The sequence below is a fragment of the Hydrocarboniphaga sp. FW305-C-57 genome, assembly GCF_058783045.1.
On record NZ_JBYSYG010000005.1, the window covers coordinates 284,398 to 399,740 of the forward strand.

Consider the following 115,343-nt stretch of genomic DNA (forward strand, 5'->3'; position numbering starts at 1 on the left):
GGTGCTGATCGGCTTCGGCGGCAACGAGTTCGCCGCTCGCGGCCGCTTCACGGCCTACAACATCAAGGATGGCAAGAAGCTCTGGGAATGCAGCTCCACCGGCACCGACAAGGAGATCTGCATCACCAAGAACACCAACAAGGCCAACCCGCATTACGGCACCACGGACGCCTCGATCAAGAGCTATCCGGGTGACGAGTGGCAGCGCGGCGGCGGAACCAGCTGGGGCTTCTACAGCTACGACCCCGAACTCAAGCTCGTCTATCACTCGACCGGCAATCCCGGCCTCTGGAGCCCGTTCTATCGCTGCTCGTTCAAGACGCACGAGGAGTGCAACACCGGCAAGCAGGACAACAAGTGGTCGATGACGATCTTCGCGCGCAAGATCGACACGGGCGAAGCGGTATGGGCCTACCAGATGACGCCGTTCGACCAGTGGGACTACGACGGCATCAACGAAAACATGCTGGCCGACTGGACCATCGACGGCAAGAAGCGCAAGGTGCTCGTGCACTTCGATCGCAACGGCTTCGCCTACGTGCTCGATCGCACCGACGGCACCTTGCTGCGCGCGAACAAGTTCGTCACCGCGAACTGGGCCGAGAAGATCGACATGAAGTCGGGCCGCCCGATCAAGGTCAAGGAGCATTCTCCGTTCGGCCTCGAAAACAACGTGCAGGCCTGCCCGTCCGCGATGGGCGGCAAGGATCAGCAGCCCTGCGCGCTCGATCCGAACGAGCCCGGCGTCGCCTACTGCCCGACCAACAACTGGTGCATGGAACTCGAACCGCAGGAGCGCTCGCACACGCAGCAGGGCACCGTGTACGTGTTCGCGAACGTGTTCATGTATCCCGAGAAGCCCGGCACCACCGGCAAGTTCAAGAAGTTCAACGTGCTGACCGGCGAGACCGTCTGGGAGATTCCGGACCCGTATCCGAACTGGAGCGGCGCGCTCGTGACCGATGGCGGCCTGGCCTTCTACGGCAGCCTCGGCGGCGACTTCCGTGCCGTCGATCGCAAGACCGGCAAGGTGCTGTGGTCGCGCAAGCTCGAGTCCGGAATCATCGGCAACCCGATCACCTACAAGGTCAATGGCAAGCAGTACGTGTCGGTGTGGTCGGGCATCGGCGGCTGGATCGGCCTGCCGGTGACCGCGGGCCTCGATCTCGAAGACAAGTTCGGCGCCATCGGTGCGACCGCGATGACCAAGGCCGCCAACCTCGACAAGATTCCGCAGGGCGGCACGCTCTATACGTTCCGCGTGAACTGAGAGCCGTACAGACAAGGCGAAGCAATCGCCGATAAGTGCCGGCTGCTCGCGTTCCACGCGAGCGCGAGCAGCCCGGCCAGGAGTCACACAGCGCAAGGAGATCATCGTGAATCGACACGAGAAGATCGCATCGACCATTGCATCGAAAGTTTCGACGGGCCTCGCTCCGGCTGCATTCGCAGCGGTGGCGACGCTGTTCACCCTGCCCGCGCAAGCGGGAGAAGTCCGCAGCCTGCGCGTCTGCGCCGACCCCGGCAACATGCCGCTGTCGAACCAGCGTGGCGAGGGCTACCAGAACAAGATCGCCGAAGTGCTCGGCGAAGCACTCGGCACCGGCGTTTCGTATGACTGGCGCAGCTCGATCGAACGCGGATTGCTGCGCGGCACGCTCGACGCCAACGCCTGCGACGTGATGTTCGACGTGCCCACCGACATGGAGCGCGTGCTCGTCACCCAGCCGCTCTACAGGAGCGCCTTCGTGCTCGCGTATCGCAGCGATCGCCACTATCAGGTCAAGAGCCTCGAAGACCCGCTGCTCAAGAAGCTCAAGATCGGCGTCTACCAGACCTCGGCGATTCGCGAGTCCCTGGGCCAGCGCGACGTCAAGAACAACACGGTCACGCATTTTCTGAGCTACGACGGCGATCGCGTGCCCGAGAACCAGCCTTCGTACCAGGTGCAGCAGGTCGTCGACGGCAAGCTCGACATGGCCGCGATCTGGGGCCCGTTCGCGGGCTACTACAAGACCATCAAGAAGGCCGACATCACGCTGCAGCCGGTCAACCTGATGGACGACGATCGCCAGCTCGAGTTCGACATGGCACTCGCGGTCCGTCGTGGCGACAAGGGCCTGCAGCAACGGCTCAACCAGGCGCTCGCCGACAACAAGGACAAGATCGAGCAGATCCTGAACGACTACGGCGTTCCGCTCGTGCAGTGCGAGGCCTGCGTGATCAGCGGCAAGCTGCCCTCGCACGGCCCCTACCAGTTCGAGCACCGCTACCAGGCCGCGGCCAAGCCCGCGGGCTACGGGCCGGACGCCACGCTGGCTCAGCTCAAGCAGTGGCTCAAGGACGGCGCCGACCCGACGCGCGAACTCGCCAATGCGACGCTCGCGGGCGATCTGGTCCGCGTGCGCTATCTGGTAGAGCAGACCCAGGCCGACATCGACCGGCTCGACGGCGAAGGCTACGCGCCGCTGCACAACGCGGTGCGCATGCGCTTCGACGACATCACCGCGTACCTGCTCGAACACGAGGCGAACATCGACGTGCGCGACAGCGATCAGTGGACGCCGCTGATGCACGCATCCTGGCGCGACAATGCCAGTGCGGTGAAGCTGCTCGCGAGCAAGGGAGCCGATCGCGAGGCGCGCAACAGCCGTGGCATGACGGCGCTGTCGATCGCCTCGCAATACGGCAAGTCCGAATCGGCGAGCGCGCTCATCAAGGCCGGCGCGGACCTGAACCACGCGGTCGGTGGCGGCCACTACACACCGCTCATGCTGGCCGCCGCCGGCGGCTGGAACCCGATCGCGCAAGCGCTGATCGCAGCCGGAGCGAACGTCGAGGCACGCAACGGAGCGGGCATCACCGCGCTGATGATCGCGGCGGCCAGCAATCGGCCCGATACCGCCAGGGCGCTGATCGCAGCGGGGGCCAAGCTCGATGCGCGCGACGACGGCGGCGCCACCGCGCTGAGCATCGCCCAGGAGCGCGGCAACGACGCGGTCATCGAAGTCTTGCAGCAGAAGGCGTCGCGAGCCGGCGCTTCGGTTGCCGATACGCACAACAAAGTCTGAGCAGGATCAGCCCAGGCCTTTCATTTCATAAAAAGGAACCCGCAAATGCGCTTCACTGCTTTCAACAATCGCGGCACCCATCGCGCACTCCAGCTGCTCTTCACGTCGCTCGCCCTGGTCATGGGCACCGTCTCGTTGCATGTCTTCGCCGATGGCGAGGCAGCGCCCACGGCCAGCGCCGAAGCTTCGACGGCGCCCGCTTCCGGTGCCGCTGAAAAGCCGCTCGACATCGTCAAGGCCACGCCCAAGGGCCAGCTCAAGAACCCCTACCAGGACACCGACAAGGACATCGTCGAGCAAGGTCGCAAGCTCTACATGCGCACGAGCTGCAACGGCTGCCACGGCGGCACCGGCGGCGGCGGCATGTGTCCTCCGCTTTCGAACGAAACCTGGGTCTACGGCGGTGACGACGACACCCTGTTCCGGCTGATCTCGGAAGGCTCCGACGCGCTGCAGAAGGACGGCTATGCGCGCAAGGGCCGCGAGAACGTGGTCGGGCCGATGCCGCCGCATGGAGCCATCGTCAAGAGTGGCGACGACCTCTGGAAGATCATCACCTTCATCCGCGCGAACTATCGCGGCAGCGAGGCGAAGAAATACGGAGACGCGCCGGCGACGAAATGATTCGTAGCGGAATCGCAGCATCCGAACAGCCAAGAGGAGACGACATGAAATCAAGAGCTGCAGTCGCCTGGGAAGCCGGCAAGCCGCTGTCGATCGAGGAGATCGACGTCGCCCCGCCCAAGGCCGGTGAGGTGCTGATCAAGATCGTGGCGACCGGCGTCTGCCATACCGACGCGTTCACTTTGTCGGGCGCCGATCCCGAAGGCCTGTTCCCGGTGATCCTCGGTCACGAGGGCGGCGGCATCGTGCAGGAGATCGGGCCCGGCGTGAGCAGCGTCAAGCCCGGCGATCATGTGATTCCGCTGTACACGCCCGAATGTGGCGAATGCAAGTTCTGCCTGTCCGGCAAGACCAACCTGTGCCAGAAGATCCGCGCGACCCAGGGCAAGGGCTTGATGCCGGACGGCAGCTCGCGTTTCTCGTACAAGGGCAAGCCGATCCTGCATTACATGGGCACGAGCACCTTCTCCGAGTACACGGTGATGCCGGAGATTTCGGTCGCCAAGATCAATCAGAAGGCACCGCTCGAGAAGGTCTGCCTGCTCGGCTGCGGCATCACGACCGGCATCGGTGCGGTGCTCAACACCGCCAAGGTGCAACCCGGAGACAGCGTCGCGGTGTTCGGCCTCGGCGGCATCGGGTTGTCGGTCGTGCAGGGCGCGGTGATGGCCAAGGCCGGGCGCATCATCGCCGTCGACATGAACCCTTCGAAGTGGGAGATGGCGAAGGCGCTCGGCGCCACCGATTTCGTCAACCCGAAGGATCATCCGGATACGCCGATCCAGCAGGTCATCGTCGATCTGACCGACGGCGGTGTCGATTTCTCGTTCGAATGCATCGGCAACGTCAACGTCATGCGCTCCGCGCTCGAGTGCTGTCACAAGGGCTGGGGCGAGTCGATCATCATCGGTGTCGCCGGTGCGGGACAGGAGATCAGTACGCGACCGTTCCAGCTCGTCACCGGGCGTGTCTGGCGCGGCTCCGCCTTCGGCGGCGTCAAGGGTCGCTCGCAGTTGCCGGGCTACGTCGATCGCTATCTCAAGGGCGAGATCAGGATCGACGAGATGATCACAGAGGTGCTGCCACTCGACGAGATCAACAAGGCTTTCGATCTCATGCACGAGGGCAAGGTGATCCGATCGGTCATCCGCTACTGATCGTCACATTACCCATGAATGCGCGCACCACCCTCCACTTTCGCGTCACGGCTTCGGCCGTGATGGCGTCACTGCGCGCATCGACTGTTCCGTCTGTCAGGAAATGCCGCTTTTCCGCAGCGCGATTGTTGAGTAGTCTCAGCGCTCGGCAGCGGTGGTGCTGCCGCGCGTACCCGAAGCGGGCCGCAGACCCGCATCGCGCGGTTTTCTCCATCGGCAAGACCGATCCCATGCAGGATTGCATGAGGACCACATGATGGAGGAGAAAATCATGGTTCTGAGACAGGACGGAACAGGCCATGCGCGCCTGATCCAATCGGCCGTCAAGGGGCAGCCCACCGCGATCGACATCGACCAGAGCGTGCGACATTCGTGGAGCCGCTGCCTGAGCAGCTACTCGCTCGATCCGCTCAAGACCAAGCATCCGATCGTGGTCGAGCGCGTGGATCTGCAGACCCGGCGTGAACGCCTCGGCACCATGCTGCAGATCGCGCGCGTCGAAATGCTCGGTCTCGCGCGGCAGATGCAGCATTCCGAGTTCGGCATCATGTTGACCGACGCCGACGGCGTGATCCTCTGTTACACGGGCGATCCGGCGTTCGCCGACACCGCGCGGCGCAGCGGTTTTCGCGAAGGCGCGATCTGGAGCGAGCGCGAGCTCGGCACCAACGGCATGGGCACCTGCCTGATGATGCGCCGCTCGATCATCATCCATCGATCCGAACACTTCCTGCTGCAGAACACCGCGCTGACCTGCACCGCCGCGCCGATCTTCGACATGCAGGGCAGGCTGCTCGCGGCGCTCGACATTTCGGGCAGCTCGTCGGAACCGCAGATGCACACGCTCGCGCTCGTCGAGATCGCGGCCAAGAACATCGAGAACCGCGCGGTGCTCGAAGCGGCGCGTGGCTATCACGTGCTGCGCTTCCACCCGTTCCCCGAATTCGTCAGCACGCCCGGCGAAGGCGTGATCGCCTTCGACGAAGCCGGCCTGATCGTCGGCTGCAATCGGGCGGCACTCGACCTGCTCAGCTATCGCGAGCATCGCGAGCTCTGCGGCGAGAACATCGGCAGCGTGCTCGAAACCAGCCTCGGCACCCTGTTGCAGCTCGCCTCGCGCCCCGGCATGCGGCCCGAGCCGATCGCGGCGCACCTGGGCCATCTGCGCCTGTTCGGCGTGGTGCAGGCTCCGGCTTCCGACTTCAGCGCGAACAAGCCGGCCGGCAACGTGCTGACGCTCAAGAACATCGATGCGGCGCCGTCGCGCGATCCGGTGGTGGCTTCGAACCATCACATCGCCCGTCGCGTGATGAACCGCGATATCTCGATCCTGCTGCTCGGCGAGACCGGCACCGGCAAGGGCTACTTCGCCAAGAGCATTCACGCGGCGAGCGAGCGCGCGGACAAGCCTTTCGTCTCGGTCAACTGCGCGGCGATTCCGGAGCTGCTGATCGAGAGCGAGCTGTTCGGCTACAAGCCCGGCGCGTTCACGGGCGCGGCCCGGCAAGGCCATTCGGGCCGCATCCTGCAGGCCAACGGCGGCACGCTGTTCCTCGACGAGATCGGCGACATGCCGCTGTCGCTGCAGGCGCGCTTGCTCACGGTGATCGAAGATCGCGAAGTCATGCCGCTCGGCGGCAGCAAGCCGGTGCCGGTGGATATCCGCATCATCAGCGCCACGCATTGCGACCTGATCGAAATGACCTCGCGCGGCCAGTTCCGCGACGATCTCTACTACCGCCTCAACGGCATCACCTTGACGATGCCGCCGCTGCGCAAGCGCCAGGACTTGCCCGAGATGGTGCAGGCGCTGATCCGGATCGAAGCCGGTGATCGCAACATCCGCATCGGCGACGCGCTGGTGCAGCGGCTGCTGCGCTGCAGCTGGCCCGGCAACCTGCGCCAGCTGCGCAACGTGATCCGCAACCTGCTCGCGCTGAGCGAAACCGACGAGCTTTCACTGACCGATTTCGATGAGCGCTGGCTGCTCGGCGCGAACGCTCCGTCCGAGGCCCGCATCGAAACGCAGGCCGTCACGCGCCTGAATCACGAATCCGACGCGGACGACGAAGACGATGACGACGTGCTCGCCGACGCCGAACGCGCCGCGCTGCTGCGCACGCTCGAAGCCTGTCGCTGGAACGTCAGCGAAGCCGCCGTGCGCCTGCACGTGAGCCGCAAGACGCTCTACCGGAAAATGCATCGCCATGGCCTGATCCGCGACGGCCAGCGCCTCGATTCGCTTCACGGCGAAGGCGACTCCCATCACGCCGGAGCCGGGCTCACGCCCGGCTAGAGGCCTCCATGCTCGATCGGCCAATGCTATCGACATGGATGCGCGCCTCCACGCATCCGTGCCGGCCATCGAGCAAGACCCTGGCGACTGCAGGCGCCGGGAGACTGCATTGCAGTCCACCCACGCAGTGTCCACAGGATTGAATGGAGGAGTTGCCATGATTTCAGGAGCACCCCGCGCCGAGCGCGCTCACGCCGATCTTCCGGGACGGTGAGCCATGGGCGCCCTTTCGCTACACCCGTCCATCGACAACGGTATCAAGCCGACCTCGCCGAACTTCACCGGCGGCACGCTGAGCTGCAAGTGCACGCAGAACCCGGTCAGGGTGAAGCTGTCCTCGCAGACCGCGCATAACCACGCCTGCGGCTGCACCAAATGCTGGAAGCCGGCCGGCGCGCTGTTCTCGGTGGTCGCGGTGGTGCCGCGCGACAAGGTCGAAGTCATCGAGAACGCCGACAAGCTCGTGGTCGTCGACAGCAAGGCCACCATCCAGCGCCACGCCTGCAAGGATTGCGGCGTCCACCTGTACGGTCGCATCGAGAACACCAACCACCCGTTCTACGGCCTCGACTTCGTTCACACCGAGCTGTCGTCCGAGTCGGGCTGGTCGGCACCGACCTTCGCCGCATTCGTCTCCTCGATCATCGAATCGGGAGCCGACCCGGCGAACATGGGCGCGGTCCGCAGCCGGCTCACCGAGCTCGGGCTGACGCCTTACGACTGCCTGTCTCCCCCGCTCATGGACGCGATCTCCACGCACGTGGCGAAGGCATCGGGCGTGCTCAAGGCCTGAGCGGCCGGGAGACGCGGAACGGGAGACGGGAGACGTAGAAGCAGTCGATGCGAGCGCCACCGCGACCGCAGGATGGATCTTTTGCGTCTCCCGTTCTCCGTCTCCCGGAGCAACGAGCGCTTTGGTGGCTCTCGCGGTCGGACGGGAGCCACCCCTTTTTGTTACGTTCCCCACCCTCAAGCCGCAACAAACTTTCGCAAAACCCTTTCCTTACGAAAATGTTTTGGTATGATGCGCGCCCTCAGCGGTGGCCGTAGCTCAGTTGGTAGAGTCCCAGATTGTGATTCTGGTTGTCGCGGGTTCGAGCCCCGTCGGTCACCCCACAATCAGTGGGTAGAGGCAAGTTGCAACAAGTGGGTTGCTAGCTCAATGGTAGAGCAGCTGACTCTTAATCAGTAGGTTCGGGGTTCGAGTCCCTGGCAGCCCACCACTTGTCTGTACCATTAGAGCCGGCCAGTGCCGGCTTTTTTATGGGCGCCGCACTGGCATCATCTTCTCCCCGCCATCTGGCCACTGCAGGCAGCCGAACTCCGGATTCATGAGCGCGAAACTCATCGACGGCAAATTCATTGCCGACACCCTGCAGCAAGAGCTCCGGACCCGCGTCAGCGAGATCACCGCCTCGGGCCGCCGCGCCCCGGCGCTCGCGACGCTGCTGGTCGGCCATGATCCGGCCTCGCATGTCTACGTGCGCAACAAGCGCCTGGCCTGCGAGCGCATCGGCATCCGCTCGCTGCCGCTGGAATTCGGCTCCGACATCAGCCAAGCCGAGCTGCTCGCCGAGATCGAACGACTCAACAACGACCCCGAAGTCGACGGCATCCTCGTCCAGCTGCCGCTGCCCGCGCAGATCGATTCGACCGCCATCATCGAGGCGATCCGCCCCGACAAGGACGTCGACGGCTTCCACCCGTACAACCTCGGCCGCCTGGCCCAGCGCCAGCCGGTGCTGCGCCCGTGCACGCCGTTCGGGGTGATCGAGATGCTGCGGCGCTCGGGCGAATCGTTCTACGGGCGCCGGGCGATCGTCGTCGGGGCCTCGAACCACGTCGGCCGGCCGATGGGCCTCGAACTGCTGCTCGCCGGGGCCACCACCACGGTCTGCCATCGCTTCACGCGCGATCTGGCCGAGGAAGTCGCCCGCGCCGAACTCGTCATCGTCGCGGTCGGCAAACCGGGCTTCATCAAGGGCGACTGGATCGCCCCGGGGGCGACGGTGGTCGACATCGGCATCAACCGCCTGCCCGATGGCAGGCTCTGCGGCGACGTCGAGTTCGACGTCGCGCGCCAGCGCGCCGCCTACATCACCCCGGTCCCGGGCGGCGTCGGCCCGATGACCGTGACCATGCTCATGCACAACACCGTGCTGGCCGCCTCGCGCTGAGGCCAGGCTTCAGCGCGAGCTTTCGCGCGTCCTCGCGACGAGCATGATCCAGCGGATACCGTCCCAGACGCGTTCCCGCTGCCAGAGCAGCTCGAAGCCGCCGTCCGCCAGCAGCTGCGGGTAATGATGCGACCACGATCGCTCGGCCCCATAGGGCTTCGAGGCGGTCTCGGTGGCCAGGTCGTGATCCGCGGCCAGCGGCTCGACCATCGCGAACAAGGCCGGGGCACAGGCGCTGATCGCGCTCAGCAATCCGCGCAGCTTGGCCTCGGGCAGATATTCCAGCACGCCCGCATTGCTCAGGTAGACCCAGCCGGCCTGCGCGTGCGCCGGAATCCAGTCGGCCACATCGCCGCTTTCGAAGCGCAGATCGGCCTCGCCGCGATCACGCGCGCCGAAACGGGCCCGGTTCAGACGCGTCTGCTCGGCGCTCAGGTCGAGGCCGATGAAGTGATCGAGTTGCGGCAGGCGACGCGCGACATCGGCGAGCACGATGCCCGAGCCGCAGCCGATCTCGCAGAGCGTGCGGTAACGGGCATCCGCCTCGATCGGCTCGCGCAGGGCCTCGACGATGTCCGCATGGCAGGGCAGCCACCAGCTGTCGAAACGGGCCTGCGCCTGCTCGTGGAAGCGCACGGCCTGCTCGCCGGCCCATAGCCAGTCGTGCAATCCATTGAGCCGGTCGAGCGTTCCGGCGCGCTCGTGACGCTCGCCGAGCGCCGTCAGCAAAAAACGGTCCCGACGAGTGAGCGCCTGCCCGACCTCGCCACGCTCGAGCTGCGCCGCGCGTCGCGGCATCAGCCTCAGCAACAGCCGGCCGATCAAGTGCTTGAGCGCGGTCTTTGAACTGGAAGACTCCCGCAGCAGCGGGAACTGAACCTGCTGGATCTGCATGCGCCACTCCCTGGCTTTCGATGCGGCTGTTGCGTCCGCGCGAGCAACATAGCGTCCGGCACGAGGCCCAACAAGCTGCGGCCCGGCGCCGAACCCGCAAACCCGACGAGCGATTCATTCCTCATTAAATTTTGTCCGTCATTCTGCAGTCATTGGCGAGCGCTTCTCGCCATCGGGGCTGCAACAACGCAACACCGCTACGACTTTCCGCTGCCGCCTCGCAGGATGCGAGGCGGTTTTCGTATCGATCCAGGGAGTGGACGCGGCTTGGCACAGGGACGACTACCAGGGTCCGAATCCGCTTCGGGCCACAGCGACTACGTAAGCACGGCGGACGGCGGTTCGGAACCTCCGCAGCCCTGCTTCTCGATCTTCAAGCGCTTCGAAGCCCGCGCCGTCGAGATGCCAGACTCGATCGCGCTGAGCGACGAATCCGGCAGCCTCCGTTACAGCGAGCTGCTCGAGCGAGCCGAACACATCGCGGCCGCACTGGCGGAAGCCGGTTGCGGCGCGCATCAGCCGATCGCGGTGCTGTTGCCGCGTGGACGCGAACTCGTCGCCAGCCTGCTCGCGATCGCACGCTGCGGCGCGCCGTATCTCGCGCTCGACATCAATGCTCCGGCCCAGCGGCTCGCATCGATGCTGCAGCAGACGCAGTGCAAGACCATCGTCGGCGATCGAACAGCCTTTGCCGAGCTTCAGCCGCAAGCCTTGCAGCAGCCGGCGCTCGCCGATGCGCGCTGGATCGATCCGCAGAATCTGTCTTCCCTGCCGTCCGCCGCACTCGCACCGGCGCACGAGACCCAAGCCGACGAACTGTTCTGCGTGCTCTACACCTCGGGCTCGACGGGTGTTCCGAAAGGCGTCGAGCTCAGCGCGCGCAACGTGCTGAACTGTCTGCAGTGGATGCAGAAGCAGTATTCGCTCACCGAGCGCGACGTGATACTGCACAAGACGCCGATCGTCTTCGACGTCTCGATGTACGAGCTGTTCTGGCCGCTCATGTGCGGCGCACGCGTGGCGCTCGCCAAGCCCGAGGGCCACCGGGATCCGGCGTATCTCGCCGCGCTGATCCAGCGGCAGCAAGTCACCGCAGCGCATTTCGTTCCGTCGATGCTCGCCGCGTTCGCCGAAGACGAGGACGCCGCGGGCTGCTCCACGCTGCGTCATCTTTTCGCCGCCGGTGAGGCGCTGCCGGCCGCGCTCGCGCAGCGCTGCCTGCGCCTGTTGCCGCAAGTGCAGCTGCACAATCTCTATGGCCCGACCGAGGCCGGCGTCGTCAGCCACTGGAGCTGCGACCGCGACTGGGCGGAAGACCGCATTCCGATCGGCCATGCCGTCGACAACACGCAGTTGTACCTGCTCGACGAAACCTTGCAGCCCGTCGCCGACGGTGAAGAGGGCGAGCTGTATCTGGCCGGTGCGCAGCTCGCGCGCGGTTACGTCGGCCGTCCCGACCTGACCAGCGAGCGCTTCATCGAGCATCCGCAGTTCGGCCGTCTCTATCGCAGCGGCGATCGCGCGCGACGCCGCAGCAACGGCGCGCTCGACTATCTCGGCCGCCGCGATGCGCAGATCAAGCTGCGCGGCGTGCGCATCGAACTCGGCGAAATCGAAGCCGCCCTCGCCTCGCATGCGGGCGTCGTCGAAGCCGCCGCGGCAGTGCGTGAATTCGGAGTCGCGGACGAACGCCTGCTGGCCTGGTACACGTCGCGCGAACCGGCGCCAGCGGCCGATGAGCTGCGCCGCCACCTGGCCGCGCTGCTGCCCGAGGCGATGCTGCCCCAGCAGTTCATCGCGCTCACCGACATGCCACGTCTGACCACCGGCAAGATCGATCGCCGCTCGCTGCCCCTGCCTACGCCACAGCAGGGCGAAGCCGCGCTGCCCAACGACGCGCTGCAGGCTCGCCTGCTGAGGCTCTGGCGCGAGATCATCGGCCGCTCCGACATCGGCGTTCACGATCGCTTTCTCGAAGCCGGCGGCAATTCCCTGCTGGCCTTGCGCGTGATGTCGAAGCTGCGCGAAGCACTCGGCCAGCGCATTCCGCTGTCGAGCTTCTTCGCCGAACCGACGGTGGCCGGTTTCGCCGCACTGCTGCGGCGCGATCACGCCGAGGCCTGCGCGAGCTGGCTCGCCGACCTGCCGCGCAGCGATCGTCGCCGCTCCGCCACACGTAGCGTCTCCGAGGCATCGCCGGCGCAGCCGCGCAACAAGCCGGACGATCCGATCGCCATCGTCGGCATGGCCTGCCGCGTGCCGGGCGCGGCGGACGTCGAGGCCTTCTGGAAGCTGCTCGCCGAGCGCCGCGAAGGCATCCGCGATCTCGGCGACGAAGAACTCCTCGCGGCCGGCATCGCGCCCGAGCTGCTCGACGATCCGGCCTACGTGCGCCGAGCCGCCGCGATCGACGATCCGCTGGCCTTCGACGCCGCGTTCTTCGGCTACACACCGCGCGACGCCGAGCTCACCGATCCACAGCAGCGCGTGCTGCTCGAATGCGCCTGGCATGCGCTCGAACACGCCGGCATCGCGCCGGGTGGCGCGCGCATCGGCGTCTACGCAGGCGTCGCGCACAACCAGTATTTCGATCGCCACGTCGCCACGCATGACGACCTGCGGATCGGCGACGAAGGCTTTCATGCGCTGCTCGGTTCCGACAAGGATTACGCGGCCACGCGCATCGCCTACAAGCTCGACCTGCGCGGCCCTGCGCTGACCTTGCAGACGGCCTGCTCGAGTTCGGGCGTGGCCCTGCACCTGGCCTGCCAGGGCCTGCGTGCCGGCGATTGCGAAGCCGCCATCGTCGGCGGCGTGCGCATCAACCTGCCGCAGGCCGGCTACCGGCCTGTCGACGGCGGCCCGCAGTCGGCCGACGGCCGCGTGCGGCCTTTCGATGCGAACGCCAACGGCATGGTGCTCGGCTCGGGCGTCGCCTGCCTCGTGCTCAAGCCGCTGAGCCGCGCACTCGCCGACGGCGATCGCGTCTATGCGCTCGTGCGCGGCAGCGCGATCAACAACGATGGCGCGGCCAAGGCCGGCTACACCGCGCCGGCCGAAGACGGCCAGCTGCGCGTGATCGAAGACGCGCTCGCGGCCGCGGGCGTTTCGGCCGACAGCGTCGGCTATGTCGAGGCGCACGGCACCGGCACCGCGCTCGGCGATCCGATCGAATTCGCCGCGCTCTCGCGCGGCTACGCGCAGGCCGAACGCATCGCGCTCGGCAGCGTCAAGGGCAACATCGGCCATCTCGACGCCGGCGCCGGCGCGATCGGACTGATCAAGGCCGCGCTCGCGCTGCACCACCGCGAGCTGCCGGCCACGCTGCATTTTGCGGCGCCGAATCCCGAATGCGATTTCGAGTCGGCGCCATTCTTCGTCAACACCGAGCACGCACCGTGGCCCGCGCAGGGCGCTCGCCGAGCCGCAGTGTCTTCTTTCGGCTTCGGCGGCACCAACTTCCACGGCGTGCTCGAAGAAGCGCCCGCGCAGCAGGCTTCGGCGCCCAAACGCGCGGCGCAGCTGATCAAGCTTTCGGCCGCGAGCGCCGAGGCCTTGCGGCAGCAGGCGACGAGGCTCGCGGATTTCCTGCAGCAGCGCGACGAGGTCTGTCTGGCCGATGTCGCCTACACGCTCGACGCGGGCCGCGCGCGGCTGCCGTTCCGCGACGCCTTCGTCGCGAGCGACATCGCGCAGGCGATCGAGCAGTTGCGCCGCATCGAAGCCGGCGGCGAAGCGCGCAAGCCTTCGCGCCTGGTGTTCGTGTTTCCGGGCCAGGGCGCGCAGCACGTCGGCATGGGCCGCGCGCTCTACGAGCGCGAGCCGCTGTTCCGCGAGATCATCGATCACTGCGCCGAGCGCCTGCAGCCCCTGCTCGGACGCGATCTGCGCGAGTTGCTGTATCCGCAGCCCGAACAGGCCGGGGTCGCCGCCGAGGCGATGCGCGGCACCGAGTTCGCGCAGCCCGCGATCTTCGCGGTGAGCTATGCCACCGCCAGGCTCTGGCAATCCTGGGGCCTGGAGCCCGATGCGCTGGTCGGCCACAGCCTCGGCGAGTTCGTCGCCGCGACGCTCGCCGGCGTGTTCGAACTCGACGATGCGCTCGCGATCATCGCCGAGCGCGGACGGCTCATGCACGACATGCCCACGGGCGGCATGCTCGCCGTACGGCTGTCGGCCCAGGACGTCGAACCGTATCTGAGCGCGAGCGTGAGCCTCGGCGGCATCAACGCGCCCGAAGTGGTGGTGCTGTCGGGCGAGCGCGAGGCGCTCGCCGAACTCGAGCAGCGCTTCAACGCGCTCGACATCGGCTGCCAGGCGCTGCATACCTCGCATGCCTTTCATTCGCCGATGATGCAGCCACTCGTCGATCGCTTCGCCGCCGTCGTCGCGGGCTATTCGCGCAAACCACTGCAGAAGCCGCTGGTGTCGACCTTGAGCGGCGGCTGGGCGCAAAGCGAAGATCTCGTCGAGCCGCATCACTGGGCGCGCCAGCTGCGCGAGCCCGTGCTGTTCTGGCCGGCGATGCAGACGCTGCTGCAGCAAACCGATTGCGTCTATCTCGAAGTCGGCCCCGGGCAGACGCTCACGACCGCGATCCGCCAGGGCTCGCAAGGCGCGGTCGCGCTCGCCTCGCTGCCGCACAGCGCGCAGGCCCAGCGCGATGCGCTCGACCATCTGCTCGAAACCGCGGCGCGGCTGTTCGTCGCTGGCTGCGATCTCGATGCGCGCCGCTATTACGCGGGCGAACGGCGCCTGAAGCTCGGCCTGCCGGGTTATCCGTTCGCGCGCACGATCCACTGCCTGCAGCCGGCGGTGATGGGCCCCGCGGCGACGGTCGCGATGTCTGCGATCGCAGCGACGACGCCCGAACCGGACCGCGCGGCCGTCGAAGCCGAAGCTGCTTCCGCCGTTGTCGAAGAGGACGTCCTGCTGCAGCGTCTGCTCGCCTTGCTCACGCGCCTGACCGGTCTCGAGTTCTCGCCTCAGCAGTACGACAGGAGCTTCCTCGAACTGGGCCTCGATTCGCTTTCGCTCACGCAGGTGGCGAGCCGCATCAAGGCCGAGTTTCGCGTCGACCTGCGCTTCCGCCGTCTGCTCGAAGACTGCGGAAGCGTGAACCTGCTCAAGGCCTGGCTCGCGCAGCAGAACGTCGGCGCCGAACCGAGCAGCAAGGTGGTGCCGCTGCACAAGCCCGAGCCGAACGCGACGCCCGCGCACACGAACGCTGCAAGCACGGTGACCTTCGGCGCCGGCGCGCGCATCGAGCGCAAGGCCCAGCACGCGCTGTCGATCGAGCAGAAAGTCTCGCTGGTCCGGCTCACCGATCGCTACCTCACGCGCACCGAAGCTTCACGCCAGTACGCGCAGCAGCATCGCGCGCAGCTCGCCGACCCGCGCACGGTTTCGGGTTTCCGGCCGCTGATCAAGGAGCTCGTCTACCCGATCGTGGTCGAGCGCTCCGAAGGCGCCTACCTGTGGGATCTCGACGGCAACCGCTATGTCGACGCGACCTGCGGCTTCGGCTCGATGTTCTTCGGCCATCGTCCGGCCTTCGTCAGCGAGGCGATCGAAAAACAGCTGCAGATCGGCTGGGAAATCGGACCGCAGACGCCGCTGACCGGCGAATGCGCGCGCCTGTTCACCGAGTGCACGGGGCTCGAACGCGTGGCCTTCTGCAACACCGGTTCCGAAGCGGTGATCGCGGCTGTGCGACTCGCGCGCACGGTCACCGGACGCAATCTCATCGTCAGCTTCACGGGCGACTACCACGGCATCCAGGACGAAGTGATCGTGCGGGCCGGCGCCAACGGCCGCTCGATTCCGGCGGCGCCGGGCATTCCGCTCGAATCGGTCGCCAACACGCTGATTCTCGACTACGGCAGCGACGAGGCCCTGCGCATCATCCGCGAGCGCGCGGACGACATCGCCGGCGTGCTGATCGAGCCGGTGCAGTCGCGGCGGCCGGATTTCCAGCCGCGCGAATTCCTGCAGCAGCTGCGCGAACTCACGCGCGAGACCGGCATCGCCTTCATCATGGACGAGGTCATCACGGGCTTTCGTTCGGGCCTGCGCGGAGCGCAGGCGTACTACGGCGTCGAGGCCGACATCGGCGTCTACGGCAAGGTCTTCGGTGGCGGCATGCCGATCGGCGCAGTCGCGGGCTGCGCGCGCTTCATGGATGCGCTCGACGGCGGCCACTGGCAGTACGGCGACGATTCGGTGCCCGAAGCCGGCGTGACCTACTTCGCCGGCACGTTCGTGCGCCACCCGCTCACGCTCGCGGCCGTGCGCGCCTCCCTGCTCGCGTTGCGCGAGCACCCGCAATGGCCCGAGGAAGTCGCCGAGAAAACCCGGCGCATGGTCGACTGCATCAACGAGGATCTGCGCAGCGCGGGCGCTCCGCTGCACCTGGTGCGCTACTCCTCACTGTGGAAGCCCAAGTACGACAGCGAGCAGACGCATGGCGACCTGCTGTTCTTCTTCCTGCGCGAGCGCGGCATCCACATCTGGGAAGGCCGGCCCTGCTTCCTGAGCACCGCGCACAGCGAGACCGACGTCGAGCAGATCGTCGACGCGTTTCGCTACGCGGTCGCGCAGATGCAGCGCGGCGGCTGGTTCGAGCAGGTCGCCACAGCGGCCGCCGAACCCGCACCCACGCTGCTCACCGACGAGCCGCCGCTGCCGCATGCGCGCATCGGCCGCGGTGCCGACGGATCACCGGCCTGGTTCGTGCCCGATCCGTCGCGGCCCGGACGTTATCTACAGCTGGAGCTTGCCGCATGAACGACATGGCGCCCGAGAATCTGATGGCCCTCAACGCGAGTGCCGCGCCTGCGACCAGCCTGCGACTGGTGCCGGTCGATCACGATCCGTTCGCAGGTCCGGCGCTCAGCGCGTTCACGCCGGTCACCGCCTCACAGAGCGAAATCTGGCTGGCCTGCGCGCTCGATGCGCCGATGAGCCTGGCCTACAACGAAGGACTGTCGCTGCAACTGCGCGGAGCGCTCGACGTGCAGGCCCTCGAAGCCGCGCTGCAGCGCATCGTCGATCGCCACGAATCGCTACGCGCGAGTTTCTCTCCCGACGGCCGCTGGATGTGCGTGCACGAGTCGCTGCCGGTGTCGCTGCCTGTGACCGCGCTCGAGGACGAGCGCGATCCGCAGGCCACGTTCGACGAGGCGGCCCGGCGCGGCATGCGCGAGCACTTCGATCTTACGCACGGGCCGCTGATCCGCTTCGCGCTGTACCGGCTGTCCGCGCAGGAGCATCGTCTCGTGCTCGTCGCGCATCACCTGGTCTGCGACGGCTGGTCGATGGCGCAGCTGCTCGTCGAGATCGGGGCGATCTATTCGGCGCTCGTCGAACGGCGCGACGCCGAACTGCCCTACGCACCCGATCGCTACGTCGAATACAGCCGGCTCGAACACGCGTTCGCCGCATCCGAGGAAGGCCAGCGCCAGCTGCGCTACTGGGTCGAGCAATTGCGCGAGGCCCCGGCCGCGCTCGATCTGCCGAGCGCGCGTCCACGCCCCGCGCAACGCCGCTTCGAAGCCGCGCGCTACGACCATCGCCTGCCGGCCGAACTCGCCGCCGAGCTGCGCCGCTTCGGCGCGGCGCACGGCAGCAGCCTGGTGATGACCCTGCTCGCGGGCTTCACCGCGCATCTGCACCGTCTCACGGGCGCCGACGACATGGTCATCGGCCTCGCCGCCGCCGGACAGTCGCTGCACGAGCGTCCGCACTTGGTCGGCCATTGCGTGAACCTGCTGCCGCTGCGGCTCAAGCCGGCGCCGCAACTGAGCTTCGGCGAACTGCTCGATCAGACTCGCCGCGTGGTGCTCGATGCCTACGAGAACCAGGGCGCGACCTTCGGCGCGATCCTGCCGCAACTGCAACTGGCCGAGGACGCCTCGCGACCGAAGCTGATCGGCATCGGCTTCAACCTCGACGTGCGCGACGACGACATCACGCACAGCGGCCTGCAGGTGCGCTACGAAACCCTGCAGCGCGCCTGCGACAATTTCGAGCTCGCGCTCAACATCGTCGACAACGGCCACGACCTCGTCGTCGAGTGCAGCTACAACCGCGCGCTGTTCGACGAAGACGACGTACGCCGCCGCGTCTACGAATACGAGAACCTGCTGCGCCAGGCCGAGGCCTGCCTGCAGACTCCGCTGCGCGAGCTGCCGCTGATCTCTCAGGCCGAACGCAGGCGCCTGCTCGAAGATTTCAACGCCACCGCGCCGGTCGAGCTTCCGCAGTCGAGCCTTCATGCGCTGATCGCGGCGCAGGCGTCTCGCAGCCCCGATGCGATCGCGCTCGCCGATGCGCAGCGCCATTGGAGCTACGCGCAGATGATGCGGCGCGCCGATGCGATCGCCGCAGCCTTGCAGGCGCACGGCGTGGTCGCGGGCGACTTCGTCGGCGTGAGCCTGCGGCGCACAATCGAACTGCCCGCCGCGCTGCTCGGCGTGCTCAAGTGCGGCGCCGCCTACGTGCCGCTCGACGCCGAGCTGCCCGTCGCGCGCCTGGACTTCATGGCACGCGATGCGCAGCTGCGCCTGCTGCTCTGCGAACGCGCCACGAGCGAGGCGGTGGCAACGCTCGGCTGCGCCAGGCTCGCGCTCGAAAACGTCGCCGACTACGACGGCGAGTCCATCGAAACCGCCGTCGAACCCGATGCGCCGGCCTACGCGATCTACACCTCGGGCTCGACGGGCCAGCCCAAGGGCGTGGTCGTGCCGCATCGCGGCGTGGTCAATTGCATGGCCGGAACGCAGTCGCGCATCGGCATCGGCGAGCGCGACACGCTGCTGTCGGTGACCACCTTCGCGTTCGACGGCTCGGTGATCGAATTCTTCCTGCCGCTGCTCCACGGCGCGCGCCTGGCGATCGCCGACGAAGCCGCGATGACCGACGGCCAGCAGCTCGCCGACGCACTCGAACGCTTCGAAGTCACGCGCCTGCTCACGGTGCCGGCGATCTGGCGGCTGCTGCTCGCCGCGGGCTGGCAGGGCAAGGCCGATCTGATCGGCAGTTCCGCGGCCGAGCCGCTGACGCCCGATCTGGCGGCCGCGCTGCTGCCGCGGCTCGCCGAACTGTGGAATCTCTACGGGCCGACCGAGTCGACCGTGTGGATGCTCGGCACGCGCATCGTCGATGCGCAGGCGCCGATCACGATCGGCTCGCCGATCGCCAACACGCGCGCCTACGTGCTCGATGCGCATCGCCAACCGGTGCCGGTCGGCGTCAGCGGCGAGCTCTACATCGGCGGTGCCGGCGTCGCGCTCGGCTATCTGAATCGCCCCGAACTCGATGCCGAGCGCTTCCTGCCCGATCCGTTCGTCGCGGATGGCGGCGCGAGCGCGCGCATGTACCGCAGCGGCGACGTCGTGCGCTGGACCGAGCACGGCGAGATCGTGTTCCAGGGCCGCGCCGACCATCAGGTCAAGCTGCGGGGCTATCGCATCGAGCTCGGTGAGATCGAAGCCGCGCTCAAGCTCGACAAGGACATCGCCGATGCCGTCTGCGGCGTGCTCGAACGCTCGCCAGGCGATCCGCGGCTGGTCGCCTGGGTGCAGCCCGCGAACGCGCTGCAACCGCACGCAAGCGTGCTGCGCCGCAGACTGCGCGAAATGCTGCCGGCCTACATGATCCCGCAGCATTTCGTGATGCTCGAAGCGCTGCCGCGCCTGCCCAACGGCAAGCTCGACCGCAAGCGCCTGCCCTCGCCGTTCGAGACGCGCGCGAGCGTCGAAGTGCTGCCGATCGCCCCGCGCAGCGTCGCCGAGCGCGACGTCGCCGAGCTCTGGCAGGAGCTGCTCGGCCACGGCAACTTCCATGTCACCGATCGCTTCCTCGACGTCGGCGGCCATTCGCTGCTCGCGGTGCAGCTCGCGGCGAGACTGCGCGAGCGCTTCGCACTCGAGCTGCCGCTGCGCGAAGTGCTCGCCGCGCCGCTCGGCCAGATCGCCCTCGCGCTCGAAGCGCGCAGGCCGGAGGCGCAAGGCCAGACGGCAATCGATGAACCCGCAGCCGCGCCGGCGACCGCCGTCCGCACGGCTCCGCCCACCCGATCGAGACTCAAAACCCTGTGGGAACGCCTGACACGCTGACCAGTGCAGGCCTGGAGCCGATGCATTTCGGCCCGGGCGAGCGCCTCTACGGCATGCGCAGCGAGCCGCTGGGCTCCGCTGCGCGGCAGACGGCCGTGCTGATCTGTCACAGCTGGGGCGCCGAGTATCAGCGCAGTTACCGTGGCTGCTATCGGCTGTCGGAGCAGCTCGCGACGCTCGGCTTCGACACGCTGCGCTTCGACTATTCGTGCACCGGCGATTCGGCCGGCGAAGAAGCCGACGCCCGGCTGCCGCACTGGCTCGACGACATCGAGGCCGCAGCGCAGGAGCTGCGCGAGCTTTCGGGCTGCCCGCGGCTCTGCGTACTCGGCCTGCGCCTCGGCGGGCTGCTCGCGCTCGAAGCGGTGGCGCGCGGGCTGCGCGCCGACCAGCTCGTGCTGTGGGATCTGCCGGCCAGCGGGCGCAGCTGGATCGACGAATTGCTCGTGCTGCATGCGGCGAGCTACGAGCGCAAGAATCGCTATCGGCCGCAGAGCCTGGCGCTGCCGCTGCCCACCGACGAGCTGCTCGGCTCGCCGTGGCCCGCCGAACTCGCCGACGCGATCGCGGCGCTGCGTCCGCAGCCCTGGCTGTCGGCCGAGCGGCTGCTGCTGATCGACAGCGCGGACACCACGATCGAACGCGGCGGTGAATGCCAGGCCGTCCAGCGCCGCGTGCTCGACGAGGCCGCGCACTGGACTCAGCTCGACAAGCTCAACACGCCGCTCGGCTCGGCACCGAGCGCCCGCGCGATCGCCGGCGCACTCGCCGAGCTGCTGCCATGAGCCTGCGCGAACGGGCGCTGCAGTTCGGCCCCGGCGGCCGCCTGCTCGGCATGCTGAGCCTGCCGTCCGAGATCGACCCCGAGCTGCCCGCGATCCTGATTCCGAACACCGGCTTCGAACATCGCATCGGCCCGCATCGGCTGCATGTGCATCTGGCGCGCGCATTCGCGGCCGAAGGCTTCGTCTGTCTGCGGCTGGACCTGTCCGGACTCGGCGACAGCGCGACATCCACCCAAAGCGATGCGATCGCCGAGCTGCGCGCGGCGATGGACGCGCTGCAAGGCCTGAAACTGGCCCGGCGCTGCATTCCGGTGGGCCTCTGCTCGGGCGGGCACGATGCGCACCGCTACGCGGTCAGCGACGCGCGCGTGGCCGGCGCGGCGTTTCTCGATCACTACCTCTACCACACGCCGCGCTCGCGCCGGATCCATCTGACGCAGCGCCTCGCCGAACCGCGCCGCCTGCTCAACTGGATCGAGCGGCTGCGCAATGGCGCAGGCGCCGGCGAGGTGCAGGAGCCCGAATACTTCCGCCAGCCAAGCCCGCAGCGGTTCCGCGAGGACGTGGCCGGCTTCATGCAGCGCGGCATGCCGCTGTTCTTCCTGTTCACGGGCGAATACCAGAACACCTACAACTATCCCGACCAGCTGCTCGACGTCTGTCCGAAGCTCGGCGAATACGAGCGCTACGACCTGCACTACTTCGCCGAGGCTGACCACACCTTCAGCCAGCGGCGCATGCGCGAGCAGCTGCTCGAAACGCTGCGCATGTGGCTCGCGCAGCAGGTACGCCCGAAGTTCGGAGCGAAGCGGCAGCCGACGCCGCGCGGCGTCGATCAGCCGCCGGTCGCGGCGATGGCCAGCGCGCTGAGCACCACGCCATCGACGAAACTCACGCGCCCGACACCGAGCGTGCCGCCGAACCACGCGGCGGCGGCTTTCGCCGAATCGCTCAGCGGCGTCACCGAGACTGCACCATGAGCCTCGATGCGCACTTCGACCTCGTCGAACTCGAGCCAGATGCCGGTGGCCGGGTTCACGCACTTGTGCACGCATTCCTTGATGCCGAACAAAGCGCGGCTCCAGCGTGCATAGCCGCCTTCGAGCGCGTCGATGCAGCGGCGTTCGCTTGCGCCGACGACGAGCGCGGCGGCGTCTGCTGGCAAGGCCGCGCAGGGTTCGATGTCGACGCCGAGCGCCGCGAAGCGCGCGCGTTCGCCGACCAGTGCGATCGCGTGTTCGGCGTCGTGCGCGAGGCTGCCGGTGTAATCCGCCGGCCACAGCGGAGCGCCCGATTCACCGCGTCCGATTGCGACCTCACGCGGTCCGCCGATGGCCTGCAAGGCCCGGCGAGCGAGCACGCGCGCGGCGATCGCCGCCTCGCGGCGCGAGGCATGGGCGATCGCCATGAGCGCCTCTTCACCGGGCACGGCGATCGTCGGCAAGCTCGCGATCGGAGCGAACAAGGCCAGTGCGCCGTCGAACGGCGTCCAGCGCTGCGCGGCACAGTCAGGCGCGGCCTTCATCACGGAATCCTTTCGTCGCAGGCGGGTGGGGCATGCGCGCAGATTACTCAAAGCCCGGACCCTTGAGCGCGTCCGCGACGCGGGTGGCGCCGGCGAACACATCGCGCCCGCTGCGGCTCGCGTTCTTCGTGCACAGCTTTCCGCTGCTGTCCGAGGCCTTCATCATCAACCAGGCCGCCGCGCTGATCGAGCGCGGACACGAGGTCGATCTCTACGCGATCTGGGGCCGGCTGCCGCACGCGCCCGGACAATTCCCGATCGCCGAGCGCGCCGGGCTGTTCGAGCGCTGTCGCGATCCGCAATTCGCGCGCGCGCCGCTGCAACGCATTGCCGGCGCGCTGCGCAGGCTGCCCGATTTCGGCGGCCGGCTGCGCCTGCTCGCGCGTTCGCTCGACGTCATGCGCCAGGGCCGCTGGGCCGCGAACCTGCGGCTGCTGCACGAGGCCGCGATGCTCTGCGATCGCGGTCCCTACGACGTCGTCCATTGCCAGTTCGCCGACCTCGCGCCGGTGGTGCTCAGGCTGCGCCGCATCGGCGCCTTCGATGCGCCCGTGGTCGTGCACGTGCGCGGCATCGACATCACGCGCAGGCCGCGCGAATTCGGGCGCGCGGTCTACGAGCGCATCTTCGCCGAGGCCGATCGCGTCTGGCCCAACTGTGAGCACTTCGCGCGCAAGGCGATCGCGCTCGGATGCCCGGCGGAGAAGATCAGCGTGTTCCGCTCGGCGATCGACCTGCGCGAATTCGCCTGGCGCGGCCCGCGCCGGCAGGCCGATGCCACGCTGCAGCTGGCCTTCGTCGGTCGGCTCGTCGAAAAAAAAGGCGTGATCCATGCGATCGACGCACTCCCCGAGCTGATCCGCGGAGGCATCGAAGCGCGGCTCACGCTGCTCGGCGACGGCCCCTTGCGCGAAGCCCTGCAGCGGCGCGTCGTCGAGCTGCAGCTCGAAAGCCACGTGCACTTTCTGGGCGCAGGCGGCCATGCCGAAGTGCAGCGCCTGCTCGATGCGAGCGATCTGCTGCTCGCGCCGAGCGTCACCGCGGCCGATGGGGACGAGGACGCGCCGGTCAACACGCTCAAGGAGGCGATGGCGATCGGCCTGCCGGTCGTCGCCACGCGACACGGCGGCATTCCCGAACTCGTGCGCGACGGCCACAACGGCGCACTGGTACCCGAGCACGACGCGCAGGCACTCGCGCAGGCGATCGCCGAGCTGTCGCGTCATCGCGATCGCTGGGAGCGTCTCGGCCGCAATGCGCGCGCGAGCGTCGAAGCCGACTACTCGCTGCACACCCAGACCGAGCGCCTGATCGCGCTCGACCGCCAGTTGCTCGCTCGCCGCGCGGACGGCGGCCTGGCGCCGTCCGATACCGCGCTGCAGGAGGTATTGCCGTGAACGCCGCCGACGTGACCATCGTGGTGATTCCGCGCGAGCGTTTCAGCGTGGCGCAGGATTCGCTCGAATCGCTGTTCGCGCAGACGCCGGCCGGTTATCGGCTGATCTACATCGACGGCAACTCGACGCAGCCGGTGCGCGATTACCTGCAGCGCGCACAGGCTCGGCACGGCTTCGAGATCATTCGCACGCCGTACTACCTGAGCAACAACCGCGCTCGCAACCTGGGCCTGGCGCTCGTGCGCACCCCGTTCGCGCTCGTGGTCGACAACGATTTGATCTTCGCGCCGGGCTGGCTCGATGCGCTGCTGCGCTGCGCGGACGAAACCGGTGCCGACGTCGTCGGCCCGCTGATCTGCGAAGGCGAGCCCGTGCACACGACCCTGCACTACGCGGGCGGCGAGTACGTGCCAGAAACCGAACTCGAGCGCTTCCACGCCAACGTCGACGAGCAGCGCGAACTGCAAGAGCGCCAGTTCGGGCTCAAGCAGCCGCTCGCCGAATGGAAGCCCCGGCTGCATCGCAAGCCGACCGGTTTCTGCGAGCCGCATTGCATCCTGATCCGCACGAGCCTGCTGCAGAAGCTCGGCGAGCAGCCGTTCGACGAAGCCATGCTCGCAACCAAGGAACACCTCGATTTCTGCATGAGCGTGCGCTCGGCCGGCGGCAGCATCTGGTTCGAGCCCGAGGCGCTCGTGACCTTCATGCTGCCGACCGCGCAGCGCCCGCTGCAGCTCGCGGATTGGCCGTTCTACCTGCTGCGCTGGTCGGATGAGTGGCAGCATCGCAGCCTCGATCACTTCCGCGGCAAATGGCGGCTTGGGCGCACCGATTTCCGCAAGCGCTACCTGGGCTCGGGCTATCGGCGCGAAGACCTCATGCGCACGCTGCTGCGGCGCATTCCACTGCTCGGCCGCTCGACGCGCTTCGTCGAGCTCGCGGTACGCGTGCTGCGGCGCATCGAGAAATTCTTCAACCGCCGCTACAGCGCCTGGTATCGCTGGCGGCATCCGCTGGCCGGCTAATGGACCAGGGCCTGCACGATCGCATCGCGCGCGGAACCGCCTGGGCGTTCGCCTCGTCGTGGGCGCGGCTGGCGATTTCGCTCGCCGCGTTCATGCTCATCGCGAGGCTCATCGGGCCCGAACGCTATGGCCTGAACACTGCGGCCGGCGCGTTCGCGGTGCTCGGCCAGGCGCTCGTCGGGCCCGCGGCCGGCGAGGTGATCGTGCAACGCCAGACACTGCAGGCGGAAGCGCAAACGGCTTACTTCCGCTTGTTGCTCATCGTGGGCGTCCTGATCGCCGCCGTGATCGCGGCGCTCGGCCCGCTCGCGGCGAAGATCAGCGGCCATGCCGAACTCGCCGCGCTGATGGCCGTGTACGCGCTGACGGTTCCGCTGACGGCCTTGCAGACCGTTCCCGAAGCCTGTCTGTCACAGAGCCTGCAATTCCGTCCGCAGGCGCTCGCGAGTGGCGCCGGCGTGATCGCGGGCAGCATCGTCGGCGTCACGCTCGCGTATGCGGGCTCCGAACTGTGGGCGCTCGCGGGCCTGCAGCTCACGCAGGCCGGCGTGCAGGCCGCGCTGCTCTGGCGCGGCGCGCAGTGGAGACCGACCGCAACCGCCGATCGCAGCGCCTTGCCGGGCCTGCTGCGCTACTCGGGCAGCTCGATCGGAACCCGGCTCATCAACGAGCTCGACGGCCAGCTGCCGAAAGTGTTCATCGGCGCGGCGCTCGGCAGCAGCGCGCTCGGGCATTACGCGCTCGCGCGGCGCATCTTCGATCTGCTCAAGGACGTGCTGATCGTGCCGCTCAACACGGTCGCCCTGCCCTCGCTCGCCAAGGCGCGCGTTCGCGGCGAAGACGTCTCGCAGCTGTTCGGCGGCGCCCTGCGTATCTCCACCTTCGTCGCGAACCCGGCCTTTCTCGGCCTCGCCGCGATCGCCCCGCTGCTCGTGCCGGGCCTGTTCGGCCGCGGCTGGGAGCCCGCGATCGGCGCGCTGCAACTGCTCGCGCTGCTCGGGTTGCGCAGCGCAGTCAACAGCTTCAACGGCGCGGCGCTGCGCAGCTACGGCCGGCCGCTGGCGCAGCTCAGCATCGCCATCGCGGGACTCGCGCTGCTGTGCCTGCTGCTGCCGCTCGCGACGCGCTACGGCCTGCTCGCGGCCGTCGCCGCGATCGTGCTGCGCGCTTATGCGCTATGGCCGGTTTCGGCGCTCATGGTCGAGCGGCTCGGCGTGTTTCCGGCGCTGCGCCAGTTCACCGTGGGCTCGCGCAGCCTGGCCGCGAGCCTGCTGATGATGGCCTGTGTCTGGAGCCTGTCGTTCTGGCTGGCGCCCGCGCTGCCGGCCTGGATGCTGCTGCCGCTGTGCATCGCGTGCGGCGCGCTGCTCTACTTCGGCGCGAGCTTCGCGCTCGCACCGGTGGAATTCCGCGAAGGCCTGCAGACGGTCTCAGGCCTGTTGCGACGCAAGCCGGTCGCTCGCACCACCGCTGCGGTCTGAAAAAAACGATCAGCTCGGCGGAGCCGCGGCGGGTTTCTCGGCAAGGATCGGATCGATGCGATTCGGCATTCGCCTGGGCATCGGCAAGGCCCGCAGCCATTGGCGACGCAGCAGCTTGAGGCCGGTCGGCACCTCGCCGCCGCCGATCACGCGCAGCAGCTGGCGCAGCACGCGATAGCTTCCGGCCTCCAGGCTCAGGCCGCGGCAGAAATACAAGAGGCCCTGCAACCGCCTACCCGTGCTTGCGTAGCGCACCGACAAGTCCCACAGGAAATAGCCGCGCTGCGCCTGACGCGACCAGTCGTGACGCATGCGTTCGTACCAGCGGCGCGAGTCCTTGCACAAGGAAGGGTCGTAACTCATGCGATCGGTGCGCCGTCGCGTGTCGAGCACGTAAAGCGGCTGCACCTGGCAGTGGAAACGCGCGCCTTCGCGTTCGAGCCGCAGCAGATAGTCGGTGTCCTGATTCACGCGCAGGCCCGGATCGAAGCGCACGCGCCTGCCGAGCTGGCCATCGAGCAGCAGTCCGCTCGACAGCACCGTGGCCTGGCGCCCCGCATAGACGTAATCCGCGATCGGCTGGCCCGGCCTCAGGACCGGCTGCTCGAGCGGCACGATGCCCAGACCGTCGTCGCAAGCCGGAGGACACAGCATGACGAGGTTCTCCGGGCCTGCGGCCTCGGCGTCGGCGAGCTGCAAGCGCAGCTTGTCGGCAAGCCACCAGTCGTCGGAATCGAGAAACGCGATGAAATCGCCGCGCGCCGCCTCGGCTCCGCGATAGCGCGAATAGCCGGCGCCTCCGCGCCGCGGGTTCGGCATCCAGCGCACGCGGCTGTCCTTGATCGACGCGACCATTTCGACGGTGCCATCGGCCGAGCCGTCGTCGACGATCAGCAGCTCGAGATTCGCGTAGGTCTGCGTGAGCACCGAGCGGATCGCGCGCGACAGCAGTTCGCAGCGATCGCGCGTCGGCACGATCACCGACACCAATGCGTTTCCATCGAACGGCATGCGAACCCCGCGCAGCGCGGCAGCGGCATTGACCGCCTGCGCGTCTTCGCGCGACATGCCCGAAGACGCAGCGGCTTCCCTTGCGTATTGCATTGCCAACAATCCCCATCCATGGACCAACGGCCGGACCAATTCCCTGTCGGATCAAGCACGCGCGATTGTTGTCGCCGCGGCGTCGCTGGATCGTCCTCCATCTAGCGAAAACCGTACCGTCGTCATGAGGTGTTCAGCCCGCGGTCGGCAACATCAACTTCCACGAGCGCACGCTGGCGCGCTTCATCGGTGTACGTAAAATCGGCAAGCCACATCGGACGTGGCGACCGCTTTCGACGCGGTCGGAATCGATCTGGAAAAAAGCAAGAAAAGGGACTTTCGAGCATGATTCTCGACACCGCCAACGGCAGCGACGGCTGCGCAGACGGCCAGGTACTCGCAGCGGACGTTTGCATCGTCGGCGGGGGCGCCGCCGGTATCTCGATGGCACTCGCGCTCGCCGACAGCGGGCTCGACGTGCTGCTGCTCGAAAGCGGTGGCCTGCAGGCCGAGGAAGACAGCCAGGCCTTGTACGCGGGCTCGGTGACCGATCCGCTCATGCACAGTCCGCCCGATCGCTATCGTCAGCGCCGTTTCGGCGGCTCGACGACGATCTGGGGCGGCCGCTGCATGCCCTTCGATGCGATCGATTTCGAAGCGCGCGACTACATCGCCGACAGCGGCTGGCCGATCGGCATGGACGCGCTGCTGCCGTTCTATCCGCAGGCCAACCGTCTCTGCGAGGCCGGCGAGTTCTCGTACAAGGCCAGCGAAGCATTCACACGATCGCTCGCGCCGATGATCGCGGGTTTCGATTCGCCACATTTCACCGACGACACGCTCGAGCGCTTCAGCTGCCCGACCAATTTCGGCGAGCGTTACGCGCACAGGCTGCAGGCTTCGCAGCGCGTGCGCGTGCTGCTGCACGCCAACGTCACCGAGCTGCATCTGAACCCTTCGGGCCAGAGCGTCGAATCGGTCAGCGTGCGCAACCTGGCCGGACGCTCGCTGCGCGTCGAGGCGCGCTGGTTCACGCTGGCCTCGGGCGGGCTCGAAGTGGCGCGCCTGCTGCTCGCGAGTCGCGGCGTGCAGGCCAACGGCATCGGCAACGAATACGACGTCGTCGGCCGCTACTACATGTGCCATATCGCGGGCACCGTCGGCACACTGCACTTCGATCCGAGCCGCAGCTCGGTCTTCCACGGCTACGACATCGCCGACGACGGCACGTATTGCCGCCGTCGCCTCGCGCTGACCGCGCAGACCCAGCGGCGGCTCGGCATCGGCAACTTCGTCGCGCGCCTGCACCATCCGCGCATCACCGATCCGGCGCATCGCACCGGCATCCTGTCGCTGCTGTATCTGGCGCGCGCCTTCATTCCTTACGAGTACGGCAAGCGCCTGCACGGCGAGGAGGCAGCGAGCTTCTCGACCTGGATGCAGCATGCGCGCAACGTGCTGCTCGATCCCTGGGGAACCGCAGCGTTCCTGCTGCACTGGCTGCGCGATCGCACGCTCGCCGAGCGCAAGTTTCCGTCGATCATCGTGCATCCCCGGCGGCCGCGTTACAGCCTCGACTTCCATGCCGAGCAGGAACCCAACGCGCAAAGCCGCGTGACGCTCGCGCCCGACGTCGATGCGCTCGGCATGCCGAGGCTGCACATCGACTGGCGCTACACGCGCGGAGATCTCAGCACCGTGCAGCGCTCGCTGGCGCTGCTCGCCGACGACCTCCGCGCGAGCAGCGTCGGTCGCTTCGACTACGATCCCGATACCGTCGAATACGAAATGACGCGCTACGGCGCTTACGGCGGCCACCACATCGGCACCGCGCGCATGGGCAGCGATCCACGCAAGAGCGTGGTCGACGCCGATTGCCGCGTGCATGGCGTCGACAATCTCTACGTCGCGAGTTCGGCGGTGTTTCCGACCTCGAGCCAGGCCAATCCGACCTTGACCGTGGTTGCGCTCGCATTGCGCCTGGCCGCGCATCTGCACGCGCAATCGCGGCGCGTGGTGCCGCTGTTTCCGCTCGAGGCGCGCGCTGCGCCAGCGGAGGCTTCAGCGAACATCGGTTCCGATTCGATGAGGGCGGTCTCGTGAGCCGCCGCCGCATTCTCGTGCTCGGCGCCGATGGCTTCATCGGCCGCCGCGTGCTCGCCGCACTCGCGAACACCGACTGGGCCCAGCCGGTCGCCGCGAGTCGGCGTGCAGTGGCCGCGCCGAGTCAGGAGCGTATCCAGCTCGATGCGACCGACGAAGGCGAACTCGGCTCGGCCTTGCGCAGCGTCGAAGGCGTGGTCAATTGCGTCGCCGGCAATGCCGACACCATCGTTCGCAACGCACGCGCCTTGTTCTCCGCGGCCGAGCGCAACGGCAAGCCGCGCATCGTTCACCTGAGCACGATGTCGGTCTACGGTTCGGCCACCGGCGAAGTGCTCGAAACCACGCCGCTGCGTGGCGACCTGGGCGCTTATTCGGCCGCCAAGCTCGACGCAGAAGCAGCCGCCGCGGGCTACTCGCGATCGGTGATCCTGCGCCCGGGCTGCGTGTACGGTCCCGGAAGTCCGCAATGGAGCGGACGCATCGCGCGCTGGCTGCAATCACGCCGCATCGGCGATCTCGGTGCGGCCGGCGACGGACTGTGCAATCTCGTCCATGTCGATGACGTCGTGCAGGCCGTGCTGCGCAGCCTGACCGAAGCAGTCGAGGGCGAAGCCTTCAATCTCTCGCTGCAGGCGCCGCCGACCTGGAACGAATACTTCGTGCGATTCGGCCGCTCACTCGGCAGCGTGCCGGTAGCCCGCATCACGCGTCGCCGGCTGAAGCTCGAAACCAGGCTGCTCGCGCCACCGCTCAAGGTTGCCGAGATCGTCGGCCAGCGCGTCGGCCTCAGGGATCTGCCACCGCCGATTCCACCGTCGCTGCTCGGGCTCTGGAAGCAGGACATCCGGCTCAACGTCGACAAGGCCGATCGGCTGCTCGGCCTGCAATGGACGCCGCTGCAGCAGGGGCTGGACGAAACCGCGGCCTGGTACCGGTCGGCCGCCTAGGCCAGGTGAGCGGTTACCGCGAGGCTCGGCCGCCTGGACCGAGCCATCTGCCCTGCTCGCGCTTCAGCTGTTGGGCTCGTCGCCGAAGTGCGCGCGCAGTTCGAGTCCGACGAGCGTATTGCTGAAGCTGTCGTCCTGCGAGGTCGAGTCGCGATCGCGATAGACCACATAAGGCCGCAGACGCAGCCAGCGCAGCACGTCGTAGTTGAGTTCGAAGCTGCCGTTGTTGAGCCGGTCGTCGCGATTCTGGTCGAGACCGTTGTTGCCGAAATCACTGCGCGTATAGGCGTAGCGCGCGGATATCGACATCTTGGCGGTGGCCTGCCAGTTCACGCCCGCCGAAACGCCCGTGTCGATCAGCGCATCGGTGCCCGCGACGAAGTTGTCGATGCGCCGGAACACTTCGAAATTCGCCGACGTCTTCGGACTGAAGATGCGCGTGTAGCCCACTGCGCCCGTGAAGCCGTCGACGCGATCGTCGCGCTGGTCGGCGCCCGGCACATCCTCGTTGCGCGAGAGCCGTCGCTGGGTCGCGCCGAGTCGCAGATTGAAGGTATTGAAATCGGCCACCGCATAGTCGGCGGTCAGCTGCAGCGAGTTTTCGTTGTAGCTCGTCGCGTCGACACTGCCGGTGTAATCGCCCTTCACGTACTGGGCGAGCAGGCCCGCGGTCAGATGCGAGAGCCCGGTGTATTGCAGCGCCAGCTGGCCGGCGCTTTCGTCGAGCTGGAACTCGGGGTTCTCGGGCAGCGGCAGCTCGGAGCGATAGCGCCGGGCGCCGGCTTCCACGCGCCACTTGGGCGTGACCGCCAGGCCGATGCGTCCACTCAGGGTGCGATCGAACTGCTGGCGCAACTCGGAGGCCTGGATGTCGGCGAAATTGCCGACGCGGCGCTCCTGCCGGTACTGCAAGAGGCCGTCGACGATGCTGCCGAGCTTGAAGTCGAAGATGCCGCCGAGCAGATGCTCGTCGTGATCGATGTTGCTGAAGTAATCGTATTCGAGCCGGCGTCCTTCGGCGGTCAGGCTCAAGGCCTGCTGGCCGAACTGGTAGCGGCTGCTGAGTCCGGCCAGATACATCAGCACGTTGTCGTCCTGGCGCTCGCTGCCGGTCTGCTCGATGGCCTCCTGCCTGCCCGAGACCTCGAACAGGTTCGACTGATGCTCGTAGGTGACCGCGGTGTACGGCATCAGATCGAGCTGCGCCCGGCTCTCGAACGGCCAGGCCATCGCGGCGAGGCTCACCGGCAGCAGGACCAGTGCCGTGCCGCTCCGATCGGTTCTCTTCAGGCATCCACGAAACCTTGAACGCGGGGTCTTGTTACGCACGTAGCCTCGATCGGATCGGCTTTCGGAAAAGATTGCGGAAATTCGGTCAGTGAAATCCCGCGGCGGCTGCCGGTCTCAGGCGGCCTTGGCGGGTGCCAGTTCGAGAGCCGTGGAATCGGAGGCCTGGATGGCTGGGATGGTCGTCTCCGGATTGCGCAATTCGAAGCGCGCCGAACGTACCAGCGGAAAAATCCGCAGACCGCGCACGAGATAGCGATGCGCCATGCGTTGGGGATTCTGCGCGAGCCGGTGCAGCCACTCGAGACCGCAGTGCTGCATCCAGCGCGGTGCGCGGCGCTGCTCGCCGGTCAGGAAATCGATCGACGCGCCCACGCACAAGGCCAGCCCGCGCGCGACGCCGCGCTCGCTCAGGCGCTGGGCCACGATCTCCTGCTGCGGCGAGCCGATCGCGAGCAGGCAGAAGCGGAATGGGCTGTTGACCTCGATGAAGCGCAGCGTCCGCGCCACTTCCTCGGGACTGTTGATGAAACCCATCGGAGGATTAAAGTGCACCAGATGGCGCAGGCCGTAGCGCTCGCGCAGCAGATCGGCGCGCTCGCTGCTGCCGCCGACGAGCACGAGCTTGTCGTCGGGCCTCACCACCTCGGAGAACAACTTCGCGGTCAGGTCGCTGCCGGTGCAGACCGGCAGGCGCAGGCCTCGCAGCCATCGCAGCAGCAGGGCGATGAACCGGCTGTCGAGCACCACGAAGCTGGCCTTGCGGTAGGCCTCGCGCAGGCGGCCGTCTTCTTTCAGGCGAATCAGATGATCGGCGTTCGGCGTGACGACATAACCGTAGCGCCCGTCTCCGAAATCGGCGGCCGCGCCGGTCGCGCGGGGCAGATCGAAGTCGTCGATATAGACCGCGTTCTGAGCATCCTGGGTCATCTGCCTTCCTTTGCAGTTGCAAACGCCATCCTGGCGTCGGGTATGCGCCGAGCGTTGAATTTCGAAATCGAGAATTCTTGGCTAAATCGGAATCGACCAGCGGCCTCCCGCCGCCTGTCCGCACCCAGGCGGCGAGAACCGTGTAATTCAAATTTCGTCGCATTCTGCGCAACAAAATTTGCTGAAAACTGAACGTGAACGCAATGTCATATTCGGGGTTCCGGAGGAAGGCGCCCAGGACTTTTCTTGGCTTTTACAGCCTGACTGAACAGTCAGGCATCGTTAACCTGCGTTATTCATAAATGAGGCGGGAGTCATCGAAGGCGGCATCAATCGGATGAACGACGAACTGGCCGGCAAGGCCGGCGAGTTGTTCCGCATGCTGGCCGACTCGATGACACGTCGCACGAATCTGTCTAGTGGCGCACGCGAGCTCAGGGACACTCCGCGGGTTGCCAGTTCGGGTGAGGGTTCGGGTGAAGTTTCGGTGGTTCGGGCGGCCTCCGGCCGCCCGGTTCAGTGGCATCAACGACGCTTGGAAGGACAAAGGCATGGAAGCCAAAGGGGTGATCGCCGTGCGGGGTTGCAGGCGCATGGCTTGGGTGCTGTCGCTGTTCATCACCACGATCGCGTCCGCTCAGGACATTGGCTACGGGGATGACGCGCTTGCCTCGGTGGCGAGTGTCTCGCAGGCCGCGGCGGTCGGCGCTTCGAAGCCGGCCGATCGCTTCGGCACGTTTCAGTTCGACACCGGGCTCGATACGAGCCGCGTGAGCATGGCGCAGGGCGTCGCGTCCGCACCGAATGCCGCGGCGTCCGTCGTGTCCAGCGATGCGGCGGTCAGCGCTGAAAGCGCGGCGGCGACGCCGCCTACCGGCATCCAGGCCGCTCCGGCCGAATTCGAGGCACTCGGCGTTCCGTCGCCAGCCGCGGCTCCGCAAGCGGTGTTGCAGCTCGGTCCGGGCGATGCGGTGACGGTGCGGGTCTTCGGTCGTCCCGAGTTCGACACCACGAGCTACGTCGGCGAAGACCAGAATCTCAACGTGCCGCTCGCGGGGCCGGTTCGCGTCGGCGGGCTGTCACCCTCGGCCGCCGCGAACAAGATCGCCGCAGCGCTCAAGCAGGGCGAGTACCTGGTCGATCCGCAGGTGAGCGTCACGCTCGAGCAGTTCCGCAGCCAGCAGGTATCGGTGCTCGGCGAGGTGCGCACGCCGGGTCGCTTCGCGCTCGAATCGAAAACTTCCGTGCTCGACATGCTGGCGCTGGCCGGCGGCGTCAACGAGATCGGCGCCGACGTGATCTATCTGATGCGGCGCTCGGCCGACGGGCAGATGCAGAACCAGGCCATCGATCTCAAGAAGCTCGTCGGCGGCAACGCCTCGCAGTTCTCGGTTTCGCTGCAGGGCGGCGATTCGATCTACGTGCCGAGAGCCGAGCAGTTCTACGTCTACGGCGAAGTGCAGGCTCCGAACATGTACCGCCTCGAGCCGGGCACGACGGTGGTCCAGGCGATCGCGCGCAGCGGCGGACTGACGCCGCGCGGCAGCGACAGCCGCATCGAGATCCGCCGCAAGAACAGCAAGGGCCAGTACCGAGAGTTTTCGGCCAGCCTCGGCGACACCGTCGAGCCCAACGATGTGATTCGCGTCAAGGAGCGCATTTTCTGATGTCGGATCGAAACCTTCCCGTTCTCTCGTCACCGTCGAGCCCGGCTTATCCGTACGCGGCGATTCCGGAGCACTACGCGCATCCAGGCATTTCGCTGAACCAGCTGTTCGCCATCGTCTGGGCGTATCGCAAGTTCACGCTCTACACCGTCGTCGGCTTTCTGGTGCTCGCGGCGGCGATCAGCAAGCTGATGCCCAAGAGCTACGACGCCACCGCGACGCTGATGGTCGATTACGAAATCAACGATCCACTCGGCGGACGCGAGTTTCCGACCAGCATGATCGGCAGCTACATGGCCACGCAGACGCAGCTCATGCAGAGCCCGGCGGTGCTGCTGCCGGTGATCGAAAAGCTCGGCCTGCGCAACGACGAGGACTACACCGCCGGCTTCAAGGGCGATGCCTCGATGCTCGACGAATACATTCGCAGCCAGCTGACCAAGAAACTCACGGTCGAGAAAGGCGATTGGGGCAGCCAGCTCATCAACATTTCGTATTCGGCCGAATCGGCCAAGCAGGCCGCGCTGGTCGCCAATACCGTCGCCGACGTCTACGCCGAGCAGCAGTTCATGCGCCTGACCGGCCCGGCGAGCGAGCGCGCCGAGCGCTACAAACGGCAGCTCGACGAACTCAAGGGCAACGTCGACACGGCCCAGGCCAAGCTCACCGAGTTTCGCCAGCGCACCGGCATCGTCGACTCGGGCATGTCGGTCGACATCGATTTCGAGCGTCTGTCGAGCCTTGAGCAGCGCCTGCTCGAAGCGCGCGAACAGCGCCGCATCGTCGAATCGCGCAACGTGGGCGACCAGGCCGTGCGCGATGCGACGCTCGCATCGAGCTCGATCCAGTCGCTCAAATCCGAACTCGCCACCCAGCAGACGCGCCTTGCCGAACTCGGCACCACGCTGGGCCCCAAGCACCCGCAGGTGCTCGAGCTCAAGTCGCAGATGGCGGCGACACAGCGCGCGCTCGATGCCGAAATGCAGATCTACCAGGGCAACGCCTCGAGCCAGATCGGCGCGGCGCGCTCGCTCGAAGGACAGCTCAAGGCCGCGGTCGATTCCGAGCGCGCCAAGGTGCTCGAAAAGCGCCGCCTGCAGGACGAGGGCGCGCACTACGAGCGCGAACTGCAGACCGCGCAGACGCTCTACCAGCGCGCGGTCGACGGCTACGACCAGATCGTCATGACTTCGGGCGGACGCTACAACAACGTGCGCTTCATCAGCCGCGCTTCTCCGCCCGTGAAGGCGAGCAAGCCCAAGCCGCTCGTGAACATCGTGCTCGGGCTCATGGCCGGACTGTTCTTCGGTGTCGCCGGACCTCTCGTCTACGAACTGCTGAATCGCCGCGTGCGCACGCGCGACGACCTCGACCGCGACTTCGGCATTCCGGTGCTCGCCGAATTCGATCGCGTTCCCAAACTCGCCGGTGCCCTTTAAGCCAAGCCCATGAGCGCCTCCAACGCCGTCACCAACAACGAAGCCGAGCTCGACGCCGAGCGCCAGCTCGAGCGCGCCCTGATCCGGCTGCTCGATCTGACCGACGACAAGATCGCCGCGATCCTCGACCATCAGCGCGAACACGACGTTCCCTTCACGGCCGCCGCGATCACGCTGGGCCTGGCGACGCAGGAGGATGCCGACGCCGCCTGGGCCAGCAGCCGCAAGATCGTCGTGATCGAGCGGCGCGCGCTGAGGCCCGGCCCGCAACTGATCCTCGCGCACGATCCTTTTCATCCGCACAGCGAGAAGATCCGCGCACTGCGTACCGAGCTGCTGCTGCGCCACGAGAACGGCAACCGTGCGAACGCGATGGCGATCGTGAGCCCGAAGCCTCGCGAGGGACGCTCGGTGCTCGCCGCCGAGCTCGCGATCTCGTTCGCGCAGCTCGGCAAACCGACCCTGCTCGTCGACGCGGACCTGCGTCATCCGAGCCAGCATCTGCTGTTCGGCGCCGACAACCAGCACGGCCTGTCGCAGGCGATCACGAGCAGCGATGCGCCGCACATCCACCCCGTCGAGGGCGTGGCGAATCTCGGCGTGCTGACCGCGGGCGCCGCGCCCGACAATCCGCTCGAACTGCTGTCGGACGGCCGTCTCGAAACGCTCGTGCGCAGCTGGCGCCGGCGCTACGACCACGTGATCATCGACACCGCGCCGGTCTCCGAATACGCCGATGCGCTCGCGGTTTCGACCGTGGTGGGCCGCGTGGTGGTGCTCGGCCGCGCCCAGCACACGCCGTACAAGGCCACACGCGACCTGCTGCGCCGTCTCGCGGCGACGCAGTCGCAGATTCTGGGCGCCGTCATCAATCACTTCTGAGGCGCGTTCGACGCGAGCCCGATGCAGATCGCAGCGGACCAATACGACAGCGCACCGCAGCAGCCGACGGGCCATTCGAAGCGCTGGATCGACGATCGCCGCTGGGCCATGCCGGTGGCGATCGCGACCTGGACGCTGATCGTGATGATGGTGGTGCCCGACGGCTTCAACTATCACAACCTGTCGACCTCGGCCGCGCCGTCTTCGGGCAGCGCGATCAGCCGCCTGCTCTGGCTAGGGCTGCTCGGCTCGGGCGGACTCGTGCTGCTGTGGCGCTCTTCGCTGGGCTGGCTGCTGCTGCGCTGGGTCAACCCGTTCTTCCTCGCGTTCGCGGCGCTGGCCTTCTGCAGCGTGCTGTGGTCGATCGAGCCCGGTGTGAGCTTGCGGCGCATGATCCGGCTGTTCGCGGTGATCGGCGTTTCGGCGATGTTCGTGCTGCTGGCCTGGCATCGCCGCCGCTTCCAGAACGTGATGCGTCCCTTGCTCACGGTGCTGCTCGCGGGCTCGATCCTGTTCGGCCTGGCATTTCCGCACCTGGGCATCCACTCCGAATCGAACGCCGAACTCGCGGGCGCCTGGCGCGGCCTGACGGCACACAAGAATTCACTCGGCGCGCTGGCCTCGCTCGGTGCGATCCTGTGGTTCCACGGCTGGCTCACGCGCGAGGTGCGCCTGGCCGTCGCCCTGCCCTGCGGGCTCATCGCGCTGACCTGCCTGGTGCTCGCGCGCAGCTCCACCGCGGTGGTGACGACGCTGTTCGTGATGATGTTCCTGGTGATGCTGCTGCGCACGCCGCAGAACCTGCGCCGCTACATGCCCTGGGCGGTGAGCCTGTTCGTGATCGCGCTGCTGACCTTCGCGGTCGCGGTGCTGCGCCTGGTTCCGGGCATGGACGTGCTGCTGCAGCCCGTGGTCATGCTGACCGGCAAGGACCTGACCTTCACGGGCCGCAGCGAGATCTGGCAGATCATCAACGAACACATCCAGTTCGCGCCGATGCTCGGCTCGGGCTACGGCGCCTACTGGATCGGGCCGATGCCGCATTCGCCGTCGTACGTGTTCCTGTCGCGCATGTATTTCTACCCGGGCTCCGCGCACAACGGCTATCTCGAAGTGGTGAACGACCTCGGCTTCGTCGGGCTGGCCTGCCTGCTCGGCTACCTGTTCCACCTGATCGCACAAAGCCTGCGGCTGCTGAGCGTCGATCGATCGCAGGCCGCCTTGTATCTGGCGCTGTTCTTCCAGCAGGCCATCTCGAACCTGTCGGAATCGCATTGGCTGCATGCGATGAGCGTCGATTTCGCCATCGTCACGCTGGCGACGTTCTCGCTGGCGCGCGATCACCTGGAGCTGCGGCTGCGACATTATTTCGGTTTCGCGCCACCCGCGACGCCGATGCCGGCCAGCGCTGTGGTGTCGCCGCTGTCACGGAGCGCATCACGATGAGCCCGACGGCCCAGGCAGCGAGCCCGGCGGCGCAACAGAACGTCAGTGTCTGCATCGCCACCTACAAGCGCAGCGAGCGGCTCGCGCTGCTGCTCGACGATCTCGCCGCGCAAACGCAGCTGCCGACGGAAGTCACCGTGGTCGACAACGACGAGCAGGCCAGCGCGCGCCCGACGGTCGAATCGCGGCGCGCGCAGCTGCCGTTCGCGCTGCATTATGAAGTGCAGCCGCTCAAGAACATTTCGATCACGCGCAATCGCAGCGTCGCGCTCGCGAGCGGCGCCTGGCTCGCCTTCATCGACGACGATGAGCGCGCGCCTGCAGCGTGGCTCGCGCAACTGCTCGAGGCCGCGCAGCGGCACGGCGCCGATGCGGTGCTCGGCCCGGTCGAGCCGGTGCTGCCCGCCGATGCGCCGGCCTGGATCCGTCACGGACGCTTCTACGACTGGGCGCGCATGGCCACCGGCAGCCTCGTGCCGCGCAACCAGCTGCGCTTCGGCAACGTGCTGATCGAAGGCGCGTGGCTGCGTGAGCGTGCGTTCGCGTTCGATCCGGCGTACGGGCTCACGGGCGGCGAAGACGGCGACCTGCTGTCGCGGCTCGCCCAGCACGGTGCGCGCATCGTCTGGTGCGACGAAGCCGCGGTGCACGAGCCGATCGAACGCTCGCGACTGTCGCTGCGCTGGCTGCTGCGGCGGGCCTTGCGCGGAGGACAGGATTTCGCGCGGCATACCGTCGCCGGACGCTACGGCGATATCGGCCTGGGCGGTCGCCTGCGCTTCGTCGGCCGCGCGCTCGCGCAAGCGCTGGCAGCTGGAGGTCTCGCGCTGCTGCTGTGGCCACTCGGCCACCATCACGCGGCCTTCTGGCTGACCAAGCTGTCGGCCAATCTCGGCAAGCTCTCGGTGTTCTGGGGCGCCCACTACCGTGAGTACGCCTGATGCAAAGCGATCTGCCTGAAACCCTCTTGCATGCGCTGCTGCTGGTCGTGGCGCTGCCCGCGCTGCTGTCCTGCGCCTACCTGTTCATGCTGACCCTGCTGTCGCAGAAGCCCGCGACGCCGCCGCGGTCGTCGAGAACGCTGCGCTTCGACGTCGTCGTGCCGGCGCACAACGAGGCGCTGGTGATCGAACGCACGATCGCGAGCCTGGCGGCCCTCGACTGGCCGGCCGATCGCTATCGCATCCTCGTGGTCGCCGACAATTGCAGCGACGCCACCGCCCGGCTCGCGCGCAAGGCCGGCGCCGAAGTGCTCGAACGCAACGACGCGCTGCGCCGCGGCAAGGGCTATGCGCTGCGCCACGCCTTCGAAGCAAGCCGCCAATCGGGCCGGGCCGATGCGGTGATCGTCATCGACGCCGATGCCGAAGTCTCCGCGAACCTGCTCGAAGCCTGCGCCTCGCGCATCGAGGCCGGCGCCTCGGCCGTGCAGGTGCACTACGGCGTGCTCAACGCGCTGTCGTCCTGGCGCACGCGGCTCATCGCGATCGCCAAGGGCGCGTTCCACATCGTGCGCTCGCGCGCGCGTGAGCGGCTGGGCCTGTCCTGCGGACTGCGCGGCAACGGCTGGTGCGTGACGCATGCGCTGCTGCGCGAAGTGCCCTACGAGGCTTATTCGCTGACCGAGGACATCGAGTACGGCATCATCCTCGGCATGGCGGGCCACCGCGTCTGGTACGCCGACGAGGCGCATTCGAATGCCGAGATGGTGTCCGAGGAAGCCACCGCGCGTTCGCAGCGCCAGCGCTGGGAAGGCGGCCGCTTCCAGATGATTCGCGCCAAGACCCTGCCGCTGCTGCGCGCGAGCCTGCGCCGGCGCAGCAAGCTCTGCTTCGACCTGGCCTGCGATCTGCTCGTGCTGCCCTTGTCCTACGTGGTGATCAACGTCTGCCTGCTGCTGATGCTCGCGGGCCTCGCGAGCCTGTGGTCCGACGAATATCTGCCCTGGGTCCACGCGGCCGCGGCCTGCAGCGTGTCGCTGCTGATCTACGTGCTGCGCGGCTGGCAGCTCAGCGGCACCGGCGCACAAGGCCTGCGCGATCTCGCGCAGGCCCCGCTTTATCTGGTCTGGAAGCATCTGATGGTGACGCGCCGACGCTCTCCAACCGAGTGGATACGCACGGAGCGCAAGTAGTGAGTCAGGCCCAGTCCTTGTCGACCGATGCGATTTCAGTGGAAGCCGGCGTACCCGGGCCCGATGCGCCCACCGTTGCGGCGCCGAAATCCAAGTCTCTGTTCGTGCGCATGCTCAGTGGAGCGGTGCTCGATCAGGCCTTGCTCTCGGCCGCGAACTTTCTCGTCGGCCTGGTGTTGATCCGCCATACCAGCGACTTGCAGTACGGTTATTACATTCTCGTCACCAATGCCTTTCTGCTGCTGACTTCCCTGCAGAACGCCTACATCGCCCCTGCCGTGGTCACGCGCTTCACGCGCCTGCCCGAAGGCGAGCATGCGCAGGTGATCGGCTCGATGTTCCACGAGCAGCGCGGCGTGCTGCTGCGCGTGCTCGGGCTCGGTCTGCTCGCGAGCCTGGGCCTGTGGTCGGCCGGCGTGTTCGATTCGATGACCGGACCGGTGCTGGTCGCGGCGATGCTCACCGCGCTCGCGGTGATGAATCGCGAGTTCTTCCGCATCGTCATGCTCGCTTACCGACAGCCCGGGCAGGTGCTGCGCAGCGATGTTCCGTACGTGGTGCTGCTGCTCGCGGGCGCCTGGATCGCCACGCAGACGGCGCTGCCGGCGACCGTCGCGGTGGCGAGCATGGGCGTCGCCGCGCTCTGCGGCGGACTGTGGCTCTCGCATTCGCTGCAGCGCCATCGGCCATGGAAGCCGATTGCGGGCAGCGGCATGCTGCGCCAGATCGCCCCGCTCGGCCTGTGGTCGGTCGCCGGTGCCGCGATCCACTGGACCTTCAGCCAGGGCTACAGCTATCTCGTCGCCGGCGCGCTCGACGTCACCGCGGTCGCCGCGATCGCCGCCACGCGCCTGCTGATGATGCCGGTGAACCTGCTGTCGACCGGCATCACCTCGCTGATGATGCCGCTGACGACCGGTTGGGTGCACCAGCACGGCTTGTCGTTCGCGATGCGCCGGCTGCTGCTGTTCGCGCTCGCGCTCGCGAGCGCGGCGCTGTGCTATTTCGCGGTGATGTGGCTGCTGCGCGACTGGATCTTCAGCGAGGTGCTGCGCAAGCAATTCGCCGATCGCGACCCGCTGCTGCTGATGTGGTGCGCGATCTTTTTGCTCATGGTCATGCGCGACCAGATCATTTTGCTGCTCGTCGCGCGCGAGCGCTTCCGCGACATGAGCTCGCTGAGCTTCGTGAGTGCGCTGGTGTCGATCGCGGTGAGCTGGTGGGCGATGCACCACTACGGGCAGATCGGAGCGCTCGTCGGCATGCTGATCGCCGAGCTCGTGAACCTCGGCGGCATCGCGCTGCTGGTACTGCGCGAGCGCCGCCGGTCCTCGCACCTGGACCCGATGTCCGGCATCAGCGCCGGGGTCGCCAAGTGAATCCGCGCCCTCGCCTGCTGTTCGTCACCGACGTGTTTCCGTTTCCGTTCGACCGCGGCCAGCGCATCCGCGTCTACAACCTGCTGCTCGCCTGTGCGAAGCACTACGAAGTCAGCTTCGTCGGCCCGGCACCGCAGACCGAAGCCCAGGCGCAGAAACTCGCGGGCCTCTGCGCGCATCGACATTACGTGGATGCCGGAATCGATGCGGATTCCGGTATCGATCTCGGCGTCTGGCTGCAGGCCTTGCGTGCGGCGCCTGGCATACGCCGGCCCGCGACCGTGCGCGAATACCTGCGCTATGCGCGCGTGCTGCGCGGGCTGAAGCTCGACGACTACGACTGCATCTGGGCCGAACGCCTGCCGTTGTCGCGCCTGTTCGGCGGCTCGCTCGCGGCCAGGACCATCGTCGATCTCGACGATCTCGAGCACGTGAAGCTGCGCCGATCGCTCGCCCTGCAAGCCTCGCCGCTCGCGATGCTGCGCGGGCTCTACCGTTATCTGCTGTATCGCCACGGCGAAGTCCACGCCTCGCGCCGCTTTCGAGCCGCGCTGGTCTGTTCGGACGACGATCGCCGCTACCTCGCCGAGCGCGGCTACCGCAACGTCGCGGTGGTGCCGAACGGCACGCTGATTCCCGAGCAATTGCCCGCGCGCGTCGCCTCGCCCGGACCGTTGCGGCTGGTGTTTCTCGGCAACCTCGGCTATCCGCCCAATCTCGATGCCGTGCGCCATTTCGCCGACGACATCCTGCCCGTGCTGAACACGCGGCAGGCCGATCTGCGCTTCGACGTGATCGGCCCCGGCGCGGACGAAGCACCCGTCGACACCCTGCGCGATCGCGTGCACTTTCGCGGCTTCGTCGACGATCTGAGCCTGGCCTTCGCCGAATACGATCTGTTCGTGGCGCCGCTGCGCGTCGGCTCGGGCACCAAGCTCAAGATTCTCGATGCGATGTCGCGCCGCCTGCCGGTGGTGACGAGTTCGGTCGGCGCCGAAGGACTCGATCTCATCGACGGCCAGCATGCGCTGATCGCCAACACGCCCGAGGCTTTCGCCGACGCGATCCTGCGCCTGCAATCCGATGCGGCCCTACGCGAGCGCCTGGCCAACAACGCGGCGACGCTCGTGCGCAATCGCTATGGCTGGGATGCGATCAATAGGGACACCGCCCGGCTGCTCGAATCGCTGCAGCTCAAGGACGCGGCCACCGGCGCCTGGAGTTCCGGCTCGCGCTCGGGCTAGGCCAGAGCGCTCAGCCCGCCGCCGGCTTGTTCGCCCAGGCCGGCTGCAAGCGGCCGTTTTCGTCGAAGCGGAAGCGCTTCTCGATCCAGCCGAGCCCGAACAACACGAGCACCTCGTCGTAATAGTTCGCCTTGTTCGTGGCCCAGGCACGGCTGCGTTCGCGCTCCATGCGCGACTGCACCTGCTTGCGCAGATCGTCTTCGCCGAGCGCCTGCAGAAACGGCAGGCTCGCGGCCATGAAACCGTTCGGCGTCCAGTCCTGCGGCACCGCCTGCCCGGTTCGTGTATCGACCTTCTCGGGCGGCACGCCGTTCTTGCGGATCACCTCGGCGAACGGACGCAGCAGCTGCAGTTGCTCGGGGCCGTCGCGCTCCGACATGCCGGCCCACAGGTAGACGCGGATCGCGTCGTAGCTCGCGGTCGGCCGATCCGGATCGGCTTGTACGCCGCCGCTGGTGTCGAGCGTGATCAGGTCGGGCGCGACGCCGGCCTGGAAAATCTTCGGCGAGCGCGTCATGTAGCCGTCGAGGATCGAAAACCATGGGCCTTTCGGATCGACGGTGCCGAAGTAACGGAACTGGAACGGCGGCACGTAGCACGGATCGAACTTGAAGCGTTGCTCGTCGATGCGGAATCCATAGGGCGCAGGCAGCAGCACGGCGCCGCCCACAACGCCGGTCACCACTTCCTGCGCCGCGATCTGCGCGAGCAGCTTGCGGCCGATCGCCTCGTACTCGGGCGCATTCCAGAGCCGCGCCGCTTCGAACAGCGAATACGCGGTCCACAGATCGCCGTCGGCCGCCGAGTTGCCGTCCTTGACGCCCCAGCTGCCGTCGTCCTTCTTGCCCCAATGCCAGGCCGGCAGCTTGTCGCCGAGCGCATTGCCCGCGAGATTCTCCGAAGTCCAGCGCAGCACCTGGTCGAAGCGCGCGCGGTCGTTGGCGACGAGCGAGAAGAACAGCGCGTAGGACTGGCCTTCGGAGGTGCTCTTCTCCTCGAAGGTCCAGTCGATCAGTCGGCCGTCGGCCTGGATGTAATGCTCGGCGAAGCGGTTCCAGTCCTTCCAGCCTTCGGCCGACGCTGGCGCATCGGAACGCGAACCGCTGCAGGCGGCGGTGAGCAGCATCGCGAACAGCAACGCGCACTGGAGCTGGAGATGACGTAGGCGCGACTGGCGTTTCGATGAAGAATTCAAGCGGAGCCCGGTTCGTTGCGAAGGACGCGCGGGCCCGAATCGCGAGCGCTACTTGCGATACTCCGCCGCAAACAGCCGCTCTTCGATGAGCGCGCACAGGATGTGGCCGATCAGACCATGCCCTTCCTGAATGCGTGGCGTATGCGACGACGGCGAGGCGAGCACGTGATCGGCGAGCTCGTGTATGCGCCCGCCTTCGCCGCACATCGCCACGCAATGGATCTGCTTGCTGCGCGCCATCTCCATCGCCTTGAGCACGTTCTTCGAGTTGCCCGAAGTACTCAGGCCGATGAACACGTCGCCCGCACGGCCCAGCGATTCGACCTGGCGCGAGAACAGGCGCTCGTAGCCGTAATCGTTGCCGATCGCGGTGAGCGCGGACGTATCCGTCGTCAGCGCGATCGCCGCGAGGCCCGGGCGATCGAATTCGAAGCGCGCAACGAGTTCGGCCGCGATGTGCTGCGCATCGGCGGCACTGCCGCCGTTGCCCGCGATCAGGATCTTGCCGCCGGCCTTCAAGGACTCGATGCAGAGGTCGACCACGTCGAGCAGCGTGTTCTGCAGGCTGGCGTCCGCGAGCATGCGCTGCTTGAGCGCGAGCGAATCGGACAGCATGCCGAGCATCGCAGCGCGGCCTCGGTCGGTTGCTGGGGTGGTCATGGCGAGCCCTTTGGAGGTGATGGCTGGATTTTACCGCGCCCGGGGTTTTGCATCGGCCAGCATGCTTTTCCATCAGCTGCCCCTCTCTCCCCGCCTTCGGCGGGACTCTCTCCCGCGAGCGGGAGAGAGGACAGGCAGCGAGTGGTTCAACGGCGAATCCAGTTGCGAATCTAGTGTGCACCCTCACCCGGCGCTATCGCGCGCGCCACCCTTGTCCCGCACGCGGGAGAGGGGACTGCATTGGGTAGCTCTAAATTCAAGACCAGCAGCGAGGCGTAGCGAGCCAGACGCTGTTGACGTTCAACCCCTGGCAGCGCCGGCTGGAGTGGCGCGCGCAGGGGGCAGCCGGACAGGACGTCCGGCTGAGCTTCGTCGCGACTAGAACGTTGCATCGCGTCGAAGCGACCCTGAGCACGTCGCTCCAGACGGGTACCCGTTCGTCGTGCAACGACGAACGGGCGCGGACTCGGGGCATGCTTTCTCTTGCCTACTTCTCTTTGCACGAGCAAAGAGAAGTAGGGCCTGACCGGCGAGGTCAAGCGCTCTCAGCACTCAGCCCAACTGCAAGCGAAGCTCGAACCAACACCAGCCCCTCTCTCCCCTCGCTAATCACGAGGGACTCTCTCCCGCAAGCGGGAGAGAGGACCAACGAACTCACTCCGTCTCCGCATCCTCTCCAACACCCAAATCCGGCGGCGCCAGACGCCCACTCTCCGCACTGAGCAGCCGCTGCGCGAGCACCGCCGCCTGCGTCCGCCGATACAAGCCGAGCTTGCGCAGGATCGCCGTCACGTGCGCCTTGATGGTCGCCTCCGACACGTCGAGCTCCGCTCCGATCTGCTTGTTGAGCCGTCCATCCGCCAGCAGCGTCAGCACGCGGAACTGCTGCGGCGTCAGGCTCGCGATGCGCGCCGCAAGCTCGGCGTCCGCATCGGCGGCAGACTCCGCGGAATCGAGTCCTTGCGGAACCCAGGTGCCGCCATCGAGCACCACGCGCAGGCCCTGCGCGATCGCCTCCATGCTCGACGATTTCGGAATGAAGGCGCTCGCTCCGAAGTCGAGTGCGCGGCGGATCACGCCGGCGTCTTCTTCGGCCGACACGATCGCAACCGGCAGCGCCGGATACTGCGCGCGCAATTCGATCAGTGTTGAAAAGCCCTGCGCTCCGGGCATGCGCAGATCGAGCAGCAGCAGGTCGGCATCGAAATGCGCTTCGACCACGCCTTGCAGTTCGGGAACGCCGGCCGCTTCGATCACGCGCACACCAGGCAGCAGCTTGCCGAGCGCTTCACGCAGCGCTGCGCGAAACAACGGGTGATCGTCGGCAATGATGACGAGGGAAGGATTCATGCGCCGCAGGCTATTCCAAGTTCTGCGCGCTCGCCAGCTGCTTCGACTTTGGTCGCGATTCGACCAAGGGTGAATGGGCGTCGCACCGCATCGTGACCATGCTGAGTCCAACAAGGCCGACCGCTGCACATATAACGGCCGAACGACGAGGAGAAAACGATGCACGCTTTGCTGCGCCCGCGCGCCGTGCGCGCCCCCGCCTGCCTGCTCGGCACGGCCATTCTGATTTCGAGCCTCATGTTCGCGGCCGACGCCCGTGCGGGCGGCACCGATCTGGGCGACGTCAAGTTCACCTGGGGCGGCTACATCAAGCTCGACACGCTCTACAGCCGTTATTCGGATGGCCCGGCCGCGCAGAATCTCGGCCGCGACGCCTACATTCCGAACCAGATTCCGGTGACTGCGGACGGCAGCCCGCGCAGCTACGTCGACTTCCACGCCAAGGAGACACGGCTGTACCTGAAGGCCGAGACGCTCGTCGAAGGGCACAAGCTCGGCGGCCACGTGGAATTCGACTTCATCGTCAACCAGGGCGCGGCGAACGAGATCACGAGCAACGCCTACAACGCTGGCCTGCGCCGCGCCTTCATCACCTTCGACGACTGGCTGATCGGCCAGGAATGGACCACGTTCCAGAACATGACGGCGCTGCCCGACGTGCTCGACCTCGTGAACTTTCCAACCGAAGGCACGGTGTTCATCCGCCAGCCGATGCTGCGCTACACCCACGGCGGCTTCATGTTCGCGATCGAGAACCCGGAGAGCACGATCGCACCGAACGGCGGCGGGCCGGCATTCACGAACACCGACGAGAACAATTCGATCCCCGACCTGATCGCCCGCTACAACTTCAAAGTCGCGGGCGCGGACCTGTCGATCTCCGGCCTCGCGCGTCAGATCGTCGACAAGGGCGCGCTCGATGGCGGCGACGACCAGGCCTGGGGTTACGGCGCCTCGTTCGCGGGCAAGCTGCAGCTCGGCGAGCGCGATGACCTTCGCTTCATGCTCAACGGCGGCGACGGCGTGGGCCGCTACCTGGCGCTCAACACGGTCGGCGATGCGGTGATCGACGAGCAAGGCGATCTCGAAACCCTGCGCATCGTCAACGGCTACCTCGTCCATCACCACGTCTGGACGCCGAAAATCCGCAGCAACGAAGGCATCTCGCATTTCGACGCCGATGTCGGCGGCGGCAATCTCGGCGGGGCGACGACGAAGAAGGTCAGCAATGCCTTCGTCAACCTGATCTACGCGCCCGTGAAGCCGTTCTGGGTCGGCGCCGAGCTGCGCTACGCCGAGCGCGAAACGCTGGCCGGGCTCAAGGGCGATCTGTGGCGCCTGCAGTTCTCGGCCAAGTACAGCTTCTAAAAAGCGCGTCCCGACCGGCGCGCGCAGCGCGATGGCACACTAGGCGCCTCTCCTACGCGGCGCCTCGCTTTGCACTACCGACACCATTACCACGCCGGCAATTTCGCGGATGTCTTCAAGCATCTGCTGCTGATCGGCCTGATCCAGGCGCTCAACCGCAAGGACAAGCCCTGGTTCTTTCTCGACACCCATGCCGGCGCGGGCAGCTACGACCTGCGCCACGACATCGCCGCCAGGACCGCCGAATGGCATGACGGCATCGGCCGGCTTGCCGGCCTGTCCAGCGAGGATCCGGTGCTCGGCGCCTACCTGGCGCTCGCGGCCGATCCGGCTCGCTATCCGGGCTCTCCGCTGATCGCGGCCGCGCTCGCGCGTCCGGGCGATCGGCTGGCGCTCTGCGAGAAAGTCCCCGAGGTGGCCGAGACGCTCGAACGCTCGCTGCGCAGCGAGCGCCGCACGCCGGAGTGGGCCGTCCACCATCGCGACGGCTACGAAGCCGCCTCGCTGCTGCCGCCGAAGGAGAAGCGCGGCCTGGTGCTGATCGACCCGCCGTTCGAGCGCACCGACGAGTACGACGCCATCGCCGGGCTGATCGCGAACGCGCAATCGCGCTTCGCCCAGGGCCAGTACGTGGCCTGGTACCCGGTCAAGAACCGCTTCGAAGCCGACCGCTTCGTGCGCCGCGTGGCGCGCGATTCGGTGCGTCCGGTGCTCGACGTTCGCTTCGACAACGGCGAGCCGGCCGAAGGCCAGATGCACGTCTGCGGCATGCTCGTGGTGAATCCGCCGTTCCGCCTGCTCGAAAGCCTGCAGGCCGCTTTCGACGAGATGCGCCGCCATCTCGCGCTCGGTCCCGGCGCCGCCGTGACCTCCCAGTGGCTCAAGACCGAAGACCAATGCCTAAAAAGCTAGATCCCGATGTGCGCGTGCTGCACCAAGGCGAGTTCCTGCTGCTGCTGCGCCGCGAGCACTGGGAGTACGTGATCCGCCCGAACTCGAGCGGGGCCTGCTTCGTGATCGCGGTGACCGATGACGACGAACTCGTGCTCGTGGAGCAGTACCGCTGGCCGCTGCGCGCGAACACCCTCGAGCTGCCGGCCGGCATCATCGGCGACAGCGAGGCCTTCGCCGACGAGGACGCCGCCGCCAGCGCCCTGCGCGAGCTCGAGGAAGAAACCGGCTTTCGCGGCAGCCAGGCCAGGCTGATCCTCACGGCGCCGACCGCGGGCGGGCTCACGGCCGAGCAGAGCTACTTCGTGCGCGTGACCGGTCTGACGCGCGTGGGCGAAGGCGGCGGCGTCGACGACGAGGCCATCACCGTGCATTGCGTGAAGGTCTCCGAAGTCGACGACTTCATCGAGGCGCAGCGCGCCCGCGGCCTGCAGGTCGATGCGCGCATCCTCGCCGCCCTGCACCTGCTGAGCCGCGAACGCCGCTGAAAGCCGCTGGTTGGGCTCGATTTCTCCCTAGCCTCGGATGCATCCAGGACGGTAGTTTCTCCCGCAGTTCCGGACTGGCCGTTCAGGTCGCCGTTCGGACATAAGAATCGATAAGACGACGAGGAGAAGTTCGATGCAGACCAGACCGGCGCATGCGCTGCCGTCCGATCGCGGCTCGCTGTTCGTTTCCCGCAGCGTTCGCCGCAACCGCGCCTCGCGCCTGCTGCGAACCACCGCATTGAGCTGCGCCCTGCTGATGCCCGGCGTGGCCGAAGCCAAGGTCAGCCCGGAAGAAGCGCGCCGCCTCGGCGCCGATCTGACGCCGCTAGGCGGCGAGAAGAAGGGCAACGCCGGCGGCTCGATTCCGGCCTGGGACGGCGGCTATTCGATTCCGCAGCCCGCGGCCGGCAAGGAACGCGATCCGGCCAGCTACAAGCTGCTGTCCGACGACAAGCCGCTGTACACGATCAGCAGCGCCAACCTGGCGCAGTACAAGGACAAGCTCACGGCCGGCGCGCAGGCGCTGTTCGCGCGCTTCCCGTCCTCGTACAGGATGAACGTGTATCCGACGCGCCGTACCGCCAGGACGCCCGACTTCATCAACGCCGCCACCGCCAAGAACGCGCTCAACGCCGAACTCGGCAACCAGGGCGAGAGCCTGATCGGGGCCGTCACCGGCATTCCATTTCCGATTCCGAAGTCCGGCATCGAGGTGATCTGGAACCACAAGTTGCGCTATCGCGGCCTGTCGCTGCAGCGCTGGAACGCGCAGCTCGCGGTGCAATCCAACGGCGCCTTCCAGCCCTATGTGCTGCGCGAGGACGTGCTGTTCCAGTACAACAAGTCCGGCATCACGCCTGAGTCGCTCAACAACGTGGCGCTGTACTTCTTGCAGTTCACCACCGCGCCCGAGCGCCAGGTCGGCAACGTCGTGCTGGTGCACGAGACGCTCGATCAGGTGAAGGAGCCGCGTCGCGCCTGGCTCTACAACCCGGGCCAGCGCCGCATCCGCCGCGCGCCGAACGTGGCCTACGACAACCCAGGCACCGGCTCCGACGGCCTGCGCACCAACGATCAGCTCGACGCCTTCAACGGCGCCACCGACCGCTACACCTGGAAGCTGCTCGGCAAGAAGGAAATGATCGTGCCGTACAACTCGGTGAAGCTGCTCGACGACAAGCTCAAGTACGCGCAGATCGCCAAGGCCGGCCACATGAACGTGGAGCTGCCGCGCTACGAGCTGCATCGCGTCTGGGTCGTGGAAGCCGAGCTCAAGCCGGGCACTTCGCACGTCTACAAGCGCCGCAGCTTCTACGTCGACGAGGACACCTGGACCATTCTCGCGGTCGACAACTACGACCAGCGCGGCACGCTCTGGCGCGTGCAGGAGACGCATCAGGTGCAGCTGCCCTGGCTCGATCGCGTCGGCCCGGTCTGCGGCTCGGTCTACGACCTGCAGTCCAACCGCTACCTGCTGCAGGAAATGAGCAACGAGGCGCCGCTGTTCAAGGACGTCGAGTTCGATATCGATCATTTCTCGACGGGTTCCGTGCAGCGCATGGCGGAGCGGTAAGAACAGCAGAACGGTACGGCCCAGCGTACTTGGGGGAGAACATGAGCAAGCAACAGAAATCCGTCGCCACGGCGACGGGGCGCGCCGCCGCGGGCATCGCTTTCGGCGTACTGGCGATGCCGGCCGAGGCCTTCGAGTTCGAAGTCGGCGGCAAATCGATCCGCATCGACAGCCTCGTCACTATCGGCGCGCTGATGCGCACACAGGATCGTGACGATGCGCTGGTGGGCAAGAGCAGCCTGCAGCCGGGGCTCTGCATCTCGACCGCGGCGCGCAACGCGGCCGGCGAGCCCACGCTGTTCACCGGCGATGCCTGCGCCTCCAACAACGCCGAGGCCAACCAGCGCTTCGTCGACGCGCCGGGTTCGTACAACCCCAACGGCGACAACGGCAACCTGTCGTTCGACAAGGGCGACGTGGTGCACGCGGCCACCAAGCTGACCACCGACTTCAATACCAACATCGGCGGCTACAACCTGTTCGCGCGCACGCTGCTGTTCTACGACCCGCTCTACGACGATCACGAGATCCGCCACCCCGACACCACGATGCAGCCCGCGCGCGAGGACTTCTCCAAGGGCGGCAAGAAGGCGCTCGGCCAGGATTTCCGCTTCCTCGACTACTTCGTCTCCAAGCCCTTCGAAGCCTTCGATCGCGACTTCAGCATCAAGGTCGGCAATCACGTGCTGAACTGGGGCGAGAGCTCGTTCCTGGTGCTCAACTCGCTGAACTCGATCAACCCGCCGGACCAGTCGCGACTGCGCATTCCGGGCTTCGACATCAAGGAGCTGTCGCAGCCGCTCGGCATGGTCTCGCTCAATGGCCAGATCACCGAGAACACCGGCTTCGAGTTGTTCTATCAATACGACTGGAAGCCGATCCTGATCGACCCGGTCGGCAGCTTCTTCTCCACCTCGGACACGCTCGGCGAAGGCGGCACCTACGCGATGCTGTCGTTCGGCAAGGCACCCGAAGACCCTTACGAATACTACGCACCGAACCGCAATCCTCAGGACACCACCGGCCTGCTCGGCTCGGCTAGCGATCGCACGGTGCTGCGCGATTACGACGAAGAGCGCCGTCGCCGTCCCGACGACGGCGGCCAGTACGGCGTCTCGCTGAAGACCTTCCTCGAGAACTTCAACGGCGGCACAGAGCTGGCGTTCTACTACGCGAACTACCACTCGCGCATCCCGAGCGTGAGCTTCATCGCGGCCGACGAAACCTGCCTGTCCGGGCCGACCGGCGTCGCGCTCGCGAACTTTTTGACCTGCCGCGCCACCGGCGGCGAGCCGCTGCCGGTCGGCAGCGCAAAACTGTTCGCCGAATATCCCGAAGACATCCACATGTTCGGGACTTCGTTCAACACCAACGTGGGCGACTGGGCGCTGTCGGGCGAATACGCGTTCCGCAGCAACCTGCCGATCCAGATCCACACCACCGACCTGACCTTCGCCGCGCTGCAGCCAGCGTTTCCGACGGCCGACGTGAACCTGGGCATCGCGACGATTCCGGGCCGCCGTTCGGCGGTGCCCGATTTCGTCCAGACCACCTACCGCGGCGAGCCGGTGACGGCCAACCAGTACATTCGCGGCTACGAGCGCATGAAAGTCGGCCAGCTCGGGCTGACCGCGATCAACACCATCGGCGGCGGCAACTGGCTCGGGGCGACGCAGATCCTGCTGCTGTTCGAAACCGGCTGGACCCATGTGTTCAACATGCCGGGCCTCGACGAGCTGCAGTTCCAGGGCGCCGAGGTCAACACGCACATCAGCTCGGGCGCGGATGGCTCGGTTGGCATCAATCCGGTCGACGTGCGCAGCGATCCGGACGATCCGTCGACCAACGTCAGCGACAACGGCACGCGCCAGAACCCGACCAAACAGCGCCGCTACGGCTTCGGCACCGCCGATTCGGCCGGCTATCGCGCGGTGGCGCAGACGCGTTACGACAACCTGTTCCTGGGCATCAACGTCGAGTTCCTGACCGCGATCTTCCACGACGTCTACGGCGTGGCGCCGGGCCTGGGCCAGAACTTCGTCGAAGGCCGCATCACCGCGATCGGCGGCGTACGCTTCGATTACCTAAACACCTACAACCTCGACATTCGCTACACCTACTACGCCGATACCAGGCTCGACGCGCTGCGCGACCGCGACAACCTGCTGATGTTCTTCGGCTATCAGTTCTGAGCCTCAGGACACCGAAGGCGCGGGCGCTCAGTCGTCCGCGCCTTCGGAACGCACCTTGCCGGGGCCCACGCCTTCGAGGCGCTTGAAGAAGCGCCGGAACGCGGCCTCGCTCTTGTAGCCGAGCAATTCGGCGATCGACGCGACCGACAGGCGGCGGTTGCGCAGCAGCCGCTTGGCTTCGATCGCGCGCCAGTTCGCCAGATACTGGATCGGCGGCACGCCGAGGACTTCGGAAAACAGCTCGGCGAAGGCCGTGCGCGACATCCCCGCCTGCTGGGCCATCGACTGGATCGTCCAGTCTTCTCCGGGCCTGGCGTGCACGGCCGAGAGCGCCCGGCACAGGCGCGGATCGGCCAGTGCCGCGAGCAGCCCGCGCGGATCGGGGGCCGCGCGCACGTATTCGCAAACCGCCATCGTGAACAGCGAATCGGCGAGCTTGTTCTGCACCATCTGCCGGCCCCAGCGGCGATCGGTCGAGGTCTGCGCGAGCATCGAAGCCAGTGAACGAAAACCGTCGCTGCTGTCCTGGCTGCGCACGACGAAGTACGCCGGCAGCGCATTGAAGATCGGGTGGCGGCTGCCCATGACGAACTCGAGTTCGCCGCAGAGCATTGCCGTCTCGCATTCGGCCTGCGGCTGCGCGGCACCGGATTCCGCGACCGCGACGAGCGAATGCCGCATGCCGGCCGGGAACACGATCAGGTCACCGCTCTGCAGCCGCTGCGGCAGGCCGTCCGCATCGCCGTGCACCCAGCACTCGCCCTCGGTCAGCAGATGGAACTGGCCGTAGCGGGTCGCCGGCTCCTGCTCGAACCAGCTGCCGCAGTAGCGCACGTTGGCGGTGATTTCGACCCGCAGCTGGTACGAGCCGAGTACCGATTCGAGCACGGTGTCGATGGGATTGGAGTTCATGGCGGCAAGCCTAGTGACCCGCGAAGCAGGCTCCCATGCTCGTCCGTCCACCGTTTCGTGCGCAAGCGTCCGCCCCCATCGCCGGGCGGACGATCGGGCATGAAGGTGGAACGGCCGGGAATATCGGCGCAGGCGCAGGGAATCGAACATGGCCGCAGACGCAAGCGCGGCGCCGCCGGGCTCGTCCGAACCCAACAGAGGACTTCACATGTCGAACATCGCCAGCCGTACCGCCAAGACTTCGGGCTTCGCGCTCGCCGCAGCCGCCGCATCGCTATTCCTGACCGCGCCGATGGCGCAGGCCGAGAACGCCGGTAGCAGCGGCACCGCCACCGGCCACTGCATGGGCGCCAACGCCTGCAAGGGACAGGGCGCGTGCAAGACCGCCGCCAATGCCTGCAAGGGGCAGAACGGTTGCAAGGGCCAGGGTTTCACCGAAGCCAGCGAGAAGGACTGCTCGGCCAGCGGCGGCAAGTTCGAAAAGCCGTCCAAGAAGTAAGCGAACCGACTGCCGCCGACGGCGTGGGCTGCTCGCCTGCGCCGTCGGACGGCATACGCCAGCCAGCGTTTTCCAGGGAATCGCCATGACATCGCGCACACCACCACTGAAAGGCTACGGCCTGGGCCTGCGGCCGCCGCACTACGAGGCCATCCTGAGCGGGAATCCGTCGGTGGACTGGTTCGAAGTGCTCAGCGAGAACTATCTCGTGGGCGGAGGAGCGCCGCTGTACTTTCTCGACCGCATCGCCGAGCGCTATCCGGTCGCGATGCATGGAGTTTCGCTGTCGATCGGCGGCAGCGACGAACTCGATCGCGACTATCTGCGCGAGTTGCGCAAGCTCGCCGATCGCATCCAGCCGCGCCTGGTATCGGACCACCTGTGCTGGACCGGCATCGATGGCGCGCAGCTGCACGACCTGCTGCCACTGCCGCAGACCGAGGAGGCGGTGCGTCACGTCGCCGCGCGCGTCCGGCAGGTACAGGACGCGCTCGCTCGCCCGCTGCTGCTCGAAAACGTGTCGAGCTACCTGCAGTTCGCGCATTCCACGCTCAGCGAATGGGATTTTCTGGTCGCCGTCGCCGAGCAGGCCGATTGCGGCCTGCTACTCGACGTCAACAACGTCTACGTCAACAGCGTCAATCACGGCTTCGACGCGCATCGCTATCTCGACGCGCTGCCGCCGCGGCGCGTGAAGCAGATTCACCTCGCCGGGCACAGCCGCTCGGCCGACGGGACGCTGCTGATCGACACCCACGACCAGCCGGTTGCCGAAGCCGTGTGGTCACTCTACGAATACGCGGTGCGCCGCTTCGGCCCGGTGCCGGTGATGATCGAGCGCGACGACCGCATTCCGCCACTGGACGAGCTGCTCGACGAACTCGACCGCGCACGCCGCATCGTCGGCAGCCTGGCGCTGGCCGCATGAGCGGCTCCGTGCCCACGCTGGCGCAGACGCAGCGCCAGCTGCAGCGCTGGATTCTGTGCGAATCGCCGCATCAGACCGCAGCGCCACAGCGCGCGCTGCTCGAGCGCGTCGCGGGCGACCCGAAGCAGGCCGCGCAGCGTGCGGGCATCTATCACACGGCCTATCGGCTGCGCCTCGACGAGGTGCTGGCCAACGATTATCCGGTGCTGGCCGCCGTGGCCGGCGAAGCGTTCGCCGACATCGCCGAACGCTATCGGCGCGCGCATCCCTCGCGGCATCCGTCGGCGCGCTGGTACGGCCGCCACCTGCCCGCGATGCTCGGCGATTCGGCGCTCCGCGACCTCGCGAGCCTCGAATGGGCGCTCGGCGAAGCCTTCGATGCGGCGGACGCCGATCCCGTCGTGCTCGAGGACCTGGCCGGATTGCCGGCCGATGCCTGGGCCGGACTCGGCTTCGCCTTCCATCCGAGCCTGCAGCTGTTGAGCCTCAAGGCCGACCTCGCACCCCTGATGGCGGCGGAATCACCGCAGCATCACGACCCGATCGAACGCCGGCCCGAAGCCGCGGACTGGCTGGTCTGGCGACATCGGCGTCAGTCGCACTGGCGCGTGCTGCCCGAAGACGAAGCCGCCAGCCTGCGCAGCGCGAGGGCCGGCGCGAGCTTCGAAGCGCTCTGCGAGCAGCTCTGCGAATGGCATCCGCCCGAGCACGTCGCCCAGCGCGCCGCCGGCCTGCTCAAGCGCTGGATCGTCGATGGCCTCGTCGCAAGCCTTCGTCACCCGGCGATGCGCTGATCACTTCACTCTCCCGCTCACAAGGACACTCCATGCAAAACATCTCGTCGCCCAACCGGCTCGCGCTCTGGCTGGAGCGCTCACGCGAACTCACAGCCGCGCTCGACTGGCTCGCCCCGCTCGCGGTGCGACTGGTCTTCGGCTACTTCTGGCTCGAAACCGGATGGGCCAAGCTGCACAACCTCGACGGCTTCGCCGGGCGTTTCGCGCAATGGGGCATTCCGTTTCCGGAGCTCAGTGCGCTGGCCTGCGCGGTCGTCGAATTCGGCGGCGGCGCACTCATGATGCTGGGCCTGGCGACCCGCCTGACCATGCTGCCGATGATCGTCAACATGCTCGTCGCCCTGCTCGTGGTGGTGCTGCCCGGCATCTCCACGCTCGACGAATTCGTGGAGCTCGACGAGGTGCTCTACGTGCTGCTGTTCCTGTGGCTGCTGATCGCGGGTCCCGGCCGTGTGAGCCTGGATCACTGGCTGGCGAGCCGCCTGGATGCGCGTTCCGTGCACGCGAGCGGCTGACGGCATTGCCCGCACGCCCATCGATCGCGTAAGGTGGCCGCCTAGCCGGGGGTGCCCGTGCCGCTGAATCAACAGCGGTGCTGGCTGAGATCACACCCTAGGAACCTGGCCGGGAAACCGGCGTAGGGATGGCTCTCGCAATCGCCCGTCCGTGGCGTCGGCAGCGCATCCCCTCCTTGCATGAGGATGCACATGAACCTGCCGCTCGATCCCAAAGCTTCCGAGCTGTTCCGCCTCGCCGACGAGTTGTCGGCCGACGTGCGTCGCCCGTTTCCGAACAGCCGCAAGATCTACGTCGAAGGCTCGGCCGGCGTCCGCGTGCCGATGCGCGAGATCAGCCAGACCGACACGCGCACCGAAGCCGGCCCGGTCGCCAATCCGCCGATCACGGTCTACGACACCTCGGGTCCCTACTCCGACCCGAACGTCACGATCGACCTGCGCCAGGGCCTGCCGAGCGTGCGCGAGGCCTGGATCGAGGCGCGCGGCGACACCGAGCAGCTCAAGGGTCCGAGCTCGCTGTTCGGCCGCATCCGCGCCGCAGACGACAAGACCGCGAACCTGCGCTTCGAGCACATTCGCGCCCCGCGCAAAGCCAAGGCCGGCGCCAATGTTTCGCAGATGCACTACGCGCGCCGCGGCATCATCACGCCCGAGATGGAATACATCGCGATTCGCGAGAACGCGCGGCTCGAAGAGCTGCGCGAGACGTATGAGCAGGCCGGCTACCTGCGCCGCATGCACGCGGGCAATTCGTTCGGCGCGCAGCTGCAGAAGCAGATCACGCCCGAGTTCGTGCGCAGCGAAGTCGCGCGCGGCCGCGCGATCATTCCGGCCAACATCAACCACCCGGAACTCGAGCCGATGATCATCGGCCGCAACTTCCGCGTGAAGATCAACGCCAACATTGGCAACTCGGCGGTGACCTCGTCGATCGCCGAAGAAGTCGAGAAAATGGTGTGGTCGACGCGCTGGGGCGGCGATACCGTGATGGACCTGTCGACCGGCAAGAACATCCATGAAACGCGCGAGTGGATCCTGCGCAACTCGCCGGTGCCGATCGGCACCGTGCCGATCTACCAGGCGCTCGAAAAGGTCAACGGCAAGGCCGAGGAACTGACCTGGGAAATCTATCGCGACACCCTGATCGAGCAGGCCGAACAAGGCGTCGATTACTTCACGATCCACGCCGGCGTGCTGCTGCGCTACATCCCGTGGACCGCGAATCGCGTGACCGGCATCGTTTCGCGTGGTGGAAGCATTCTCGCCAAGTGGTGCCTCGCGCATCACAAGGAGAACTTCCTCTACACGCATTTCGAAGAAATCTGCGAAATCATGAAGGCCTACGACGTAAGCTTCTCGCTCGGCGACGGCCTGCGTCCGGGCTCGATCGCCGATGCCAACGACGAGGCGCAGTTCGGCGAGCTGCACACGCTCGGCGAACTCACGAACATCGCCTGGAAGCACGACGTGCAGGTGATGATCGAAGGCCCCGGTCACGTGCCGATGCACCTGATCAAGGAGAACATGGAGGAGCAGCTCAAGCATTGCTATGAAGCGCCCTTCTACACGCTCGGCCCGCTGACCACCGACATCGCGCCGGGCTACGACCACATCACGAGCGGCATCGGCGCCGCGAACATCGGCTGGTACGGTTGCGCGATGCTCTGCTACGTCACGCCGAAGGAGCACCTCGGCCTGCCCGACAAGGACGACGTGCGCGAAGGCATCATCACCTACAAGCTCGCGGCGCACGCGGCCGATCTGGCCAAGGGCTTTCCGGGCACGCAGGTGCGCGACAACGCGCTGAGCAAGGCGCGCTTCGAGTTCCGCTGGGAAGACCAGTTCAACCTCGGTCTCGATCCCGAAAAGGCGCAGGAATTCCACGACGAAACCCTGCCGCAGGAAGGCGCCAAGCTCGCGCACTTCTGCTCCATGTGCGGCCCGCACTTCTGCTCGATGAAGATCACGCAGGACGTGCGCGATTACGCGGCCAAGGTCGGCGCGAGCGAGGCCGAAGCGCTCGAAAAGGGCATGGCCGAGAAGTCGCAGGAATTCATCAAGCTCGGTGCGGAAGTCTATCGGCCCGAATGAGGCCCGCATGAGCCTGTCGACCGCCGACACCGAAGTCGCGGCGACGGTCGACAGGCTGCTGCTCGAACGCGGCGGACTCGATTTCTTCGAGCTGCTGCTGCGCTTGAACCTCATCGATACCGGCGGCACTTTGCTCGCCGCATCCGAGGCCGTCGCCGACACACTCGACGCGGCGCACGCCTATGCCTCGCAGCAAGGCCTGCGAACCGCGAGCGGCGCGATGTTCCTGCCGTTGCCGGCGCGCTGCCGCGTCGTCATGAGCAAGTCGCCGCGATCGCAATTCGATCTGCTGCGCGACAACCAGGGGCTCTACGCCGAAACGCAGCTGCGCGATGCCCTGCTCGACCGGCGCTTCGATACCGCGAGTGAATTGCTCGCACGTGTCGACGACCGACAAGCGTACGGCGAATTCGCGCAGCTCATCGAAGCCGCGACGACGCTGGCGGCCGACAACGACGCCGAGCGCATCGAAAAGCAGCTTTCAGCGCTCGCACATCACAGACTCGGCGACAACGCGGCGGCCTATCTGCGCGGACTCTGGAGCGCGCTGGCCGAACGCCAGGCCGGATTGCGCTTCGATCCGCAACGCCCGCAGCACCACGCGAGCCACGCCTGGCTGCAGGCCGGCGAAGCCGAACGCGCAGTCGACGCGATCGCGATGGAACCAGGCTGGCGCGACGACGCGCAACTGCTCACGCGCATGGCCCTCGCCTGCGCCGACTGCGGCCGCAGCGGTGAAGCACGCCTGGCCTGGATGCGTCTGTGCTGGCTACATCCGCAAGCGGCGGAGCAGGCTTTCGACGAATCGCAGGCCGATCCCTCGCTGCTCGCGCACTGGAACGATTTCCAATCCGATGAAGTCGCCTACGAGACCGTGGAATTCCCAGCCCGGCTGTTGATCGCCGACCCCGGCCAGCAATTCAGCGTTCCCGCAGAGCAGGCACCGCAGACACGGGCCGGCGCACTTTATGCAGCAATGGAAGCGCTTATCGTCAGCAACGGTGCGATAGACAACAGGCGGCGCGTGCACGCGCTATCCCCTGCCCTGGTCAGGCGTTATTTGGACAGGCCAATACCGTGACCCAGTTCACCTTTGGGAGCGAAATGAATCCGCCTGACGCCTTGCCCCGCGCATTGACAGCGGTAAACTGGTCTAAATTCAGACTAGCTCCGGGAATTCGTTATGGAAGTCGGCGCCTACGAGGCCAAAACCCACCTGCCCAAACTGCTGGAGCGCGTAGCCCGCGGAGAGCGCATCACCATCACCAAGCACGGCAAGCCGGTAGCCGAGCTGATCCCCGCCAACCAACCCGACCTGGAACAGCGCCGCAAGGCCTGGGATGAGCTGATGGCGCTGAAGGAAAGGCTGCGCCAAAGCGGCGTCAGCGTTACCAAGGAAGAAATCATCGCCTGGAAGAACGAGGGCAGGCGGTGACCGATGCGCTGGTGATCGACTGCAGCGCCTTCCTGGCCTCGGTACTGCCGGATGAAAACTGCCCCGGCCAGATTCTCTCGCAGATGCGCGATACCGTTTGGGTTGCTCCCGCACACTGGGCCAGCGAAGTCGGCAACAGCTTGCTGGTATGCGAGCGCCGCAATCGCATCAAGCCAGGGGTCGCCGACGACATTCTCGAGAGCCTGCGCGATCGTCCACTGGAACTAGAGCCCGCCACGCTGGAACCCGCCCTACGCGCCACCCTGGCCATCGCCCGCCAGCACAAGCTCACCGTCTACGACGCCGCTTACCTTGAACTCGCCCTGCGCCGCAAACTGCCGTTGGCGACGCTGGACGACGACCTGCGGCGCGGCGCGAAGAAGGCGGGAGTGACGCTGGCGTGAGTCTGGACTACGCCACCCTGGACCAGCTCCGTCAAGGACATCCAGCGTGGCGCTTGCTCGTGTCTCAGCACGCACCGCTCATCGCGAGCTTTCTGTACAAAACCTTCATCGCCCCCAACGTCCGCACCCTGCCCCAGGCGGATCTGGCCGAGGCGCTCGAAGACGAACTGTTCGGCCTGCGCGAGCGCCTGGGGCCGGACAGTTTCCCAAAATCCGCCCTGGACTATCTCAACGACTGGGCCGGCAATGACAAGGGTTGGCTACGCAAGTTTTATCGCAGTGATTCGGACGAGCCTCAGTTCGACCTGACACCGTCCACGGAAAAAGCGCTGTCCTGGCTGACAACGCTGACCGAGCGCTCCTTCGTCGGCACCGAATCGCGCTTGCTGACGTTGTTCGAGTTGCTCAAGCAGATCAGTGCCGGCAGTGAGGCCGACCCAGCCGCTCGCATCGCTGAGCTTCAGCGGCGGCGCGACGCCATCGACGCCGAAATAGCGCGCGTCACCGCCGGCGACATCGCCCTGCTCGACGACACCGCGATCAAGGACCGTTTCCAGCAATTCAGCAGTCTGGCGCGCGAACTGCTCAGCGATTTCCGCGAGGTTGAACACAACTTCCGGGGCCTCGACCGGCGCGTGCGCGAGCAGGTGGCATTGTGGAGTGGCAGCAAGGGCTCGTTGCTGCAGGAGATCATGGGAGAGCGCGATGCGATCGCCGACTCCGACCAGGGCCGCAGCTTCCGCGCGTTCTGGGATTTTCTGATGTCGACGCGACGGCAGGAAGAATTCACGCAGTTGCTGGAACGCGTACTCGGGCTACCACCGGTGGTTGCGCTCAATCCTGACAACCGAACCCGCCGCGTGCACTACGACTGGCTCGAAGCAGGCGAGCAGACACAGCGCACGGTAGCGCATCTGTCGCAGCAGCTGCGCCGCTTTCTCGACGACCAAGCCTGGTTGGAAAACCGGCGAATCATGGACATCCTGCGCGGTATCGAGGCCAAGGCGCTGGCGCTGCGCGATCAGCCACCCGCAGGCGATTGCATGTCTATCGCCGATACCGCAGCCGACATCGAACTGCCGATGGAGCGCCCGCTGTACGCGCCTGCCATCAAGGCGCGCATCGCCAGTATTCAACTGGAAGCCGGCGACGAGACGCTGGACACCGCTGCGCTGTTCTCGCAGGTGGTGATCGACAAGGCCAGGCTGGCGCAGAACATTCACCAGTCACTACAGGCGCAATCGCAAATCACCCTGCGCGAGCTCTGCGAGGCGCAGCCACTGCAGCAGGGCCTTGCCGAACTGGTTGCCTACCTGCATCTGGCGGGCGACAGATTCAAGACCACCGTGGACGAGAGCGTCGACGAAATTGTGGCCTGGCAAAGCCGCAAGCAAAGCGGCGAAACCGTTCAGAAGCGCGCACGGCTGCCGCGCGTGATCTTCGTGAGATGAGTATGAGCGACGTGCAGACCGCCAAGCCCGAACCCGCGCTTTCCGGCATCGTCGTGCCACTGCTCAAGGGCGTGCTCTACCAAGAAGCCGACACCACACGGTGGAGTGCCTTGCTCAGCTTGCAAACCCGTGTGCGCGACTATGTCGCAGTGCTGGGGCTGGAGCTGGTGCTGGATGAGGCCGAAGGCTACGCCTTCCTGCGTTCGCGCGTCCTTGGCGAGGAAGACGACGAGTCACGCCTGCCGCGCCTGATCGCGAGACGGCAACTGTCATTCCCCGTGAGCCTGCTACTGGCGCTGCTGCGCAAGAAGCTCGCGGAGTTCGATGCCGGTGCCGGTGATACGCGCCTGGTGCTATCCCATGATGACATCGCTGAGCTGATGCGGGTTTTCGTTGCGCAGAGCAGCAACGAAGCCAAGCTGGTTGACCAGATAGAGACTCACATCGACAAGATTATCGATCTTGGTTTTCTGAGACGGCTCAAGCCGCAGGCCGGACAGCCTCCGATGGTGGAAGTGCGGCGCATCCTGAAAGCCTTCGTCGATGCGCAATGGCTCTCCGAACTCGACCAGCGCCTGGCCGTCTACCAGGCGCAGCTCGCTGGCAAGAACGATGAGTGAAGACAGCGCGTTAACGCCCGATGCCGTATCCGAGGAAGCCCTCTCCGGCTTCCGCCTCGAACGCCTGGAGGTGTTCAACTGGGGCACCTTCGACGGCCGCGTCTGGAGCCTGGAGACCGCCGGCCGCAACGCACTGCTGACCGGCGACATCGGTTCCGGCAAATCCACGTTGGTTGACGCCGTCACCACCTTGCTGGTGCCAGCCCAACGCATCGCTTATAACAAAGCAGCAGGTGCCGACAGCAAGGAGCGCAGCCTGCGCTCCTACGTGCTCGGCCACTACAAGTCCGAACGCAGTGAAACCAGCGGCAACGCCAAGCCGGTGGCGTTGCGCGACACCGGCAGTTACTCGGTGATCCTCGGCGTGTTCCACAACGCCGGCTACGGCCAGACGGTGAGCTTGGCGCAGGTGTTCTGGATGAAGCCGATGCAGAGCCAGCCGGAGCGCTTCTACGTGGTGGCAGAAAAGCCGCTGGCGATCGCCGCGGACTTCGCCCAGTTCACGGACATCAACGCGTTGCGCAAGCGCTTGCGGAAAAGCGGTGCCGAACTGTTCGACTCCTTCCCGCCCTACGGCGCCTGGTTCCGCCGTCGCTTCGGCATCGACAACGAGCAGGCTCTGGAGTTGTTTCACCAGACCGTCTCGATGAAGTCCGTCGGCAATCTCACTGACTTCGTGCGCAGCCACATGCTGGAACCCTTCGACGTGGCGCTGCGCCTGCAAGCGCTCATCGACCACTTCGACGACCTCAACCGCGCCCACGAAGCCGTGCTCAAAGCCAAACGGCAGGTGGATGCGCTGCGCCCATTGGTAGCCGATGTCGGACGGCATGGTGAACTTGTGGCCGCGCTGGAGCGCCTGCGCGCCTGCCGCGATGCGCTCAAGCCCTATTTCGCCGGCCTGAAACTGGGGCTGTTGGACCGGCGCATCGAACTGCTCGCCAAGGAATGCCTTGGCTACGACGCGGAAGTCTCACGGCTTTGCGACGCACTGGCGGCCCATCGCGCCGAAGAGCAGCGCCTCAGAATCGCCATCCGCGATAATGGCGGCGATCGCATCGAGCAACTGGCGATCGAGATCGGGTCGAAAACTGCGGACAAGAAAAAACGCGAACTCAAGGCGGAACGCTACGCCGAATTGCTGGATGCGTTGATGCTGAAGCCGGCAGTCGACGAGACCGTATTTCATCGCCAGAAGCAGGAGCTGGAGGACATCGCCGCTGGGGTCATCGCGCGAGAAGCGCCGCTTCAGAACGAGCTGACCGAAGCGAACGTCGCCTTCCTGCAAGGACGCAATCAGCACCGCGAGCAGATGGATGAAATCAAAAGCCTGAAAGCCCGCCGCAGCAACATCCCGGCGGAGCAGATCGGCATGCGCTCAGCACTCTGTTCTGCTCTGGGCATCGACGACGAAGAAATGCCGTTCGCCGGTGAACTGATCCAGGTGCGCGAAGACGAGCGTGACTGGGAAGGCGCGGCCGAACGCCTGCTGCATGGCTTTGGCCTGGCACTGCTGGTTCCCGATGCACATTACAAGGACGTAGCCGAGTGGGTGGATCGCACTCACCTGAGAGCGCGTCTGGTCTACTACAGGGTTCGCGAAGGCCAGAAGCGCGGCACGACACCGGTGCTGCATAGGGACTCGCTGGTGCGCAAGCTCGCGATCAAGCCTGATTCGCCGTTCTACGCCTGGCTGGAAAATGAAATCACGCACCGCTTCAACGTGGCCTGTTGTGCGACACAGGAGCAGTTCCGCCGCGAAGCGCATGCCATCACCATGGCGGGCCAGATCAAGTCGGGTGGCGAACGGCACGAGAAGGATGACCGTCACCGGCTGGATGATCGCAGCCGCTATGTGTTGGGCTGGACCAACGCAGCTAAAATCGCGGCATTGCAAGCCAAGATCGCCATCCTGGAAAGGCAGATGGTGGATATCGGCAATCGCATTGCCCGATTGAAAAAGGAACAGGACGAGCTCAAGCCACGATCTGAAGCGCTGGTAGCGTTACGCGAGTACCGCGACTTCAGTGAACTGGACTGGCAATCCACGGCTGCCGCCATCGGGCGGCTGCTCGACGAGAAACGCCAGCTGGAAGCTGCTTCTGATGTGCTGAAAACGCTCACGGACCAGCTCAACGTGCTCGTGGATCACACCATCCAGGATGCCGAAGCCGCACTGCAAGGCAAGCGCCATCTCCGATCGACCACCGGCCAGAAGAAGGAAGACGCCGAAAGGCTGCATGCACAGGCATCACAGCTACTCGCGGAGTCCGGACAGTCGGCGCTCGCCAGCCACTTCGCCGAACTCGACAGGCTGCGGCCGGAGGCCCTGGGCGAACATACCTTGACCGTGGAAGCCTGCGACAACCGCGAGCGCGACTTCCGCGAATGGCTGCAGGCGCGGATCGACAGTGAAAACAAGGCCATCGAGCGGCTGCGCGAAAAGATCATCAAGGCGATGAAGGACTATTGCACGGCCTTCCCGCTCGATGCACAGGAAGTCGACGTCGCCATCGAAGCAGCACCGGAGTATCAGGCGATGCTGTCGCGCCTGGAAGCGGACGACCTGCCGAGTTTCGAGAAGCGCTTCAAGGAGCTGCTCAACGAAAACACCATTCGCGAAGTGGCCAACTTCCAGTCGCAACTGTACCGCGAGCGCGAAGACATCAAGGAGCGCATCGCGCGCATCAACGAATCGCTGACGCAGATCGACTACAACCCTGGCCGCTACATCGTGCTGGAGGCCCACCCCTCGCAGGATATGGAAATACGCGACTTCCAGACCGAGTTGCGCGCTTGCACGGAGGGCAGCCTCACGGGCTCCGATGATGCCCAATATTCCGAAGCCAAGTTTCTGCAAGTCAAACTCATCATCGAGCGCTTTCGCGGACGCGACGGGCAAACCGAGAGCGATCGCCGCTGGCGCGACAAGGTCACCGATGTGCGCCACTGGTTCGTCTTCGCCGCATCCGAGCGCTGGCGCGAGGATCATGCCGAACACGAGCACTATTCTGATTCCGGCGGAAAATCCGGCGGCCAGAAGGAAAAGCTGGCCTATACCATTCTCGCCGCCAGCCTGGCCTACCAGTTCGGCCTGGAGTGGGGCGCGGCGCGCTCGCGCTCCTTCCGCTTCGTGGTGATCGACGAGGCCTTCGGCCGCGGCTCTGATGAATCCGCACAATACGGCCTGCGCCTGTTCCAGCAGCTCAACCTGCAACTGCTGATCGTCACGCCGCTGCAGAAGATTCATATCATCGAGCCCTTCGTATCGAGTGTCGGCTTCGTGCATAACGAAGACGGTCGGGCGTCAAAGCTGCGCAACCTGTCAATCGAGGAATATCGCGCAGAGAAAGCGCTGCATACGGCATGAGCTGGACCACACCCGCCGACCTACGCGCGCAGGTGCAGAAGCTCTGGGATCGCGGCCTGCTGCTGGCCGATCCCTCCAGCCTGTTTCCGCTGCGTCTGCAGCTGAAAGACCCGACGTCGTCGGAGCTTTCCAACCGCTTCGCAGAGGTACAGTCCTGGATCGCACAACTGCGCACCATGCCACAGCTGCGCATCGAATGGCGCGAGTTGCGCCATCGCGTCATCGGCAGCAACCGACTGCCCGATACCGTATGGCTGGATTGCCTGGACGACGCGCTGTCGCTGATCGGCAAGCATGAAGCGGTCGACCGGTTTCGGAAGCTATCAGCGCTGACAGCCGGGCAGCAGCCCGCCGTCATGCCCTGGCTGGCGGCGCATCCGCTCTCCGTACTTCAACTCGCCGACGTATGGCCGCAGCTGTTGGACATCATCGGCTGGATGCAGGCACATCCGCGCCCCGGCATCTACCTGCGCCAGATAGACGTGCCCGGCGTCCATAGCAAGCTCGTCGAAGCACACCGCGCGACGCTGGCTCCGCTGCTGGATCTCGCGCTGCCCGCCGATGCCATCGACACACAAGCCAGCGGCATCGCGAACTTCAACCGTCGCTACGGATTCCGTGACGAACCGCCACGCCTGCGCTTCCGCATTCTAGACCCGGCACTGGCCCTGACGCCGGGCGGATGCGATCAGGACATCAGTCTGCGCAAGGACGCTTTTGCGCAACTGCAACTGCCCGTCACACGGGCCTTCATCACCGAGAACAAGACCAACTTCCTGGCCTTTCCGGCCGTGCCGGCAAGCCTGGTGATCTGGGGCGAGGGCTACGGCTTCGACATGCTCGGCGAAGCCGATTGGCTGAAGCACTGCGCATTGCACTACTGGGGCGACATCGACACGCACGGCTTCGCCATCCTCGACCAGCTGCGATCGCGACTGCCGCATACGCAATCGTTCCTGATGGATCGCGACACCCTGATGGCGCATCGCAGCCTATGGGGCAGCGAAGCCACGCCGCTGCAGCGCGATCTGCTACGGCTATCACCTGAAGAAAGCGCGCTCTACGACGACCTGCGCGACCAGCGGCTGAGCCCGAGCCTGCGGCTGGAACAGGAACACATCGGCTACGCTTGGCTAATCGAGAAGCTACGGACCCTGCTCTCAGAGCCTCCGCAGCTGCTCAATCCCTGAAATTCTCGAACTGCAGCGGCAGTTCGAGATCGGCCTTGCGCAGCAGTGCGATCGCGGTCTGCAGGTCGTCGCGCTTCTTGCCGATCACGCGCACTTTCTCACCGGCGATCTGGGTGTCGACCTTGAGCTTGGCCTCCTTGATCTTGGCGATGATCTTCTTCGCCTGCACCTGCTCGATGCCCTGCTTGATGGTGATCTTGCGGCGCGCGCCGGCGAGGTTGGTTTCGACATCGCCGAGCTCGATCGCGCGCAGGTCGATGTGCCGGCCGGCGAGCCGCTTGTGCAGGATTTCGAGCATCTGGTCGAGCTGGAATTCGCTCGGCGCGAACTGCGTCACGACGTTCTCTTCGTGCTCGAAGCGCGCATCGGTGCCGCGCAGGTCATAGCGATTGTCGAGATCGCGCTTGGCCTGGTCGATGGCGTTGGTGAGCTCGTGCTTGTCGACTTCGGAAACGATATCGAATGAGGGCATGGTGGAATCGCTGGAATGGGTGCCGAGGCGGCCATTGTCGCCCGACTGCAGCGCCGACGGGTACGCGTGTTGCTGTATTCACCGGGCGATCATCCGGCCGCCCCCAGGCTGTGCGCCTTCAATTCATCAAGACGCCAGCAAGGGGAGACATGGCCGTCACGCTTCCGCCGGTGATTCCGCCGCAGCAGGCCGAGGTCGCGCAGCTGCAGCGGCAAGGCGCCGAATCCGCTGCGTTCGACTTCCAGTCCTACCGCGTGCATCTACTCGGCGCCGCGGTGCTCGATCGCCACGCGCTCGCGAGCGCGGCGCAGGAGGCGGTGACACTGTCCGACGTGGTGCGCAATCTCGCCGCGCGCTATTACGAAGCCGGCTACCCGGCCGCGCAGCTGCGCTACGGCCTCGCGGGCTCCGATCTCTACGTCGTCGCCTCGCTCGGCAAGCTCGGGCACGTCGAAGGCCCGCAGCCGCTCAAGCCCTATTTCGACGATCTGGTCGGCCTGGCTCCGCTGACCGACTCGGCCTTCGAGCAGCGCCGCGTGCTCGCGACCGCGCATGCCGATCGCGCGGGTCTGCAGGTCGAACCGGTGTTGCGCCCGGACGCCTCCGGCGAGACCTACACGATGACGCTCGAACCGCTGCCCGATGCGCCCGATCCGACGCGCTTCAAAGTCGAGGTCGGCAACCCAGGCAATCGCTTCGTCGGCCGCCATTTTCTCGATCTCGACCTCCGCCACGGCCTCGCCAGCGGCGATGAGTTCAACGCCACCTGGCGCACCGGCCTCAAGGGCCTCAACGACGACCAGGCCGCCGACCGCTACAACGACGAAATGCTGAGCTGGAGCCGGGTCACGCGCTACGGCATCTTCGGGCTGTCGGGACGCAAGGTCGATTACCGCATCGACCTGCAAACCGAATCCGACAGGCCGCTGTCCCGGCTGCTGCGCAATCTGCTGCCGTTCCTGCCGCCGGACACCGTCGAGCAGCCCATCAAGGGCGACATCCAGCAGCTCGAGGCGGCCTGGGCCTATCCGCTCGCGGCGGATTTCCACAGCCGCTGGAGTGTCAACGCCAAGCTCGACTACACGCTCAAGGAGCTGGAACTGCGCGATGCCGACACGCGCATCCAGCATCAGGAATACGGCTCGATCGAGGCCGGCACCGCGTATGGGCGCACGATCGACATCGGAGAACGCCGGCTCGACCTCGACGGCGGCGTTTCGCTGCGCAAAGGCCTCGGCAGCGACGAAACCGACGAAGCCACTTCGCTGGCCGACCTCGGCTACCTGCTCTGGCGGCCGCAGCTCAGCGCCAAGCTCAGCCACGGCGATTTCAGCACGCGGCTCGAGATCTACGCCCAGCTCACGGGCGACAGCGTGCCCGAGCAAAGCCAGTGGGTGCTCGGGGGCCTCGGCAACGTCGCCTCCTACCTACCGGGCGTCGCGGTCGGCGACTCGGGCGGGCTCGCGCGCCTGCAGCTCGACTACCGGCTGTTCGGCAGGGGCGAGCGCCATGCATTGGTACCGCGCGCCTTCGTCGAATACGGCTACGCACGCTTCGAAAACCCGCAGGCCGGCCAGCCGGGCGGAACACCGGCGATCGCCGATGCGGGCGTCGAGCTCGCGTTTTCGTACTCAGGCTGGCTCGAAGCGAGCGTGGCCTACGCCGAATCCTTCCATGACCGGGCCATCGACCGGCAGACGCTCGACGATGCCGATGCCAACGTCTACTTCCGGGCCGCGCTCAAGTTCTGATCATTCCTTGCTCGCGTAGGCCGTGCGCACGTGCTGCGAGATGTAGGTGCTCAAGCCGCGGCCCGACTGCGCGAGTCGCTTCATTTGCGCCACCTGGCGCGCGCCGGGCCGCGTCTGGTCGTAGCGATAAATATCGCCGCCCGCGAAGCGAACGCGAATAAAATCGTCCCCGGCCTCGTAGGCGACGACGCCGGATTCCCCGCTCAGGTTGCGATAGCGCTGCATGCGATCCAGTTTGCGCAGGGCCCGGCGCATGAGGCTGAACCGGCAGCCGCCCAAGCTCTACAAGCGCTGGACGGGCACCGTCCAGGCCTTCCAACCGACATCGTTCCGGACCCGACCAGCCGCACACTAAGCGCATGGAGATCAGAGAAAAGCTCGCCATCCTGGCCGACGCCGCCAAGTACGACGCCTCGTGCTCGTCGAGCGGCGGAACCCGGCGCGATTCGCTGGGCACCGGCGGCATCGGCAGTAACGAAGGCATGGGCATCTGCCACGCCTATGCGCCCGACGGACGCTGCATTTCGTTGCTCAAGATCCTGCTGACGAATTTCTGTCTTTACGACTGCGTGTACTGCGTGAACCGGCGCAGCAGCAACGTGGTACGCGCCCGCTTCTCGGTGCGCGAAGTCGTCGAGCTGACGCTCAACTTCTACAAGCGCAACTACATCGAAGGCCTGTTCCTGTCGTCCGGCATCATCCGCAATTCGGACTACACGATGGAGCAGCTCGCGCTCGTCGCCAAGACGCTGCGCACGCAGCACGCGTTCCGCGGCTACATCCACTTGAAGACCATTCCGGACGCCGCGCCCGAGCTGATCGCCGAAGCCGGACGCTGGGCCGATCGCCTGTCGATCAACGTCGAGCTGCCGACAGAGACCGGGCTGCAGCGTCTGGCGCCCGAGAAGAACCTGCGCGACATCCGCGCCGCGATGGGCTCGCTGCGCCTGGCGATCGACGAGAACAAGGAAGAGAGCCGCAAGACCACCAAGGCGCCGCGTTTCGCGCCCGCGGGCCAAAGCACGCAGATGATCGTCGGCGCCGACACCGCGAGCGATCGCGACGTGCTCGAAACCAGCGTCAATCTCTACAGCAACTATCGCTTGCGCCGCGTCTACTACAGCGCCTTCAGTCCGATTCCCGACGCGTCGAAAGCGCTGCCGCTGGTCGCACCGCCGCTCGTGCGCGAGCATCGCCTGTACCAGGCCGACTGGCTGCTGCGCTTCTATGGCTTTTCGATCGACGACATCGCACCGCAGAACGTGCAGGCCAATCTCGATCTCGAAGTCGATCCGAAAACGGCCTGGGCGCTGCGCAACCGCGATCAGTTTCCGGTCGATCTCAACACGGCGCCGCGCGAAAAGCTGCTGCGCGTGCCGGGGCTCGGCGTGAAGACGGTCGACAAGCTCGTCGATCTGCGCAAGCACAAGCGGCTGCGCTTCGAAGACCTCACGCGCCTGCGGGTATCTTCGCGCAAGGTCGCCCCGTTCGTGATCACGATCGATCATCGGCCGCGAGCGGAATCCGACGTCGACAGCCTGCAGCTGCGCAACACGCTCACGGCGACGCGGCCACGGCAGGCCGATCTGTTCGCCTGAGCATGTCCGCGTCGCAGACGCTCGTCGTCGCGCGCATGAGCGACGGCGCCGACTTCGTGCAATGGCGAACGCAGGCGCGCGAGCTGCTGAAAGCGCGCGTCGAGCCCGAGCGCGTGAGCTGGCAGGTCGGCGACGATGACGACCTGTTCGGCGAGCCCAGCGCGCCGCAAGCGTCGGCCGAGGCGCCGACCGTCAACGTACCGAGGGATTTCCTGTCGCTCGCCTACAACGTGCTCGCGCATCGCGATCCGCAGCGCCACGCCCTGCTCTATCGGCTGCTCTGGCGGCTTGCCCATGGCGAGCCACGATTGCTCGACATCATCACCGACGACGATGTCGTGCGCGCCCGCGCCTGGGCCAAATCGGTCGGTCGCGACCTGCACAAGATGAAGGCCTTCGTGCGCTTTCGCGAGGTCGAGCGCGAAAACGAGGAGCCGGTCTTCGTCGCCTGGTTCGAGCCCGAGCACGACATCGTCAAGCTCGTCGCGCCATTCTTCATGCGCCGATTCGCGGGCATGCACTGGTCGATCCTGACGCCCGACCGATCGGCGCACTGGGACGGCGAGACGCTGCGCTTCGATCGCGGCGCCTCGCGTTCCGATGCGCCCGATGGTGACGCTCTCGAGCAACTCTGGCGTCAGTATTACCGCAGTATCTTCAATCCCTCCCGGCTCAAGGTGACGGCGATGAAGAGCGAAATGCCGATGAAGTACTGGAAGAACCTGCCCGAGGCGGTGTTGATTCCCGAGCTCATTCGCGAGGCGCGGCCGCGCATGCAGGCGATGGTCGCCGCCGCGCCGACCACACCGCGCAAGCGCGTGACGCATCGTGTCGACACGCAGGGCGAAGCGCCGCCACACGGCAGCCTGCGCGAGCTGCGCAAGCAGGCACACGATTGCCGGCGCTGCGATCTGTGGAAGCCGGCGACGCAAACCGTGTTCGGCGAAGGCCCGGGCGATGCGCGGATCATGCTGATCGGCGAACAGCCCGGCGATCAGGAAGACCTCGCCGGCAAGCCCTTCGTCGGTCCGGCCGGACGCATGCTCGACCAGGCGCTCGAAGAGATCGGCCTCGATCGCAAGCAGCTCTACGTGACCAATACGGTCAAGCACTTCAAGTTCGAGCCGCGCGGAAAATTCCGCCTGCACAAGCGCGCCGATTCACGCGAGCAGCAGGCCTGCCGCGTCTGGCTCGATGCGGAGCTCGAAAAGCTGCAGCCGAAAACCATCGTCTGCCTCGGCAGCATGGCCGCCAACGCGATCCTCGGCAGCAGCTTCAAGCTGCTCAAGCAACGCGGCCAGTGGCACGAGCTCGGCGAAGGGCGTCGCGCCTTCGCGACGGTGCATCCATCTTACCTGCTGCGGGTTCCGGGCGAGCGGGAGCGCGCGCAGGCCTATCGCGATTTCGTGCGCGACCTGCGCCTGCTGACGGCGGCTAGCCCGTGATCGAATGAGCCACTGACCGAATCGGGCCACGAAAAAAACCGGGACGCTGACATCGCGTCCCGGCTCATCGGAATCAGCGAACGCGCCGACGGATCGCGCCCGCGAGGCCCGCCAGGCCCAGCATCGACAGCAGCAGGCCATCGAGCGCGCCGCCGCCACCCTTGCGGCCGCCGCTGGCGCCACCGTCGCCCGGAGAATCGGGCGAGGTCGACTTCACCGTGCCCGCGTAGGCCTTGGCCGACGTGGTGCCGCCGCTGTTCTTCACCTGCAGCGACGGCGTGTAGCTGCCGGCCGCGGTGTAGGTGTGCGTGGCGACGGCGGTCGACTGCGAAACGACCGGCGAGCCGTCGCCGAAGTCGAAGATGTAGAGCTCGATCTTGCCGCCGTTGGAATCGAAGGACTGCGAGCCGTCGAAGGTGACGAGCAGCGGAGCGCGGCCGCTCTGCGGAGACACCGTGAGCGCGGCCACCGGGCCGGAGCCTGGCGGCGTGACGACGACCGTCGTCGTGGCCTTGATCGTGACCTTGGCCGCCGGCGAGGTCGCACCGCGCGCATCCTTGACGATCACCGAAGCGACGAAGGTTCCGGCCGCGTTGTAGGTGTGGCTGGTCTTGGGCTGCGACTGCGTCGCGACCGCGCTGCCGTCGCCGAAGTCGAAGCGGTATTCGACGATCGCATCGCCATCGACGTCGTGCGAGCCGCTGGCGTCGAAGCTCACCGCGAGCGGGATCGGACCATTGGTGGTCGACACCGTCAGCGAGGCCGACGGCTCGCTGTTGCTGGGCGGCGGCGTGCTCGAGGTCTGGATCGTCACCGAAGCCGAGGACGCAGCCTTGTCCGGATCCATCACGGTGACGCTGGCCGAGTAGCTGCCAACACCTTCGTAGGTGTGCTGCGCGATCGGCGAAGATTGCGTGACCACTGCACCGTCGCCGAAGTTGAAGGTGTAGCTCAGCGCATCACCGTCGACATCGCTCGAAGCGGAGGCATCGAAGCTGACGACGAGCGGCGCGGTGCCGCTGCTCGGCGTGGCCGTCAGCTTGGCGACCGGCGTGTGGTTCGGCTCGGTGGGCTCTTCGGGATCGCCGCCGCCGGGACCATCGCACTTTCCGTCTTCGACGGAAACCGCAAAGAACGGCGTGCCCGCGCCGGTCACTTCGACGTTGTCGACGATCCAGCCGAAGCCGGCCGAAACCGAGTCGGTGGCGACGACGAAGCGCAGGCGCGCGCTGTGGCCCGCGAGCGCGGTTCCGAAGTCGAGCTTCTCGTGCAGCACGCCGCCGGATTCACCGCCGTAGCCGCGGCGGCCGTTGGCCCGCAGCGTGCTGTTGTAGCCGCCCGTGAAAGTCGCGCCGAAATCGGCCGCGTCCCGCCAGGCGCCGCCGTCGACGCTCACTTCGATCACGCCGCCGTCGTACTTGGCGAACAGGTCCGCTTCGAAGTCATAGTAGTGATCGAAGGCAAGCGCGAAGCTGCCGCCGGCCGGAACGCTGAAGCTCGGCGTGACGAGCGACAGCGTCGTCGCGCTGCCGAGGTCGGGCGCGAACCAGGCGTTGCCGTTGCCGGTGGTCGCGTTCTCGTCGACGATGCTCCAGGCCTGCGTGGTGCCGGTGCTCGCCGTCGACCAATCCGGCGTCGACAGCTCCGGGTGATCGAAACCGTCCTTGGCCGCGCTGCGCTCGATGTCGGCGTTGCCGATAAGCGTGGCGCTGAGGCTGGTCGGATAGCGCACGGCCGCATCGGCGTCGGACGGCGCATCGAGCGTGAGTTTGACCGGCAGGCTGACGATGCCGTCGATGCCCGATGCGAGCGCCGCTTTCACGCTCGCTTGCGCAGTCTGGGCGACCTCGCCCGCGATGAAGCTCACGCGATTGCCTTCGGGGAAACTCAGGCCTGACACGGTGCTGCTGATGGTGCCGCTGAGCGTCTGGCCGGCCGTGTAGCCGCCGTTGTTGAGCAGCGCGAAATTGAGCTTGCCGGTTTCGCCGGAATCGAGCACGCCATCGTGATCGCAGCCGTCGAGGCCGTCGCCGCTGCCGATGCCCGCGACCAGCGTCGGAGCCGACGCGGCGAGCGCGACGTAGCTTTCGGTCACGCCGATGTTGTCGCTGCTGTTGCTCGCAGGCGCCACAGCATCGAGGCCGATGCCGCGACGTGCGAACGCGCGAGCCGCGACGTTGAAGTCGACCGGATCGTTCGCGGCGGCGCAGGCCAGAATGCCGTCGCGCGCATCGACGAAAGTCGGCGAAGACGGTGTCATCTTGAGGCCGCAGATGATGTAGTCCTTCATGCGCGCCTGGGCGTCGCCGAAGCTGCGCCCCGGCACGTTGAGCAGGCCCACGTACACGTTGAACAGCATATTGGCCCAGACTTCGCCGGTGTTGTGCACCTCGGAGTTGCTCGCGCCGTCGGTGCCGAACGCAGCCGGAGCCGCGACCTGGCCTTGCGAAGCTTCGACATCGGTCAGCGCGACGCCGTTCTGGATGTGCTTGAAGGTCAGCGAGTTCTTGGCGAAGTCGTAGGAATACGGCATGCGACGAATGCCGTAGTAGTAAGCCGGAACCACGTAATAGCCGGTGCCGTAGGCGCCCTGATACCGCTCGTTGCCGGACACCAGGCGATCTTCCTCGCGCACCGCGAGCATCATCGAATCGATGTCGCCCCAGCCCTCGCCCATGCCGCCGCCCTGGTTGTTCGACAGGCCCGAGCCGTTGCCGACGAGGCGGTTGCTCACGTAGTGGAAGTATTCGTGCGCGATCACCAGATTGTCGAAGGTACCGTCGTAGTCGATCGAGGCTTCACGCTTCACGTGCAGGCTCACGGTCTGCCCCGCGGCGAGCTGCGCCTTGAGCATTTCGCCGACGTCCTTGCGGATCATCACCGCGGGCGCGGTGTAGAGCGCATCGGTGGTGATGCCGATGTTGATCGGAATGTCCGCGTTGCCCATCGAGCCCGGATTGCCGTCGCCGTTGTTGACGACGACCATCGCCTTGGCGCCCGACAGCATCGCGAACTTCTCCTTGGTGGTGAAGCTGCAGGAGCCACGGTCGATCAGCGCGATCTTGCCGATCAGGCGCGGATCCGGAAGCGCTGGCACTTCCGGAAGCAGCCCGGTCGGATCGGCCGGCACGGCATCGTTGCAACCATTGCTGGTCGGAGCGCTGCCGTCGTTGGCGAGCACCAGTTCACCGGTGACGTCGAAGGTCTGCGGGCCGAAGCTCGCACCCGCGAAGCGATAACCGCTGCCGCCCGTATCGGCGCAATTGCCGTCCGGCGAGAGCTGGCAGGTTTCGCCGCGCAGGGCGCCATCGAACAAGTACATCTGCATCGTCGGCGAAGAACCGTCGGCCGGCGTCGCCATGTTGGCGTTGTTGCGGCCCGAGCCGTCCTGGCCTTGGGCCGAGACCGCATCGCCCTCTTCGCCGCCTCGTCCGTAGTTGAGGGTCTGTGCGTTGCCCGCGGCTTCGTTGAAGCCGTGGTCGTACCACCAATCGTGCAGCCAGTTGTTCATGTAGAACAGGTTGACGACCGCAGCCTGCTGCGCATCGGCGGTCGACGGATCGTCGTCGCCGTGAATCGGATAATCGAAGCTGTTCGGTCCGCTCAGCGCGGCGCGCACGTCGCCGGTTCCAGGCAGGTAACCGTCGCCCGTGAGCTCACCGCCGACCGGCAGATTGATCGGCAGCGACAGCTGCACGCTGCTGTCGAGGAAGGCATCGACGTGGTTGCCAGTGGTCGTCGTCGCGCCGTCCGGCAGCCAGGCGTCGCCGGTGCTGATCGGGCCGCTGACGATGGAAACCAAATTCGCCGCCGCGCTCGTGCGCGGCAGTTCGTCGTCCGGCGTGCTGCCCGGAAACGGCAGATAGCCGTTGCCGAGCGGAGAATCCATCGGTTGATGCGTGCCGCTGTTGTCGGCGAACACGCGATACGAGAACACCGTGTCGCCACCTTCGTGAGCGACCAGGTTCTTGCGGAACAGCAGCTCGCCGCTGCTCGCGGAGATCACGTAGGCGTAGGCATCGCGACGACCGTCCGCGTTCGCCGGAGCGCCGAACAGCTCGACGTAGTAGGCCGGCATCAGGCCGTCGGCGCCCGGGTAATAAACCGGCTTCACGCGCACCGCGCGGCCCAGTCGGTAGTCGCTGCGATTGCTCGAGGACACGAACCACTCGTAGTCGCCGCTGCTCTTGAAGCTGCTGAACAAGGCCGCCGCGACATGGCCGCCGAGGTTGCCGATGGCGGCACTGATCGCATCGGCCTTGGTGCGCGCAAAGCTGCCGTCGATCTGGCGCGAGCGCTCGAAGCCACCCGAAATCGCGACGAGCTTGCCTTCGCGATCGGTCAGCACGTTGAGGCTGCGATTGAACACTTCGATGCCATCGACTCGCTGCGAAAAGCGCGCAACCATGCTGCCCGAACGCGTCTGCTGCGCATCGGTGACCTTGGCCTGCTCGATCGCCTGGCGATCGAGCCCGAGCAAGGAAGACTGCGCGCTCAGGTAGGCACGGCCCAGCGCCGCTGGCATCGCCGCGGCCTTGCGTGCGCCGACGCTCGGCACCGGGATCGAGGCGGGCGCCCACAAGAAGCCCGAGCCTCCGCGCAGCGCATCGACGTGCGAGGTGTATCCGAGCGGGCTGCGCAGCGCTTCGGTGCGCTTGCGGATCGGAGCGAAAGCATCGGAGCGCAAGCCTCCGGCCGCGCTGAGCGCGTCGAAATTGGGCGGAGCGGATACCGATTGCGCCGCACTGGCGCTGGCGGCGGCGAGGACGAGCGACAACGTGAAGACATGAGCCTTCATTGAGAGCCTTGAGCAACGTTTGGTGAATGCGCATCTCTGCGCGATGTAGGACATTTCCTACCTTTATTTATGACTCGCCATTCATATTTTGGGCAATCCTGACAACCGCCCAGCTTTGGCTGAAAGAAAACCCTTACATACGAAAAGGCCCCGGCAGCGCATGGCTGCCGGGGCCCTGTTACCCGCTGGACTTTCTACTTGCCGGCCTTGCCCGTGCCCTTGGCCGGAGCCGCGAGGCCGCGGCGTTCGAGCAGCGGTTCGATCTTGGCGTCGCGACCGCGGAACTCGCGATACAGCTGCATCGCATCGACCGAGCCGCCGCGCGACAGCAGGTGATCGGCGAACCACTGGCCGTTCTCGCGCTTGAAACCGCCCTTCTCCTTGAACCACTCGACGGTGTCGGCGTCGAGCACTTCGCTCCAGATGTAGGCGTAGTAGCCGGCCGAGTAGCCGCCCGAGAACACGTGCGAGAAATAAGTCGTGCGATAGCGCGGCGGAACCAGCGCGTAGTCGACGCCGGCCTGCTTGAGCGCGGCGGCCTCGAAGCCGGGCACGTCGTCGACCTTGGCCTGGTCGACCGGCAGCTGATGCCAGGCCTGATCGAGCAGGGTCGCGGCGAGATACTCGGTGGTCGCGAAGCCCTGGTTGAACTTCTCGGTGGCCTTCATCTTGTCGACGAGCACCTGCGGCATCGGCTCGCCGGTCTTGTAGTGCTTGGCGTAATGCGCGAGCACTTCGGGCCAGGTGGCCCACATCTCGTGCACCTGCGAGGGAAACTCGACGAAATCACGCGGCACGTTGGTGCCCGAGAACATCGGGTACTTCACGTTCGACAGCAGGCCGTGGATCGCATGGCCGAATTCGTGGAAGGCCGTGTTGACCTCGTCGGCCGTCATGAGCACCGGCTCGCCCGCGGGCGGCTTCGGAATGTTGAGGTGGTTCGCCACCACCGGCCGGTAGCCGAGCAGATCGCTCTGATCGACGTAGGAATTCATCCAGGCACCGCCCTGCTTCGAATCGCGCTTGAATGGATCGAAGATGAAGATGCCGAAGGCGGCGCCGTCCTTGAACACTTCGAACACGCGCGTGTCCGGGTGGTACTTCGGCAGGTCGCTGCGCTCCTTAAATGTCAGGCCATAGAGCTTCTCTGCCATGTAGAACACACCGTTTTCGAGCACGTTGTTCATCTCGAAATACGGGCGCATCTGCGACTCGTCGAAGTCGTAGCGCTGCTTGCGCACCTGCTCGGCGACGCTGGACCAGTCCCAGGCCGCCAGTTTGTAACCCGCCTTCTGCTTGTCGAGCAGCTTCTGCATGTCGGCCGCTTCCTTCTTCGCATTGGCGACGGCGGCCGGCGCGATCTGGGCGAGCAGCTTGTTGACTGCGTCGGTGGTCTTGGCCGTGCCGTCTTCGAGCTGATACGCTGCATGATTCGGATAGCCGAGCAGCGCCGCACGCTTGGCGCGCAACTCGACGAGCTGTGACACGACCTTGGTGTTGTCCGCCTCGCCGCCATGGCTGCCGCGTGCGAGCGAAGCCTTGTAGATGCGCTCGCGCAGCGCGCGGTTCTTGAGGCTCGTCAGCGGCGGCTGGCCGGTGGTGTTCTGCAGCGTGATGAGGAATTTGCCGCTCATGCCACGCGCATTCGCCGCATCGCGCGCGCCGGCGATCTCGTTCGCATCGAGGCCTTCGAGTTCGGCCTCGCTGTCGACGACGACGGCCGATTCGTTGGTGTCCTTGAGCACGTTCTGCTGGAACTGCGTGCCGAGCTTGGCGAGCTGCTCGTTGTAGTCGCGCAGCTTGTCCTTGTCGGCGTCCGACAGCTGGGCGCCGGCGCGCACGAAATTGGTGTAGTAGCGATCGAGCAGGCGCGCGCTTTCGGCGTCGAGCCCCAGCTGCGCGGCGTTGTCGTGCAGCGTCTTCACGCGGGCGAAGAGCTTTTCGTTGAGCAGGATCGAGTCGCTGTAGGCCGACAGCTTCGGCGATACGTCGGCCTCGATCTTCTGCAGCGTATCGTTGGTGTTCGTCGCCGTGAGATTGAAGAAGATGTAGCTCACGCGGTTCAGCGTGAGCCCGCTCTTTTCGAGCGCGACGATGGTGTTGTCGAAGCTCGGCGCGTCCTTGCTGTCGGCGATCGCCTCGACTTCGGCCTTGCCCTGCTGCATGCCGATCTCGAAGGCCGGAGCGAAATGCTCGTCCTTGATCTTGTCGAACTGCGGATAGTGATACGGCAGATCGCTGAGCTGCAGCAGCGGGTTCGCCGTTTCGGCTTGCTTGGCCGGCATGGGCTTCTCGGCAGGAGTATCGGTGGGCGAATTCGCGGCGCAGGCGGCAAGGCCGAAGCAGCCGGCGACGGCAACGGCCATCAGGGCTTTTTTCATGAGTTCTGAGAGTTCTCGGTTCTAGTGATCAGCGCAGTTCGAGCTGCGATCGTTTGCAGACCGCATCATGCACCGAGGGTTCGCGGGGAGATTCCTCAGTGCGCGACGCTGATTTCCACCAGGACGCGAGAGACGCAGGGCGGCTTGGCCCGCCCCATGTCGCCTCAGGGCGAAACGGGACAAGCTGGCTGCGGGCCGCTCAGGCTCAACAATCCGCGACCGATGTCGTCGGCCAGCGCCTGCGCGGTGCGCTGGTGCCCGGCGACGAGCGCGTCGTAGCCCTCGCCTACGGTCTGCACCGAGCGCGTCGAGCAGGCGAGCGTCGTCTTCTTGCTCTTGAGCTCCCAGTTGGCTTCGAGCAGGGCATAGCGGCCGAACACCGCGTCCATGCGCGAAACCTCGACGGCGATGCGCACGCGCTCGTCGCCGATCGGCGCCTGCAAGGCCGTCGCCAGGCGCGCAAGCAATGCGGCGCGGAATTCTTCGGGCAGCGGCGCGACCCAGAGCCGGTTCTCGACGAGTGCGAAGCGTTCCGCGCCCTCGCGCAGCACCAGCTGCGGATAGTCGGCCTGCGCGGTCACCTTGACCGGCAGCAGGTCGACCTCGGCCGGCAGCCGCGGCTTGGGCGTGTTCGCATCGACCGGGGGGACCAGCGTGTAGTAGCGCAGCTTCGGGGTGCTCGCGCAGGCGGCGAGCACGGCGAGCAGCGCGAGGGACAGCAGCTTGGCGGCGTTCATGGCGTCTCCGGTGCCGCCGGTTGCGGCGCCGCGGTGGGAGGATCGGGAAGTTGCGTGGGCTCGGGCTCGCCCTTGATCTCGGGGCGGCCGCGCAGCAGCGATTCCGGATGCCGTTGCAGGTAATCGCCGAGCGAGCGCAGCGAACGCGCCGCGCGCTCGACTTCGCCGAGCGTTCCGCGCGCATCGCGTTGCAGGCGGCCGTCGTCGGACAGCTGCTCGCTGACCGATTGCAACGTGCGCTGCACCTCTTGCACGGCCTTGGTCAGTTCCGGAACGACCTGTCCGTCGAAGCGCTTGAGCAGTTCGTCGGTGGACTTGATCGTGCTGTTGAGGTTGCGGCCGATCTCGTCGAGCGGCATCGCCTCGATCTTGGTGACGATGTTGCTGATCTGCTCCTGGATCTGGTCGAACTCGCCGCGCGAGGTCGGAATCTCGAGCGGCAGCTGGCCGGCCGGCGGCAGGTACTTGGCGGCCTTCGGATCGAAGTCGAGCGAGATGTAGAGCTGGCCCGTGAGCAGGTTGCCGGTACGCATCTGCGCACGCAGCCCGCGTTCGATCAGCATGCGGAAGAAGGTGTCGGCATTCTTCGGCTCGCGCTCGGTGTTCTGCTGCCAGCCCTTGTAGGCGCGGCCCATGTTGCGCGGATAGACGTCGACTTCGACGTCGGACCAGAAGTCGCGACGGTCGCGGTCGTAGGCGAGCTCGACCGATTTCACGCGGCCGATCTCGATGCCCTGGAACACCACCGGCCCGCCGGCGCCGAGTCCGCGCGTACTCTGGAAGAAGCGCAGACGCAGGCGCATCGACTCCTCCGCCGAAGGCGCGGCCGCCACCAGGCGGTCTTCGAACAGCTCGAAGTCGGTGTTCTCGGGCGCGGCTTCGCTGGGCTCGTCTTCGGGAAACGCCTGGAAGGCCATGCCGCCGGCGACGATGCTCGCCACCGACTGCGTGTCGACCTTGAAGCCCGCGGCGCCGACTTCCACATCGACACCGCTGGCGTTCCAGAAGCGCGTGTTGCGCGTGACGAGCTTGTCGTAGGGCGCGTCGACGAACAGCTCGAAGTTGACGCGCTTGCCGTCCGCATCGAGCTCGCGGCCGACGACGCGGCCGACCGGAATGCGGCGGAAATAGATCGGCGAGCCGAGATCGAGCGAACCGCCGTCCGCCGCATGCAGCACGAAGCGGCGGCCTTGCTGATCGTTGGTCACCGTCGGCGCTTTCTCGAGGCCTTCGAACTGCAGGCGCTCGGTGTTCGACTTGCCGACGTCGACACCGATGTAGGCGCCCGAGATCAAGGTGCCGAGCCCCGAAACGCCGCCGAGGCCGATGCGCGGGCGCACGACCCAGAAGCGCGAATCCTCGACTGCGACGTGCTCGGCGTCGTGGATCAGCGCGATGCGCACGCGCACCGACTGCTTGTCGTCGGAGAGCTCCACGCGATCGACCTTGCCAATCGGCACTTCCTTGTAGCGCACCTCGGTCTTGCCGGCTTCCATGCCTTCGGCGGTCTTGAAGGTGATGGTGATGTTCGGGCCCGAGCCAAGGTAGCTGCGCACGCCGAGCACGGCGGCGGCGACCGCCGCGATCAGCGGCACCACCCAGATCACCGAGATCGTCCAGCGCCGCGGCCTTTCGTATCGCGGCGCGGGCAGTTCGCCCGGCGGCGCGGATGACTGCTTGTCTTCGTTGTCGCTCATGAGGCGTCAGGTCCTTCGGGCGGGTCCCAAATCAGGCGTTCGTCGAAACTTTTGGAGGCGAGCATGGTGAGCACGACGACGGCGCCGAAGGCCACCGCTCCGGGGCCGGGCGTGACGTCGGCCAGGCTCTGGAAGCGCACCAGCGCCGCCATCAGGGCGACGACGAAAATATCGAGCATGGACCAGTGTCCGATGAACTCGACGAAACGATAAAGCTTGCCGCGTTCCTTGCGGCGCCAGCTCGAATGCCGGCCGGTGGTGATCAGCAAGGTCATCAGGATGGCGATCTTGAGCAGCGGCACCACGATGCTCGCGACGAACACGATGATCGCCAGATCCCAGGATCCACGTACCCAGAGCTCGACCACGCCCGACAGGATCGTGTCGCTCTGCGGCACCTCGCCGAGGCTCGCGGTGCGCATGATCGGGAACAGGTTGGCCGGAATGTAGAGCACCGCGGCGGCGATCAGCAGCGCCCAGGTGCGCGCGAGCGAGTTCGGCAGGCGACGGTGCAGCGGCGCTTCGCAACGCGGGCAGATCGCGTGGCGCCCGGCTTCCGGTGCCTGCACGACGAGGCCGCAGGCCGAGCAGCGGACCAGCCCGAGCTGCGCCGCGGTGACGACGTTCGGCTCGTCGGCAGGATCGCTCATTGCGGCGTGAGTCGCGTGGAGGGGCCCCGTGCGCAGCATGGGGATCCTGGCGTCGCGAATCGGCGCTCACATGAGGCCATGCGCGCTCGAAGCCGGAGCGGACTTGCGAGTCTCATGCGCCTTCCTCGAGCTCGCTTTCGTTGTCGCCGACGCCCCAGTCCCAGAGCTGGTCGAGGTCGAAATTGTTGAGCACGGTCAGCAGCACCGTGAGCAGGGCGAAGCCCCACATGCCGACGCCGGGCTTGATCGCGGCCAGGCTCGTGAGCTTCACCACCGACACGAGCACGCCGAGCATGAACACTTCGACCATGCTCCAGGGCTGCATCGCGCGCAGCGTGTGCATGACCGGAACGAACAGCGCCACCGGCTCGTTCATGCGTACCGCGATGAGCACGTGCAGCAGCATCAGCAGCTGGATCAGCGGAAACAGGAACACCGTCAGCGCCGCGAGCAGGGCCACGAAGGCGACTCCGGTGTCGTAGGTCACGAGCACCGCGTCGAGCAGCGTCGCATCGCGCATCGTGCCCTGGATTTCCATCGTCACGATCGGATAGACGTTGGCGACAACCAGCACGAGCAGCGCGGTCACCGTCAGCGCGAGCATCGCGTCGACGTCGAGCTTGCGACGCCGATAGATCTCGCCGCCGCAGCGCTCGCAGTACGCGATCTCGCCGCGCAGCAGCCGGCGGCGCTGATACGCCGCGTCGCAGTGCTCGCAGACGACGACGCCGCTGCGGGCGACGCTCAGGCGGCTATGGTGGTGCGTGAGAGCCATGCAGGCAGTTCGGCCAGCGTGTCGATCAGAATGTCGGGGGGATGCAGCTGGAATTCCTCGGCGCTGCCGTAGCCGCCGCGCAGGCCGGCCACCGGCATGCCGGCGCCGCGCGCCGCTTCGACATCGTGACGCGAATCACCGACCATCGCGCAGCGTTCGGGTGCTTCGCCGAACCGGCGTGCCAGGTGCAGCAGCGGCTCCGGATCAGGCTTGCGCTGCGGCAGCGAATCGCCGCCAAGCAGCGCACCGAAGCGATCGAGAATGCCGATGTGCTTCAGCAGCGGCGCGACGAAGCGCTCGGGCTTGTTCGTGCAGACCGCCAGCGTATAGCCCTGACCGGCGAGCTGCGCGAGCGTCTCGCCGACGCTCGGGTACAGCGTGGTCTCGATCGTGAGGTTTCGCCCATAGTGGTAGAGGAAGCGCTCGAAGGCCGCTTCGAAATCGAAGCCCGCAGCCTGCGGATCGACGCCGTGGTGGCGCAGCGCGGCCGCCAGCAGCACGCGCGAACCGCGTCCGACCCACGGCGTGACGAGCTCGGGGCCGACGCTCGGGTAGCCGTATTCGGCCATCGCCGCGTTGACCGTGCGCACGAGATCGGGCCGCGAATCGACCAGCGTTCCGTCGAGATCGAAGATAATCAATGCCATTGAAGATTCTATGCCGTGCCCGGCCACGCTCGGTTTTGAGATTCGTCTGAAACTCGCCGGCCGCCGCGGCGTCTTATCGCCAATGGCGTCTGCGGCATCCCTTTTCGCATCGTTCCTCAGGAGGACCATCGAGTTGGCTCGACACCAGCTTCCGGCATCCCATTGTTTCATAGCCTCGCGACGCCGCGCCTGCGCGCTCGTTCTGACGGCGTTCTCCCTTGTGACCGCGAGCCCGGCTCGCGCCGAGTTCGAACATCTGCAGAAACTGCAATCGCAGGGCGCCGAAATCACCGCGGCGATCTACGACCTCGACGACAACAAGCTCGTTCAGACGCTCAATCCGACCCGGCGCCTGGCGCCGGCTTCGGTGACCAAGATCGCGATCACCGCCGCCTCGCTCGACGCCTGGCCGGCCGACAAATCGTTCAAGACCCGCCTGCTCGGCCTCGGCGCACCACGACAGAACGTGCTCGAGGGCGATCTGATCCTGCAAAGCGAAGGCGATGCCACGCTCGATCACGAATCGCTCTGGCTGCTGGCCGCGCAGCTCAAGGGCGAAGGGATCGACACCGTAACTGGCGGGATGATCGTGAACCCGGCTTACGGCCCGCTGACCTGCGACAATCAGGATCGCTGCGAAGCCACCGAGCGCAGCGACACCGCCTACAACGTGCCCCTGGCCGCGATCGGCGTCGACTACGGCACCTGGTGCGTCAACGTGCGCGCCTCGGCGGTCGGCGATCCGGCCAACGTGCGTGGCTGCGGGGTCGCCCGGCTGCCGATCGCGGTCGAAGGCAGCATCAAGACCGTCGCCGCCAAGCAGAAGAACACCTTCTGGGTCGAGCGCGTGACGCGAGACGGCATCGACACCTTGCGCATCGGCGGCAACATCCCGATGGGCGAGGACCAGCGCGTCTACCGCGCCATGTCGAGCCCGGCGATGGGCGTGGGCCTGTTGCTCAAGGAAATGGTCGGCGAACTCGGCGTGAAGGTGTCCGGTCCGGTGCGCCTGCAATACGGCCAGCCCGGTGCGAGCACGCATGTGATCGCCGAGGTCGAGGGCCTGGCCCTGCGCGAGCAGCTCGGGCGCATGATGCGCTACTCGAACAACTACATCGCCGACCTGCTGACGCTGAACCTCGGCGCCGCGCGCCTGCCGCAGCCGCCGTCGCAGCTCGCCGAGGCCGGCGACGCGCTCGCGAGCTTCGTCGCCAGTACCAGCCTCGCCGGAGCGAGCGCCAGGTCCAAGCCACGGCTGCTCAGCGGCAGCGGTCTGACGCCCGAGAACGAGCTGTCGGCCGACGACCTGATCGGCCTGCTCGCCAACCAGTACCGGCGCACGCAGACCTTCCCGGTGTTCTACGGCCAGTTCGTGGTGCCGAGGCAGGCGCCGTTCGCCTTCGTGCGCCAGGGCAATGCCGACTGGCTCGATCGCGTCACGCTCAAGACCGGCACCATGAACGACCCGCGCTCGGTCTGCGGCATCGCCGGCTACCTGCGCAAGAAAAACGGCGGCTGGATGGCGTTCGCGGTAATCGTCAACGGCGGACCGAAGGTCAAGCGCATTCCGCTCTACAAATCGATGGAAGCGGCGCGCAACGACATTCAGGCGGTGCTGGCCCGATACTGAGCTTCAGCCCGGTTTGTTGCGCATCCAGTCGGCGGTCTGGAAGAACGAGGCCAGCAGGCGATCGCCGAGTACCGGATCGAAGTCGATGTCGACGAGCGCCTGTTGCATGCAGTGCAACCACTGGTCACGCTCGGCGCTGCCGATCGCGTACGGCAGGTGCCGGGCACGCAGGCGCGGATGGCCGAAGCGCTGGACGAAATGGTCGGGGCCGCCCGACCAGCCGCAGAGAAACCAGAAGAACTTGTTGCGCGAGCCTTCCGTCGTCGTCGGATGCAGGGCGCGAATGCCCGCGTAGGCCGGCTCGCGGTCCATGCGGTCGTAGAAGGCGTCGACGAGCCGGCGCACGCCGGGCTCGCCGCCGAGCAGGTCGAACAGGCGCGGCGCGGAATGGGCGGTTTCGGTATCGAGATCGGTATCGGATGAGTCGGTCATTGAGCAAAACTTGCATGCGAATCGGCTCCGGTGCGCCGGAGCCGACAATTGATGAGAGCGAGCCTGCACTGAGGCTCCTCAGAACCCGAATGGTAAGCTGAGCGACATGGATTCGACCGCACCGACGATCACCGGCCCCAAGCGCCACGCTCTGATCTTCATCTTCATCACCGTGGTCATCGACGTGCTCGGCCTGGGCATGGTCATTCCGGTGCTGCCCAAGCTCGTCGAAGCCTTCAGCGGCGGCGATACCTCGCAGGCGGCGCGCATGCTCGCCCTGTTCGGCACCGCCTGGGCGCTCATGCAGTTCCTGTTCTCGCCGCTGCTCGGCATGCTGTCGGACCGGTTCGGACGGCGGCCGGTGATCCTGATCTCCTGCCTCGGCCTCGGGCTCGACTACGTGCTCATGGCGCTGGCACCGAACCTGACCTGGCTGTTCGTCGGCCGGCTCATCTCGGGCATCACCGCAGCCAACTTCGCGACCGCGGGCGCCTACATCGCCGACAGCACGCCGCCATCCAAGCGCGCGGCCGGCTACGGCGTGATCGGCGCCGGCTTCGGCGTCGGCTTCGTCATCGGTCCGGCGGTCGGCGGCCTGCTCGGCGGCGTCGATCCGCGCCTGCCGTTCTGGATCGCGGCCGCGCTCGCGCTCGCGAACTTCGCCTACGGGCTGCTGGTGCTGCCCGAATCGCTGCCGCGCGCGCAGCGCACCGCGAAACTGGTCTGGTCGCGCGCGAACCCGGTCGGGGCGCTCAAGCTACTGCGCTCGCATTCGGAACTGACCGGCCTCGCGACCGTGTACTTCCTGTTCCATCTCGCGCATCAGGTGTTCATGAACACCTTCGTGCTCTACGCGAGCTACCGCTTCGGCTGGGACATTCGCGCGGTCGGCTGGGCGCTGACCGCCGTGGGCGTCTGCGGGATCGTCGTGCAGGGCGGGCTCGTGCGGCAGTCGGTCAAGCGGCTCGGCGAACGCCCGACCTTGCTGCTGGGCCTCTCGTTCGGAGCGGTCGGGCTCGCGCTCTGGGCCCTGGCGACCACCCCGACGCTGTTCTGGATCGGGCTGCCGCTGATCTCGCTGATGGGCCTGTTCGGGCCGTCGGCCCAGGGGCTCATGACCCGTCACGTCGGCGCTAGCGAACAGGGGCGGCTGCAAGGGGCCAACGCGAGCATCATGGGTATCACCGGCGTGGTCGGACCGAGTCTGTTCAACCTGACCTTCGCCCATTTCATCGCGCCGAACCCGCTGCGCGGCGTCTGGCCGGGCGCTCCGTTCTGGCTGTCCTGCAGCCTGGTGCTGGTTGGATTGCTCATCGCGCTGCAGGTCACGCGCCGCAGCGCCACACCGGCTCGACAGCCGGTCGCTTGAGCCGCAACGATTAGTCCCCAAGCTGTTCGCATGGGCAACAAGCACAACGCACAGCAAGCCGGGCACGAACCGGTCCGCCTCGACAAATGGCTGTGGGCGGCGCGTTTCTACCGTACGCGCACGATCTCGCAGGAAGCCATCGATGGCGGCAAGGTGCGCTACGAAGGCGAGCGCACCAAGGCTTCCAAAGCAGTGCAGGTCGGAGCGCGCATCGAGCTGCGCCAGGGTTACGACGAGCTCGAAGTGGTGGTCAAGGCCTTGTCGGAGCATCGTGGCAACGCCACGCTGGCCCGGACGCTCTACGAGGAGACCGAGTCCAGCCGCAGAAAGCGCGAAGCGATGGCCGAGCAGAAGCGGATCGAAGCCGCCTCGTTCGATTCGGTCAGGCCCGACAAGCGCCAGCGCCGGCTGCTCGAAAAGCTGCGCCGCACCCTGATCGATACCGGCAACGGCTACTGAAGCTGCGCTGGATCTCCAGGCCCCACAACGACAAAAGCCGTCGTCTGGGGGGAGACGACGGCTTCTGCGACGATCATCCATACCAAACCTGGAAGTGGGAGAGCCGGGCCTTCCCTGCCTGCTCTGCCGATTCCTCGCTGCGCATCCATGCGCAGAACTTGGCTCGATTGATCGTGAGTCCAGACTAGAGAAGCGAACTGAATTGAGTATGAATCTTATTCTCCCGAGCGATTCACCTAGGATTGTCGGCGGATGCTGACAATTGCCGAAAGTTATAAACTGATGCGACCCCTACACGCACCAGTCCGGGCGCCGGAGCCCCGCTCGCCGCGCCGGTCTCCGCCGCCTCTTCGCCCGTGAACGCCTCGATCTCCGCAGTCTCCGCCCTCAACCGTCCGGCCGCGCCGAGCCCGATCATCGACGAACAGGCCATTGCCAGGCTCAACGCGGAGTATCGGGCTTTCGATTTCGAAGAACGCCTGCGCCGGCTGTATCGCGATTTCCCGGCCGACAAGATCCTGCTGACATCCTCCTTCGCCGCGACCTCGGCTTATTTTCTGCACATCGTCTCGCGCATTCGCCCCGACCAGCACGTGCACTTCATCGACACCGGGTATCACTTCGAAGAAACGCTGCGGTATCGCGACCATCTCGTCGAACGCTTCGGCCTGCGGGTATCCGACGTGCGCGCCGAAGACTGGCAGCACCAGTTCACGGTCGAAGAGCAGACCTGGAAGCGCGATCCGGATTTCTGCTGCTCGGTCAACAAGGTCGAGCCGCTCGAGACCATCAAGGGTCGGTACCAGGTCTGGGTTTCGAGCCTGATGCGCTGGCAGAGCGAGCATCGCGCGGGCCTCGACATCTTCGAAATCCGCCGCGGCATCATCAAGTTCAACCCGATGATCGACGTCTCGCGCGAAGAGCGCGATCGTTACATCGCCGAACACGAGATTCCGTTCCACCCGCTCGTGGCGCAGGGCTATTCCTCGATCGGCTGCAAGCACTGCACGGTGCCCGGCGAAGGTCGTAGCGGGCGCTGGCTCGGCAAGCCCAAGACCGAGTGCGGCCTGCACCTCTAGGCTACGGGCCGGCCGTCTAGGCCACCAGCTGCAGGCTCGCGAGCCGCGAATAGAGTCCGCCGCTGCGCAGCAGTTCGGCCGGCGTTCCGCTTTCGATGATGCGGCCCTGCTCCATCACCACGATGCGATCGGCGCGCTGCACGGTCGACAGGCGGTGCGCGATGATCAGCGTGGTGCGTCCTCGCATCGCCGCTTCGAGCCCTGCGCTGACGAGTACCTCGCTTTCCGCGTCGAGCGCGCTGGTGGCCTCGTCGAGCAGCAGCAGCGGCGGATTCTTCAGAATGGCCCGCGCGATCGCGATGCGCTGGCGCTGCCCACCCGACAGTCTCACGCCGCGTTCACCGAGAAAGGTCCGGTAACCCTCGGGCAGACGCGCGATGAACTCGTCGGCCAGCGCCGCGCGCGCCGCTTCGTAAACCTCCTCGTTGCTCGCGCCGGCACGGCCGTAGCGGATGTTCTCGATCGCATTGGCCGAGAAGATCACGGGCTCCTGCGAGACCAGGCCGATCTGCGAACGCAGCTCGCGCGGATCGAGATCGCGGATGTCGATGCCGTCGAACTTCAGCGAACCCGCGCCGACGTCGTAGAAACGCAGCAGCAGCTGGAACAGCGTGGTCTTGCCGGCTCCGCTCGGCCCGACGACGGCCACCGTCTCGCCTTCGCGAATGCTCAGGCTCACGTCGTCGAGCGCGAGCTGCGTGGGCCGCGACGGATAGCGGAAGCTCACGGCCTCGAGATCGAGGCGCGCCTGCGGCTTGCTCGGCAGCGTCGCGGGCCGCGGCGGACTCGCGATGGCCGGTTCGGCCGACAGCAGCTCCATCAGGCGTTCGGTCGCGCCGGCGGCGCGCAACACGTCGCCCCAGACTTCGGCGAGCACGCCGACACCACCCGCGGTGAGCATCGCGTAGAGCACGAACGAGGCCAGTTCGCCGGCCGTCATGCTGCCCGCCGACACGGACTGCGCGCCGAGCCAGAGCACGAAAACGATCGCGCCGAACACGCCGCCGATGATGCCCGCGGTCATCAGCGAACGCACGCGCGAGCGCTTGACCGCCGTGGCGAAACTGTTTTCCACCGAGACGTCGAAGCGCTCGGATTCGGCGCGCTCCATCGTGAACGCCTGCACGGTCGGCATCGCATTGAGGATTTCGCCCGCGAGCGCCGAGCTGTCGGCGACGCGATCCTGCGATTCGCGCGAGAGTCTGCGCAGGTGCCGGCCGACCAGCACGATCGGCAACACCACCAGCAGCAACAGCAGCAGCGTGATGCCGAACAGCTTGATGTTCGTGATCGCGAGCATCAGCAGTCCGCCGATGAATTGCAGCAGGCTGCGCAGGCCCATCGAGATCGACGAACCGACCACGGTCTGCACGAGCGTGGTGTCGCCGGTCAGTCGCGACAGCACCTCGCCGGTGCGCGTGGTTTCGAAGTACTGCGGCGACTGTTCGAGCATGCGGCGGTAGACCGCGCTGCGCAGATCGGCGGTCACGCGCTCGCCGATCCAGCTCACCGTGTAATAGCGCGCCGCGGTCGTCACGCCCCAGAACAGGGCGATGCAGAACAGGGCGACGAAATGCCAGCCGACCGCGGCACCGGCGACGAAACCCTGGTCGATCAGATCGCGGAACGCGAGCGGCACCGCGAGCATCGTCGCCGAGCCGATCAGCAGTGCGATCAGCGCGATCGCGATGCGCCCGCGATACGGCCACAGCAGCGGAACGAGTTGCCGCAGGGCAGTCGCGCCGGGTTTGCGCGCGGCCGTCGTCGCGGCCCGGGCGCTGTCGTCGGAAACGGACTCGCCGTCTAGCTGGCTCATGGAAAATCTGGGGGTCGTGCCGAAGATCGTGCCGAAGAAAAACCAAGGGTGAAGCTGCTATCAGCAGCTCACAGTAGCATAGGCGTTCCGCACTCCTTCGCCCGCCCTTTCTCGGTGCCATGAGCCAAGCCGCCGATCGTCCGCTGGACCGCCACGACGTCAAGACCCTGCTGCTGGCCGCGCTCGGCGGAGCGCTGGAGTTCTACGATTTCATCATCTTCGTGTTCTTCGCGATCACGATCGGCAAGCTGTTCTTTCCGCCCGATACCGCCGATTGGGTTGCGCAGATGCAGACCTACGGGCTGTTCGCGGCCGGCTATCTCGCGCGTCCGATCGGTGGCGTGGTGATGGCGCATTTCGGCGACCGCATCGGCCGCAAGAAGATGTTCACGCTGTCGGTATTCCTGATGGCCCTGCCGACGCTCGGGATGGGCCTGCTGCCGACGTATCAGCAGATCGGCGTGCTCGCGCCGGTGCTGCTGCTGGGCCTGCGATTGCTGCAGGGCGCGGCGATCGGCGGCGAAGTGCCGGGCGCCTGGGTATTCGTCGCCGAGCATGTGCCCGAGCGCCGCGTCGGCCTGGCCTGCAGCGTGCTCACGGCTGGCCTCACGCTTGGCATCATGCTCGGCTCGTCGGTCGCCGCCCTGGTGAACCTCCATTTCAGTGCGGACGAGATCCTGGCCTGGGGCTGGCGTGTTCCGTTCCTGCTCGGCGGCGTGTTCGGCCTGCTGGCGGTCTGGCTGCGCCGCTGGCTCGAAGAAACGCCCGTGTTCGAGGCCATGCGCCGACGCAAGGCGCTGTCGCGCGAGCTGCCCGTGAAGGCGGTGATCCGCGATCACTGGCGCGCGGTGCTGCAGTCGATGCTGCTGACCTGGACGCTGACCGCGGCGATCGTCGTCGTCGTGCTGCTGTCGCCGACGCTGCTGCAGAAGATCTTCGCGATCCCCGCCCCGCTCGCGCTGCAGGCCAACAGCCTGGCGACGCTCTGCCTGACGGTCGGCTGCGTGCTCTACGGCGCGGCATCGGATCGCTACGGCGCGCCGCGCGTGCTCGCGCTCGGCAGCCTCGCGCTGCTCGGCTCGATCTACCTGCTCTACGTCGGCCAGCGGCACGCATTGCCGCTGTTCACGACGTACGCCCTGACGGGCTTCTGCGTGAGCATCGTCGGAGTGATTCCGAGCGTGATCGTGCGCGCGTTTCCGGCGCCCGTGCGTTTCAGCGGGTTGTCGCTCTCGTACAACCTGGCCTATGCGATCTTCGGCGGGCTCACGCCGCTGATGGTCACCCTGCTGCTCAAGGCCAGCCCGCAGCTCGCTCCGGCGCACTACGTCGGCGTCCTGAGCCTGGTCTGCCTCGTTCTCGCCTTGCTGCGACTGCCGAGACCGGCAACGGCGGTCACCGCGAGCTAGCCGACTGCATCACCCGGCCGGAGCCGCTACCATGCGCGGCTCCCCTGCCGCGCCTGCACCGCCATGTGGTTCAAGAATCTGCTGATCTATCGTCTGGAACAGGACTGGTCGCTCCCGGCCGGCGAGCTCGAGGAGAAGCTGGCCGCGCGCCCGCTGCTGCCCTGCAGCGCGATGAGCACCGAGAGCCGCGGCTGGGTCGCGCCGATCGATGACGTGCAGCTCGTGCAGGGCCTCGAGCGGCACCTGCTGATCGCGCTCGGAACCGAGCAGAAGCTGCTGCCGTCTTCCGTGCTCAACGATGCGGTCAAGCAGCGTGCGATCGAGTTCGAGCGCGAAAAAGGCTTCAAGCCCGGGCGCAAGCAGCTGCGCGACTTCAAGGAGATCATCGCCGCCGAGCTGCTGCCGCGCGCGTTCACTCGCCGCAACACCACGCGCGCCTGGATCGATCCGGCGGCGGGCCGGCTGATCGTCGATGCCTCGTCGCCTACGCGCGCCGAGCAGGTGGTCGAGTTCTTGCGCGAGACCCTCGGCGAGCTGCCGGTCTCGCTGCCGCAGACCGAAGCCTCGCCGGGCCAGAAACTCACCGACTGGCTGTCCGCGCGCCGTGCGCCGGGCCGCTTCGATCTCGGCGAGGAATGCGAGCTCACGAGCGGCGATGCGACCAAATCGGTCGTGCGCTACGTGCGCCACAACCTCGACGTGCAGCAGATCCAGCGCCATCTCGAAGAAGGCCTGCGCGCAAGCAAGCTCGCGATGACCTGGAACGGCCGGCTCTCGTTCGTCGTCAACGACAAGCTCGAGGTCAAGAAGCTCAAGTTCATGGAGATGGACGAGGCCGAAGAAGATCCGGGCCTCGATCCGGCGCGCCAGTTCGAGGCCGAGTTCACGCTGATGACGGGCCAGGTGGGTCCGATGATCAACGACTTGCTCGAAGCTTTCGGCATACAAAAGAGCTGAGCCAGGCGCGCGCAGCTTGCACCTGAGTTCAGGACGGCTTCACTGGCGGGCAAAAGAATGCGGGTTCATCCAATCCGCAGCCCGAGGTCTTCGATGAAGCCGCGTTCCGCCGTCGCCGTTCCGAGGTCCGAACGACCGCTCCGTCCTACGCCGCCGGCTCCGCGGGTCAACGCCTGGATGGAAGACATCACCCAGCTGCTGCGGAAACCGCAGTCGCGTCTCGGGCAAACCCGGCTCGTGCGCGGCTGAGTCTTTCGCCGGCCGACGCGCCTGCCGCTGACGGCTCGCGCAGGCACGCGTCGTACAATGGGCGCCTATTCCTCCGGGGCCTCGCATGCCTGCTCCCATTGATTCGGTCACCGCCCTGCTGATGCACGAGGGCGAGCTGTTCCTCGCGCTTCGTCATCCGGCCTTGCAGACCTTCGCAGGCCATCAAGCGTTTCCGGGTGGCAAGGTCGACCCCGAGGACGCCGTCGGCGCCGCATTCGAGCATCCGGTGTTCGACGGCATCGACGAGCGCCTAGCCCGTGCACTGTGCCGGGAGCTGAAAGAAGAACTCGATTTCGATCTCGTGCGGTTCGCCGCCGAAGGCGGCGTGCGCAGTATCAGCGAGTGCGGCCACGCGCTCACGCCGATGCACATTCCGCGGCGCTTCAGTACGCACTTCTTCGCCGTGCATCTGGAGCGCAGGCCGGACTTCGTGCTGCATCAGCCTGAGGCGATCTCGTGCAAATGGGCCAGCGCGCGGGACTGGCTCGCCGAATTCGAGCGCGGGCAATTCATCATCGCGCCACCGACGACCGCCGCCATCCGCGCGCTCGCGCGTGACGCGCAATGCGGGCACATGGGCAACCTCGTCGCGGTCGCAGCGGAAGGCCAGTTGATGGCCATCGAAAGCGTCGCCGGACTCATCCAGATTCCGGTGCGCTCGCATACGCTGCCGCCGGCCGAACACACCAATTGCTACGTCACCGGCGAATTGCCGGGCCAGCGCCTGGCGATCGACCCTTCGCCCTGCGACGACGCCGAGCTCGACCGGCTATCGGCCACGCTGCTTGCGCAGGGCGTCAACGCGCTGCTGATCACGCATCACCATCCGGATCATCACGAGCGCGCCGATGTGCTCGCGCGCCGTCATCGCTGGCCCATGCTCATGAGCGCCCGCACGGCGCAACGCATCCGGGATCGCAAGGGCGATGCCTTCTTCGAAGACATCGAGCTGCGGCTCGTCGGCGAAGGCGACGGCGTGGCGAGCTGGCATGGCGAGCCGATCCGCGTGCTCGAGATTCCGGGCCACGACGACGGGCAGATCGCCCTGATGACGAGCCAGCGCACCTGGTGCATCGTCGGCGACCTGATCCAGGGCGTCGGCACCGTGGTGATCGCCAAGCCCGAAGGCAACATGCGCGAGTACTTCGAATCGATGCAGCGCATCATCGATCTCGCGCCACTGAGCATCTTTCCCTCGCACGGCCAGGGCCTCGGCGGCACCTTCCGGCTCGAAGAGACGCTGCGCCACCGCAAGCTGCGCGAAGAACACGTGCTGCGCCTGCACCGCGAAGGCAACAGCATCGAGCAGATGCTCGAGGCGATCTACGTCGGCGTCGATCCGCGCCTGCTGCCGCTGGCTCGCAAGAACATCGAAAGCCATCTCGAGAAGCTCGAAGCCGACGGACTGCTGAGCGGCTGAAGCTTCACGAAGCGCTCGAGAAACACGAGCGCTTTCACGCTTCGCGTTTTCTCATCGCGCAAACAAAAAACCCCGGCGGATCGCTCCGCCGGGGTTTTAGGTTCCGATCGCTAGATCGGGATCAGCCTTCGGTCACCTTGAACTCGACGCGACGGTTGTTCTCACGACCGGCTTCGGTTTCGTTGGTGTCGATCGGGTTCGATTCGCCGTAGCCAACCGGGCGCAGGCGATCCTTGCCGACGCCATTGGTGCTCAGGAACTGCTGCACCGCGATCGAGCGACGCTCGGACAGACCGAGGTTGTAGGCGTCCGTACCGATGGAGTCGGTATGGCCTTCGACGTCGACTTTGATCTGCGGATACGCGTTGAGCGTCTCGGCGACCTCCTTGAGGATGACCTTCGATTCCGGCAGCAGGCGGTCGGAGTCGAACTCGAACTTCACGCCACGCAGCACGAAGCGGCGATCCAGCGCGCAACCGCGGGCATCGACCGGCTCGCCCGGACGCGGCTTGCGGCAGTCACCGACCGGAGCGCAACCATCGGGCAGAACCTTGAGGCCCGCCGGGGTGTTCGGGCACTGGTCGATGTCGTCCGGCACGCCGTCGCCATCGCTGTCGAGCGGGCAGCCATCCGGGCCGACCTTCTGGCCACGCGGAGTGTTCGGGCACTTGTCGAGGTGATCCGGCACGCCGTCACCGTCGCTGTCCTGGATCGGGCAGCCTTCGGCATCGACCGCCTGGCCCGGCGCCGTCTGCGGGCACTTGTCGAGGTAGTCCGGCACGCCGTCGCCGTCGCTGTCGAGCGGGCAGCCATCCGGGCCCACCTTCACGCCTGCCGGGGTACCCGGGCAGCGGTCGTTGATGTCCGGAACGCCGTCGCCATCGGAATCGGTGTCGAGCGGGCAACCATCGGCGCCGACCGGCGAACCCTTCGGCGTGTTCGGGCACTTGTCGAGGTAGTCCGGAACGCCGTCGCCATCGAGATCGACCGGGCAGCCATCGGAGTACACCGCAACGCCGCGAGGCGTATCCGGGCACTTGTCGAGGCTGTTCGGCACGCCGTCGCCGTCGTCGTCGGCCGGGAACGCGCCGAACTTGTAGGCGACGCCGAGACCGACATCCCAGAGGTAATAGGTGTCGTCCGGGACGATGCCCTTTTCCTTGATGAAGTCGAGGTTGTAGCGGCCCTGCAGCTTGAAGGACCAGTGGTTGTTGAGCGGGAACAGCACGCCACCACCGGCGCTCACGCCAGGACCGTTGAGCTTCTCGTCGAGGAATTCGACGAAGTGGTAGTTGGCGCCGGCGATCAGGTACGGACGCACCGAGATGTCCTGCGGCAGCAGGTAGAGCAGCGCGTTGACGCCGAAGGTCGGGCGGCTGTAGTCGTACTTCGACGGAATGTCGCTGACGTCGAGCTTGGTATAGGAGCCTTCGAGTTCGATGCCGAAGTACTCGTTCAGAGAACGGCCGATCGACAGCGAGCCTGCGGGGCCCACGTCGGAATCAGCGAACGAAAAACCGATGGACGGTGCGATGTACCAACGGGTGTCGATCTCTGTTTCCTGCGCGGTGGCGGCACCCGCCCACAGCAGCGCAGCGAAAGCAAAGCAAAGCTTCTTCAGCATTTACACTCTCCCTTAACAACAGCGAACGACTTTACGAGTCTTTCGGACTTGCCGATCCCTATCGATCGGCCGTGTCGCCACCTGGCGAACATCCCCTGTCCAGCTTGCGTAGCCCCTGATTGCGATGTCAGGGTGCTGTTCAGCGCAAGTGGCTCCCTGTAGATTATGCCGCCTAGGGCCCGTGACACAACATTCAGTTGCGCGGGCGAGCGAGACGATCGAAAAAGTCTCACTCGGGGTTCTTGCCAGTTGCCGTCAACACTTTGGGAGTAGTAGATGAAAGCGATGCGCGCGTTGGCGATGCTGGCCACGGTTGTGCTGGCTGCCTGCGGAGATGGGTCGGTCCAGAGTCCTGACTTCACGCCCGAGCTCAAGGAGCTCTCGGCCCAGGTCGAATCCACCGGGCTGACGACGGCCGCCGTTCCCAAGGGTCGCACCGAACAACTCGAGGCCATCGGCGGTTTCACGCAGCCTCCCCCGAATGAAAGCACCTTGGCCGAGCGCCCGGTCGAAGCGAGCTGGAGCAGCAACAACACGTCCGTCGCCACCGTCGACGAAGCCGGTCTCGTCACCGCCGTCAACACCGGCGTCGCGACGATCACCGCTTCCAAAGATGGCCTGACGAGCAACACGATCACGATCACCGTCGGCCCCGCAGCGCTCGACAGCATCAAGACCGTGCGCACCCTCGACAACGCCACGGTGACCGCCGACACCATCGCGCGCGGTTCCCAGCGCACCTACCGCGCCGTCGGCGTCTACAGCGACAACACCGAGCGTCCGATCACGGCCACCTGGGTGTCGACCGACGATACCGTCGCCACGCCTGCACTGCCTGGCCCGGCGACCGAGAAGACCATCCGCGTCCCGCTCACGGCCACCGACGGCGCCTCCACGCCGATCACCGTAACCGCGGTCGAGGATGCGGAAGTCAGCGCCACGCTGACGATCACCGCCAGCAATCGCGAGCTCGTCGAAGTGATCTCGGTCACCTTCGATCAGGCTCCGCTGCCGATCGGCTCGACCACGCAGGCCCGCGCCATCGGCCGCTACAGCAACAACGACGAGGAGGAGATCAGCAACGAGCAGCTCGACTGGACCTCGTCCGCGCCGGCTATTGCAACGATCGACAGCTCGGGCTCGGTCACTGCGGTCGCCAAGGGCACGACCACGATCACGGCCACGCTCAAGACCGGCACCCAGCCGCAGATCACCGACCCGGCCGCTCGCGACGCTTCCGCCGTGCTCGAGATCTCCGACGCGGTCTGCACCACGCCGCTGCGCGCACCGACCTACGAGGCGACGACGTCCAAGGGCGGTCTGATCTGCGGCATGCTCGGTGGCCTCGGTCTGCTCTGTTCCACCACCGGCGAGCCGGAATTCGTCGTCGACTCGGACGACAGCAACCACCTGGACCTCAACCTGACCGTCAGCCTGCTCGGCGACAACATCAGCGTCGACGTGAAGCCCACGGGCGCGGCGACGGACTTCCCGGGCACGCAGCCGGTTGGCTTCGTGGTCGGCAGCCCGGCCGGCCAGCTGCTCGCGGCCGATGTCCTCTCGGCCGTCACCGTGAGCACGCTGATGGGTGACGATGTCGTCGAAACCAGTACCGCGGGCATGAACATCCTGCAGGTCGATCTGCTCGGCTTCCCGCTGCTGCCGATCGGGGACATCCCGAGCGAAACGGCCGCGGTCTACTTCACGCCGACCAAGCCGTTCAACGGAGTGCGCCTGACCTACAACTCGGGTCTGGCCACCGCGCTGAGCTCGCTGCAGGTCTACAACGCCTGCGGCACCGTCGCACCGCTGCCTGAAACGGCCGAGTAAAGCTGACGCTGCAAACGAAGAAGGCGCCTCACGGCGCCTTCTTCGTTTCCGCCTGCAGGAACGCGAGGAGCAAGCCGCAACTCCCTCGCCTCGATGCACGAGCCGTCAGTGGCGAAACGCGGGCTCGAGCTCCGCCAGGCCCATTGGCGCGTCGACGAGCTCGCCGCCGTAGCGCAAGCCATCGGCCGCGACCGTCAGCACGCCGCGCAGCCACCAGCTCACGACCTGCGGATAAATGCGCAGCTCCACATCGCGCATCACGCGCTCGGCGAGGCTGGCCGCATCATCGGTGGGCAGAATCGGCACCGCGCCCTGCATCAGCACCGGCCCGCCGTCGAGTTCTTCGGTGACCAGATGCACGCTCGCCCCATGCTCGGCATCGCCGGCCGCAATCGCGCGCGCATGCGTATCGAGGCCCGGGTAGCGCGGCAGCAGCGAGGGATGGATGTTGAGCAGCCGGCCCTCGAAAGCACGAATGAAGCCGGGAGTCAGAATCCGCATGAAACCCGCAAGCAACACCAGATCGGGCTGCAGCGGCACGATGGCCGCGATCAGCTGCGCATCGAAGGCCTCGCGCGTCGGATAGTCGCGATGTGCGATGACGAGCGTCGGAATGCCCGCCGCCTCGGCGAGCGCCAGGCCTGCCGCATCGGCGCGATTCGAAACCACCAGCGCGATGTCGGCCTCGATGCGGCCGTCACGCGTCGCTTCGATGAAGGCCTGCAGGTTCCGGCCGCGGCCGGAGATCAGGACGACAAGCCTGCCCCGCGGCAAGCTCACGCGAAGCGCACGTCCTGCTTGCCCTTGACGATCTCGCCCATCACGAAGGGCTTGAGCCTGGATTTCTTGAGTTCGGCGAGCGTCTTGTCGACGGCCTTGCGCGGCACCACGAGCACGAAGCCGACGCCGCAGTTGAACACGCGCCACATCTCGTCCTGCTCGACACCGCCCTGCTCCTGCAGCCAGTCGAAGATCGCCGGGCGCGTCCAGCTGGCGGTGTCGATGACCGCGGCCGTGCCCTTCGGGAAGCAGCGCGGCAGGTTGCCGACGATGCCGCCGCCGGTGATGTGCGACATGCCGCGGATCGGCAGCTTGGCGTCGAGCAGCTTCAGAATCGGCTTGACGTAGATCGTCGTCGGCGCGAGCAGCGCATCGCCGAGCGTGCCCTTGCCGAAGGCGTCTTCGAGCCTGGCGCCGCTCACGCTCAGGATCTTGCGGATCAGCGAATAGCCGTTCGAATGCGGGCCGCTCGACGGCAGGCCGATCAGCACATCGCCGACCTTGATGCCGCTGCCGTCGATGATCTTGTTCTGCTCGGCCACCGCGACGCAGAAGCCGGCGAGATCGAAATCGCCCTCGGAGTACATGCCCGGCATTTCGGCGGTCTCGCCGCCGACCAGCGCCGCGCCCGCGAGCTTGCAGCCTTCGGCGATGCCCTTGACCACCTGCGCGGCGACTTTCTTGTCGAGCTTGCCAGTGGCGTAGTAGTCGAGGAAGAACAGCGGCTCGGCGCCCGAGACGAGCACGTCGTTGACGCACATGCCGACGAGGTCGATGCCGAGGCCCTGCACGCGGCCCGAATCGATGCCGAGGCGCAGCTTGGTGCCGACGCCATCGGTGCCCGAGACCAGCACCGGCTTCTTGTATTTCTTGGGGATGCTCACGAGCGCGCCGAAGCCGCCGACGCCGGCGAGCACTTCGGGCCGGCGCGTGCTGCGCACGATCTTCTTGATGTCGTCGACGAGTTCGTCACCCGCGTCGATATCGACGCCGGCATCGCGGTAGGACAGGCCTTTCGAGGAAGTCATGGGGCTTGATCGGATACGGATCTGGTAGGGATCGCTGCGGTGTGTCGCCGCCTCGTGAGCGGACGACGGGAGCGGTGAATGCGGTAGGGCGCGGATTCTAACCTGTGAAAACCCGCCCAGGCACCGGATAATGGCCACCTGCCCCTCCCGAAACCTCCATGAGCGACGACGCCAGCTCCAACCCGGCCACTTCCTCGCTGCGCGAGAACTGGCCCTGGATCGCCATCGGCATCATCCTGCTAGTGGTGACCTGGCTGCTGTCGCCGATCCTGACGCCCTTCGTCGTCGGCGCCGGCCTGGCCTACATGGGCGATCCGCTGGTCGACCGGCTCGAGCGCCTGCGGCTCTCGCGCACGGCCGGCGTGAGCCTCGTGTTCGTCGTGCTGACGGCGTTCGCGCTCGTGGTCATCGCGCTCGTCGTGCCAATGCTCGGCGAACAGCTAGGCGTGCTGATCCACAACATCCCGGACTGGCTGGTCTGGCTGCAGGACAGCGCGCTGCCCAGGCTCGGCGTGAGCCTGCCCGAAGGCATCCGCCTCGACGCCGAAGGCCTCAAGACGCTGATCACGGACAACTGGTCAAAGGCCAGCAACGTGCTGCCGGCGATCTGGCAGCGCGCCTCGGAATCGACCGGGGCGATCATGACCACGGTCGCCAACCTGTTCCTGATTCCGATCGTGACCTTTTATCTGCTGCGCGACTGGGATCGCCTCGTCGCCTGGCTGCGCGGCGTGATTCCGCCGCGCTGGCGCCCGACCGCCGATGGCCTCGCGCGAGAGACCGACGAAGTGCTCGGCGCCTTCTTCCGCGGCCAGCTCACCGTCATGGCCGCGCTGACGGTCTACTACTGGATCGCGCTGTGGCTCACCGGACTCAAGCTCGCGCTGATCGTCGGCCTGATCATCGGCATGGTCAGCTTCGTGCCGTATCTCGGCGCGATCATCGGCATCGTCACCGCGGTGATCGCGATGGCCGTGCAGACCCAGGAGCTCATGCCTTTCATCTGGCTCGCGGTGGTGTTCGCGATCGGCCAGTTCCTCGAATCGAACGTCTTCAGCCCCTGGCTGATCGGCGACAAGATCGGCCTGCATCCGGTGGCCGTGATCTTCGCAGTGATGGCCGGCGGCCAGCTGTTCGGCTTCATCGGCGTGCTACTCGCGCTGCCGGTGGCCGCGGTGCTCGCGGTCATGCTGCGGCACACGCTCACGCACTGGTTCGCAAGCCGGCTCTACCTTGATCCGGCCCCCGAAGCGGCAGCGGCCGAAGCCGTCACCGTCGCGCCGCACGAAGACGCGTGAAGGGCGAGCAACTCGCGCTGTCGGTCCAACTGCGCAGCACCGCCAGCTTCGACACCTATTTCGCCGGTCCGAACGAGATCGCGCTCGCCACGCTGCGCGAGCTGCGGGCTTCGCCGATCGGCGGGGTCTACCTGTTCGGGCCTGCGGGTGTCGGCAAGAGCCATCTGCTGCAGGCGACCGCGCGGCAGTTCCAGCAGCAGGGTTTGCGCGTGGCCTACCTGCCGCTCGCAAAGCTTGCGCAGCGGCCCGTCGAATTGCTCGACGGCGCCGAGCAGGCCGACCTGCTCGCGCTCGACGATCTCGACATCGTCAGCGCCGACCGCGACTGGGCCTACGCGCTGATCCGCAGCTTCGACTGGCTACGCGCGAACCAGCGCCGCTGGCTGGTTTCCGCCTCGCAGGCGACCGACCGGCTCGATTGCGCGCTTCCCGACCTGCGCACGCGGCTCGACCAGTCCGCGCGCTTCGGCCTGCGCGCGCTCGACGATGCCGATCGCGGTCGCTGGCTGCGCGAGAACGCGCTCGCGCGGGGCCTCGAGCTGCCCGACGACGCCGCGCGCTGGCTGCTCAACCATCTGCCGCGCGATGCGGCGAGCCTGATCGCGGCGCTCGATACGCTCGATCGCGCCTCGCTGAGCGCCAAGCGCAGGCTCACGCTGCCGTTCGTGCAGAAGACCCTGGGTTGAATCAGGACGGCCGCAAGCCCTGCGCGATGCGCTCGCGCGCCAGAAACCGCACGTACATCACGAGCCCGACGAAGTCGAGCGCCGCGACCGTGGCGATGCCGAACGCGGCCCATTTGTTCTGCGGCTCCGCGTAGCCCGCCGACAGGTAACCGGCCGCGTAGAACGCCAGCATCATGCTGGCCCAGCTGTAGGTGTAGCGGCGTCCGCGCAGAATGCCCGCCAGCGGCAGGAACAGTGGCAGCGCGAGCAGGCTGCCCTTGCCGAAATCGCCGCGCAGCGTGACGAGCACGATCAGCAGCACGTGCATGCTCGAAGCGAGCAGGCGCATCCAGTGACTCAGCAGCTGGGTCTTCATGCCGAAAGCTTCGCAGCGACAAGCGCGACACGACGACCGAGCGCCTGGCACAGCGCGCGCTCGTCCGCGCTCAGCGGCCTGGGCTTGGCATCGGTGCCGGCGACGTGCGAAGCACCGTAAGGCGTGCCGCCGCTCTGCGTCGTAGACAACGCCGGCTCGCTGTACGGAATGCCGGTCACGAGCATGCCGTGGTGCAGCAGCGGCATCAGCATGGTCAGCAGCGTGCTTTCCTGGCCGCCGTGCTGCGTGCTCGTCGACGTGAACACGGCCGCCGGCTTGCCCGCGAGCGCGCCCGACAGCCACGGGCCCGAGGTCGAATCGAGGAAATACTTGAGCGGCGCGGCCATGTTGCCGAAGCGCGTCGGGCTGCCGAGGATCAGCGCCGAGCACTCGCGCAGGTCGTCGTGCGTCACGTAGACCGGGCCGTCTTGCGGAATCGCAGGCGCCGTCGCCTCGGCGACCGTCGACACCGCCGGCACCGTGCGCAGCCGCGCGACCGCGCCGGCAGCCTCCACGCCGCGCGCGATCTCGCGTGCCATCGCGGCCACCGAGCCGTTGCGCGAGTAGTACAGCACCAGGACGTCGCTCACTTTTGATTCCGTTCGAAGATTGATCAGCGGCGGATTGTATTGAGTTGGCATGCCGGGCATGAACTCGAAGCCCATGGCGCCGACCGTATCGACACGCCGGAGACGCTGCGTGCCGTCGAGGCGACTCGCCTCGACAGTGGCATCGCCGGACGGGCTTGGGCGATCATCGAGGCTTCGTCGCCGCCCTTCCCTCGCACAAGGAACGCTTTGCCGATGCTTTCGAGGCTAGCTCCCGCCCTGCTCTGCGTCGCCCTGGCCGGCGCCTGCGCCGCCCCGACGCGGCTCGATCGCGATCCGATCCGGCGGCCGGCTCCGCCCTTGCCGCCCATGCCGGCGGCGAGCAATCCGCCGCCAACCGTGCTGCCGAGACTGCAGCCGTCGGCACCGCCATCGGCGACGGGTCGCAACCCACCGCCTACGAGCACGGCGCCGGCGGCTCCGTCTGCCGACGGCGATGCGGCGACGATGCGCCAGGCGCAGGAAGCCCTGCAGCAGTCGTATCAGTTCACCGGCCTCTCCGACGCCCAGCTCGCGCAGCAGAAGAGCGCCGAAGCCCTGCTCGTGCGAGGCCAGAGCAAGCCGGCGCTGCAGGCCCTGCAGCGGCTCAACGAGGAATTGCGCAGCGGCAACAAGTCCTACGTCGTCAAATCGGGCGACAGCCTGTGGGTGATCTCGGGCAAGTCCGAGGTCTACGGCAACCCGTGGCTATGGCCGCTGATCTGGCAATCGAACCTGCAGGTGCTGCCGAATCCGGACAAGCTGTCGACCGGCCAGCAGCTCAAGATCCGTCCCAATCCGACGATCCAGGAAGTGGTCGACGCGGTGACCTACGCGCGCGAGAAGAACCAGCGCAGCGAAACGCGCATCGGCGAGATCAAGGAATCGGGCAAGCCCTAGCCGTCGAACGACTCAGCGCCGCCATCAACCGCGGAACCAGCGCTTGTTGAGCACCTTGATGACGTGGTCCGGATACGTGGGCTTGCCGAGGCTGCCGTTGTACCGCGCGAGCGCGTTGACGAGGTTGCCCTTCTCGCGATCGAGGTAGAAGCGCAGGATCGTGCAGCCCATGCGCAGGTTGGTTTTGGTGTGGAACAGGTTCTCGTCCGGCCCGGCGATCTCGCGCAGCCAGAACGGCATGATCTGCATGTAGCCCTGGGCGCCCGCGACCGAGATCGCATAGCGGTCGAAGCGGCTTTCGGTCTCGATCACCGCGAGCGCGAGCTCCGGCGGAATCCGCGCCTGCGCGGCTTCGCGATGCAGGATGCGCAGGAATTCGAGCCGCTCCGCATCGTCCTTGATGTAGCGCTTGAGCCGGCCCGACATGTCCATGAGCCAGACTTCGGCGGCGTAGCGGTCGTCGAAGCTGTCGGCCGCGGCGATGGCCTTGGCGAGCATCGCGCGCAGTTCGGGCTCAGGCTCGCCGGTCGGTCCGGCGAACGCTGCCGCGCTCGCGAACAGCAGCGACAGGCCAGCGAAACCGCGCGCAAGATCGCTTGCCCAACCGACGGAAAAAGAAAAGGCGGCGCAAAGTTGCTTCAGCAAGTTCACGCGCCTGTCGTTCAAGGGCTCAGCCGAGTTTTTCAAGCACCGCTTCGAGCGTGGCCGGAATCATCTCGGCCTTTTCCGCGCGGCGATGCTTGTACTCGAACTGGCCGGCGGCCAGGCCTTTGTCGCCGATGACGATGCGATGCGGAATGCCGATCAGGTCGGCGTCCGCGAACATCGGGCCCGGACGCAGGCCGCGATCGTCGAGCAGCGCGTCGACGCCCGCTGCGATCAGCTGCTCGTAGAGCGATTCGGCAGTCTGCTTCGCGGTCGGCGACTTGTCGGTGCCGATCGGCGTGACGATGACGCGGAACGGCGCGATCGCGTCGGGCCAGATGATGCCGTTGGCGTCGTGGCTCTGCTCGATCACGGCCGCGGCCATGCGTGAGACGCCGATGCCGTAGCAGCCCATCTCGGGCGTGATGCTCTCGCCGTTCTCGCCCTGCACCGTCAGGCTCATCGCCTTCGAATACTTCTGGCCGAGCTGGAAGATGTGCCCGCCTTCGATGCCACGCAGCAGGCGGATGGTGCCGACGCCGTCGGGCGACGGATCGCCCTCGACGATCATGCGCAGGTCGGCGGTCTCGGGCTCGGCGCAGTCGCGACCCCAGTTCACGCCCTTCAGGTGATGGTCGACTTCGTTCGCGCCGCAGACGAAGTCGGCGAGTTCGGCGGCCGCGAAATCGGCGATGACCGGAATCGGCGCATTGACCGGGCCGAGATAGCCGACTTCGCAGCCGAAGGCCTTCTGCACGTCCTCGATCTTCGCCATCTCGAACGGGCTCGCCACCTTCGGATGCTTGGCCGCCTTGATCGGGTTGATCTCGTGGTCGCCGCGCACCGCGATGCCGATCAGCCCGCCGTCGGCCGCCTTGGCGACCATCAGCTTGACCTTGGCCGTAAGCGGCACCTTCATGAATTTGGACACCTGCTCGCAGGTCTTCTGGCCCGGCGTGCTGACCTTTTCCAGCGTCGCCGAAGCCGCAGCACGGGTACCCGTGGGCTTGGTTTCGGCGGCCTCGACGTTGGCCGCGTACGAGCCTTCGGTCGACACCGCGAGCAGGTCCTCGCCCGCGAGCGCGAGGATGTGGAATTCCTCGCTCTTGGCGCCGCCGATGTTGCCCGAGTCGGCCTGCACCGGACGGAAGTCCGCGCCCACGCGCGTGAAGATGCGGATGTAGGCCTCGCGCATGAGTTCGTACTGCTGCGACAGGTCCTCGGCCGTGGTGCTGAACGAGTACGCGTCCTTCATGAGGAATTCGCGCGCGCGCATGACGCCGAAGCGCGGACGGCGCTCGTCACGGAACTTGGTCTGGATCTGGTAGTAGTTGATCGGCAGCTGGCGATAGCTGCGCACGTCGGCGCGCACGATCGCGGTGATCACTTCCTCGTGCGTCGGGCCGTAGCAGAAGTCGTTCTTGTGGCGATCCTTGATGCGCAGCATCTCGTCGCCCATCACGTCCCAGCGGCCCGATTCCTGCCAGAGCTCGGCCGGCTGGATCGACGGCATCAGCAGCTCGACGGCGCCCGCGCGGTTCATTTCCTCGCGCACGATGCTCTCGATCTTGCGCAAGGTGCGCAGGCCCAGCGGCATCCAGGTGTAGAGGCCGGCGCCGAGCTTGCGGATGAGGCCCGCGCGCAGCATCAGCCGGTGGCTGACGATCTCGGCGTCGGCGGGCGTCTCTTTGGTGGTGGCGATCGGAAAGCGGGACAGGCGCATGGGTTTGCTGGTGGCGGCTTGAGGAAGGCCGCGATTCTACTGGCTCCGGCGGATTTGCTCGCGGGCATTCTGGCGCCCGCGCCCGCCGCGATGCGCCGGCCAGCCGCCGTCAGGTGTCTTCCGAGACGACGTGCGGCGTTATCTTCACCAATTCCACGCGCAGCCCCTTGGTCCGGCGCACGAGCGCGGTGAAATCCTCGAACTCGGCGGTATCGCCTTCGGCCGGCACGCGGTCGAGCTTGGACATGATCAGGCCGCCGACGGTGCTGACTTCCTCTTCCTCGGCCTCCTCGATCTCGCGCCCGAGTTCGCGCTCGATGCGGTAGACCGGCGTGTCGCCCGGCACGATGAAGCTGCCGTCCGGCAGCCAGACGAAGCGCCGGTCGGTGCGGTTGCCGCGCCGGGATTCGTGCTCGTCGGTGATCTCGCCAAAGATCGCCTCGAGCACGTCTTCCATCGTCACGAAGCCGACCAGGCTGCCGTCGGCGTCGTTGACGAGCGCCAGATGCGGAGCGCCGCCGCGGAAGCGGCGCATCAGTTCGAGCGCCGATTCGGTTTCGTCCACTTCGAGCGCTTCGCGCAGGTTGTTGCGCAGGCGCTTCTGCAGATCCTCGCCCGAAGGCTCGAGCAGGATGTCCTTGATGTGCAGCACGCCGAGAATGCGCTCGCCTTCGCCCTCGGCATCGACGAGCGGATAGCGGCTGAAGCGGTGGTTCTGGATGATGCGGCGGATTTCGGCCGCGCTGTCGTCGGTGGCGATCGTCACGAGTTCGCGACGCGGGCGCATGAGGTCGCCGGCTTCGAGGTCGGCGAGCTCGAGCGTGTGCGCGACGATGGTCTTGATCTCGATCTCGGGGCCTTCGGGCGTGACCATGCGGCTGTGATGCAGGATCAGCGAGAGCTCTTCGGGGCTGTAGTAATCGCCACCGCCGTGCGAGGCCCCGTTGCCGCCCAGGCCGAACAGGCGCAGCACCGAGTTCGAGCTGTGGTTGAGCACCCAGATCGCCGGGAACATCGCCCAGTAGAACAGGAACAGCGGCGCGGCCGTGATCAGCGACAGCCGCTCGGGCTGCCGGATCGCCAGCGACTTCGGCGCGAGCTCGCCGAGCACGATGTGCAGGTAGGAGATCACCGCGAACGCGAACACGAAGGCGATGCTGTGGATCACCGTGGGCGAACCCATGCCGAGCGCGGTCAGCGGCCCTTCGAGCAGATGCGCGAACGCTGGTTCACCGACCCAGCCGAGGCCCAGCGAGGCCAGCGTGATGCCGAGCTGGCAGGCCGACAGGTAGGCGTCGAGCTGATCGTGCACCCGTCGCAGCATGCGACCGCGCCAGCCATGCGCCTTGGCGAGGTCTTCGACGCGCGTGCGGCGCAGCTTGACGATCGCGAACTCGGCGGCGACGAAGAATCCATTCAGCAGAACCAGCAGAAACGCGACGATGAGCAGCAGGCTGTCGTGAAGAACGGACATCGGGGACCAAGCAAAGGGCGAACCGCCAGTGTACGGCATGCGGCGACCGGCACCGGAAATATGACGAAGGCGTTCCGATTCCGGCGTCTGGCCCGCCGGCCGCTGGCGCAGCAGCGACCGGAAAACTGCGTTTCAGCGATTCTCGATCGTCACGTCGCCCGAGAAGCTCGACAGGTCGACGCGCGCCTTGCCGTCGCCGAGCTTGATCTCGCGCTTGCCCTTGGAGCCGCTCGTGGCGACCGCTCCGGCAATGCGGTTGTTGAAGCTGCCGCTGAAGGTGTTGACGTTCAGCGCGGCCGAGACCGGGGCCGGCACCCGCATGCGCAGGTCGCCCGACAGCGTCTCTCCGCTGATGCGCGCATCGTTGGTGAACTCGCCGGCGAGCTCGAGATCGCCCGAGATCGACTTGAGCTTGAGCTCGCTGAAGGCCGCCGCACCGGCCACCTCGGCATCGCCCGACACGGTTTCGAGCGCGAGCTTGCCCGACAGGCCGCGCGCGGTGATGTCGCCGCTGACCGTGTTGAGCTTGCTGTCGCGGCTCGGGGCCTGCACCTCGATGTCACCGCTGACCGTGCGCACCTCGAGACGCGCGGATTCGAGCTTGAGCCGCACGTCGCCGGACACCGTCGCCGCCGTCACCGCGCCGCGGGAGCCGTTGACGACGATGTCGGAGCTCACGCCGTCGAGCTGCAACTGCGCGTTCACTGGCACCTTGATCGTCAGCGTGGTGTCGCCGACGTCGCGGCGCTTGTTCGGGTTGCGCACGAGCACGTCGAGCTTGTTGCTGTCGCCGCTGACCTCGAGCTTGTCGACGCCATCGCCGAGCGTGCCGCTGATCTGCACTTCGTTTTTGGACCAGACGCTCACCTCGATGAGTCCGCTGACGTTGGAAACGTGCAGTTGGCCGTCGGCATCGAGCGGATGGCGCTCGTCGATTGGCGTTTCGGCCCAGGCGCTGGTGACCGACAGCAGCGCGGCGGTTACGAACAGCAGCGCCGGCTTGAACGACCGTGCCTGAGAAATTGTGGTGTTGAACATGAGGACTCCGTAGCCGCGGGGCGGCCTTTCAGCGCTGAGCTTTGTCGAGCAGGTGATGCAGGTTCTGCTGCTGGCCCTGGGTGGTCACCAGCAGACGCTGCAGATAAGCGGATTGCGGATCTTCGACCATCGCCCGGCGCAGCTGCGCCTCGGCGTTGTCGACGAGCTTGAGATTGGCCTTGATGAGCCCGCGATTCTGTTTGCGCAGCTCGACCGGGGCCGAGCGCCAGCTGGCCGGTACGGCCTGGGCTTCGCCGTCGAACACGGCTGCAGCGGCCGCGACGCTGCGGGCGAGCTTCGCGGTCGCTGGCTCGGCCGAGGCGATCAGCGGCTGCGAGGCGCCGTCCGGGTCGGCCATCGATCCGGCCGTCGAGATGTTCACGGGCAGCTTGCCGATCAGCATCAGCGAGACGATGGCGGCCATGAAGCTCGCCGCCGCGGCCATCGGCAGCCAGCTGCGACGGCGCGGGCGCGTGGTCTTCGCTCCAAATGCCGGTTGCTGCACGGGCGCCGGCTGGGTGCGCCCTTCCTTACGCGCATCGAGCCTGGCCTCGATGCCGGCCCACAGGTCGCGCGAGGGCTCGCGCTCCATCGTCAGGCGTTCGAGTCCCGGCACGCGATCGACCGGGCAGTCGTCTTCGTCGTCGTGCGTCTTCATTCCAGCCACTCCTTCATGAGCTTGCGGGCGCGGTGCAGCTGCGCCTTCGAGGTGCCGACGGCGATGCCGGTCAGCTCCGCGATTTCCTCGTGCTTGTAACCCTCGACGTCGTGCAGCAGCAGCACGCTGCGCGCACCGGGTGGCAGTTTGGCGAGCGCCCGTTCGAGGTCCAGGCGCTGCCCGATGCGCTGCTGCGGATGCTCGCCGAAGGCCGCGTCGCCCTCGCCTTCGGCATCGCCGGCGGCGTCGACGAGCAGATCGTCGAACGACACCCAGCGCCGCATCAGCCGGTACTCGCCGAGCACCAGGTTCACCGTGAGCCGGTGCAGCCAGGTCGAGAACTGGCTGTCGCCGCGAAAACTGCCGAGCTTCTCCCAGGCGCGCACGAAGGCATCCTGGGTGGCCTGCTCGGCCCTGCGCTCGTCTCCGTTGACGAGCCGGCAACACAGGCCGTGGATGCGCCGCACGTGCCGCCGGTACAGCTGCTCGAAGGCGCGCGCGTCACCGGCCGCGGCCGCGCGGGCCAGACCCAGGTCGGCGACGTCATCGGCGGCCGGCGCAGCGGCGGCGGGCTGGGTCGGCTGCGGCATCGGCGGCGACAGGGGCGCGGTCTCCAATTGGCGGTAGGCGATGGTCGACATCATTTGCAGGTCTGATGCGCGAACACGGCCGAAGGTTTACGCGCACCTACAATAAGCAACGCGCTGATCCGGAGCAGCTTGCCGCATGGCCACCACCGTCACCATCACCTACCTGCAGTCGTTCTCGCCGGCCGAGCTCAAGGCCGCCGCTTCCGCGCAGGCGAACGACGTCGCCCTGATCCGCGCCGAGGTGCCGAGCCCGTCGCTGAACCGCTTCCTCTACACCGCGGTCGGTGGCGACTGGTACTGGCGTGACCGCCTGGTCTGGAACTACGAGCGCTGGATGCAGTACCTGAACCGTGCCGAAGTGCAGACCTGGGTGCTCTACCGGCGCGGCACGCCGGCCGGCTACATCGAGCTCGAGCTGCAGCGCGACGGCGAGGACGTGGAGATCGTCTATTTCGGCCTGCTGCCCGAGTTCATCGGCCAGGGGCTCGGCGGCTGGCTACTATCGGAAGGCATCAAACGCGCCTGGGCGATGGGCCCGAGCCGGCGCGTCTGGGTGCACACCTGCACGCTCGACGGCCCGCATGCGCTGGCCAATTACGAGGCGCGCGGCCTGTCGATCTACAAGACCGAGAGCCTGATCGTGCCCGAGGTCGGCGAGCCCGACGGCCCCTGGCCCGGCGCGCGCCGCGTCGCATGAGCGCGACTTCGCCAGAATCATTGTTCGCGCTCGTCGCCGGGGCGCATCTGCTCGCGGTCAGTTCGCCGGGACCGGACTTCGCGATGGTGGCCCGGCAGACGCTCGCGCACGGGCGCAGCACCGGGGTCTGGACCGCGCTCGGCATCGGCAGCGGCATCGCCTTCCACGTCGCCTGGGCGATGTTCGGGCTCGGCTGGGTAGTCGAGCGCTTTCCGCTGCTGCTCGAGGTGCTGCGCTACGGTGGCGCGGCATTCCTGCTCTACATGGGCGTGTCGGCCCTGCGCGCCAGGCCGGCGCCACCAGCCGAACCCGGCACCGGCGGCGCGGGGTCAAGCACGGTACCGGGCGCGCGCCGCAGCTTCGGCGTGGGCCTGGCGACCAACCTGCTGAACCCAAAGGCGATGATGTTCTTCGTCGCGCTGTGCTCCACCGTCATCACGCGCGACACCTCGGTCGCCCTGCGCCTGGGCCTCGGCGCCTGGATGGCCGGCACGACGATGCTCTGGTTCAGCCTGGTCGCCTGGAGCCTGGGCCACGCGGCTCTCCGCGAGCGCCTGCAAAAACAGGCGCACTGGATCGATCGCGGCATGGGCGTACTGCTGGTGGGCTTGGGCTTGCTGAGCCTGGTGCGCTGACGCAGGCCTCAGTGCCCCGAAGCCCCCGCCGCCCCGTACCCCGTTTCCGATCGGACGAGCTGCTCGCCGTAGCGCAGGGTCTCCGCACGCGCGGCCGCGCTGCGGTCGCTGATCGAGCCTAGCCAGCAGCCGACGAAAGCCACCGTCATCGAGAACAGCGCCGGCGCGTCGTACGGGAAGATCGCCTCGGCGTTGCCGAGTACCTTCACCCAGACCGCCGGGCTCAGCACCGTGAGCAGCACCGCGGTGGTCAGGCCGAGCCCGCCGCCGATCAGCGCACCGCGCGTGGTCAGCCCGCGCCAGAGCATCGCGAGCAGGATGATCGGGAAGTTCGCGCTCGCGGCGATCGCGAACGCCAGGCCGACCATGAAGGCGACGTTCTGCTTTTCGAACGCGATGCCGAGGCCGATCGCCAGAATGCCGAGCGCGATGGTGGCGTAGCGCGAGACGCGCAGCTCGGCGGCATCGTTTGCCTTGCCGCGCTTGAGCACGTTCGCATAGAGATCGTGCGAGACCGCCGCCGCGCCCGACAGCGTGAGCCCGGCGACCACCGCGAGGATCGTCGCGAAGGCCACGGCCGAGATGAAGCCGAGGAACAGGTCGCCACCGACCGCATGCGCCAGATGCACGGCCGCCATGTTGCTGCCGCCGCGCAGCCCCGAGCCGTCGAGATAGAGCGCGTTGGTACCGACGAGCACGATCGCGCCGAAGCCGATGATGAAGGTCAGGATGTAGAAGTAGCCGATGAAGCCGGTCGCGTAGAGCACGCTCTTGCGCGCCTCGACCGCGTTCTTGACCGTGAAGAAGCGCATGAGGATGTGCGGCAGGCCGGCGGTGCCGAACATCAGCGCGAGCCCGAGCGACACCGCCGAGACCGGATCCTTGACGAACTTGCCGGGCGCCATGATCGCCTCGCCATCCGCATGCGCCGACACCGCGCTGCGGAACAGCGTGTCGAACGAGAAGCCCATCTTGGCCATCACCATGAAGGCCATGAAGCTCGCGCCGCCGAGCAGCAGGATCGCCTTGATGATCTGCACCCAGGTGGTCGCGAGCATGCCGCCGAAGGTCACGTAGACGATCATCAGCACGCCGACGATGACGACCGCGATGTCGTAGTCGAGCCCGAACAGCAGCTTGATGAGCTGGCCCGCGCCGACCATCTGCGCGATCAGGTAGAACGACACCACCACCAGCGTGCCGGCCGCGGACAGCATGCGGATGGGCTTCTGCTGCAACCGATAGCTCGCCACGTCGGCGAAGGTGAACTTGCCGAGATTGCGCAGGCGTTCGGCGATCATGAACATGATCACTGGCCAGCCGACGAGAAAACCGATCGAGTAGATCAGCCCGTCGAAGCCCGAGCCGAACACGAGCGCCGAAATGCCCAGGAACGAAGCCGCGGACATGTAATCGCCCGCGATCGCCATGCCGTTCTGGAAGCCCGTGATGCCGCCGCCCGCGGTGTAGAAATCCGCGCGCGACTTGGTGCGCCGTGCCGCCCAATAGGTGATCCCGAGCGTCGCCGCGACGAACGCGAAGAACATGATGATGGCGGTGAGGTTGAGCGGCTGCTTCTGCGCCTGGCCTTCGAGCGCGGCGGCGAATGCCGGCTGCTGCATCAGCAGTGCGACGAGGCCCGCGAGCAAGAGACGAACGCGACTCATGGGTTCGCTCCCTTCAGCGCTTCGGCCGCGAGGCGATCGAACTCGCCGTTGGCGCGCCAGACGTAGATGCCCGTGAGCACGATGGCCGACAGGATCACGCCGAGCCCGACCGGCATGCCGAGAGTGATCACGTCGTCGATCCTGGTCGCGAGCAGCTTCGGCGCGAACGCGACGGTCAGGATGAAGCCGTAGTAGATCGCGCACATCAGCACGGTCAGCACGATCGCGAAGCGGCCACGGCGGGCGCGCAGCCGCGCGAAGGCCGGGCTCTGGTAGATGCGCCGCACATCGGGCGGCAGGGCGGCGGATTCTTCCGACGTGAGCACGTCGGCCACGGGCGCAGCGTGGGCATTCATGAGTTTCTCCTCTCGGTTCTTATGGACTGCTGTGCGGGCCAGAATAGGCCGGGCGCCCAAGCCGCAGCCATGCGACGTTGGTCTTAAAAATGCCGGCCGCCGTGAAGACTTTGGTCTAATGCCCGCAAGCCGGAACCCCAGGACCACGACTTGCTCCCCAGCTGGCTGCTATTTCTGACCTCGGCGACCTACGTCGCCCTGCTGTTCGGCATCGCCTTCTATGGCGACCGGCGCGCGCGCCGGCTCGGCAAGCCGGTGCGCAAGCACTGGGTCTACGCGCTGGGCCTGGGCGTCTATTGCACCTCGTGGACGTTCTACGGCGCGGCCGGGCGCGCGGCGACCAGCGGCTGGGATTTTCTGCCGATCTATCTCGGGCCCGCGCTGCTGTTCGTGTTCGGCTACACGCTGCTGCGGCGCATCGTCGCGATCAGCAAGCGCCACAACATCACCTCGATCGCCGACTTCATCGGCGCGCGCTACGGGCGCCACCAGAAGCTCGCGATGCTCGTCACCGTGATCGCGGTGTTCGGCGTACTGCCCTACATCGCGCTGCAGATCAAGGCGGTGGCCTTCAGCTTCGACGTGCTCGTCGGCCCGGCGCCGGCCAACCGCGCAGACGGCAACGCCCTGCTGATCTCGTTCCTGCTCGCGCTGTTCGCGATCCTGTTCGGCACACGCCATGTGCTGTCGACCGAGAACCATCACGGCATGATGCTCGCGATCGCGTTCGAATCGATCTGCAAGCTGCTCGCGTTCATCGCCGTCGGCCTGTACGCCTGCTATGGCCTGTTCGACGGCCTTGGCGATGCGTACGCGCGGGCGCTGGCGCTGCCGCAGGTATCGGAATCGTTCACGCGGACCGACTGGCAGTTCGGCTTCCTCACGCAAACGCTGCTCGCGGGCGCGGCCGCGCTATGCCTGCCGCGGCAGTTCCACGTCACCGTGGTCGAGAACGCCGGCAGCGCCGACCTGCGCACCGCGCGCTGGATGTTTCCGCTGTATCTGGCACTGATCAGCGTGCTCGTGATGCCGATCATGGCGGCCGGCGTGCACCACCTGCCGGACTCCACGCCGACCGACGCCTACGTGCTGGCGCTGCCGCTGTCGCAGGGCCACCCGTGGCTCGCGCTGGTCGCCTACCTCGGCGGATTCTCGGCCGCGACCAGCATGGTCATCGTCTCGAGCGTCGCGCTGTCGACGATGATCTGCAACGAAGTCGCGATGCCGCTGCTGCTGAGCTGGCAACGCCTGGGCCTTGCGGGACGCACCGATCTCTCGCGCATCGTCAAGACCATCCGCCGCGCGACCATCGTCGCGCTGCTGATGCTCGCCTACCTGTACTACCGGCTGTTCACGGGACCGGGCTCGCTGGCCTCGATCGGCCTGCTGTCGTTCTCGGCCGTGCTGCATTTCCTGCCCGCGCTCGTCGCCGGGCTCTACTGGCGCCGCTCGACCTACGAAGGCGCGATCGCCGGCCTCGTCGCTGGATTCGCGAGCTGGTGCTACGTGCTGCTGCTGCCGACCGTGCTGCAGGGTTCGCCGCTGGGGCTCGCGCTGAGCACCGAAGGTCCGCTCGGCATCGGCTGGCTGCGGCCGGCGGCGATGTTCGGACTCGACGGGCTCGACCTGATCACGCACGGAACGCTCGTGAGTCTCGGCGTGCACCTGCTCGTCTTCGTCGGCGTGTCGCTCGCGTCCACGCCCGGCCTGCGCGATCGCCTGAGCACCTCGCGCTTTCTCGAAGACGAGAACGGCCAGCCCGATCTGCCGGTCGTGCCGCCGCGTTCGAACGCCACGGTCGGCGATCTGCAGGCGCTGCTCGAACGCTTCTTCGGCGCCGAGCGCGCGCGCGACTACATTGCCGAATACGGCGCGCGCTCGGGCCGCGTGCTGCAGCTCGATGCGCGCATCGAGCCCGCGCAGGCGCGCTATG

The 115,343-nt window shown here is 66.7% G+C and carries 91 protein-coding genes, 2 tRNA genes and 1 pseudogene (2 of these 94 only partly in view); 61 read left to right on the forward strand and 33 right to left on the reverse strand.

The genetic code is table 11. The annotated features are described in order from the left end of the window. From AC3WUM_RS12740 to folD, 9 genes are all read left to right on the forward strand, one after another. On the forward strand, positions 1-1,270 hold the 3' portion of the coding sequence (locus tag AC3WUM_RS12740) for a PQQ-dependent dehydrogenase, methanol/ethanol family (RefSeq protein WP_492410686.1). It extends 581 nt beyond the left edge of the window; 1,270 of the gene's 1,851 nt are visible here — the last part of the coding sequence; its start codon lies off the left edge, out of view; its stop codon occupies positions 1,268-1,270. Between the two features lie 106 nt (positions 1,271-1,376). Then, positions 1,377-3,071, forward strand: coding sequence for a quinoprotein dehydrogenase-associated putative ABC transporter substrate-binding protein (locus tag AC3WUM_RS12745; RefSeq protein ID WP_492410687.1), 1,695 nt, complete (start codon positions 1,377-1,379; stop codon positions 3,069-3,071). Between the two features lie 45 nt (positions 3,072-3,116). After that, on the forward strand, positions 3,117-3,695 hold the full coding sequence (locus tag AC3WUM_RS12750; RefSeq protein WP_492410688.1) for a c-type cytochrome: 579 nt from the start codon (positions 3,117-3,119) through the stop codon (positions 3,693-3,695). A gap of 44 nt (positions 3,696-3,739) precedes the next feature. Further along, complete coding sequence (locus AC3WUM_RS12755) at positions 3,740-4,852, forward strand: S-(hydroxymethyl)glutathione dehydrogenase/class III alcohol dehydrogenase (RefSeq protein WP_492410689.1); 1,113 nt, start codon at positions 3,740-3,742, stop codon at positions 4,850-4,852. A 271-nt stretch (positions 4,853-5,123) separates the two neighbouring features. Beyond that, positions 5,124-7,148, forward strand: coding sequence for a sigma-54-dependent Fis family transcriptional regulator (locus AC3WUM_RS12760; RefSeq protein ID WP_492410690.1), 2,025 nt, complete (start codon positions 5,124-5,126; stop codon positions 7,146-7,148). A gap of 217 nt (positions 7,149-7,365) precedes the next feature. Continuing rightward, a complete protein-coding gene (gene gfa / locus AC3WUM_RS12765; protein ID WP_492410691.1) occupies positions 7,366-7,941 on the forward strand; it encodes an S-(hydroxymethyl)glutathione synthase in 576 nt (191 codons plus the stop codon). 247 nt (positions 7,942-8,188) lie between these two features. Next, positions 8,189-8,264 (forward strand) — tRNA-His (locus AC3WUM_RS12770). A 32-nt stretch (positions 8,265-8,296) separates the two neighbouring features. Further along, positions 8,297-8,371 (forward strand) — tRNA-Lys (locus AC3WUM_RS12775). Positions 8,372-8,479: 108 nt separating this feature from the next. Next, the gene (gene folD / locus AC3WUM_RS12780; RefSeq protein ID WP_492410692.1) at positions 8,480-9,325 is read left to right on the forward strand and encodes a bifunctional methylenetetrahydrofolate dehydrogenase/methenyltetrahydrofolate cyclohydrolase FolD; all 846 of its coding nucleotides are present in this window, start codon (positions 8,480-8,482) and stop codon (positions 9,323-9,325) included. A 9-nt stretch (positions 9,326-9,334) separates the two neighbouring features. On the opposite strand, the gene AC3WUM_RS12785 is transcribed toward folD, so the two are convergent. Further along, a complete protein-coding gene (locus AC3WUM_RS12785) occupies positions 9,335-10,219 on the reverse strand; it encodes a class I SAM-dependent methyltransferase (RefSeq protein WP_492410693.1) in 885 nt (294 codons plus the stop codon). A 267-nt stretch (positions 10,220-10,486) separates the two neighbouring features. On the opposite strand from AC3WUM_RS12785, the gene AC3WUM_RS12790 reads away from it, so the two are divergent. From AC3WUM_RS12790 to AC3WUM_RS12805, 4 genes are read left to right on the forward strand one after another with little or no spacing between them, the layout of a single operon-like run. Beyond that, positions 10,487-17,005, forward strand: coding sequence for an amino acid adenylation domain-containing protein (locus AC3WUM_RS12790; protein ID WP_492410694.1), 6,519 nt, complete (start codon positions 10,487-10,489; stop codon positions 17,003-17,005). Continuing rightward, on the forward strand, positions 17,002-20,337 hold the full coding sequence (locus tag AC3WUM_RS12795; protein ID WP_492410695.1) for a non-ribosomal peptide synthetase: 3,336 nt from the start codon (positions 17,002-17,004) through the stop codon (positions 20,335-20,337). The genes AC3WUM_RS12790 and AC3WUM_RS12795 overlap by 4 nt, the downstream gene beginning before the upstream one ends. Beyond that, complete coding sequence (locus AC3WUM_RS12800; protein WP_492410696.1) at positions 20,316-21,122, forward strand: alpha/beta hydrolase family protein; 807 nt, start codon at positions 20,316-20,318, stop codon at positions 21,120-21,122. The genes AC3WUM_RS12795 and AC3WUM_RS12800 overlap by 22 nt, the downstream gene beginning before the upstream one ends. Next, complete coding sequence (locus AC3WUM_RS12805) at positions 21,119-22,102, forward strand: alpha/beta fold hydrolase (RefSeq protein ID WP_492410697.1); 984 nt, start codon at positions 21,119-21,121, stop codon at positions 22,100-22,102. Before AC3WUM_RS12800 ends, AC3WUM_RS12805 begins: the two co-directional genes overlap by 4 nt. A gap of 14 nt (positions 22,103-22,116) precedes the next feature. On the opposite strand, the pseudogene AC3WUM_RS12810 reads toward AC3WUM_RS12805, so the two are convergent. Beyond that, positions 22,117-22,749 (reverse strand): annotated as a pseudogene (locus AC3WUM_RS12810) (4'-phosphopantetheinyl transferase family protein); the annotation flags it as partial. Between AC3WUM_RS12810 and AC3WUM_RS12815 the strand changes: the two are divergent. The 3 genes from AC3WUM_RS12815 to AC3WUM_RS12825 are packed head-to-tail and all read left to right on the forward strand — an operon-like array spanning position 22,680 to position 26,550. Next, entirely contained in the window at positions 22,680-24,044 is a 1,365-nt protein-coding gene (locus AC3WUM_RS12815) for a glycosyltransferase (protein WP_492410698.1), read from the forward strand. The pseudogene AC3WUM_RS12810 and the gene AC3WUM_RS12815 overlap by 70 nt on opposite strands. Further along, on the forward strand, positions 24,041-25,069 hold the full coding sequence (locus AC3WUM_RS12820) for a glycosyltransferase family 2 protein (protein WP_492410699.1): 1,029 nt from the start codon (positions 24,041-24,043) through the stop codon (positions 25,067-25,069). Before AC3WUM_RS12815 ends, AC3WUM_RS12820 begins: the two co-directional genes overlap by 4 nt. Then, positions 25,069-26,550, forward strand: a complete 1,482-nt coding sequence (locus AC3WUM_RS12825) for an oligosaccharide flippase family protein (RefSeq protein ID WP_492410700.1) — start codon at positions 25,069-25,071, stop codon at positions 26,548-26,550. The genes AC3WUM_RS12820 and AC3WUM_RS12825 overlap by 1 nt, the downstream gene beginning before the upstream one ends. Positions 26,551-26,559: 9 nt before the next feature. Here the strand turns inward: AC3WUM_RS12825 and AC3WUM_RS12830 are convergent, their stop codons facing one another. Continuing rightward, positions 26,560-27,654, reverse strand: a complete 1,095-nt coding sequence (locus tag AC3WUM_RS12830; protein ID WP_492410701.1) for a glycosyltransferase family 2 protein — start codon at positions 27,652-27,654, stop codon at positions 26,560-26,562. Between the two features lie 285 nt (positions 27,655-27,939). On the opposite strand from AC3WUM_RS12830, the gene AC3WUM_RS12835 reads away from it, so the two are divergent. Continuing rightward, positions 27,940-29,697 (forward strand): FAD-dependent oxidoreductase, encoded by a 1,758-nt coding sequence (locus AC3WUM_RS12835; RefSeq protein WP_492410702.1) that lies wholly within the window; start codon positions 27,940-27,942, stop codon positions 29,695-29,697. After that, complete coding sequence (locus AC3WUM_RS12840) at positions 29,694-30,647, forward strand: NAD-dependent epimerase/dehydratase family protein (RefSeq protein ID WP_492410703.1); 954 nt, start codon at positions 29,694-29,696, stop codon at positions 30,645-30,647. Before AC3WUM_RS12835 ends, AC3WUM_RS12840 begins: the two co-directional genes overlap by 4 nt. A gap of 63 nt (positions 30,648-30,710) precedes the next feature. On the opposite strand, the gene AC3WUM_RS12845 is transcribed toward AC3WUM_RS12840, so the two are convergent. Next, on the reverse strand, positions 30,711-31,976 hold the full coding sequence (locus tag AC3WUM_RS12845; protein ID WP_492410704.1) for an outer membrane beta-barrel protein: 1,266 nt from the start codon (positions 31,974-31,976) through the stop codon (positions 30,711-30,713). A 75-nt stretch (positions 31,977-32,051) separates the two neighbouring features. Continuing rightward, positions 32,052-32,864, reverse strand: a complete 813-nt coding sequence (locus AC3WUM_RS12850; RefSeq protein ID WP_492410705.1) for a WecB/TagA/CpsF family glycosyltransferase — start codon at positions 32,862-32,864, stop codon at positions 32,052-32,054. Positions 32,865-33,415: 551 nt separating this feature from the next. Between AC3WUM_RS12850 and AC3WUM_RS12855 the strand changes: the two genes are divergently transcribed. From AC3WUM_RS12855 to AC3WUM_RS12890, 8 genes are read left to right on the forward strand one after another with little or no spacing between them, the layout of a single operon-like run. Next, complete coding sequence (locus AC3WUM_RS12855; protein WP_492410706.1) at positions 33,416-34,531, forward strand: SLBB domain-containing protein; 1,116 nt, start codon at positions 33,416-33,418, stop codon at positions 34,529-34,531. Continuing rightward, positions 34,531-35,970 (forward strand): GumC family protein, encoded by a 1,440-nt coding sequence (locus AC3WUM_RS12860; protein WP_492410707.1) that lies wholly within the window; start codon positions 34,531-34,533, stop codon positions 35,968-35,970. The genes AC3WUM_RS12855 and AC3WUM_RS12860 overlap by 1 nt, the downstream gene beginning before the upstream one ends. A 9-nt stretch (positions 35,971-35,979) precedes the next feature. Continuing rightward, positions 35,980-36,852 carry a CpsD/CapB family tyrosine-protein kinase gene (locus tag AC3WUM_RS12865; RefSeq protein WP_492410708.1) on the forward strand — a complete coding sequence of 291 codons (873 nt, stop codon included), beginning with the start codon at positions 35,980-35,982 and terminating at the stop codon, positions 36,850-36,852. Between the two features lie 21 nt (positions 36,853-36,873). Further along, positions 36,874-38,298, forward strand: a complete 1,425-nt coding sequence (locus AC3WUM_RS12870; RefSeq protein WP_492410709.1) for an O-antigen ligase family protein — start codon at positions 36,874-36,876, stop codon at positions 38,296-38,298. Continuing rightward, on the forward strand, positions 38,295-39,239 hold the full coding sequence (locus AC3WUM_RS12875; RefSeq protein ID WP_492410710.1) for a glycosyltransferase family 2 protein: 945 nt from the start codon (positions 38,295-38,297) through the stop codon (positions 39,237-39,239). The genes AC3WUM_RS12870 and AC3WUM_RS12875 overlap by 4 nt, the downstream gene beginning before the upstream one ends. After that, positions 39,239-40,432, forward strand: coding sequence for a glycosyltransferase family 2 protein (locus AC3WUM_RS12880; protein WP_492410711.1), 1,194 nt, complete (start codon positions 39,239-39,241; stop codon positions 40,430-40,432). The genes AC3WUM_RS12875 and AC3WUM_RS12880 overlap by 1 nt, the downstream gene beginning before the upstream one ends. Further along, positions 40,432-41,811, forward strand: coding sequence for a lipopolysaccharide biosynthesis protein (locus tag AC3WUM_RS12885; protein ID WP_492410712.1), 1,380 nt, complete (start codon positions 40,432-40,434; stop codon positions 41,809-41,811). The genes AC3WUM_RS12880 and AC3WUM_RS12885 overlap by 1 nt, the downstream gene beginning before the upstream one ends. Further along, positions 41,808-43,055 carry a glycosyltransferase gene (locus tag AC3WUM_RS12890; RefSeq protein WP_492410713.1) on the forward strand — a complete coding sequence of 416 codons (1,248 nt, stop codon included), beginning with the start codon at positions 41,808-41,810 and terminating at the stop codon, positions 43,053-43,055. Before AC3WUM_RS12885 ends, AC3WUM_RS12890 begins: the two co-directional genes overlap by 4 nt. A 10-nt stretch (positions 43,056-43,065) precedes the next feature. On the opposite strand, the gene bcsZ is transcribed toward AC3WUM_RS12890, so the two are convergent. The 3 genes from bcsZ to AC3WUM_RS12905 all read right to left on the reverse strand — a co-directional run bounded on the left by bcsZ (position 43,066) and on the right by AC3WUM_RS12905 (position 46,260). Continuing rightward, on the reverse strand, positions 43,066-44,250 hold the full coding sequence (gene bcsZ, locus AC3WUM_RS12895) for a cellulose synthase complex periplasmic endoglucanase BcsZ (RefSeq protein WP_492410714.1): 1,185 nt from the start codon (positions 44,248-44,250) through the stop codon (positions 43,066-43,068). A gap of 48 nt (positions 44,251-44,298) precedes the next feature. Continuing rightward, positions 44,299-44,874 carry a D-sedoheptulose 7-phosphate isomerase gene (locus AC3WUM_RS12900; RefSeq protein WP_492410796.1) on the reverse strand — a complete coding sequence of 192 codons (576 nt, stop codon included), beginning with the start codon at positions 44,872-44,874 and terminating at the stop codon, positions 44,299-44,301. A gap of 690 nt (positions 44,875-45,564) precedes the next feature. Continuing rightward, positions 45,565-46,260 (reverse strand): response regulator, encoded by a 696-nt coding sequence (locus tag AC3WUM_RS12905; RefSeq protein ID WP_492410715.1) that lies wholly within the window; start codon positions 46,258-46,260, stop codon positions 45,565-45,567. Between the two features lie 159 nt (positions 46,261-46,419). Between AC3WUM_RS12905 and AC3WUM_RS12910 the strand changes: the two genes are divergently transcribed. The 5 genes from AC3WUM_RS12910 to AC3WUM_RS12930 all read left to right on the forward strand — a co-directional run bounded on the left by AC3WUM_RS12910 (position 46,420) and on the right by AC3WUM_RS12930 (position 52,832). Next, positions 46,420-47,628, forward strand: a complete 1,209-nt coding sequence (locus tag AC3WUM_RS12910) for a DcaP family trimeric outer membrane transporter (protein WP_492410716.1) — start codon at positions 46,420-46,422, stop codon at positions 47,626-47,628. A gap of 69 nt (positions 47,629-47,697) precedes the next feature. Next, complete coding sequence (locus AC3WUM_RS12915) at positions 47,698-48,540, forward strand: 23S rRNA (adenine(2030)-N(6))-methyltransferase RlmJ (RefSeq protein WP_492410717.1); 843 nt, start codon at positions 47,698-47,700, stop codon at positions 48,538-48,540. Then, entirely contained in the window at positions 48,525-49,067 is a 543-nt protein-coding gene (locus AC3WUM_RS12920; protein ID WP_492410718.1) for an NUDIX hydrolase, read from the forward strand. The genes AC3WUM_RS12915 and AC3WUM_RS12920 overlap by 16 nt, the downstream gene beginning before the upstream one ends. A 133-nt stretch (positions 49,068-49,200) precedes the next feature. Beyond that, positions 49,201-50,640 (forward strand): DUF1329 domain-containing protein, encoded by a 1,440-nt coding sequence (locus AC3WUM_RS12925; RefSeq protein WP_492410719.1) that lies wholly within the window; start codon positions 49,201-49,203, stop codon positions 50,638-50,640. A 41-nt stretch (positions 50,641-50,681) separates the two neighbouring features. Further along, positions 50,682-52,832, forward strand: coding sequence for a DUF1302 domain-containing protein (locus AC3WUM_RS12930; RefSeq protein WP_492410720.1), 2,151 nt, complete (start codon positions 50,682-50,684; stop codon positions 52,830-52,832). A 27-nt stretch (positions 52,833-52,859) separates the two neighbouring features. Here the strand turns inward: AC3WUM_RS12930 and AC3WUM_RS12935 are convergent, their stop codons facing one another. Further along, positions 52,860-53,744 (reverse strand): AraC family transcriptional regulator, encoded by an 885-nt coding sequence (locus AC3WUM_RS12935; protein WP_492410721.1) that lies wholly within the window; start codon positions 53,742-53,744, stop codon positions 52,860-52,862. Positions 53,745-53,952: 208 nt separating this feature from the next. On the opposite strand from AC3WUM_RS12935, the gene bufA2 reads away from it, so the two are divergent. The 12 genes from bufA2 to AC3WUM_RS12995 all read left to right on the forward strand — a co-directional run bounded on the left by bufA2 (position 53,953) and on the right by AC3WUM_RS12995 (position 67,047). Then, positions 53,953-54,243, forward strand: a complete 291-nt coding sequence (gene bufA2 / locus AC3WUM_RS12940; RefSeq protein WP_492410723.1) for a BufA2 family periplasmic bufferin-type metallophore — start codon at positions 53,953-53,955, stop codon at positions 54,241-54,243. Between the two features lie 85 nt (positions 54,244-54,328). Further along, positions 54,329-55,171: an MNIO family bufferin maturase gene (gene bufB / locus AC3WUM_RS12945; RefSeq protein ID WP_492410724.1), complete on the forward strand. Its 843-nt coding sequence runs from the start codon at positions 54,329-54,331 to the stop codon at positions 55,169-55,171. Beyond that, positions 55,168-55,965, forward strand: coding sequence for an HvfC/BufC family peptide modification chaperone (locus AC3WUM_RS12950; protein ID WP_492410725.1), 798 nt, complete (start codon positions 55,168-55,170; stop codon positions 55,963-55,965). The genes bufB and AC3WUM_RS12950 overlap by 4 nt, the downstream gene beginning before the upstream one ends. Before the next feature lie 32 nt (positions 55,966-55,997). Then, on the forward strand, positions 55,998-56,483 hold the full coding sequence (locus tag AC3WUM_RS12955) for a DoxX family protein (RefSeq protein ID WP_492410726.1): 486 nt from the start codon (positions 55,998-56,000) through the stop codon (positions 56,481-56,483). A 192-nt stretch (positions 56,484-56,675) separates the two neighbouring features. Then, positions 56,676-58,577: a phosphomethylpyrimidine synthase ThiC gene (gene thiC, locus AC3WUM_RS12960; protein WP_492410727.1), complete on the forward strand. Its 1,902-nt coding sequence runs from the start codon at positions 56,676-56,678 to the stop codon at positions 58,575-58,577. 7 nt (positions 58,578-58,584) lie between these two features. After that, positions 58,585-59,658, forward strand: a complete 1,074-nt coding sequence (locus AC3WUM_RS12965; RefSeq protein ID WP_492410728.1) for a hypothetical protein — start codon at positions 58,585-58,587, stop codon at positions 59,656-59,658. A 102-nt stretch (positions 59,659-59,760) separates the two neighbouring features. After that, on the forward strand, positions 59,761-60,012 hold the full coding sequence (locus AC3WUM_RS12970; protein WP_492410729.1) for a type II toxin-antitoxin system Phd/YefM family antitoxin: 252 nt from the start codon (positions 59,761-59,763) through the stop codon (positions 60,010-60,012). Beyond that, positions 60,009-60,416: a type II toxin-antitoxin system VapC family toxin gene (locus AC3WUM_RS12975; protein ID WP_492410730.1), complete on the forward strand. Its 408-nt coding sequence runs from the start codon at positions 60,009-60,011 to the stop codon at positions 60,414-60,416. Before AC3WUM_RS12970 ends, AC3WUM_RS12975 begins: the two co-directional genes overlap by 4 nt. Beyond that, positions 60,413-61,867, forward strand: a complete 1,455-nt coding sequence (locus tag AC3WUM_RS12980) for a DUF3375 domain-containing protein (RefSeq protein WP_492410731.1) — start codon at positions 60,413-60,415, stop codon at positions 61,865-61,867. Before AC3WUM_RS12975 ends, AC3WUM_RS12980 begins: the two co-directional genes overlap by 4 nt. A gap of 2 nt (positions 61,868-61,869) precedes the next feature. After that, positions 61,870-62,487: a DUF4194 domain-containing protein gene (locus AC3WUM_RS12985; protein WP_492410732.1), complete on the forward strand. Its 618-nt coding sequence runs from the start codon at positions 61,870-61,872 to the stop codon at positions 62,485-62,487. After that, positions 62,480-65,857 carry an ATP-binding protein gene (locus AC3WUM_RS12990; RefSeq protein ID WP_492410733.1) on the forward strand — a complete coding sequence of 1,126 codons (3,378 nt, stop codon included), beginning with the start codon at positions 62,480-62,482 and terminating at the stop codon, positions 65,855-65,857. Before AC3WUM_RS12985 ends, AC3WUM_RS12990 begins: the two co-directional genes overlap by 8 nt. After that, a complete protein-coding gene (locus AC3WUM_RS12995; protein WP_492410734.1) occupies positions 65,854-67,047 on the forward strand; it encodes a Wadjet anti-phage system protein JetD domain-containing protein in 1,194 nt (397 codons plus the stop codon). Before AC3WUM_RS12990 ends, AC3WUM_RS12995 begins: the two co-directional genes overlap by 4 nt. On the opposite strand, the gene AC3WUM_RS13000 is transcribed toward AC3WUM_RS12995, so the two are convergent. Beyond that, positions 67,037-67,519, reverse strand: coding sequence for a YajQ family cyclic di-GMP-binding protein (locus AC3WUM_RS13000; protein WP_492410735.1), 483 nt, complete (start codon positions 67,517-67,519; stop codon positions 67,037-67,039). The genes AC3WUM_RS12995 and AC3WUM_RS13000 overlap by 11 nt on opposite strands. Positions 67,520-67,668: 149 nt before the next feature. Here AC3WUM_RS13000 and AC3WUM_RS13005 point away from each other — a divergent pair, with 149 nt between their 5' ends. Beyond that, the gene (locus AC3WUM_RS13005; RefSeq protein WP_492410736.1) at positions 67,669-69,270 is read left to right on the forward strand and encodes a ShlB/FhaC/HecB family hemolysin secretion/activation protein; all 1,602 of its coding nucleotides are present in this window, start codon (positions 67,669-67,671) and stop codon (positions 69,268-69,270) included. Here AC3WUM_RS13005 and AC3WUM_RS13010 read toward each other — a convergent pair whose 3' ends face one another. Next, positions 69,271-69,495 carry a hypothetical protein gene (locus AC3WUM_RS13010; RefSeq protein ID WP_492410797.1) on the reverse strand — a complete coding sequence of 75 codons (225 nt, stop codon included), beginning with the start codon at positions 69,493-69,495 and terminating at the stop codon, positions 69,271-69,273. Between the two features lie 134 nt (positions 69,496-69,629). Between AC3WUM_RS13010 and AC3WUM_RS13015 the strand changes: the two genes are divergently transcribed. Together AC3WUM_RS13015 and AC3WUM_RS13020 are read left to right on the forward strand one after the other, a co-directional pair. Further along, a complete protein-coding gene (locus tag AC3WUM_RS13015; RefSeq protein ID WP_492410737.1) occupies positions 69,630-70,868 on the forward strand; it encodes a putative DNA modification/repair radical SAM protein in 1,239 nt (412 codons plus the stop codon). A gap of 2 nt (positions 70,869-70,870) precedes the next feature. After that, complete coding sequence (locus tag AC3WUM_RS13020) at positions 70,871-72,313, forward strand: UdgX family uracil-DNA binding protein (protein WP_492410738.1); 1,443 nt, start codon at positions 70,871-70,873, stop codon at positions 72,311-72,313. A gap of 73 nt (positions 72,314-72,386) precedes the next feature. On the opposite strand, the gene AC3WUM_RS13025 is transcribed toward AC3WUM_RS13020, so the two are convergent. From AC3WUM_RS13025 to AC3WUM_RS13055, 7 genes are all read right to left on the reverse strand, one after another. Beyond that, positions 72,387-77,111 (reverse strand): M36 family metallopeptidase, encoded by a 4,725-nt coding sequence (locus AC3WUM_RS13025; RefSeq protein ID WP_492410739.1) that lies wholly within the window; start codon positions 77,109-77,111, stop codon positions 72,387-72,389. Between the two features lie 194 nt (positions 77,112-77,305). Beyond that, on the reverse strand, positions 77,306-79,492 hold the full coding sequence (locus AC3WUM_RS13030; RefSeq protein ID WP_492410740.1) for a M3 family metallopeptidase: 2,187 nt from the start codon (positions 79,490-79,492) through the stop codon (positions 77,306-77,308). Between the two features lie 164 nt (positions 79,493-79,656). Continuing rightward, positions 79,657-80,229, reverse strand: coding sequence for a PqiC family protein (locus tag AC3WUM_RS13035; protein WP_492410741.1), 573 nt, complete (start codon positions 80,227-80,229; stop codon positions 79,657-79,659). Continuing rightward, on the reverse strand, positions 80,226-81,926 hold the full coding sequence (locus tag AC3WUM_RS13040; protein ID WP_492410742.1) for a PqiB family protein: 1,701 nt from the start codon (positions 81,924-81,926) through the stop codon (positions 80,226-80,228). The genes AC3WUM_RS13035 and AC3WUM_RS13040 overlap by 4 nt, the downstream gene beginning before the upstream one ends. Further along, positions 81,923-82,576, reverse strand: coding sequence for a paraquat-inducible protein A (locus tag AC3WUM_RS13045; protein WP_492410743.1), 654 nt, complete (start codon positions 82,574-82,576; stop codon positions 81,923-81,925). Before AC3WUM_RS13045 ends, AC3WUM_RS13040 begins: the two co-directional genes overlap by 4 nt. A 112-nt stretch (positions 82,577-82,688) precedes the next feature. Then, positions 82,689-83,351, reverse strand: a complete 663-nt coding sequence (locus AC3WUM_RS13050) for a paraquat-inducible protein A (RefSeq protein ID WP_492410744.1) — start codon at positions 83,349-83,351, stop codon at positions 82,689-82,691. Beyond that, positions 83,321-83,998, reverse strand: a complete 678-nt coding sequence (locus AC3WUM_RS13055) for a phosphoglycolate phosphatase (protein WP_492410745.1) — start codon at positions 83,996-83,998, stop codon at positions 83,321-83,323. Before AC3WUM_RS13055 ends, AC3WUM_RS13050 begins: the two co-directional genes overlap by 31 nt. A gap of 220 nt (positions 83,999-84,218) precedes the next feature. On the opposite strand from AC3WUM_RS13055, the gene dacB reads away from it, so the two are divergent. Then, complete coding sequence (gene dacB, locus AC3WUM_RS13060; RefSeq protein ID WP_492410746.1) at positions 84,219-85,628, forward strand: D-alanyl-D-alanine carboxypeptidase/D-alanyl-D-alanine endopeptidase; 1,410 nt, start codon at positions 84,219-84,221, stop codon at positions 85,626-85,628. A gap of 3 nt (positions 85,629-85,631) precedes the next feature. Here the strand turns inward: dacB and AC3WUM_RS13065 are convergent, their stop codons facing one another. Then, the gene (locus tag AC3WUM_RS13065) at positions 85,632-86,060 is read right to left on the reverse strand and encodes a group II truncated hemoglobin (RefSeq protein ID WP_492410747.1); all 429 of its coding nucleotides are present in this window, start codon (positions 86,058-86,060) and stop codon (positions 85,632-85,634) included. A 106-nt stretch (positions 86,061-86,166) separates the two neighbouring features. On the opposite strand from AC3WUM_RS13065, the gene AC3WUM_RS13070 reads away from it, so the two are divergent. From AC3WUM_RS13070 to AC3WUM_RS13080, 3 genes are all read left to right on the forward strand, one after another. Beyond that, a complete protein-coding gene (locus AC3WUM_RS13070; RefSeq protein ID WP_492410748.1) occupies positions 86,167-87,429 on the forward strand; it encodes a TCR/Tet family MFS transporter in 1,263 nt (420 codons plus the stop codon). 30 nt (positions 87,430-87,459) lie between these two features. Beyond that, complete coding sequence (locus AC3WUM_RS13075) at positions 87,460-87,888, forward strand: RNA-binding S4 domain-containing protein (RefSeq protein ID WP_492410749.1); 429 nt, start codon at positions 87,460-87,462, stop codon at positions 87,886-87,888. Between the two features lie 356 nt (positions 87,889-88,244). Further along, on the forward strand, positions 88,245-88,967 hold the full coding sequence (locus AC3WUM_RS13080) for a phosphoadenylyl-sulfate reductase (RefSeq protein ID WP_492410750.1): 723 nt from the start codon (positions 88,245-88,247) through the stop codon (positions 88,965-88,967). 16 nt (positions 88,968-88,983) lie between these two features. On the opposite strand, the gene AC3WUM_RS13085 is transcribed toward AC3WUM_RS13080, so the two are convergent. Beyond that, positions 88,984-90,783 carry an ABC transporter transmembrane domain-containing protein gene (locus AC3WUM_RS13085; RefSeq protein WP_492410751.1) on the reverse strand — a complete coding sequence of 600 codons (1,800 nt, stop codon included), beginning with the start codon at positions 90,781-90,783 and terminating at the stop codon, positions 88,984-88,986. 119 nt (positions 90,784-90,902) lie between these two features. On the opposite strand from AC3WUM_RS13085, the gene AC3WUM_RS13090 reads away from it, so the two are divergent. From AC3WUM_RS13090 to AC3WUM_RS13105, 4 genes are all read left to right on the forward strand, one after another. Next, a complete protein-coding gene (locus tag AC3WUM_RS13090) occupies positions 90,903-92,192 on the forward strand; it encodes an MFS transporter (protein ID WP_492410752.1) in 1,290 nt (429 codons plus the stop codon). Between the two features lie 63 nt (positions 92,193-92,255). After that, on the forward strand, positions 92,256-93,149 hold the full coding sequence (locus AC3WUM_RS13095; RefSeq protein WP_492410753.1) for a recombination-associated protein RdgC: 894 nt from the start codon (positions 92,256-92,258) through the stop codon (positions 93,147-93,149). Between the two features lie 93 nt (positions 93,150-93,242). Next, positions 93,243-93,398, forward strand: coding sequence for a hypothetical protein (locus AC3WUM_RS13100; protein WP_492410754.1), 156 nt, complete (start codon positions 93,243-93,245; stop codon positions 93,396-93,398). An 85-nt stretch (positions 93,399-93,483) separates the two neighbouring features. Further along, positions 93,484-94,839: an MBL fold metallo-hydrolase gene (locus tag AC3WUM_RS13105; protein WP_492410755.1), complete on the forward strand. Its 1,356-nt coding sequence runs from the start codon at positions 93,484-93,486 to the stop codon at positions 94,837-94,839. Between the two features lie 121 nt (positions 94,840-94,960). Here the strand turns inward: AC3WUM_RS13105 and AC3WUM_RS13110 are convergent, their stop codons facing one another. After that, positions 94,961-96,463, reverse strand: a complete 1,503-nt coding sequence (locus AC3WUM_RS13110; protein WP_492410756.1) for a thrombospondin type 3 repeat-containing protein — start codon at positions 96,461-96,463, stop codon at positions 94,961-94,963. 276 nt (positions 96,464-96,739) lie between these two features. On the opposite strand from AC3WUM_RS13110, the gene AC3WUM_RS13115 reads away from it, so the two are divergent. Further along, a complete protein-coding gene (locus AC3WUM_RS13115; protein ID WP_492410757.1) occupies positions 96,740-98,293 on the forward strand; it encodes an Ig-like domain-containing protein in 1,554 nt (517 codons plus the stop codon). A gap of 105 nt (positions 98,294-98,398) precedes the next feature. Here AC3WUM_RS13115 and purN read toward each other — a convergent pair whose 3' ends face one another. Both purN and purM read right to left on the reverse strand, forming a co-directional pair. Further along, entirely contained in the window at positions 98,399-99,073 is a 675-nt protein-coding gene (gene purN / locus AC3WUM_RS13120; protein WP_492410758.1) for a phosphoribosylglycinamide formyltransferase, read from the reverse strand. Continuing rightward, positions 99,070-100,101: a phosphoribosylformylglycinamidine cyclo-ligase gene (gene purM, locus AC3WUM_RS13125; protein WP_492410759.1), complete on the reverse strand. Its 1,032-nt coding sequence runs from the start codon at positions 100,099-100,101 to the stop codon at positions 99,070-99,072. Before purM ends, purN begins: the two co-directional genes overlap by 4 nt. A 158-nt stretch (positions 100,102-100,259) precedes the next feature. Between purM and AC3WUM_RS13130 the strand changes: the two genes are divergently transcribed. Together AC3WUM_RS13130 and hda are read left to right on the forward strand one after the other, a co-directional pair. Further along, on the forward strand, positions 100,260-101,399 hold the full coding sequence (locus AC3WUM_RS13130; RefSeq protein ID WP_492410760.1) for an AI-2E family transporter: 1,140 nt from the start codon (positions 100,260-100,262) through the stop codon (positions 101,397-101,399). Then, positions 101,396-102,085, forward strand: a complete 690-nt coding sequence (hda, locus tag AC3WUM_RS13135) for a DnaA regulatory inactivator Hda (protein ID WP_492410761.1) — start codon at positions 101,396-101,398, stop codon at positions 102,083-102,085. Before AC3WUM_RS13130 ends, hda begins: the two co-directional genes overlap by 4 nt. A gap of 1 nt (position 102,086) precedes the next feature. On the opposite strand, the gene AC3WUM_RS13140 is transcribed toward hda, so the two are convergent. Both AC3WUM_RS13140 and wrbA read right to left on the reverse strand, forming a co-directional pair. Beyond that, positions 102,087-102,440 (reverse strand): DUF2069 domain-containing protein, encoded by a 354-nt coding sequence (locus AC3WUM_RS13140; protein ID WP_492410763.1) that lies wholly within the window; start codon positions 102,438-102,440, stop codon positions 102,087-102,089. Further along, positions 102,437-103,081 carry an NAD(P)H:quinone oxidoreductase gene (wrbA, locus tag AC3WUM_RS13145; protein ID WP_492410764.1) on the reverse strand — a complete coding sequence of 215 codons (645 nt, stop codon included), beginning with the start codon at positions 103,079-103,081 and terminating at the stop codon, positions 102,437-102,439. The genes AC3WUM_RS13140 and wrbA overlap by 4 nt, the downstream gene beginning before the upstream one ends. A 162-nt stretch (positions 103,082-103,243) precedes the next feature. Here wrbA and AC3WUM_RS13150 point away from each other — a divergent pair, with 162 nt between their 5' ends. Continuing rightward, positions 103,244-103,927: a LysM peptidoglycan-binding domain-containing protein gene (locus AC3WUM_RS13150; protein WP_492410765.1), complete on the forward strand. Its 684-nt coding sequence runs from the start codon at positions 103,244-103,246 to the stop codon at positions 103,925-103,927. Between the two features lie 24 nt (positions 103,928-103,951). Here AC3WUM_RS13150 and AC3WUM_RS13155 read toward each other — a convergent pair whose 3' ends face one another. From AC3WUM_RS13155 to AC3WUM_RS13180, 6 genes are all read right to left on the reverse strand, one after another. After that, on the reverse strand, positions 103,952-104,488 hold the full coding sequence (locus AC3WUM_RS13155; RefSeq protein ID WP_492410798.1) for a lytic transglycosylase domain-containing protein: 537 nt from the start codon (positions 104,486-104,488) through the stop codon (positions 103,952-103,954). A gap of 109 nt (positions 104,489-104,597) precedes the next feature. Further along, positions 104,598-106,295: a proline--tRNA ligase gene (locus AC3WUM_RS13160; RefSeq protein WP_492410766.1), complete on the reverse strand. Its 1,698-nt coding sequence runs from the start codon at positions 106,293-106,295 to the stop codon at positions 104,598-104,600. A 109-nt stretch (positions 106,296-106,404) separates the two neighbouring features. After that, positions 106,405-107,769: a hemolysin family protein gene (locus AC3WUM_RS13165; RefSeq protein WP_492410767.1), complete on the reverse strand. Its 1,365-nt coding sequence runs from the start codon at positions 107,767-107,769 to the stop codon at positions 106,405-106,407. 132 nt (positions 107,770-107,901) lie between these two features. Continuing rightward, entirely contained in the window at positions 107,902-108,807 is a 906-nt protein-coding gene (locus AC3WUM_RS13170) for a DUF4097 family beta strand repeat-containing protein (RefSeq protein ID WP_492410768.1), read from the reverse strand. Positions 108,808-108,835: 28 nt separating this feature from the next. Continuing rightward, complete coding sequence (locus AC3WUM_RS13175; protein WP_492410769.1) at positions 108,836-109,465, reverse strand: hypothetical protein; 630 nt, start codon at positions 109,463-109,465, stop codon at positions 108,836-108,838. Beyond that, positions 109,462-110,106, reverse strand: a complete 645-nt coding sequence (locus tag AC3WUM_RS13180) for an RNA polymerase sigma factor (RefSeq protein ID WP_492410799.1) — start codon at positions 110,104-110,106, stop codon at positions 109,462-109,464. The genes AC3WUM_RS13175 and AC3WUM_RS13180 overlap by 4 nt, the downstream gene beginning before the upstream one ends. 85 nt (positions 110,107-110,191) lie before the next feature. Between AC3WUM_RS13180 and AC3WUM_RS13185 the strand changes: the two genes are divergently transcribed. Next, positions 110,192-110,752 carry a GNAT family N-acetyltransferase gene (locus AC3WUM_RS13185; RefSeq protein WP_492410770.1) on the forward strand — a complete coding sequence of 187 codons (561 nt, stop codon included), beginning with the start codon at positions 110,192-110,194 and terminating at the stop codon, positions 110,750-110,752. Continuing rightward, positions 110,749-111,387 carry a LysE family translocator gene (locus AC3WUM_RS13190; protein ID WP_492410771.1) on the forward strand — a complete coding sequence of 213 codons (639 nt, stop codon included), beginning with the start codon at positions 110,749-110,751 and terminating at the stop codon, positions 111,385-111,387. Before AC3WUM_RS13185 ends, AC3WUM_RS13190 begins: the two co-directional genes overlap by 4 nt. Before the next feature lie 8 nt (positions 111,388-111,395). On the opposite strand, the gene AC3WUM_RS13195 is transcribed toward AC3WUM_RS13190, so the two are convergent. Together AC3WUM_RS13195 and AC3WUM_RS13200 are read right to left on the reverse strand one after the other, a co-directional pair. After that, positions 111,396-113,054 (reverse strand): cation acetate symporter, encoded by a 1,659-nt coding sequence (locus AC3WUM_RS13195; RefSeq protein WP_492410773.1) that lies wholly within the window; start codon positions 113,052-113,054, stop codon positions 111,396-111,398. Next, complete coding sequence (locus AC3WUM_RS13200; protein WP_492410774.1) at positions 113,051-113,410, reverse strand: DUF485 domain-containing protein; 360 nt, start codon at positions 113,408-113,410, stop codon at positions 113,051-113,053. The genes AC3WUM_RS13195 and AC3WUM_RS13200 overlap by 4 nt, the downstream gene beginning before the upstream one ends. A gap of 150 nt (positions 113,411-113,560) precedes the next feature. Here AC3WUM_RS13200 and AC3WUM_RS13205 point away from each other — a divergent pair, with 150 nt between their 5' ends. Continuing rightward, positions 113,561-115,343, forward strand: partial view of a PAS domain-containing hybrid sensor histidine kinase/response regulator gene (locus AC3WUM_RS13205; protein WP_492410775.1) — the 5' portion only. It continues 1,715 nt past the right edge of the window; 1,783 of the gene's 3,498 nt are visible here — the first part of the coding sequence; it begins with the start codon at positions 113,561-113,563; its stop codon lies beyond the right edge, outside the window.

Excerpts from the sequence above, each read along its gene's own strand:
- AC3WUM_RS12750 (WP_492410688.1), top strand. The coding sequence starts at position 3,117 with ATGCGCTTCACTGCTTTCAACAATCGCGGCACCCATCGCGCACTCCAG.
- AC3WUM_RS12755 (WP_492410689.1), top strand. The coding sequence starts at position 3,740 with ATGAAATCAAGAGCTGCAGTCGCCTGGGAAGCCGGCAAGCCGCTGTCG.
- AC3WUM_RS12760 (WP_492410690.1), top strand. The coding sequence starts at position 5,124 with ATGGTTCTGAGACAGGACGGAACAGGCCATGCGCGCCTGATCCAATCG.
- gfa (WP_492410691.1), top strand. The coding sequence starts at position 7,366 with ATGGGCGCCCTTTCGCTACACCCGTCCATCGACAACGGTATCAAGCCG.
- folD (WP_492410692.1), top strand. The coding sequence starts at position 8,480 with ATGAGCGCGAAACTCATCGACGGCAAATTCATTGCCGACACCCTGCAG.
- AC3WUM_RS12785 (WP_492410693.1), bottom strand. The coding sequence starts at position 10,219 with ATGCAGATCCAGCAGGTTCAGTTCCCGCTGCTGCGGGAGTCTTCCAGT.
- AC3WUM_RS12795 (WP_492410695.1), top strand. The coding sequence starts at position 17,002 with ATGAACGACATGGCGCCCGAGAATCTGATGGCCCTCAACGCGAGTGCC.
- AC3WUM_RS12805 (WP_492410697.1), top strand. The coding sequence starts at position 21,119 with ATGAGCCTGCGCGAACGGGCGCTGCAGTTCGGCCCCGGCGGCCGCCTG.
- AC3WUM_RS12815 (WP_492410698.1), top strand. The coding sequence starts at position 22,680 with ATGCGCGCAGATTACTCAAAGCCCGGACCCTTGAGCGCGTCCGCGACG.
- AC3WUM_RS12825 (WP_492410700.1), top strand. The coding sequence starts at position 25,069 with ATGGACCAGGGCCTGCACGATCGCATCGCGCGCGGAACCGCCTGGGCG.
- AC3WUM_RS12830 (WP_492410701.1), bottom strand. The coding sequence starts at position 27,654 with ATGCAATACGCAAGGGAAGCCGCTGCGTCTTCGGGCATGTCGCGCGAA.
- AC3WUM_RS12835 (WP_492410702.1), top strand. The coding sequence starts at position 27,940 with ATGATTCTCGACACCGCCAACGGCAGCGACGGCTGCGCAGACGGCCAG.
- AC3WUM_RS12850 (WP_492410705.1), bottom strand. The coding sequence starts at position 32,864 with ATGACCCAGGATGCTCAGAACGCGGTCTATATCGACGACTTCGATCTG.
- AC3WUM_RS12855 (WP_492410706.1), top strand. The coding sequence starts at position 33,416 with ATGGAAGCCAAAGGGGTGATCGCCGTGCGGGGTTGCAGGCGCATGGCT.
- AC3WUM_RS12860 (WP_492410707.1), top strand. The coding sequence starts at position 34,531 with ATGTCGGATCGAAACCTTCCCGTTCTCTCGTCACCGTCGAGCCCGGCT.
- AC3WUM_RS12865 (WP_492410708.1), top strand. The coding sequence starts at position 35,980 with ATGAGCGCCTCCAACGCCGTCACCAACAACGAAGCCGAGCTCGACGCC.
- AC3WUM_RS12870 (WP_492410709.1), top strand. The coding sequence starts at position 36,874 with ATGCAGATCGCAGCGGACCAATACGACAGCGCACCGCAGCAGCCGACG.
- AC3WUM_RS12875 (WP_492410710.1), top strand. The coding sequence starts at position 38,295 with ATGAGCCCGACGGCCCAGGCAGCGAGCCCGGCGGCGCAACAGAACGTC.
- AC3WUM_RS12880 (WP_492410711.1), top strand. The coding sequence starts at position 39,239 with ATGCAAAGCGATCTGCCTGAAACCCTCTTGCATGCGCTGCTGCTGGTC.
- AC3WUM_RS12900 (WP_492410796.1), bottom strand. The coding sequence starts at position 44,874 with ATGCTCGGCATGCTGTCCGATTCGCTCGCGCTCAAGCAGCGCATGCTC.
- AC3WUM_RS12905 (WP_492410715.1), bottom strand. The coding sequence starts at position 46,260 with ATGAATCCTTCCCTCGTCATCATTGCCGACGATCACCCGTTGTTTCGC.
- AC3WUM_RS12910 (WP_492410716.1), top strand. The coding sequence starts at position 46,420 with ATGCACGCTTTGCTGCGCCCGCGCGCCGTGCGCGCCCCCGCCTGCCTG.
- AC3WUM_RS12920 (WP_492410718.1), top strand. The coding sequence starts at position 48,525 with ATGCCTAAAAAGCTAGATCCCGATGTGCGCGTGCTGCACCAAGGCGAG.
- AC3WUM_RS12925 (WP_492410719.1), top strand. The coding sequence starts at position 49,201 with ATGCAGACCAGACCGGCGCATGCGCTGCCGTCCGATCGCGGCTCGCTG.
- AC3WUM_RS12930 (WP_492410720.1), top strand. The coding sequence starts at position 50,682 with ATGAGCAAGCAACAGAAATCCGTCGCCACGGCGACGGGGCGCGCCGCC.
- AC3WUM_RS12935 (WP_492410721.1), bottom strand. The coding sequence starts at position 53,744 with ATGAACTCCAATCCCATCGACACCGTGCTCGAATCGGTACTCGGCTCG.
- bufA2 (WP_492410723.1), top strand. The coding sequence starts at position 53,953 with ATGTCGAACATCGCCAGCCGTACCGCCAAGACTTCGGGCTTCGCGCTC.
- bufB (WP_492410724.1), top strand. The coding sequence starts at position 54,329 with ATGACATCGCGCACACCACCACTGAAAGGCTACGGCCTGGGCCTGCGG.
- AC3WUM_RS12950 (WP_492410725.1), top strand. The coding sequence starts at position 55,168 with ATGAGCGGCTCCGTGCCCACGCTGGCGCAGACGCAGCGCCAGCTGCAG.
- AC3WUM_RS12955 (WP_492410726.1), top strand. The coding sequence starts at position 55,998 with ATGCAAAACATCTCGTCGCCCAACCGGCTCGCGCTCTGGCTGGAGCGC.
- thiC (WP_492410727.1), top strand. The coding sequence starts at position 56,676 with ATGAACCTGCCGCTCGATCCCAAAGCTTCCGAGCTGTTCCGCCTCGCC.
- AC3WUM_RS12965 (WP_492410728.1), top strand. The coding sequence starts at position 58,585 with ATGAGCCTGTCGACCGCCGACACCGAAGTCGCGGCGACGGTCGACAGG.
- AC3WUM_RS12970 (WP_492410729.1), top strand. The coding sequence starts at position 59,761 with ATGGAAGTCGGCGCCTACGAGGCCAAAACCCACCTGCCCAAACTGCTG.
- AC3WUM_RS12985 (WP_492410732.1), top strand. The coding sequence starts at position 61,870 with ATGAGCGACGTGCAGACCGCCAAGCCCGAACCCGCGCTTTCCGGCATC.
- AC3WUM_RS12990 (WP_492410733.1), top strand. The coding sequence starts at position 62,480 with ATGAGTGAAGACAGCGCGTTAACGCCCGATGCCGTATCCGAGGAAGCC.
- AC3WUM_RS12995 (WP_492410734.1), top strand. The coding sequence starts at position 65,854 with ATGAGCTGGACCACACCCGCCGACCTACGCGCGCAGGTGCAGAAGCTC.
- AC3WUM_RS13000 (WP_492410735.1), bottom strand. The coding sequence starts at position 67,519 with ATGCCCTCATTCGATATCGTTTCCGAAGTCGACAAGCACGAGCTCACC.
- AC3WUM_RS13005 (WP_492410736.1), top strand. The coding sequence starts at position 67,669 with ATGGCCGTCACGCTTCCGCCGGTGATTCCGCCGCAGCAGGCCGAGGTC.
- AC3WUM_RS13010 (WP_492410797.1), bottom strand. The coding sequence starts at position 69,495 with ATGCAGCGCTATCGCAACCTGAGCGGGGAATCCGGCGTCGTCGCCTAC.
- AC3WUM_RS13015 (WP_492410737.1), top strand. The coding sequence starts at position 69,630 with ATGGAGATCAGAGAAAAGCTCGCCATCCTGGCCGACGCCGCCAAGTAC.
- AC3WUM_RS13020 (WP_492410738.1), top strand. The coding sequence starts at position 70,871 with ATGTCCGCGTCGCAGACGCTCGTCGTCGCGCGCATGAGCGACGGCGCC.
- AC3WUM_RS13025 (WP_492410739.1), bottom strand. The coding sequence starts at position 77,111 with ATGAAGGCTCATGTCTTCACGTTGTCGCTCGTCCTCGCCGCCGCCAGC.
- AC3WUM_RS13030 (WP_492410740.1), bottom strand. The coding sequence starts at position 79,492 with ATGAAAAAAGCCCTGATGGCCGTTGCCGTCGCCGGCTGCTTCGGCCTT.
- AC3WUM_RS13035 (WP_492410741.1), bottom strand. The coding sequence starts at position 80,229 with ATGAACGCCGCCAAGCTGCTGTCCCTCGCGCTGCTCGCCGTGCTCGCC.
- AC3WUM_RS13040 (WP_492410742.1), bottom strand. The coding sequence starts at position 81,926 with ATGAGCGACAACGAAGACAAGCAGTCATCCGCGCCGCCGGGCGAACTG.
- AC3WUM_RS13045 (WP_492410743.1), bottom strand. The coding sequence starts at position 82,576 with ATGAGCGATCCTGCCGACGAGCCGAACGTCGTCACCGCGGCGCAGCTC.
- AC3WUM_RS13050 (WP_492410744.1), bottom strand. The coding sequence starts at position 83,351 with ATGGCTCTCACGCACCACCATAGCCGCCTGAGCGTCGCCCGCAGCGGC.
- AC3WUM_RS13055 (WP_492410745.1), bottom strand. The coding sequence starts at position 83,998 with ATGGCATTGATTATCTTCGATCTCGACGGAACGCTGGTCGATTCGCGG.
- AC3WUM_RS13065 (WP_492410747.1), bottom strand. The coding sequence starts at position 86,060 with ATGACCGACTCATCCGATACCGATCTCGATACCGAAACCGCCCATTCC.
- AC3WUM_RS13070 (WP_492410748.1), top strand. The coding sequence starts at position 86,167 with ATGGATTCGACCGCACCGACGATCACCGGCCCCAAGCGCCACGCTCTG.
- AC3WUM_RS13075 (WP_492410749.1), top strand. The coding sequence starts at position 87,460 with ATGGGCAACAAGCACAACGCACAGCAAGCCGGGCACGAACCGGTCCGC.
- AC3WUM_RS13085 (WP_492410751.1), bottom strand. The coding sequence starts at position 90,783 with ATGAGCCAGCTAGACGGCGAGTCCGTTTCCGACGACAGCGCCCGGGCC.
- AC3WUM_RS13090 (WP_492410752.1), top strand. The coding sequence starts at position 90,903 with ATGAGCCAAGCCGCCGATCGTCCGCTGGACCGCCACGACGTCAAGACC.
- AC3WUM_RS13095 (WP_492410753.1), top strand. The coding sequence starts at position 92,256 with ATGTGGTTCAAGAATCTGCTGATCTATCGTCTGGAACAGGACTGGTCG.
- AC3WUM_RS13100 (WP_492410754.1), top strand. The coding sequence starts at position 93,243 with ATGAAGCCGCGTTCCGCCGTCGCCGTTCCGAGGTCCGAACGACCGCTC.
- AC3WUM_RS13105 (WP_492410755.1), top strand. The coding sequence starts at position 93,484 with ATGCCTGCTCCCATTGATTCGGTCACCGCCCTGCTGATGCACGAGGGC.
- AC3WUM_RS13110 (WP_492410756.1), bottom strand. The coding sequence starts at position 96,463 with ATGCTGAAGAAGCTTTGCTTTGCTTTCGCTGCGCTGCTGTGGGCGGGT.
- AC3WUM_RS13115 (WP_492410757.1), top strand. The coding sequence starts at position 96,740 with ATGAAAGCGATGCGCGCGTTGGCGATGCTGGCCACGGTTGTGCTGGCT.
- purM (WP_492410759.1), bottom strand. The coding sequence starts at position 100,101 with ATGACTTCCTCGAAAGGCCTGTCCTACCGCGATGCCGGCGTCGATATC.
- AC3WUM_RS13130 (WP_492410760.1), top strand. The coding sequence starts at position 100,260 with ATGAGCGACGACGCCAGCTCCAACCCGGCCACTTCCTCGCTGCGCGAG.
- AC3WUM_RS13140 (WP_492410763.1), bottom strand. The coding sequence starts at position 102,440 with ATGAAGACCCAGCTGCTGAGTCACTGGATGCGCCTGCTCGCTTCGAGC.
- wrbA (WP_492410764.1), bottom strand. The coding sequence starts at position 103,081 with ATGCCAACTCAATACAATCCGCCGCTGATCAATCTTCGAACGGAATCA.
- AC3WUM_RS13150 (WP_492410765.1), top strand. The coding sequence starts at position 103,244 with ATGCTTTCGAGGCTAGCTCCCGCCCTGCTCTGCGTCGCCCTGGCCGGC.
- AC3WUM_RS13160 (WP_492410766.1), bottom strand. The coding sequence starts at position 106,295 with ATGCGCCTGTCCCGCTTTCCGATCGCCACCACCAAAGAGACGCCCGCC.
- AC3WUM_RS13165 (WP_492410767.1), bottom strand. The coding sequence starts at position 107,769 with ATGTCCGTTCTTCACGACAGCCTGCTGCTCATCGTCGCGTTTCTGCTG.
- AC3WUM_RS13170 (WP_492410768.1), bottom strand. The coding sequence starts at position 108,807 with ATGTTCAACACCACAATTTCTCAGGCACGGTCGTTCAAGCCGGCGCTG.
- AC3WUM_RS13175 (WP_492410769.1), bottom strand. The coding sequence starts at position 109,465 with ATGAAGACGCACGACGACGAAGACGACTGCCCGGTCGATCGCGTGCCG.
- AC3WUM_RS13180 (WP_492410799.1), bottom strand. The coding sequence starts at position 110,106 with ATGTCGACCATCGCCTACCGCCAATTGGAGACCGCGCCCCTGTCGCCG.
- AC3WUM_RS13185 (WP_492410770.1), top strand. The coding sequence starts at position 110,192 with ATGGCCACCACCGTCACCATCACCTACCTGCAGTCGTTCTCGCCGGCC.
- AC3WUM_RS13190 (WP_492410771.1), top strand. The coding sequence starts at position 110,749 with ATGAGCGCGACTTCGCCAGAATCATTGTTCGCGCTCGTCGCCGGGGCG.
- AC3WUM_RS13195 (WP_492410773.1), bottom strand. The coding sequence starts at position 113,054 with ATGAGTCGCGTTCGTCTCTTGCTCGCGGGCCTCGTCGCACTGCTGATG.
- AC3WUM_RS13200 (WP_492410774.1), bottom strand. The coding sequence starts at position 113,410 with ATGAATGCCCACGCTGCGCCCGTGGCCGACGTGCTCACGTCGGAAGAA.